Source organism: Amycolatopsis sp. NPDC051045, from assembly GCF_040682955.1.
In the GTDB taxonomy this organism is placed as follows: Bacteria; Actinomycetota; Actinomycetes; order Mycobacteriales; family Pseudonocardiaceae; genus Amycolatopsis.
This window is the reverse complement of sequence record NZ_JBFBCC010000005.1, coordinates 230,687-342,543: the sequence shown is the minus strand read 5'-3', so window position 1 is coordinate 342,543 and position 111,857 is coordinate 230,687. Positions and strand designations below refer to the sequence as shown.

Below are 111,857 nucleotides of genomic sequence, written 5' to 3'. Positions count from 1 at the left end.
CGCGTGCCGCAGTTGGGGCAGGGCACGTCGGACAGGTCGTCCTCGGTCGTCGGCTTGCCGCTGCGCGCCTCGTACTCCTCGGCGAGCTGGTCGGCGCGGAACCGCTTGTGGCACGACAGGCACTCGATCAACGGGTCGGTGAACACGTTGACGTGGCCCGAGGCCACCCACACCTGGCGCGGCAGGATCACCGACGAGTCGAGGCCGACGACGTCGTCACGGCCCTGCACGACGGTCTTCCACCACTGGCGCTTGATGTTGTCCTTGAGCTCGACCCCGAGCGGTCCGTAGTCCCACGCCGAGCGGGTACCGCCATAGATCTCGCCGCTGGCGAAGACGAAGCCCCGGCGTTTGCACAGGCTGACTACGGTTTCAATGGTGTTCGTGGGCACTCCACGCTCCGGAAAGCTTGCGGGGACGGTCATCGGACTGGAAGGTCCAGGGTATCCGCCGGGGCTCACCGCTTTTCGCCCAGGTGAGCCTACGGCCGCGTCACCAGCGACGCGGTCACGACGCGGTTGTCCTCGTACCCCTCGCTGCCGCCGACGTACTCGCCGCCGCAGGTGACCAGCAGCAGCTTGTGCGGCCCGTCCGGATCGAACAGCTGCTCGGACCGGCCGGCGAGTTCCGACTTGTGCACGGTCTCCGCGGCATCGATCCGGTAGACCCAGTGGCCGCCCGCGGCGTCGGTCAGCTTGACCTCCTGCCCCGGCTTGACCTGCCAGAGTTCGTTGAACGGGCCCTTCTTGCCCTTCCAGTTCACGTGCCCGGACAGCAGCGCGACGCCGTGGTCGGCGCCCAGCCTGGACCCCCACCAGGCGGCCTCGTCGAGTCCCTCCGGGATCTTCAGCGCGCCCGCGGCGTCCAGGTCCTCCTGGATCAGCTTCGCGGTGCCGCCCCCGGGCAGGGACAGCTGCGCGGGGTCGCTGCCGGTGTCCTGCCGGGTGCTCTGCGGCGCCGGCTGGTTCGCGGCCGCTACGGGCGCACCCGTGCCGTTCGCGACGGCGGGTTCATCCTTTCCGGTGAACACCAGCAGGGTCGCGACCAGCGCCGCGACCACGAACGCCCCGGCGACGCCGACGATCCACCAGCGGCCGGAGCCCTTCTTCGGCTCCGCCGGGTTCCGCTCCTGCATGTGCTTGTGCTCCTTCGCTGTCGTGGCCAGTGCACAGACAGGCATGCCGCGAGCGGCGGCGGAGGTTGCACCGAAAGTGGATCAGCCGGTGGGGCGCGTCACCAGGGTGGCCGTGACCAGGCGGTTCTCGTCGTAGCCTTCGGTGCCGCCGACGTAGTCGCCCCCGCAGGTCACCAGCACCAGCCGGTGCGGGCCGTCCTGCCCGAACCACCGGGCGGCCTGGGACGGCAGCGTCTCCTTCGGCAGCGTGACGACGTCGTCGACGCGGTAGACCCACCGGCCGCCACGCGCGTCGACGACGCTGACCTCGTCGCCGTCGCGCATCCGCCACAGCTCGTCGAACGGCCCACGCCGCCCCTCCCAGTTCACGTGCCCGGACAGCAGCGCCGCGCCGCGGGCCGCGCCCAGCTTGGCGCCCCACCAGGCGGCGTCGCCGAGGCCGCGCGGGATCGGCAGCACGCCGGTGCCGGTGAGTTCGGTGCGGACCAGGCGGGCGGTGGCGCCGCCGGGCAGCCGGACCGTGCCCGGCCGCTGCTGCGCGGCGGACTGGCTGTCCGCGGGGAGCACGGCGGGGGCCGCGTTCTCCCCCGGCAGCGCGCCGGGCGGGGGTGCCGCCGCCATCGGCGTGGTGGACGGCGGCAGCCAGGTCAGCACGACGATCCCGGCCGCGAAGGCGGCCACGGCCAGCGCCGCCGAGACGGCGGCCAGCGCGGTGCGCAGCACCTAGCCCGTCCCGGTCCTGCGCCGCCTGCCCAGCAGCAGGGCGACCGCCGCGAAGAACACCCCGCCGAAGAGCAGGCCGAGGCCGAGCGGAACGCGGGAGCCGTCACCGTCGGTGGTGGGCGCGGCCGCGCCCAGGTAGCCGGCCGGGACCTGCGTCGGCACCGCGGCCTGCGTGGCCGTCGGGCCGCCCGCGGGGGCGGCGGCCTTCGCGACGAACCCCTTCGGCACCGAGCAGCTGACCCCGCCGAGGACGATGCCGGTCCGCACGTCCTGCAGCGCGACACCCTGGGCGTCCTTGACGTGGGTGGTGATCTCGACCCGCCAGCCGGCGACGGCGGTGAAGTCGCCCCCGCGCCAGCCGTCCTGGCGGATCAGCTGGTCGAACGCGGCGACGCGGGTCAGTTTGAGGTCGGAGACCGTGGTCGCCCGGTCGGCGTTGGTGATGTCACCGGGCGGGCCGAGCCGCAGGTTCTTCAGCTGGAGACCGGCGTTGCCGCCGGGCACCGGGACGATGCCGAGCGCGCCGCCGGCCTGGCGCACCCACAGCCGGGCCACCGACGAGGTGCCGGAGAGCTTGGCCGGGCCGGTGCAGTCCACCGTGGTCTTGGCGCCTTCCAGCACGAGCACGGTGTTGTCGGCCGGCTTGGTGCCGCCCTGCCAGTTGTCCCGCAGCGCGTAGTTGGTCTCCGCGGTGGCGGTGGGCACGGTGGTGGCCTGCAACGCGGCGAAGACGTTGTGGTCCCGGCTCGCGATGCCCGGCGGGTACGGGTTCTGTGACGCGCTGTAGCGGCCGAGGTCGATCTGGTAGTGCCCGCCGAAGGTGGCGCGTTCGCCGTCGTCCTTGGGGACCGAGACGCGTTCCGGGCCGAGCTTCGACTGGCCGGGCAGCAGCGGCGAACGCTGCGTTTCGGTGATCAGGGCGCCCCCGCGCTGGCCCTCGTCCCCGATCCGCACCGAAGCGATGTTCGCGAACGAGACCGGGCCCGCCTTCTCGTCGACCGCCTGCGTCTGCGCCCCGGCGACACCGGCTCCGACCAGCGGGAACACCACGGCCGTCAGCGCGGCCGCCTTCGTCACGAAACGCCTCATGTCTCCCCACTGCTCTGCTCGGGCGGGTCGCCGACGTAGGAAAAGGCGACGAAACGCTCCGCAATCACCTTGCACCGTCGGCCACCCCATGCGAAGCCGCAGAGCCAATATCCCACGAACTCACCCGAACGGGGTAACACGACCGGCCGTACTTCGCAGCTCGGCGCCGAGGCGGGGCTCCCGGACGAGGGAACACTAGGATGGGCGGGACCGTTATCGGCAATGACTACGGAATTCATGGTCGCGGGCGGTGCGACGAGCAGCGTGGAGGCGGTAATGGCGACGGTGACCGGGAGTGGCGCCCAGCCGGGGCTCGCGGAGTGTCCCCCGGCGTCCCCGGCGGCGCCGGCCCACCCCTCGCCGTCGGTGCTGACCGACGCGGGCGACCTGCTGCGCGCGCTGGCGGCGCCGGTCCGGATCGCGATCGTGCTGCAGCTGCGGGCGGCCGACCGGTGCGTGCACGAGCTGGTCGACGCCCTCGACGTCGCACAGCCGCTGATCAGCCAGCACCTGCGGGTGCTGAAGACGGCCGGGGTGGTCCAGGGCGAGCGGCGCGGCCGCGAGGTCGTCTACCGGCTCGCCGACGACCACCTGGCGCACATCGTCGTCGACGCCGTCGCCCACGTGCAGGAAGGAAAGCCATGAACCCCGCCGCGTCGCGTAGCCAGGCCCCGGTGCCCGGGCGCCGATCGACCCGGCAGCGGGCCGCGGTCGTCGAGCTGCTGAGCACGGTCGACGACTTCCGCTCCGCCCAGGAACTGCACGACGAGCTGCGCAAACGCGGCGACGGCATCGGCCTGACGACGGTGTACCGCACCCTGCAGTCCCTGTCGGAGGCCGGCGAGATCGACGTGCTGCGCACGGACTCCGGCGAGGCGATCTACCGCCGCTGTTCGGCGCACCACCACCATCACCTGGTGTGCCGCCTGTGCGGCCGCACGGTCGAGGTCGAGGGCCCGGCGGTCGAGCGCTGGGCGGAGAAGATCGCGGCCGAGCACGGCTTTTCGGAGATCTCCCACACGGTGGAGATCACCGGCACCTGCGCCGAGCACTGACCCGGCGGGCGTACCCCGACGGCCGGCTCGCGTACCTGAACGGCCGGCTCGCGTACTTGAACGGACGACACGGCTGCGCTCAGGTTCGCGGTGCCGCGGGCCAGGCGATTTCGTCGATGGCCAGCCACGGGGCCGTGGCCAGTGCGGCCGGGGTCAGGCCCGCGATCGCCTTCGACTCCCGGTGGAGGTGGGACTGGTCCGCGTAGCCGCTTCGGGCGGCGACCGTCGCTGCCGGGTGGCCCGCCGCCAGGAGGTGAGCCGCGTGGTCGAACCGGACCAGCTGGGCCGCACGTTTGGGTGTGAGACCGAGCTGCGCGCGGAAGCGGGACCACAGGCGTTTGCGGCTCCAGCCGACCTCCTCGGCCAGGCCGTCGATCCGCACCCGGCCGCGGGCGGCCAGCGTCCGGCGCCACGCGTGGGCGACCTCCGGCTCCACCCGCGGCGCCGCCGCCATGCGGCGGGCGAGGACGTCCGCCGTGATGGCGAAGCGTTCGTCCCAGGTCGGGGCCGCGCGCAACCGCTCTTCGGTTCGCCCGGCGTCGCGTCCCCAGACCTCCTCCAGGGTGGCCACCGTGCCGGTGAGCTCGGCCGAAGCACCGAGCACTGCGGTCGCGACCGCCGGGGACAACCGGATCTGGAGGCACTCGCCCTCGCGCCCGCCGGTCCGGAGGCCGCCCGGGAGGAGCCCGGCGACGAAGCTGCCGTGCCGGGACGTCCCGGCGGCCTCGCGGAGGAGGCCGCCGGTCTCGCTCAAGTCGAGGAACAGCGCCACGGACGGGTGCGCGACCATCGCGATGGCCGCGCTCCCGCGGACCCGCTGGCGGAACCCGGCCATCGCGACCCCCGGCAGCCGGCTCTCCGGGCGCGGCACGGCGACGTCCACGTCCGCCCACGTCCAACCGGTCACGTACGCAGCTTAGGCGGGCGCGGTGTCTTCGGCGGCCGCCAAGAAACGCAGCATGAGGTCGCTGGTCGGCTCGGGAGCTTCGAAGAGGGGGATGTGCCCGACGCCGGGGAGCAGTTCGACGCGGGCGCCCGGCACCGCGTCGTACTCGTGGGCCGACCGCGGATCCCAGCGGGGGTCCGCGGCGCCGAAGACCACCAGCACGGGCCGGCCGAGACCGGCGAGACGAGCGGGGACGCTCCGCTCGGCGACGTACGCGGTGTGGTCGCGCAGGATCTTCCGGAACGTGCGGTAGGCGATGTTCTTCAGATCGGCGACCGCGTCGTCCGGGACGGTTACCGGGCGCGCGGTCGTCGCCTGGATTCCCTTGCGGATCACCGCATCCGAGCGCAGCGACCAGAGGAGCGGACCGAGCGGCGGGGCCAGCAGGGCCCGGACGAGCCCCGGCTGCGGCAGGAGCGCGCCGAGGCTCGGGCCGGTGCTGACCAGCGTCAGCGACCGCACCAGGTCGGGGCGTTGTTCCGCGAGCGACGTCGCGACGAAGCCGCCGCTGGAGTGCCCGGCCACCGCGACCTGCCGCAGCCCGAGGTCGTCGAGCAGCGCGGCGACGCGGGCGGCTTGCCCGGGCACCGCGTACGACGGCGCGGGCGGGGATTGGCCGCACCCCGGGAGGTCGACCCGGATGACGTGGTGGCGGCCGGCGAGGACGCCGGCCACCGGACCCCAGAAAGCGCTCGAAGCACCCGACCCGTGGAGGAGCACCAGGGGCGGCGCCTGCCGCGGACCGTCGTGGACCACGTGCATCCCCTGCGCGTACGTACTGTCGTGAACACCCATACGCCGGACGGTAGGGCTCGGCCGGCCGGCCGTCTTGGACGAATGTCAGTACTCGTACGGGTCCTTCGGGGCGGGGACCGTGGTCACCGAAGCCGGGGTGAAGTCCGGTGTGTAGCTGTTGGTCTTCGTCGCCGTGCCCGGGACCACCTGGCCCGTCACCCGGATCCAGGCGTCGCTCGCGAGGTGGTCGGCTTCGCCGCCGCGGAGGCGGACCGTCACCGGGAACGCGTCCGCCGCGCAGCAGCTGATCACCAGGCGGGCCAGCAGCGTGCTGCCCTCGGTGTGCACGACGAAGCCGGTCAGCGAAACCGTGCGGCCGTCGAGCGTGCCCCCTTTGTCCCAGCCCGCGCGGCTGACGAACTCGTTCACCGTCAACGGCACCACGTTCCCCGCCGGCAGCGGAGGGAACGCCACTGCGTTGGCCGCCGCCGCGCTCGCCGGGACCCGGGCTTCGGTGCGGATCACCGAGTCGGCGCCCAGCGCCGGTGGAGCGACCAGGAACACCGCCAGCACCGGCACCAGCAGCAACCAGGCCGGTCGGGCCGAGTGCGAGTGGCCGTCGTGGCCGGACGGCACGGCCGTCCGCGCCGCCACGAGGTCGCGCACGATCGCGACCGCGCCCAGCAGCACCATCACCGCGCCGCCCGCGATGATCCACGGCTGCTGCGCCGGTTTGACGTACCGCAGGTAGTCGCCGTTGACCGCGATCTTGACCAGCGCCCCGCCGAGCAGGATGAGCAGGATGTTCTGGGTTTCCCGTTTCACACGACCCCCACCAGGAATCCGGCCCCGATCGCGCAGGCCACCGCCACCACGAACGTCACGGGGGCGAACCGCACCGCGAACGACCGGCCGAACGTGCCCGCCTGCAGGGCGAACAGCTTGACGTCCACCGCCGGGCCGACGACCAGGAACACCAGCTTCGGCAGCAGCGGCAACGCCGTCAGCGACGCCGCGACGAACGCGTCCGCCTCGCTGCACAGCGCCAGCACCACCGCGAGCACCGCCATCACCACCACACCCAGCACGAGCTGGTCGCCCAGCACCCCGAACCACTTCGCCGGCACCAGCACGTTCAGCGCCGACGAAATCAGCGCACCCAGCACCAGGAAGCCGCCCGCCTCGACCAGGTCGGTCCGCGCGGTCTCGGCGAACACGCGCCACCGCTGCCCGCCGGCCACGTCCGGAAGACGGCGGAGCGCACGCGAAGTGATCCACTCGAGCTTGCCCCAGCGGGCCCACAGCCAGCCCATCACCATCGCGGTGGCCAGCGAACCGGCGAACCGCGCCAGCACCATCTCCGGCCGGCCGGGGAACGCGACCGCGGTGGCCACCAGCACCACCGGGTTCACCGCCGGCGCCGCGAGCAGGAACGTCAGCGCCGCGGCCGGGGCCACGCCCTGCCCCATCAGCCGCCGCGCCACCGGCACCGAAGCACACTCACAGCCCGGCAGCGCGACTCCGGCCAGCCCGGCGACGCCGACGGCCGCACCGGCTCGGCGGGGCAGCACCTTCTCCAGCACGCGGGCGGGCACGAACGCGGCGATGGCCCCGCTGATCAGCACCCCCAGCACGAGGAACGGCAGGGCCTGCACGCAGACGGCGACGAACACGGTGGAGCCGGTGCGCAGCGCGGGCACGTCGAACAGCTGCTGCAGCCAGCCCTGACCGAGGATCGCGATCAGCAGGATCGCGCACAGCACTTCGACCGAGCTGATCCGGAACCGGCGCGTACGCCGGCCGGGCTCGGCCTCGGTGTCGGAAACGATGTTCACGACGGCGATGATGCCAGGCCGGTCCGGCACGACGAGACCCGCACGGTCCGCGAACGGAGGATCACGGTCCGTTTCGGCCACCGATCTTCCGTTCGCGACCGGATGTCCACCCCGGACGGGTCAGTCGCCGGGGACGATTCCGGGCAGATCGGTCCGCAGCTGCGAGGCCGTCGACACCACGAGCATCAGCAACGTGCCGAGCGCCGCCGCGTCCAGCCCGGCCGCCGGGAACGCGTACCGCAGCGTCACGTCCACGCCGTTGTCCGAGTGCCCGATGCCGAGCGTCCCGAACAGACCCTGCCCCGCCCGCTCGGCGACGGCGATCGACAGTTCGGGCGCGTCCGCCAGGTCCCAGCCGACCACGCACGTCAGGGTGAGCACCGTGAGGCCCTCGCCGAGCCGGGTCGCCTGGATCACGCACGGGACGCCGCCGTGGGAGAAGGTCAGCGCGCCGTCGTCGTCGACGTGGACCTCGAGGAAGCGCTCGAGAGCGCTCTTCGCCTGCGTCAGCAGCTCCGCGGTTTCGGCCGCTTCGGTCGCGCTCATGACGACGCCTGGTCGACGGCGCCGCCGAAGCGGCGATCCCGCTTCGCGAATTCCAGGCAGGCCCGCCACAGGTGGGTCCGGTCGAAGTCCGGGAACAGCGTGTCCTGGTAGACCATCTCGGCGTAGGCCGACTGCCACAGCAGGAAGTTCGACGTCCGCTGCTCGCCCGAGGGCCGCAGGAACAGGTCCACGTCCGGCATGTCCGGCTGGTAGAGGTACTTGCCGATCGTCTTCTCGTTCACCTTGTCCGGGTTCAGCTTCCCGTCGGCGACGTCGCGCGCGATCCGCTGCATCGCGTCACCCAGCTCCGCGCGGCCGCCGTAGTTGACGCACATGGTCATGTTCAGCGCCGTGTTGTGCTTGGTCTTCTCCTCGGCCGCCTGCAGCTCCTTGATCACCGACGCCCACAGCTTCGGCCGCCGCCCCGCCCAGCGGATGCGCACGCCGATCGAGCCGAGGTAGTCGACCTGGCGGCGGATGGTGTCGCGGTTGAAGCCCATCAGGAACCGCACCTCTTCGGGGCTGCGCTTCCAGTTCTCGGTCGAGAACGCGTACACCGAGAGCCACTTGACGCCGAGCTCGACCGCTCCGCTGGCGACGTCGATCATCACCGCTTCGCCGCGCTTGTGGCCCTCGATCCGCGGCAGGCCGCGCTGGTTGGCCCAGCGGCCGTTGCCGTCCATGACCAGCGCGACGTGCTTGGGCACCAGCTCGCGCGGGATCTCCGGCGGCTTGGCGCCGGACGGGTGCGGATCCGGGGCCCGCAGCTCGGATCGCGACGCCCTGTTCTCGCGTCCCCTGCGCAGCACTGCGAGCCTCCCTGGATGGGTGAAACCGATCAGGCCCGACCCTACTGCCCGGACACCACCTATCTTTCGGGGGTTCGGGTGGCGGAGCCCCCGGCCCGGGGCGGAGCCCCGGATGTCACCTATCTTTCGGGGGTCCGGGTGGCGGAGCCCCCGGCCCGGGGCGGAGCCCCGGATGTCACCGTCGCCTCGCGGGCGCGTCGCTCGACCAGGGGCAGCGACCTCAGCTGTCGCTCCAGGTGCCACTGCAGGTGCGCCGCGACCAGGCCGCTCGCGTCGCGGCGGGTGCCGGGCAGGGTCGACTCGGCCAGCGGCCATTCGCCGTGCAGGAGGGCGATGAGCAGGTCCAGGACCTCGGGTGCGGGGTGCACGCAGCCGGGGATCCGGCACTCCTGGCACATCGAGCCGCCCGCGGCGATGCTGAACGCCTTGTGCGGGCCCGGCAGGCCACAGCGGGCGCATTCGGTGAGCGCGGGCGCCCAGCCGGCGTAGGACATCGCGCGGAGGAAGAAGGCGTCGAGCACGAGGGAGGCGTCCCGCTCCCCCGCAGCGAGCGACCGCAGCGCGCCGACGACGAGGAGGTACAGCTTGAGCACCGGCTCGCCCTCTTCGGCCGAAAGCCGGTCCGCGGTTTCGGCGATCGCACTGGCCGCGGTGTAGCGCGGGTAGTCGGCGACCAGCGGCAGCGCGAACGCGTCGACGGTCTCGACCTGGGTGATGACGTCGAGGGTCCGTCCGGTGTAGAACTGCACGTCGACGTGGCCGAACGGCTCCAACCGGGCCCCGAAGCGCGACGAGGTGCGTCGCACGCCCTTCGCGACGGCGCGGACCTTGCCGTGCCGCCGGGTCAGCAGGGTGACGATCCGGTCGGCCTCACCCAGCTTGTGCGTGCGCAACACCACCCCGGTGTCGCGGTAGAGGTTCACCACCCCGACATCGTCCCACTTCGGGGCGACGCCGGGGTGGACCGGCCCGGGTTCGGCGACCGCGGCCTCAGGAGACGCCGTACACGATCAGCGGGACCAGGAACGCGAACAGGAACAAGACGCAGCCGAAACCGCCCAGGATCGAGGACACCAGGCAGAGCGTCTTGGTCGTCCGCGACGCCTGCTCCGCCATCATGTAGTTGCCCTGCATCTTGTACGTGCCGACCTCGTTGGACTTCATGATGGCGAAGATGCCCAGGATGAGGCCCCCGAGGAAGAGCGAGGCGATCGCCCAGCCCTTGTAGTCCTTGATCTGGTTGATGTCGCCACCACCGGGCATGCCGTACCCGGGGGCGCCGTAGCCGCCGGTGGGCGGCTGCCCGTACGGCGCAGGCTGGCCGTACGGCGCCTGCCCGTACGGCGCGGGCTGGCCGTAGGGCGCGGGCACACCGCCGGACGGCGGGCCGTAGCCGGGCTGCTGCGGCTGCTGGCCGTAGGGCTGCTGCTGCCCGTAGGGATTGGTCATGAACTTCTACCCCAACTACTCGTGAACTTCCGCCGGGCGACCCCGGCGGTGGTGCGGAAACCGGATCAGCGCTGCGGCGGCTGGTCGTGCGGCGGCTGCCCGAACTGGCCGGGCTGGATCTTCTGGGTCGCCTCGGGCTCGCCATGGGCGTCCGGACGCAGCATCTGGGTGCGCTCGGCCTGCTCGTCGAAAGCGCTTCCACCCTCGGAACCCGGGCGGAGCATCTGGGTGCGCTCCGCCTGCTCGTCGAAGGCGGCGCCACCCGGCGGCGGGGTCGGCGGCTGCTGCCCGAAGCCACCCGGCTGCGGGGGCTGCGCGAAGCCGCCGGAGGACGGCGGCTGGCCGAATCCGCCCGGCTGAGGCTGACCGAAGCCACCCGGCGCGGGCTGCTGCTCGAAACCACCGGACTGCGGCTGCTGGGGGAAACCACCGGAAGCGGGCTGCTGCGGGAAGCCACCGGACGGCGGCTGGCCGAACTGGCCCGGCTGCTGCCCCGCCGGCGGGTAGCCGCCGGCGAACGGCTGCGCGCCCGGCTGACCCACGCCGGGCTGGCCGAACGGCGCGGCCGCCGCGTCGTCGGCGTTGACCACGACCGTGCCGATGATCTTGTCGGCGAGGGTCTGGCTCTTGTCGTCCCACAGCGGCCAGAGCCAGCCGACGTAGCAGATGATGTTGTCGACGAAGTGGGCGAGATCGCGCACGAACGCCATGCCGGGGCCGACCGGCTGCCCGGTGTCCTCGCGGACGAGCTTGATCTTCGCGACCCGCTTGCCGAGCGACTGCCCGGTGTTGCCCTGCTGGATCCACCGGTTGTAGACGCACCAGCCGATCCACGCGAGCCCGCCGATCACGGCGAGCATCGAGAAGGCGTCGCCCCCGGCGAAGGCGAGGGGGGTCAGGATCAGGTACAGCAGGACGATGGGGCCGAAGTCGATGAGCCAGCCGAGGGCGCGCTGTCCCCAGCTCGCGTAGTTCCGCGGCGGGCCGAAGGGGTTGCCCTGCTGGCCGAACGGAGCCTGCTGCCCGAACGGAGCCTGCTGGCCGTAGGGCGCGGGCTGCCCGAACGGCGCCTGCCCCGGCTGCGGCTGCCCGAACGGCTGCTGGCCACCGGGCTGCTGCCCGAAGGACTGCTGACCGTAGGGATCGGTCATTGGGTCTCCCCCTCGATGGTCACTTCGCCGCACGCCCCGTGCGGAACCGTCCCGATGTACGGCGCGGTCCGCGGGAGCGTACTCGGTTCACCTTCGGCCGTGCCGCCCAGGCTTCAGCTGTCCGGGTGAACCGCACGCCGGTCCGACGCGGTGCGTGACGCACCGGTTCCCGACGGCCGGAGATCAGACGCGCAGGCCCGTGAACGGGGCGAACGGGAGGTTGCGGATGACGAACCAGACGACGAACACGATCGAAAACGCCAGCGGTGTCCAGCGCCAGTGCAGCCAGCTGTTCATCGCGCGGCCGCGCAGGCGCCCGACGGTCCACGCGGCCATGCTCCACGCGAACAGCAGCATGAAGCCGAACGACACGGCGTTGTAGTGCAGGGCCGCGGGAATGTTGCCGTGCATCAGGCTGTAGGCCATCCGCATGCCGCCGCAGCCCGGGCAGTCGATGCCGAGCAGCGCCTTGGTCGGGCAGACGGGCAGGAACCCGCCGGGGGTGGTCGGATCGCCGACCCAGACGGCCACGCAGCACACGCCGAGCCCGGCCACGACCGCGAGCGGCGGGGCGAGCGCCCGCAGCTTCTCCTTGGCGCCACGGGCCGGGACTCCCGTGTAGACAGTCGTCGCGGTCACGGCCGCCAGCCCACCGAGGAGATGCCGATCACCGTCAGCAGGACGAAGAAGATCACGTAGAGCAGCAGGAGGATCCCGAGCGAAATGGCCGACCACATCGCCCACTTGCGGGCGTCGTCCGCGGCCTTCTGCGCCTCGGCGTGGAAACCCTGGAACCACAGCGACTGCACCTGGCTGGACTTCACGATCGCGACCACGCCCAGGGGCAGGCAGCAGAGCACCGTGCTCAGGATCGCCCACACCATGTTGTTGTCCGGCGGTGGCCCGTAGTTCGGCGGCGGGTAGCCGTAGCCGTAACCCGGCCCGCCCGGGGGCGGGTAGGGCGGCGGGTACTGGTCGGTCACCGGGATCCTCCTACTGCTCGGCTACGTCAGTACGGCGACGTGGTCGTCTGCATGCTGAAGACACCCGCGGTGAAGAGGATGATCGCCAGCACGTTGAGCGCGACACCGACGATCGCGGCGATGATCGCCCACTTCTTGGCGGCGTTGGCCGCCTCCTGGGCGGCGGCGGTCTGGCCCTGCGCCCACAGGCTGTTGACCTGGGTGGACTTCACGATCGACACGATGCCGAACGGGAGGCAGCAGAGGATCGTGGTGAGGATCGCCCACACGAGGTAGTTGCTCGGGGGCGGGCCCGGCTGGTAGCCACCCGGCTGCCCGCCGGGGTAGTTCGGCTGCCCGCCGGGCTGGTTCGGCTGGTCGCCGGGGTAGTTGGGCATGCCCTGGCTGTCGGTCATGATCGGTTGTTCCCCTTCGTCGTACTCCAGAGACGACCACCGGATCCGCTGCCGCCCCGACCGGCCGCGGTGTGGTCGAAGCCGCGACTGTAGGGGGCGGGGCAGCCGCTCGTCCGGGGATTGCTCCCGCCGCGACCGAATCGAGACCAGGAATTCGGCTGTTTCTCCCCCGTCCGGCGAAGATCCCGGTCAGAAGCCGAGCCGGCGCAGCTGACGGGGGTCGCGCTGCCACTCCTTGGCCACCTTGATGTGCAGGTCCAGGTAGACCTTCGAGCCGAGCAGCGCCTCGATGTTCTTGCGGGCGGCGGCGCCGACCTCGCGCAGCCGTTCGCCCTTGTGCCCCAGGATGATGCCCTTCTGGCTGGGCCGTTCCACGTACAGGAACGCGTGCACGTCGATGAGGTCGTCGCGGCCTTCGCGGGGCAGCATTTCCTCGACGGTGACGGCGATCGAGTGCGGCAGCTCGTCACGGACGCCTTCCAGCGCCGCCTCGCGGATCAGTTCGGCGACCAGGGTCTGCTCGGGTTCGTCGGTGAGCTCGCCGCCGGGGTAGAGCTGCGGTCCCTCGGGCAGCTTCCCGACGAGCAGGTTCGCGAGCGCGTCCACTTGGAACCCGTCCACTGCGGACACCGGGATCAGCTCGGCGAAGTCCATCACCTTCTGCAGGGCGAGCAGCTGCTCGGCGACCTGCTGGGGCTGGACGAGGTCGGTCTTGGTGACGATGCCGAGGACAGGAGTGCGCTTGGCGATCTTCTGGAGCTCGGCGGCGATGAACTTGTCGCCGGGCCCGATCTTCTCGTTCGCCGGCACGCAGAGGCCCACGACGTCCACTTCGGACCAGGTGGTGTGCACGATGTCGTTGAGCCGCTCGCCGAGCAGCGTCCGCGGGCGGTGCAGGCCGGGGGTGTCGATGAGGATGAGCTGGGCGTCCTCGCGGTGGACGATGCCGCGGATCGCGTGCCGGGTGGTCTGCGGCTTGCTGGAGGTGATCGCGACCTTGGTGCCGACGAGGGCGTTGGTCAGCGTCGACTTGCCGGCGTTGGGCCGGCCGACGAAGCAGGCGAAGCCGGAACGGTGCTCGGTCATCGGGTGCGCACCTCGAGGACTTCGCCGTCCGGGTCGGCGAGGATGATCGGCGCGTACTTCGCGATGTCGCGGACGGCGTGCACGGACGCGCCCTTGAGCAGCCCTTCGCCGGTGACGACGGCGGCGGCCTCGATGCCCTCCGCACCGCTGGAGAGCGCGGCGGCGACCGCGGCCTGGAGCGCGGTGAGCTGGAAGGACGGCTGGTCGACCGTGCCGGCGGCGTACGTGCGGCCGTCGGTGTCGCGGACCGCGGCCCCCTCGGGAGCCTGGATGCGGGCGCGCGAGGACCGGGCCAGCGTGACCAGCTTCCGGTCCTCGGCCTCGAGGTCAGGCATGTTCGACGCTCCTGTCGCGTTCATCGGGGTGGGGCAGGCGCGTGCGGCGGCGCGTCCGGTCGACGGGGTCCGTCATCGCTTCGGCGTTGGCCGGGTGCACGACCACGGAGGTGATCCGCATGCGGCCGCGCCGGTCCTTGCCCCCTTCGGCGAACAGCCGAAGGCCGGCGACCTCGGCTTCGGCCCCCGGCAGCGGGACCCTACCCAGTCGTTCCGCGAGCAGCCCGCCCACGGTCTCCACGTCGTGGTCTTCGAGGTCGATGCCGAACAGTCCGCCCAGGTCGTCGACGCTCATCCGGGACGACACGCGGACGGCGCCGTCGTCGAGCTCCTCGACCTCGGGGCGTTCGTCGGCGTCGGACTCGTCGGTGATCTCGCCGACGATCTCCTCGAGGACGTCTTCGATGGTGAGCAGGCCCGCCGTGCCGCCGTACTCGTCGACGGCGATCGCCATGTGGTTGTGCGAACGCTGCATCTCCTTGAGCAGCTCGTCGAGCCGCTTGGAGTCGGGGACGAAGGAGGCCGAGTTCATCACGGAGCCGACCACCGTGCTCGGCCCGTCGGGGTCGAGGTAGCCGATCATGAGGTCCTTGATGTTGGCGACGCCGACGATGTCGTCGACGGACTCGTCGATCACCGGCAGCCGGGTGAACCCGGTGCGCAGCGCGAGCGCCAGTGCTTGCCGGACGGTCTTGGTGCGCTCGATCCAGACGATCTCGGTGCGCGGCACCATGACCTCGCGGGCGACGGTGTCACCGAGCTCGAACACCGAGTGGATCATCTCGCGTTCGGAGTCCTCGACGACGCCGCGTTCCTGGGCGAGGTCGACGAGCTCGCGCAGCTCGACCTCGGAGGTGAACGGGCCTTCCCGGAAGCCCTGGCCGGGGGTGATGGCGTTACCGATGAGGATGAGCAGCCGGGACAGCGGGCCGAGGACGGACCCCAGGACGCGGACGGGCCCGGCGACGTAGCGGCCGATGCGGTAGGGGTGCTGGCGGCCGAGGGTGCGCGGGCCGACCCCGATGAGGACGTAGCTGACGATGACCATCACGACCGCGGCGACCAGCACGGCGAGGCCGAGCGGCTCGAGGCGGGTGCCGACGAACACGGTGACCAGCACGGTGGCGGTGAGTTCGCAGCCGAGCCGGAGCAGGAGCAGCAGGTTGATGTGACGACGGCGCTCGGCGACGACGGCGGCCAGGTGGCGGGCGCCGGGCAGCCCGAGCCGCTCGAGGCCTTCGGCCCGGGCTTGCGACACGGTGCTGATCGCGGCGTCGGCCGCCGCGAACACGCCCGCCAGGAGAACGAGCGCGATCGCGAAGAGGAGCTGTTCCATGGCTGGCGCCTAGGGCGTTTCCCCGGCAGGTGGTTCGGCGGCGGCGTCGAGCCCGGCGATGCCGAGGACGCGGTCGTCGGTGTTGCGCTGGGCGTCCCGCTTCTCCAGTGCGGCGACGGCGTCCTGGTACTCGCCGAGGATGCGCTTCTGGAGGGCGAACATCTCGCGTTCCTCGGCGGGTTCGGCGTGGTCGTAGCCGAGGAGGTGGAGCACGCCGTGCACGGTGAGCAGGTGCAGCTCGTCGATCAGGGCGTGGCCCGCGGTCTTGGCCTGGTCCTTGGCGAACGCCGGGCAGAGCACGATGTCCCCGAGCAGCGCCGGTGACGCGTCGGGCGCGTCGGGGCGGCGGGAGGAATCGAGCTCGTCCATCGGGAAGGCCATGACGTCGGTGGGGCCGGGGAGGTCCATCCAGCGTTCGTGCAGGTCTTCCATGACGTCGAGGGTGACGAGGAGGATGGACAGCTCGGCGAGCGGGCTGACCTCCATCTTGTCGAGGGCGTAGCGGGCGGCCGAGACGATGGACGTCTCGTCGACGTCGACGCCGGACTCGTTGGCGATTTCGATGCTCAACGCCGGTTGCCTTTCCAGCCGTCGTTCTGCTGGGCGTCCTGCACGGCCTGCCACTTCTCGTAGGCGTCGACGATGTTCGCGACGAGCCGGTGCCGGACGACGTCCTGGCTGGTGAGCTCGGCGAAGTGGAGGTCCTCGACGCCGGTCAGGATGTCGCGGACGACGCGGAGCCCGCTGCGCTGCCCGCTGGGCAGGTCGACCTGGGTGATGTCGCCGGTGACGACGATCTTGGAGCCGAAGCCGAGGCGGGTGAGGAACATCTTCATCTGCTCGGGCGTGGTGTTCTGGGCCTCGTCGAGGATGATGAAGGCGTCATTCAGGGTGTTGTGCGTCAGCAGGTGATCCTCGGTGACGTACAGCGAGTCGGCGGCCGCGACCTGGATGCACACCGCCTCGGCGCGTCCGGCCGGTTCGATGCTCTCGACGAACCGCATCGGACGTCCGCCGCCACCGGCTTCGCGGTACTTCAGCCGCTTGCGGGTCAGGCGGAACGGCTCGATCTCCGCGGGCAGCCGGATCTCGAGGACGTGGGCGTCGTGCCGGTAGCCGACGTCGCGTCCCTTGGCCCGGCCGGGCTTGCGGCCCAGCGCGACGCGGCGGCGGGTGTAGGCGACCCCACCGAGCGACTGCACCAAGCGGATGACGTCGTCCTTGAGCCGCGACGACGTCGTCGTGTACTGGATGCGGCAGGTGCGGGCGAGCTGCGTGACCGGCCCGCCGTCCGAGTCCAGGAGCCCCTGCAGGACAGCGAGCCGGACGTCGGCGGAGTTCCGGAGGTAGACCTCCGGCACGAACTTGGTGTGGGAGCGGGTTCCGATCAGGTCCAGCGCGCGCAGAGCGCCGGTGACCGGGTTCTCCAGGGTGATGACGTCACCCGGTTGCCGGACGCGGTTCAGGATGTAGTCGACCCCGCCCTTGTGCCGTACGGACACGCCGGGCAACGCCAGCTCGAGGGCGAGCGCCAGCTCCGGGTCTTCGGTGGCGAAGCTCGGGGTCGTGGCGCCGGTCAGGCAGCCGTCGCCGAGCAGAAGCCCCAGCGCGTAGGGGTCCATCGGGACTTCGCGCTCGGGGTGGCACACCGGCGCTGTCAGCATCGGCAGTTCGTAGCGGCGGGCGTGAGCGGCCCGGAGCTTGCCGATCATTTCCTTGGTCTCGAGGACGCGCCACGGCTTGTTGCGACGTTTGTCGGACGCGGTCCTGACCGTCCAAAGGTGCTCACCGCAGCAGAGCGTCGAGGAGCCGTCGCTCGCCGTGACACGGTAGATGTCCTTCTCGCCCTGCGGGTACACGCCCAGGACGGGGGTGGGCTCGCCGCTCGACCCGATGACCAGGTCGCCGACCTGCAGCTCGCCGATGGGACGCCAGCCGTCCGGCGTGAGCACCGGCGTGGACGTCGGTTGCGCCCGGCCCCGCATGTAGGCGAGCGGCGCGATCTCGATGGTGCCGGCCTGCATGAGCCGCGGGATGGACTCGGGTTCGACCATGTCGTGCAGCGCGTCGTAGAGCGGCCGCAGGTAGGGGTCGATCTTCTCGTTGAGCGTGCCGGGCAGGTAGCCGAGGCGCTCGCCGGCTTCGACGGCCGGGCGGGTCAGCACGATGCGGGTGACCTGCTTGGCCTGCAGCGCCTGGACGGCCTTGGCCATGGCGAGGTAGGTCTTGCCGGTGCCGGCGGGGCCGATGCCGAAGACGACGGTGTGCTTGTCGATGGCGTCGACGTAGCGCTTCTGGTTGAGCGTCTTGGGCCGGATGGTCTTGCCGCGGCGCGAGACGATGTTGAGGCTCAGCACCTCGGCCGGGGAGGCGTCTCCGGTGGAGAGCATGCCGACGGTGCGGCGGACGGTGTCGGGTCCGACCTGCTGGCCGCCGGTGGCGAGCTGCACGAGCTCGGCGAAGACGCGTTCGGCGAACGCGACGTCGGCGGGGGTGCCGGTCAGGGTGACCTCGTTGCCGCGCACGTGCACGTCGGCGGCGAGGAGTTCCTCGGCGACGCGCAGGTTCTCGTCGCGGGAGCCGAGCAGGCTGAGGGCGGCGGCGTCGGGGATGGGGAACCGGGACTGGGCCGCCTGGGCGGCGGCATCCTCGGTCTTGGGGACGTCCCCGGGGACGTCGGGTCGGGCGGCTCCACCCGGTGCGGTTCCGGCCACGTGGCCTCGGCCCTGCTTTCTCGGTGAGGGACTACGGACCCCACCGATGCTACTGGCACACCCCGACAAGACGCAGGCAGGTTTCCCTAGTCCTGCTCCGGAGCCCCGAACAACCCCAGCGGCTCCCCGCCCAGAACATGGGCGTGAACGTGGAAGACGGTCTGCCCGGCGTCCTCATCGGTGTTGAAGACGACCCGATACCCGCTCTCGAGGATCCCCTCGAGCTCAGCCACCTTCCGAGCGGCGGCGACAACGTCGGCCAGCAGCTGCGGATCACCGGCGGCGAGCTCCGCAAGGTTCCGGTACCGCTTCCGCGGCACAACGAGCACGTGCACCCGCGCCTGAGGCCGAATATCCCGGAAGGCAAAGGTGGTCTCATCCTGATGGACGACATCGGCGGGAATCTCCCCCCCAATGATCCGTTCGAAGAGGGCATCGCCACCAGTCTCGCTCATAGAAGCACCCTATCGACCCGCAACCCGCACCCCGCAACACGTCACCCCGCAACACGTCACCCCGCAACACGCCAACCGCAACACGTGAACCCTCACACGCTGTCGAGAACGAGGAAGACGCCCAAACGGCGGGGGTCCGGGGCGAGCCCCGGCGGGGGTCCGGGGCGAGCCCCGGCGGGGGTCCGGGGCGAGCCCCGGCGGGGTTCTGGGGGTTCGACCCCCAGAAAGACACAACGAAACCAAACCCGGCACGACAGCGAGCGAAGCGAGCGGGAGATGCCGCGGTGGCGGTGAAGCCTGGGGGTCGCCTCACCGCGACCGCGGCGGCCGCCGGACCGAGGGGGGAGGTGCCCGGCGGAGTCTGTCTTCCCAGTGGCGCACTGAAACGAAGAGTGGTGCGTTAGTAAACGAGAGTAACCGGTCGGAGCGTGATCGCGCCATAACTGGGCGCAAAATTCGCCCGGTTTTTTGGGTGATCTCACTGCCAGCGAGGGGTGAGGGCTCCAAGCGCACCCAGGGCGACCACCGCGGCGGTGGACGTCCGCAGGACGGTCGTCCCGAGGCGGACGGCTCGTGCACCCGCATCTCGAAGCGTGCGGAGTTCCTCGTCCGTGACACCGCCCTCGGGCCCCACGACCAGGAGGATGTCGCCGGTGTCGGGCAGCGGAAGGTCGGTGAGCCGGTCGGGGACGTCGGACTCCAGCACGATGGCCAGCGACATCGTGGCCACCAGCCCGGCCAGCTCGCCCGTGGTGACCGGCTCGGTGACGTCCGGGACGTGCGCGCGGCGGGCCTGCTTGGCGGCCGCGCGGGCGGTGGCCCGCCAGCGGGCGAGGGCCTTCTCGCCGCGGCTGCCGTCCTCCCACTTGGCCACGCTGCGGGCTGCCCGCCAGGGCACGATCGCGTCGACGCCGGCCTCGGTGGCGAGTTCGACGGCGAGTTCGCCGCGGTCGCCCTTGGCCAGCGCCTGCGCCACCAGGACCCGCAGGGCGGGCGGTTCTTCGGTCCAGCGCTCCTCGACCGACAACGTCAGCAGCGGGTCCCGGCCGGCCTGGACGGCGTCGACGACGCAGCGGGCCATCGCGCCGGCGCCGTCGGACAGGACGAGCCGCTCGCCGGCGCGGAGGCGGCGGACGGTGGCCGCGTGCCGGGCTTCCTCGCCGTCGAGGACCGCGCGCCCCGACGCCGGGACCGACGGGGCGAGGAAGACCGGCAGCGTGGTGTCGGGCACGGGTCAGCGGTGGTTCTTGGCGCGGAGCTTGGCGAACAGCCCGCCGTGCTTGGTGCCGTTGGACGCCAGCGTGGGGACCTCTTCGCCGCGCTGCTGGGCGAGCTCGACGAGGAGTTCGCGCTGGGCGTCGTCGAGCTTGGTCGGGACGACGACGTCGATGTGGACGTGCAGGTCGCCGCGGCCGTCGACGCGGCCGGAGGACCGCAGCCGCGGCATGCCCTTGCCGGTGAGGACGAGCTCGGCGTTGGGCTGGGTGCCCGGTTCGACGTCGAGTTCGTAGTCGCCGTCGACGAGGGTCGAGATCGGCACCGTGGCGCCGAGGGCGGCCGTGGTCATCGGGATGCGGAAGTTGCAGTGCAGGTCGTGGCCCTGGCGGACGAAGACCTCGTGCGGGGTCTCGTCGATCTCGACGTACAGGTCGCCCGCCGGGCCGCCGCCGGGGCCGACCTCGCCCTGGCCGGACAGGCGGATGCGCATGCCGTCGCCGACGCCCGGCGGGATCTTGGCGGTGACGTTGCGGCGGGCGCGGATGCGGCCGTCGCCGCCGCACTGGCGGCAGGGGTCGGGGATGACCTCGCCGAAGCCGCGGCAGACCGGGCAGGGGCGGGCGGTGACGACCTGGCCGAGGAAGGACCGCTGGACCGATTGGACTTCGCCGGCGCCGCCGCAGGTGTCGCAGGTCTTGACCGAGGTGCCCTCGCTGGTGCCCGCGCCGCGGCAGAGGTCGCAGACGATGGCGGTGTCGACGACGATTTCCTTGTCGACCCCGGTGGCGCACTCCTCGAGGGTGAGGCCGAGGCGGATGAGGGCGTCGGAGCCGGGCTGGACACGGCTGCGGGGTCCGCGGCCGCGGCCGCCACCCCCACCGGCCGCGCCGAAGAAGGCGTCCATGATGTCGCCGAGGCCGCCGAAGCCGCCGAACGGGTCGCCGCCGCCCCCGCCGCGCGCGCCGCCGTCCATCGGGTCGCCGCCGAGGTCGACGATCTTGCGCTTCTGCGGGTCGGACAGCACCTCGTAGGCCGTCGTGACCTCGGCGAACTTGTGCTGGGCGTCGTCCGACGGGTTGACGTCGGGGTGCAGCTCCCGGGCCAGCTTCCGGTACGCGCGCTTGATCTCCTGATCGCTCGCGTTCTTGGCCACCCCGAGGATGCCGTAGTAGTCCCTCGCCACCGTCTCTGCTTCTCCTTCTGCTCTGCCCGGCTCAGCGGCCGGCCAGGATCTGCCCCACGTAGTTGGCGACCGCGCGCACCGCGGCGATCGTGCCGGGGTAGTCCATCCGGGTCGGGCCGACCACCCCCATGCCGCCGAGCACCACGTCGTCGCGGCCGTAGCCGATCGAGACGACCGAGGTGCTGCGCATCTGCTCGTCCTCATTTTCCTCACCGATGCGAACCGTGATCGCACCGGGGTTGCGTGCGGCGGCCAGCAGCTTGAGCACGACGACCTGTTCCTCGAGCGCCTCGAGGACCTGGCGCAGCGAGCCGGGGAAGTCGGCGACGTTGCGCGTGAGGTTGGCGGTGCCGCCGAGCACCAGGCGTTCTTCGGGGTGTTCGGCCAGCGACTCGACCAGCACCGTGGTGATCCGGATGAGCGCGTCCCGCAGCTCACCCGGCGACTTGTCGGGCAGCTCGGCGACGCGCGCCGCGGCGTCGTTGAGCCGCCGGCCGGACATGGCCGCGTTGAGCACGGTGCGGAGCCGGGCCACGTCCTCCTCGGTGACGACGTCGCCGATGTCGACGGTGCGCTGGTCGACGCGCCCGTTGTCGGTGATCAGCACCAGCATCAGCCGCGCCGGGGTGAGCGGCACCACTTCGAGGTGGCGCACCTTGGCGTTGGTCAGCATCGGGTACTGGACGACGGCGACCTGGCGGGTCAGCTGCGCGAGCAGCCGGACCGAGCGGCGGAGGACGTCGTCGAGGTCGGTGCCGCTGTCGAGGAACGTGGTGATGGCGCGGCGCTCGGCGGCCGAGAGCGGCTTGATCTCCGACAGCCGGTCGACGAAGAGGCGGTAGCCCTTGTCGGTCGGGACGCGGCCGGCGCTGGTGTGCGGCTGGGTGATGTAGCCCTCTTCTTCGAGCGTCGCCATGTCGTTGCGCACCGTGGCGCTCGACACACCCAGGTTGTGCCGCTCGACGATCGCCTTGGACCCGACAGGTTCCTGGTTGGACACGTAGTCGGCCACGATCGCGCGCAGCACGTCGAAGCGGCGTTCCTCCGCGTTGGCCACCGGTTCCTCACCTACCTCGCTCGCTGCTCGCACCGAGTTTACGTAAGCCTGAGCCGGTCGCGCTCAACGCGGGCCGAAGCAGTGGGTGCGGGTCGGCTCGGCGAGCGCCGGACCCGGGTCCGTGAAGGCCACCTCGAGGGACTCCAGGTCCCTCGAGGTGGCCTTCACGGCTTTGGTCAGGAGCTGCGGGGGAAGCCCAGGTTGACCCCGGCGTGCGAGCGGTCCGGCCACCGCGACGTGACCACCTTCGTCCGGGTGAAGAAGTGGAACCCTTCCGGCCCGTACGCGTGGCTGTCGCCGAACAGCGAGTCCTTCCAGCCGCCGAAGGAGTAGTAGCCGACCGGGACCGGGATCGGCACGTTGATCCCGACCATGCCCACCTCGACGTCGCTGGAGAACTGCCGGGCGGCCGCGCCGTCGCCGGTGAAGATCGCCGTGCCGTTGCCGTACGGGTTCGCGTTGATCAGCGCCAGCGCGTCGTCGTAGGAGCTCGCGCGCGCCACCGACAGCACCGGGCCGAAGATCTCGTCGGTGTAGATCGACATGTCCGGGCGGACGTGGTCGAACAGCGTCGGGCCGAGCCAGAAGCCGCCGCCGTCGACCTCGATCCCGCGGCCGTCCACCACCAACGACGCGCCGGACGCCACTCCGGCGTCCACATAGGACTGGACCCGGGCGTGGTGGGCCGCGGTGACCAGCGGCCCCATCTCCGACTCGGGGTCGCGGCCGTCGCCGACCCGCAGCCGGGCCATCCGCTCGGCGATCCTGGCGACCAGCTCGTCGCCGACCGGGTCGACGGCGACGACCACCGACACCGCCATGCACCGCTCCCCCGCCGAGCCGAACCCGGCCGACACCGCGGCGTCGGCGGCCAGATCGAGGTCGGCGTCCGGCAGCACCACCATGTGGTTCTTCGCCCCGCCGAGGGCCTGGACGCGCTTGCCGTGCCGGGTGCCGGTCTCGTAGACGTAGCGCGCGATCGGCGTCGACCCGACGAACGAGATCGCCTTGACGTCGGCGTGCGTCAGCAGCCCGTCGACCGCCACCTTGTCGCCGTGCAGGACGTTGAGCGCGCCCGCGGGCAGCCCGGCCTCGGCGAAGAGCTCCGCGATGAACACCGCGGCCGAGGGATCCTTCTCGCTCGGCTTGAGCACCACGGTGTTGCCGCAGGCCAGCGCGTTGGGGACGAACCACAGCGGCACCATGGCCGGGAAGTTGAACGGCGAGATCACGCCGACCACACCGAGCGGCTGGGCGATCGAATGGACGTCGACGCCGGTGGACGCGTTCTCGCTGAACCCGCCCTTGAGCAGCTGGGCGGCCCCGCAGGCGAACTCGACGTTCTCGATCGCGCGGGCGATCTCCCCGGCCGCGTCGGACTCGACCTTGCCGTGCTCGCCGGTGATGATCTTCGCCAGCTCGTGCTTGCGGGCCGACAGCAGCTCACGGAAGGCGAACAGCACCCGCGTCCGCCCGGCCAGTGACGTCCCGCGCCAGCCCGGCAGCGCCGCCCCGGCCGCGGCGACGGCGGCTTCGACCTCGGCCTCGCCGGCGAAGTCGACCTGCGCCCGGACCTCGCCGGTGGCGGGGTCGAAGACCTCACCGGAGCGCGCGGTGGTGCCGGTGAACGGCTTGCCGTCGATCCAGTGGCTGATGCGGTCGGTCACGGCGGGCACTCCTTCACTCCGGCAATGTCCCCCCAGAGTGTCCGGGCGGGCGCCACGCCAGGCCATCGGCAACGTGTACGTCAGTTGGCTCCCGGCCGTACAGTCTGTCCCTGCCGATCACACGCCGAGGAGCCATGTACCCGACCGTCGCCGAGGTCCTCGCGTTGCCGGTGCTGCGCCAGGGCCGTCCGCACGTCGTCGCCGGCGCCGCCGGGCTGGACGCGCCGGTGCGCTGGGCGCACGTCGCCGAGGTCGCCGACATCGCGCACCTGCTGCGCGGCGGCGAGCTGGTGCTGACGACCGGCGTCGCGCTGCCCGACGACGGCCCGTCGCTGGCCCGGTACGTCGCCGACCTGGCCGGGGTCGGCGCCGCCGGCGTCGTGGTCGAGCTGGTCCGGCACTGGAGCGACAAGCTGCCCGCCGCGTTGGTCGAAGCGGCCGAGGAACACGGCCTGCCGCTGGTCACGCTCTCACGGGAGACGCGGTTCGTGAGCGTCACCGAAGCGGTGAACGGCCAGATCGTCGACGCCCAGGTCGCCGAACTGCGCGCCGCCGAGCGCGTGCACGAGACGTTCACCGCCCTGACGGTCGCGGGCGCGGAACCCGGCGTCGTCCTGGGCGAGGTCGCCCGGCTCACCGAGCAGCCCGTGGTGCTGGAGACGCTGTCGCACGAGGTGCTCGCCTACGACGCGGCCGGCACCGACCCGGCCGAGCTGCTCACCGGCTGGCCGGCCCGGTCTCGGGTGGTCCAGGTCGGCGAGCGGACCGGCTACCACCCCGGTTCCGGCTGGCTGGTGACGGTGGTCGGCGCGCGCGGGCACGACTGGGGCCGGCTGATCGTCGTCTGCGCCGACCAGCCGCCGCACCGCCACCGCGTGGTCGCCGAGCGAGCCGCGTCCGCGCTGGCCGTGCACCGGCTGGTCGCCAAGGACTCCGACAGTCTCGAACGCCAAGCCCACCGCGTGGTGCTCGCCGAGCTGCTCGCGTCACCGGCGCCGACGGCCGAGCTGCTCGCGCGGGCCTCGGCGCTGGCTGTGCCGCTGCCCGGGCGGCAGCTGGTCGGGCTGGCGGTCCGGCCGCGGCTGACCGGCACCGCGCGGCCCGCGCTGTCCACCCCGCCGGTGCTGCGCGAGCTGGCCGAAGCGACGGTGCTGGCGGCGCGCCGCGCGAAGGTGTCGGCCCTGGTGGCGACGGACGACCTCGGCGTGCGGGCGCTGATCGCGCTGTCGCCGGAGGCGAACGCCGACGCCGTGCTGCACCGGCTCGCCACCGACGTCCACGAGGCCCGCGGCAGCGCGCCGGGGGTGCTCGCGGTCGGCACCACGGTGTCGTCCCCGGCCGAAGCGCGCCGGACGCTGCTGGAGGCCGGGCAGGTCGCGGCGGCCGCGCTCGGCACGGGTGCGGAACGGGTGGTGCACCGGCTGTCCGACGTCCGCCTGCGCGGCCTGCTGCACCTGCTTTCCGGCGACGAGCGCGTCGCGGCGTTCGCGACCCGTGAGCTCGGGCCGCTGCTGCAGCGCGACGCCGCTTCGGGCAGCCGGCTCGTCCAGGCCCTGCGGCACTACTGCGAGCAGGGCGGCAACAAGTCGGCGGCGGCCGCGGCGGCGCACACCTCCCGGACCGCCTACTACCAGCAGCTCGCCCGGATCGAGCAGGTCCTCGGTGTCCGGCTGGAGGAGCCGGAGTCGATGCTTTCGCTGTACGTCGCCCTGCTCGCGGGGGACCTCACCCGGCCGAGTGAAGACGAGTCACCCGGACGTGCAGCACAGTGATCGGCTCCGGGCTGCCGATGACACCGATATGGCCCTCCTCCCCTTCGCAGCCTGCTTGATGAGCCTCGGCTGTCTGGCGCCGGCGCAACCCCCGGCGTCGACGCTGCAGCTGACCACCCACGACACCGCCAACCGGATCGGTTCGGTGGTCCTGACGTGCGAGCCCGCCGGTGGCACGCACCCGAAGCGTGACAAGGCGTGCGCGGTGCTGTCCGGCGCCGACGGCGACTTCTCCCGGATCACCGCGCGCCACCAGGCGTGCACGTTGATCTACGCTCCGGTGGACGTCACGGCGACCGGCACCTGGCGCGGCGAGCCGGTGTCGTTCCGCACGACGTACGCGAACCGCTGCGAGGCCGTCCGCGACTCGGACGAGGTCTTCGCTTTCTGACGCAGTTCCGCGACACCGGACACCCATCGCCCGATCGGAGCGCGCGCGGAAGCCGCCAGGCCGCCCCCACGACGGTCCGGTGGCTTCCGCGCAACTCTTGACCACGCGCCGACCAGCGGTTCGGTTCAGCCGCAGCCGGCTACTGGGCCGAGCGTCACGTCGCGGGCCGCCGAACGGCTGAGGTTCCACGCCGGCCAGCCGTCCGGGGTGTCGTTGCGCAGCACCTGCCGCAGCACGCACGTGCGCAGCGGTTCCGGCAGCCGGGCCGAGACCACCGGGACCACGTCGGCCGAGAAGCCCGCCAGGTAGTGGTCGTCCAGGGTCTTGCCGGCGGCCGCGCGGTCGAGGTTGGCGTCGGCGATGAGGCGTTCCGGGTCGAGAACGGCCAGCACGAACAGCGCCGCCGCGGCCGTGCCGATCGCCGCGCGGGGCAGCCACGCCGAGCGCAGCTTGACCAGCGACGCCAGCACGCAGACGAACACCGCGCCGAACCACAGTTCGCAGACCTCGACCAGCAGCCGGAGCACGGTGAAGCCGTACGCCTGCTGGTACGTCCCCATGCGGCTCAACGCCGAACCGACGAGCACCAGGGTCAGCGCGCTCAACGTCCCGAGCAGGACGCGCTGGCGCAGCCGGTCGGCGCGGGTGGCGTCCGGCGCCCAGCGCAGGGCGGCCGCGACGATGGCGAGCGTCAGCACGGTGACCGCGCACAGCTGCCAGAAGCCGCCGCGGGCGTACTGCGCCGCCGTCAACCCGCTGGTGCGCAGGACGTATTCGGTGCCGCCGAACAGCACCACCAGCCGCACCCCGACGAAGACGCTGAACACCAGGACGAGCACGGTGAGCGGGACCGTCCACTCCAGACCGTACCGGCTCCGGTGTGGACGGTCGGCCGACGCCCGTTGCGGTGGGGCGGCGAGGAAGTAGCACGCCCCGGCCACGACCAAGGTGACGGCGGCGAACACCGTGCACCACCGCACGAGCGTCGCGACCCCGAGCTCGGGGATCAGGGCGTCGACGACCGCGGCGAAGGCGGCATCGGCACTGGCGAGCAGCGGCACGAACACCCCGACGATGGCGGCGGCGGCCAGCACGGCGAGCGCGATCCGGCGGGCGACACCGTCACGGCGGGCGGTGAAGCGCCCGGCGCCGCGCCCGACCCACGGGATCGCGCGGAAGGCCTCGACGGGCAGGGCGAGCATGTCGTAGAGCACGGAATTGACGGTCCGTTCCCCGACGACGGCCAGCGACCCGGTGACGACGGCGGCGAGCACGCACAACACGAACAGCCACCCCGACGCCCGCACGGCCCCCACGGCGAGCAGCGCGAGGGCGAGGACCGCCCACCCGGCGCTGCGCCAGGTGAAGGGCCCCGGCTCGCCGGCCGCCCGAGACCGCCGATCCGCCAGGAAGACGGCGGCGGCGACGGCCAGCCCGGAGAGCAGCCAGCCCACCCCCGGCCGGTCGACGGGCAGCACGAGCGCACCGGCCACCCCGGCCAGCCCGGCGGCAGGCAACACCGCGGGCGGCATCGGAACGACAGCGGACTTCGGCGGCGGCAACGGCCGCAGGAGAACGGGCGGAGCAGCGACAGCCACCCCACCGCCAGCCGCCGGAGCACCGGCTCCCGGATGGTCGACCGCAGGACCCCCACCTGCAGCCGAGCCACCGGGAACGCCACCGGGAACGCCACCGGCCACCGCCGAAGCACCCCAAGCCGTCTCGCCCCCCGGCCCACCCCGGGCCGCCTCACCCTCCGGCCCACCCCAGGCTGCCTTGACCCCCGGCCCACCTCCGGCCATGCCCGCCCCGCCCGAAACCCCACCGCCTTCCGGCCGCTTCCCCCGCGGCACCTTCTTCCCCGCCCCCGGATCGCCGGGCTCACCCATCCTGTTCTTCGGCATCTCGCCTGCTTTCGTGTTCGCTTTTGCGAATCTCTCCGCCCGTCACCGAGCCGCCGGCCGTGCCGGTACCGCAACTAAGCCGGGAGGGTCACCCGGATCCGGCTGCCCGGCCCCGGCGAGGGGTCCACCACGCCGATCGTCCCCCCGTGCAGGTCCACCGCCCACCGGGCGATCGCCAGCCCCAGCCCCGTGCCACCGCCGGTCGGACGGTCACCGCGGGTGAACCGCTCGAACACCCGCTCCCGGTCCGCCGGCGAGATGCCCGGTCCCTCATCACAGACGTCGATGCGCACCTCGCCCTGGCGCACCTGGGCGATCACCCGGACCTCGCCGCCCGCCGGACCGTGGCGGGCCGCGTTCTCCAGGAGGTTGGCCACCACCTGGAACAGCCGCCCGCGGTCCGCCGTCACCACCGCACCCTCCGGGGACACCGACACGGCGAACGTCACCCCGCGGCCCGCGAACGCCGCCTCACCGACCACCTCGGACAGCAGCGACCAGAGCGAAAACTTCGTCTTGTGCAGCGGGATCGCCCCCGCGTCGAGCCGCGACAGGTCCAGGAGCTCGTCCACCAGGATCGCCAGGCGCTCGGTCTGCTGCCACGCCGTCTTCAGCGTCGCCGGATCCGGGTCCTCGACGCCGTCGACGAGGTTCTCCAGCACGCCGCTCAGTGCCGTGATCGGCGTCCGCAGCTCGTGGGACACGTTCGCGATCAGCTCCCGGCGCTGCCGGTCGGCGTCGCCGAGGTCCCCCGCCATCTGGTTGAACGCCTGCGCCAGCTCGCCGACCTCGTCTCGCGTCGTCGCGCGGATGCGGCGGGTGTAGTCACCCTTCGCCATCGCCCGCGCCGCGGCCGTCATCTCGCGCAGCGGGCGGGTCATCCCGTGCGCCAGTAGCTGCGACAGCACCAGGGCGAGCACCATCGCGGTGATCGTCGTCTTCGGCGGCAGCCAGCCGATCTGCCAGTTGAAGAACGCGAACGCCACCCCGCCGGAGGCGACCATCAGGATCGCCAGCTTCAGCTTGATCGACCGGATCCGGTCCAGCGGCCGCGGAACGAGGTTCACGAGCCTGCCTCCAACGCGTAGCCGACGCCGTGCACCGTGCGGATCAGGTCCGCGCCGAGCTTCCGCCGCAGCGCCTTGATGTGGCTGTCCACCGCCCGGGTGCCCGCGGACGTGCCGTGGACGTCCCAGTCCCACACCTCCGACAGCAGCCGTTCCCGGGGCTGCACCACCCGCGGCCGCCGCGCGAAGTGCACCAGCAAGTCGAACTCGATCGGCGTCAGCTGCGCCGCGACCCCGGCCCGGGCGACGCGCCGCTGGTCGAGGTCGATCTCGAGGTCGCCCAGCACGATCCGGGTCGAATCGGCCCGGGAAGAACGGTCCACCCGCCGCAGCAGCGCGTGCACCCGGGCCGTCAGCACCCGCATCGAGAACGGCTTCGTGAGGTAGTCGTCGGCGCCGACCCCGAGGCCGACCAGCATGTCCGTCTCGTCGGCCCGGGCGGTCAGCATCAGCACCGGCACCGGACGGCGGCCCTGGATCCGGCGGCAGACCTCGAGGCCGTCGAACCCCGGCAGCATCACGTCGAGCACCACCAGCTCCGGCTCGCCCGCCGAGTCGGCTTCCACCGCGGCCGGTCCGTCGTGGGCGACGTCCACGGTGAACCCCTCGGCCCGCAGCCGGGCCGCGATCGACGCGGCGATCGTGACGTCGTCCTCGACGACGAGCACCCGCCGTCCACCCAGTTCCATGGTCACGACCTTAAGCACCCCCGGTGGAGACGGTTCGCGTGAAGTGTGGAGATCCTGTGGAGACGTTTCACCCGCATTGCCGGTTCGTGACGACCAGGCGTGTGACGCAGGTCATGCACTCAGGAGCCCCTTCGCGCAATCGACAGACTGCACTCCTGATCGGGGAAGAGTGAACAGTCTGCCGTTGCCCCGGCGATGACCAGGCGCGCAGGATTCCGCAATGGCGCCGACACCCGCAGACCAGCGCGTGCACGACGACGGCCGGGTCGAGCTCGACCCCGCCGACGTCCGGTCTCTCGAAGGCAGCCGGTTCTTCAACGAAGAGCTGGCCCCCGTCGCGATCGAAAAACGAACCTGGACCACCTACAACTACTTCGCGCTCTGGATGGGGATGGCGCACAACATCCCCAGTTACGCACTGGCCGCGTCGCTCATCGCGCTCGGCATGAACTGGGTGCAGGCGCTGATCACGATCACGATCGGCAACCTGGTCGTGCTCGTGCCGATGCTGCTCAACAGCCACGCCGGCACCAAGTACGGCATCCCGTTCCCGGTGTTCGCCCGCGCGTTCTACGGCCTGCGCGGCGCCAACCTGGCCGCGTTGCTGCGCGCGTTCATCGCGTGCGGCTGGTTCGGTATCCAGACCTGGGTCGGCGGCGAGGCCATCTACGTCATCCTCGGGCGCCTGCTCGGCTCGTGGTGGCGGGACGCGCCGGTGATCGCCGGGCAGCACTGGACGCTGTGGCTGTCGTTCGTCGTGTTCTGGATCGGCCAGATGCTCATCATCTGGCGCGGCATGGACGCGGTCCGCCGGTTCGAGAACTGGACGGCGCCGCTGGTGTCGGTCGGCTTCCTGATCATGCTCGGGTACGTGCTGGTGAAGGCGGGCGGGCTCGGCCCGATCCTGTCCGACGGCGGCAAGCTGGGCTGGGGCCCGGACTTCTGGAAGGTGTTCGCGCCGTCGCTGATGGCGATGATCGCGTTCTGGTCGACGCTGTCGCTGAACATGCCGGACTTCACCCGCTTCGGCGGCAGCCAGCGCAAGCAGGTCCGCGGCCAGCTCCTCGGCCTGCCGACGACGATGACGTTCATCGCGATCGTGGCCATCCTGACGACCTCGGGCGGGCACGTGCTCTACGGCGAGGACATCTGGGACCCGGCGCAGCTGGCCGACAAGTTCACCAGCCCGGTCGTGGTCGTCGTCGCCCTGGTCGCGCTGGTGCTGGCGACGATCTCGGCGAACCTGGCGGCCAACGTCGTCAGCCCGTCCTACGACTTCTCCAACGCGTTCCCGAAGAAGATCACGTTCGCGGTCGGCGGCGGGATCACCGGCGTCATCGGCATCCTGATCCAGCCGTGGCGGCTCTACTCCGACCCGAACATCTACATCTTCGCCTGGCTCGGGTTCTACGGCGGCCTGCTCGGCGCGGTCGCCGGGGTGCTCGTCGCCGGCTACTGGCTGGTCAACCGCACGAAGCTCCGCTTGAGGGACCTGTACACACCCGATGGGGTGTATTGGTTCACCGGCGGCTGGAACTGGCGCGCGCTGGTCGCGACGCTGGTGGGCGCCGTACTAGCAGTAGGAGGCGCCTACAGTGCCGCCAATACTGGCCCGTTCCCCGCCGACGGCATCCTCCCGTTCCTCAAGCCGCTCTACGACTACAACTGGGTGGTCGGCCTGGTCGGCGCGTTCGTCGTCTTCGCCGCCCTGTCCATGTCCGCTACGAACAAGGAGGAAATCAGTGAGCGTGGTTCGAGCCGGCCTGATCCAGCAGCGGTGGACGGGTGACAAGGAGTCCATGATCAAGGCGGCGGTCGACCACATCGGCACCGCCGCTTCGCAGGGCGCCCAGGTCGTCTGCCTCCAAGAACTGTTCTACGGGCCGTACTTCTGCCAGGTGCAGGACGCCGACTACTACTCCTACACCGAGGCCATCCCCGACGGTCCGACCACGAAGCTCATGCAGGAGGTGGCCGAGCGCCACGGCGTCGTGCTGATCGTGCCGATGTACGAGGCCGAGCAGCCCGGCGTCTACTACAACACCGCCGCGGTGATCGATGCCGACGGCACCTACCTCGGCAAGTACCGCAAGAACCACATCCCGCAGGTCAAGGGCTTCTGGGAGAAGTTCTACTTCCGGCCCGGCAACCTCGGCTACCCGGTGTTCGACACCGCCGTGGGCCGCATCGGCGTCTACATCTGCTACGAACGGCACTTCCCCGAGGGCTGGCGCGCCCTCGGGCTGGCCGGGGCGAAGATCGTGTTCAACCCGTCGGCGACCAGCCGCAGCCTGTCGCAGTACCTGTGGCGGCTGGAGCAGCCGGCGGCCGCGGTGGCGAACGAGTACTTCGTCGGCGCGATCAACCGGGTCGGCGTGGAACCGCTGGGCGACAACGACTTCTACGGCCAGACGTACTTCGTCGACCCGCGCGGGCAGCTCGTCGGCGACGCCGCGTCCGACACCGACGACGAGGTCGTCGTGCGCGACCTCGACCTGGGGCTGCTCGACGACGTCCGCAACCAGTGGGCGTTCTACCGCGACCGGCGTCCGGACACCTACGGCCCCCTCGCGGAGGCCTGATGACCACGCTCATCAAGGGCGGCCAGGTCGTCTCGCCGTCGGGCGCTCTCTTGGCGGACGTCCTCGTCGACGGCGAGACCATCGCCGCCGTCGGGGCGCCCGGGGCGCTGACCGGCGACGAGACGATCGACGCCACCGGGAAGTACGTGCTGCCCGGCGGCATCGACGCCCACACCCACATGGAGATGCCGTTCGGCGGCACGCAGTCGGCCGACACGTTCTCGACCGGCACGACGGCGGCCGCGTGGGGTGGCACGACCACGATCATCGACTTCGCCGTGCAGGCCAAGGGCACGTCGCTGCTGTCCACGTTGGACAAGTGGCACGCCAAAGCCGACGGCAACTGCGCGATCGACTACGGCTTCCACATGATCGTCTCCGACGTCAACGACCAGTCGTTGAAGGAGATGGAAGCCTGCGTCGACGGCGGTGTCGGCAGCTTCAAGATGTTCATGGCGTACCCGGGGGTGTTCTACTCCACGGACGGGGAAATCCTGCTGGCGATGCAGAAAGCGCGCGAAATCGGCGCTACGATCATGATGCACGCCGAGAACGGCATCGCGATCGACCAGCTGGCGGCGCAGGCGTTCGCCGCCGGGAACATCGATCCCGTGCAGCACGGCCTCACGCGGCCGCCGGAGCTGGAAGGAGAGGCAACGTCGCGGGCGATCCAGCTCGCGAAGGTCACCGGTTCGCCGCTGTACATCGTGCACCTGTCGGCGTCGCAAGCGCTGGCGGCGGTGGCGGAAGCGCGCAACGAAGGGCAGAACGTCTTCGCCGAGACGTGCCCGCAGTACCTGTACCTGTCCATCGAGGACCTGGCGAAGCCGGACTTCGAGGGCGCCAAGTACGTCGCTTCGCCACCGCTGCGGGAGAAGTCGCACCAAGCCGACCTGTGGCGCGGACTGCGGACGAACGACCTGTCCGTGGTGTCCACCGACCACTGCCCGTTCTGCTTCAAGGACCAGAAGGAACTGGGCCGCGGCGACTTCCGGGCCATCCCGAACGGGATGCCGGGCGTCGAGCACCGGATGGACCTGCTGCACCAGGGCGTCGTCGCCGGCGAGCTGACCCTCGGCCGGTGGGTCGAGACGTGCTCGGCGACGCCGGCGCGGATGTTCGGGCTGTACCCGCGCAAGGGCGTCATCGCGGCGGGTTCGGACGCGGACATCGTGATCTACGACCCTTCGGCAACGCAGACGCTGTCGGCTTCGACGCACCACATGAACGTGGACTACTCGGCGTATGAGGGGCTCGAAATCACCGGTCGCGTGCACACGGTGCTGTCCCGCGGGCGCGTTGTCGTGTCGCCCTCCGGGTTCTCCGGGTCGACGTCACACGGGAAGTTCCTGTCCCGCTCGCTGAACCAGTACCTGAACTAGGAGGCGGGCCGTGGATTTCGGGATCGTGCTGCAGACGGATCCGCCCGCCCGGGACGTCGTGCGGCTGATGAAGGACGCCGAGGACGCCGGGTTCCGCTACGGCTGGACGTTCGACTCCTGCGTGCTGTGGCAGGAGCCGTTCGTCATCTACTCGGCGATCCTGGCGGCGACGTCGTCCCTCGTGGTGGGACCGATGGTGACCAGTCCCGGAACGCGGGACTGGTCGGTGATGGCGTCGACCTTCGCCACGCTCAACGACATGTACGGCAACCGCACGGTCTGCGGCATCGGCCGCGGCGACTCGGCGCACCGGGTGGTCGGCAAGCCACCGTCCACTTTGGCCACGGTGCGCGACTGCATGCGCGTGGTCAAGGACCTCGCCGAAGGCCGCGCGGTGACGATGAACGACACGACCGTGCGGATCCCGTGGATCACGAACGGCCGGCTCGAAATGTGGATGGCCGGCTACGGACCGAAGGCGCTGAAGACGGTCGGCGAGCACGCCGACGGCTTCATCCTGCAGTGCGCCGACCCGGCGATCGCCCGCTGGACGATCGGCGCGGTCCGCGACGCGGCCCGCGCGGCCGGCCGCGACCCGGCCGGCATCACGATCTGCGTCGCGGCGCCGGCCTACGTCGGCGACGACCTGCCCCACCAGCGCGAACAGCTGCGCTGGTTCGGCGGGATGGTCGGCAACCACGTCGCGGACCTGGTGACCCGCTACGGCGCCTCCGGCGCGGTGCCCCGGGAGTTGACCGACTACATCCGGGAACGCGAGGGCTACGACTACAGCCACCACGGCAAGGCGGGCAACCCGTCGACGGAATTCGTCCCGGACGAGATCGTCGACCGGTTCTGCCTGCTGGGGCCGCCGTCGGCGCACGTGGAGAAGTTGCAGGAACTGGCGGAGCTCGGTGTGGACCAGTTCTCGCTGTACCTGATGCACGACGACCGGGAAGCGACCCTCGCCTCCTACGGAACGCAGATCATCCCGAAGCTCACCACCTGATCGGGGCTGCGGTTTACCCCACCCCGGATTCGGTGGTTCGCCCCAGTGCGCACACCGGGTCCGGGGCGGGACGATCAAGGGATGACTCCTCGGAAACTCCGCGCTGCGACAGCACTGGGGGCCGCCGCGCTCGCGGTGTGCGCCCTCGCGCCCGCGGCCGCGGCGAGCCCAGCCGGGATCGCCTGGGAAACCTCGTGCCAGGCCGGCTACGAATGCGGCCACCTCGACGTCCCACTGTCCTATCAGGACCCATCTGCCGGGACCGTGTCCGTCGCCCTCGCCCGCCTGCCCGCCACCGACCAAGCCCGCAAGCTGGGCACGATCTTCTCCAACCCGGGCGGCCCCGGCTCGTCCGGGCGGTTCGCACCCGCGTTGACGCCGGAGCTGCACCGGCGCTTCGACATCGTCGGGTTCGACCCGCGCGGCGTCGGCGCGAGTTCGAAGATCCACTGCTTCACCGACCCTGCGCAGCTGGAGGTGCTCCAGCGGGCACTGGGCACGTTCCCGCTGACGCGCGCGGCCGAGCAGCAGCAGATCGCGGACACGCGCACGGTCACCGACCTCTGCGAACAGAACGCGGGTCCGTTGGCGAACCACCTGTCGACCGGCACGATCGCTCGTGACCTCGACCGGCTGCGGGCCGCCTTCGGCGAGCCGACACTGCGGTACTACGGGAAGTCGTACGGCACGTACCTCGGCGAGACCTACGCGAACCTGTTCCCGAGCCGGGTGGGTTCGCTCGCACTCGACGCCGTAGACGACCCGGTGCGCTGGTCGACCGGGCCGGCACCGATGAGCTACCGGCTGCGCGGCTTCGAAGACGGTCCACGGGCTCTTGAGTCCTTTATGGACGCGTGCGGGGCACGCTGTGCGTTCCGTTACGACGAGATCCTGGATCGGCTCGAAGCCGGACCGATCACCGTCACGGACACGACCGGACGCCAGGTCGTCGTCACCTACCAGAACGCGATCGCCCGGATCCACGGCTACCTGACCGACGCTCGCTCGGCGCCGCAGCTGGCGGCGTTCCTGCAGGCACTGGCGGACCCGGCTGCTCTTGCTCCGGCTTCGGCGGGCGGCCCTCCGGACGTCGATTCCCTGCTGGGCGGCGGCGCAACGCTCTGTTCGGACGCGGCGAACCCGCGCGATCCGGCCGTCTGGTGGGACTACGCCCGGCGCGCCGACCGGGTCGGACGCGGCTTCGGGCCGTTCGACGTCTACAAGACGCTGCCGTGCGCCACGTGGGACGTCTCGGACACCGGACGCTACGCGGGCCCGTGGAACCACCCGACGGCGCCGATCCTGCTGTTGGCCAACCGCCAGGGCGACCTCGAGACGCCGTACGCCGGGGCGCAGCGAACCGAGCGGCTGCTGGGCAACGCGCGCCTGCTGAGCCTGGACACGTACGGCCACGGTTCTCGCGGCAAGAGCGCGTGCGTAGACGCGTGGCTGGACCGCTATTTCGCGACCGGTGCCGTTCCGGCCCCCGGCACTCTTTGTGCTCCGGACCGGGATCCGTTCGAACCAGGGCGTCAGCGGTAGGCGTCGCCGACGACCTCGTCCCGGACTGCCTCCAGCCCGGCGCGCAGCTCGGTGAGGCCCACCGACCCGAGCGCCAGCCGGAGCGCCTGGGGCACGGCGGGCGTTGTCGCGAAGGGTTCGGCGGTGGAGACCGCGACCCGCCGGCCCGCCAGGGCCGCCGCGATCCGGTCCGGGCGCGAGTCCGGCGCCAGTGGCAGCCACAGGAAGTACGACGACGGATGCGCAACGCGGGGCAGCCCGGCGAGCACCTCCGCGGCGAGGGACTGCCGACGGCGGGCGTCTTCGCGTTTGCGCGTCTCGAGGTCGTCGACGGTGCCGTCGTCGAGCCACCGGCGGGCGATCGCCGCGATCAGGGCGGGGGTGTTCCAGGTCGTGGCGCGGATGACGCGCTCGAGTGACGGCACCAGCCCGGCGGGTGCGGCGACGAACCCGAACCGCAGCCCGGTCGCGACGCTCTTCGACAGCCCGGAGACGTAGACGGTGGTGTCCGGCGCGAGCATCGCCAGCGGCGGCGGCGCGTCCCCGGCGAGGTAGGCGTAGGAAGCGTCCTCGACGATCGTCAGCCCGTACCGGCCGGCGATCGCGACGAGCTGCGCGCGCCGGGCGTCGTCGAGCACCCAGCCCAGCGGGTTGTGCAAGGTGGGCATCGCGTACACCGCGCGGACCCGGCGCCGGCGGCACAGCCGGTCGAGGGCGTCGAGGTCCGGCCCGGCCGGGGTGACCGGCAGCGGCGCGAGCTCCAGCCCGAGCGTGCGGGCGAGCAGGCGAAACCCGGGATAGGTGACGGCGTCCACCGCGACGACGTCGCCGGGCCGGAACAGGGCCATCGCCGTCACCGCGAGGCCGTGCTGGGCGCCGTCGACGATCAGCACCCGGTCGCGGCCGACGTCGAGCCCGCGCCGGCGCAGGTGCCGGGCGACGGCGGCGCGGCCGCGGTGCGGCTGGTAGCGCAGGAGCGCGTCGAGGTCGCCGGCCGTGGCGAGGTCCCGCAGCGCCTGGCGGAGCAGGTCGGTCTGGCCGGGCAGCGCGGGGCGGTTGAAGCTCAGGTCCAGGGCGTCGGCGGCCACCATCCGTTCGTCGGCCGCCTCGCCGGGCGTGGTGGCGAGGTCGCGGACGAACGTGCCCCGGCCCTGCTCGCCGCTGACCAGCCCCATCGCTTCGAGCTCGGCGTACACGCGGGAGGCGGTGACGACGGCGATGCCCTCATCGGCGGCCAGGCGGCGGTGGGTGGGCAGCCGCGTACCGGCCGGCCACCGCCCGCCGCGGATCTGCGCGGCCAGTATGCACACCGCGATCCTCACCTTCGACGGCTACAACGAACTCGACTCCCTGATCGCCCTCGGCATCCTCAACCGCGTCGACATGCGAGTGTCGATCGCCAGTCCGACATCCCGGGTCCGCTCGATGAACGGCGTCACCCTCGACGCGATGATCGACCTGGAGGAGGCCTGCGAAGCCGACGCGGTGATCATCGGCAGCGGCGCACGGACCCGCGAGGTGGTCGAAAACCCGGCGATCATGAAGGTCCTTCGTCGACTCGACCCGACCCGGCAGCTGCTGGCCGCCCAGTGCTCGGGCACGTTGGTGCTGGCGAAGCTGGGCCTGCTGACGGACGTACCGGCGTGCACGGACCTGGCGAGCAAGCCCTGGGTCATCGCGGCGGGCGTGGAGGTGCTGAACCAGCCGTTCTTCGCCCGCACCAACCTCGCCACCGCGGGCGGCTGCCTCGCATCGACGTACCTGGCCACGTGGATCATCGCCCGCCTCCACGGCATGGAGGCGACCAAGGACGCGATGCACTACGTCGCGCCGGTCGGGGAGAAGGAGGAGTACATCGCACGGGCGCTGCGCAACGTGACCCCGTACCTGGAGCCTGTCCTTTCCTGAAGACCCGGCAGCGACGGCGCTCAGAATTTGCCGTCTCGTCGCGGCGATGGCTGACTGATCGCTGATTTTCTTTTCCCCAGCCGGTAACAGACGGAACTGAGCAAACGATCTAGAGAGGGTATCCTCGCGACCGGGCGATCTTCACTTCGACATCCGGTCGGATTCCCGCACAGAACGGCACCGGCATGGACATCGCGGAGCGCGCGCAGGCACTCGCATTGAAGATCCGCAAGCACAAGGAAGGCATCGAGACCGAAGAGGCGACCAAGAACGCCTTCGTGATGCCGTTCATCAGCACCGTCCTCGGTTACGACGTGTTCAACCCGGCCGAAGTCATCCCCGAATTCACCGCCGACGTCGGCACGAAGCGGGGCGAGAAGATCGACTACGCGATCGTGCACAACGGTCAGGTGCAGGTCCTCGTCGAGGCCAAGAAGATCAATGATCCGCTCCGGATCGAACATGCTTCCCAGCTCTTTCGCTACTTCGCCGTGACGAACGCCAGGATCGCCGTCCTGACGAACGGGCAGGTGTACGAGTTCTACACCGACCTCGACGCCCCGAACCGGATGGATGCCAAGCCGTTTCTCGTGCTGGATTTCGCCGACATCGACGACACCCTGCTGCCTGAATTGGCCAAGCTCACGAAGGAGTCCTTCGACCTCGAATCGGTCATCAACGCCGCGGGCGAGCTGAAGTACATCGGGCAGCTGAAGCGCATTCTCGCAGCGCAGTTCAAGGAGCCCGAGGACGACTGGGTGAAGTTCCTGACGACGCGGGTGTACGAAGGATCGTTCACCCAGCGAATCCGTGACCAGTTCGGCCCGCTGGTGAGCAAGGCGACCCACCAGTTCCTGAACGAGCAGGTCAACGATCGGCTGAAGAACGCGCTCGGTGGGCCCGACTCCTACGTGAGCGTGTCGAGCAGCAGTGCTTCACAACCCGAGCAGCCGCAGCCGGCCGGCGAGGGCAAGCTGATCGACGACAGCGAACGAGTGATCACGACCGAGGAAGAGCTCGAGGGCTACCGGATCGTCCGCGCCATCGTCTGTGCCGAGGTGCCCGCCACCCGGGTCGCCGCGCGCGACACCAAGACCTACTTCGGCGTCCTTCTGGATGACAACAACCGCAAGCCGATCGCTCGCCTTTGGTTCAACCGGTCGACGAAGTACCTCGGCGTGTTCGACGAGAACAAGGTCGAGACCCGCTTGCCGATCACCACGGTCGAGGACATCTACCAGCACGCCGAACACCTGCGAAGCACGGTGGCGAGATACCTCACCACCGGGCGCCCGCAGGTGCCCGAACCCGCCGCACCCGCTCAGTCCACCAGCGCCTGGTAGACCAGCTGCCGCAGCTGGGACCTCAGCCGGTGGGTGCTCGATGGCAGCAGCTGTGTGTAGAAGCCCACCGTCAGGTCCTCGTCCGGATCCACCCAAAACGCGGTCGAAGCCGCTCCGCCCCAGGCGAATTCTCCCGCCGACGACAGCGTCCGGGCTTTCACCGGGTCCTGCAGCACCGAGAACCCCAGCCCGAAACCGTGGCCGTCGAACGGCATTTCCGCGAACAACGGGCGGCCGAACTCCTCCAGGTCCACGTGCCCCGGCAGGTGGTTGCTCGCCATCAGGGACACCGTCCGCGGGGACAGCAACCGCACGCCGTCCAGGGAACCGCCGCGTACCAACATCTCCGTGAAACGCCAGTAATCGCGGGCCGACGACACCAGGCCGCCGCCGCCCGACAAGCAGTCCGGGCGGGTGGTGCCCAGGCGGCCGAACGCATCGTTGCGCACCGCCCGGCCCGAAGCCGGGTCGGGCACGTACAGCGCCGCCAGCCGGGCCGGGGAAGCCGCCACGAAACCCGTGTCCGTCATGCCCAACGGCGAGAAGATCCGCGAAGAAAAGAACTCGTCCAGCGGCCGCCCGGACACCACCTCGACGACCCGGCCCAGCACGTCGGTCGCCACCGAGTAGTTCCACTCCGAGCCGGGCTGGAACAGCAGCGGCAGCGACGCCCACTGCGCACAACAGGCAGCCAGGTCCGCACCCCGCGGCGTACCCCACTCGAACCCGGCCGCGCGGTAGATCGCGTCCACCGGGTGGCCGTGGTGGAAGCCGTAGGTCAAGCCCGCCGTGTGCGTCAGCAGGTGCCAGACGCGGATCGGCTCCCGCGCCGGCTCGGTGAGCGGCTTCAACGCCGACCCCTTGACGTACACCTGCGGGGACGCGAACTCCGGCAGCCACCGCGAGATCGGGTCGTCGAGCTCCAGCAGGCCCTCTTCGGCGAGCATCATCGCCGCGACCGAGGTGATCGGCTTGGTCATCGAGAAGATGCGCCACAGCGTGTCGGTCTCGACGGGCAGCTCCGCCTCGACGTCCCGGTACCCACCGCGGCCCAGGTGGACGATCCGGCCGTGCCTGCTCACCACTGCGAGCCAGCCCGGCAACCGTCCATCCCCGACATATCGATCGAAATGCGCGTCGATCCGGGAAAGCCGCGCCGCATCGAAGCCGGCCTCGGCCGGGTCGACGTCCACCTCGAAATCCGCCATGCGGCGAGGTTACTTCTCCCGCGCCCGCTCGGCCGCCTTCTCCTCGCGCCAGGCTTCGTCGTTCTTGCCGTAGCGCCAGTACCCGGAAATCGACAGCAGCTCGCGCCGCACTCCACGCTCGTCGAGCAGGTACCGCCGCAGGTCGCGGACGAAGCCCGCCTCGCCGTGCACGAACGCCTGGACGACACCCTCGCGCCACGGCAACGCCCGCACCGCCTCGGCGACGTCACCGCCGGAAGCCCGGTGCAGCCAGGTGATCTGCGCGTCCGCCTTGGTGACCAGCGGCTGCTCCTCGTCCGCGTTCTCGACGAGGATCACCGCGTGCGCCGGGACGCCCGCCGGGAGCGCTTCGAGCGACGACGCGATGGCCGGCAACGCGCTTTCGTCCCCCACCAGCAGGTGCCAGTCCGCCTCGGTGCCCGGCGCGTACGCACCGCCCGGCCCCAGCACCAGCAGCTCGTCACCGGGCCGGGCCGAGGCCGCCCACGGTCCGGCGATGCCCTCGTCGCCGTGGTGGACGAAGTCGAGGACGAGCTCGCCGGCGTCGGTGTCGAACGCGCGGACGGTGTAGGAGCGCTGCCGCGGCCAGTGCTCCCGCGGCATCGTCGCCCGGCACTCCTGGACGTCGAACGGCTCCGGGTACTCGACGCCGGGCACCTTGAACAACACCTTCACGTAGGCGTCGGTGAACGCGTTGGGTGTGAACCCGGCGATGCCCTCGCCGCCCGCGACGATCCGGATCATGTGCGGGGTCAGCCGTTCGGTGCGCAGCACCCGCAGCCGCGCCGCGGGACGCCCGGACCGCCGGGGTGCTTCAGCCATCGACCACTCCAACCATCGCTAAGGCTTACCTAAGTCACCCTACGCGCCGAAAAGGACGCGCGGCTACTCAGGTGTGCCCAGTTCCTCGAGCAATGCCGCGAAACCCGCCGCCACCCCCTTCCGGAACCCGACGAAGAACCGGTTCGCCAGCGGCACGCCCCACCGCCCGCGGGAAGCCGCGTTGACCACCCGGTGCTCGACGCGCGCCCCCGCCGGATCGGCCGTGACGCGGTACTCCCCGCGGTACCACCAGCCGCCCTGCACCGCGACGAACCCCCGTTCGCGATCGACGTCCATCCGCATCGGATGGCCCCCTCCCGCAAGCCTGCGCCGCAGCCTCTCGAACACCTCCCCGGGCGGCCGCGCGACGACGCCGGAGGCCTCCGCAAGCGTTTTCACGAGCGCGGATCCGACACGCGGGTGTTCTGGAACGCCGTGATCAGCCATTCGCCGCCCTCGCGGACGAGCACGAAGCTGACGGTGGACTCGCGGCCCTCGTCCGTGGTGTCGGCGCCGGTCAGCGATGAACCGCCGCCCACGACGACCACGGCGACGTCCGGACGGACGAACCGCACCTTCGCCGACGCGCCGAGCTGGCCGGTCAGCTTCGAGCCCTTGAGCGGTCCCTCGAACAGGGCCCGGTGCGCACTCTCGATCGCGTCCCGGCCCGGGAAGTTCAGGCCGAAGTAGGTCACGTAGTCCGCGTCTTCGGTGAAGAGCCGCGCATAGGCGGCGGCATCGCCGGAGTTCCACGCGTCGGCGAGCCGGCCGAGCACGCCACGCACGTCGGCTTCGACAGTGGTCATCGGATCCCCCTCTTTCGAACAGCGTTCGTCTTACGAACACCGTTCTACCCAACGAACGGCGTTCGTGTCAAGTACAGTGTTCGGGTGACCGTTCCCCCGCCGCCCTGGCGCAGCGCCCCCCGCCGCCGCGCCGCGAAACCCGCCCTCTCCCAGGACTCGATCGTGAAGGCGGCATTGGTGATCCTGGCCGACGAGGGCCTGGACGCGGTCACCATGCGCCGGCTCGCGCAAGCGCTGGAAACCGGGCCCGCGTCGCTCTACGCGCACGTCTCCAACAAGGACGAACTGGCGGAGCTGATGCTCGACGCCGTGCTCGCCGAGGCGCCGATCCCGGAGCCGGATCCGGCGCTTTGGGACGAGCAGGTCAGGGAACTCGTCCGCGGCCAGATCCGGGTGATGGTCGCGCACCCCGGCATCGCGCGCATCGCGTGGGACATCGCCGTGCCGGTCACGCCCAGTTCCCTGCGGCAGGGCGAAGCGATGCTCGCCCTGCTGCGCGCGGGCGGGCTGACCCTCAAGCAGGCCACCTACGCGGGCGACGCCCTGTCGCTCTACGCCAAGGCGTACGCCTACGAAGCGAGCAGCTGGACGTGGGGCGACATCGACGCGGCCGAGACCGCCCGGCGCGGCGAGCAGATGGTGGCGTACATGCGCTCGCTCCCCGCCGAGGCGTTCCCGAACCTGCTGCAGATCGGCGAGTTCTTCTCCGCCGAGACGGCGGCCGAACGCCTCGAGTTCGCCCTCGACACCTACCTCGCCGGACTGAAGGTCCTGGCGGCGGGAAACTAGCGGAAGGAGTCCTCGCCGTGGCCGTTTTCGCGCCGGGCGGCTCCGGGCCGATCCGGGTGCCGACGGGACTCGTCGTCCTCGTCGGCCCGCCGGCATCGCACAAGACCAGCTTCGTCCGGGCCCTGATCGCGCGCCGGCAGATCGCGGAAGAAGCCGTGGTGTCCAGCGACGAGATCCGCGCGGAGTTCGCGCCCACCTCGCCCGGCGCCCCGGACTCCGACGCCGCGGACGCCCGGATCTTCGAGGAGCGGGATCGGCGGATCGTCGCCCGGCTCGCCGCCGGGCAGACCGCGGTCGCCGAGTCGACGAACGTCACCCCACCGGCGCGCGCCCGGCTCATCGCCATCGCCAGGCGCTTCGACGCTCCGGTGACCATGCTGCGATTCACCCCGGACGTCGGCGATCTCCTCCGGCAGCACGCGGAGCGGGGCCGTCCCGACGTCACCGCCGCGCAGGTCCATACCTCTGCCGCGGTCATGGCCCGGCACGCCACCGCGCACCAGCTGCGTTCCGAGGGCGCGACCGCCGTCCACGACGTCCCCGGACGCGGCCGAGCGACCACACCCGCCGAGGCCGCCGCGCGGTTCTGGTTCTCCTGACGCCGTCAGGGCCGCAGGACGATCTTGCCGCGCGTGTGCCGCTTCTCCAGCTCGCGGTAGGCGTCCCGCACCTCGTCGAGCGGGTAGACCCGCTGGACCGGCACTTCGAGCAGGCCCTTGCCCACCAGCAGGCTCAGCTCGCGCAGCACCTCGGCCGACGCCGCGGCGGTGTTGCCCTCGGTCTTGACGTTGTACTTCTCAGCCGCGGCGAAGTCGATGATCGTGTTGATCCGCCCGGGGTGGATCCCCAGGTGCAGCGCCAGTTCCACGTAGCCGGAGCCGAAGGTGTCGACGAACGCGTGGACGCCGTCCGGTGCGGCTTCCCGGATCCGCTCGAGCACCCCGTCGCCGTAGGCCACCGGGATGACGTCGAGCTCACGCAGCCAGGCGTGGTTCGCTGCCCCGGCCAGGCCGATCACCGTCGCGCCGGCCAGCTTCGCGAGCTGGACGGCCAGCGATCCGACCCCGCCGGCCGCGCCCGAGACGACGACCGTGTCGCCCTCGCGCGGGCACACCGCGGCCACCGCGGCGTAGGCGGTGGTGCCGGCGACGAACAGCGAGCCCGCGGCCTCCCACGACACCCCGTCGGGCCGCGGCGTGAGGTCCTCCGCCTCCGCGACGACGTATTCCGCGTGGCTCGACCGCGTGTTCACGAAGCCGATCACCTCGTCGCCGACCGCGATCTCCTCGACGCCGTCGCCGAGTTCCGCGACGACCCCGGCGAAGTCACTGCCCTGGCCGGACGGGAACGTCGCCGGCCGGCGTTCGTGGAAAAGTCCCCGCCGGATGGACTCCTCGCCCGGGTTGATCCCGGCGGCGCGGACCTCGACGAGCACCTGCCCCCGGCCCGGAGCCGGCCGCGGCACGTCCTCGACCCGGAGGACCTCCACGTCGCCGTACTCGTCGAACCTGATCGCGCGCGCCATGGGGCCTCCTCGAAAGTCGTTGCTGAATACAAGCAACCACCGGGCCCCGCCGTTTAATCCCGGACGGGCTCAGCCGGCAAGCCGGCGGACCACCCCGTCGGCCAGGAGCCGCCCGCGGTCGGTGAGCACCGCGCGGCCCCGCGAGTCCAAAGCGGACGGATCGAGCAGCCCCTCGGCCGCGGCCGCGCGCGCCTCGGCGAGCCCGGGCTCGTCGAGCACGTCGAGCGGCAGCCCTTCGGCGACGCGGAGTTCGAGCATGATCCGCTCGAGGTGCTGGTCGTCGTCGGTGAGCACCTCGCGCCCGGCCGCGGGCGAGGCACCCTCGGCCAGCAGCGCGGCGTACCGCGCCGGGTGCTTGACGTTCCACCAGCGCACCCCGCCGACGTGGCTGTGCGCGCCCGGCCCGGCGCCCCACCAGTCGTCACCCCGCCAGTAGCCGAGGTTGTGGCGGCAGCGGGCCGCGTCGGAAGCCGCCCAGTTCGACACCTCGTACCAGCGCAGGCCGGCCGCGGACAGCGTGGCGTCGATCATCTCGTAGTCCGCCGCCAGCACGTCGTCGTCCGGCGCGGGCAGCTCGCCCCGGCGCACGCGGCGGGCCAGCGCGGTGCCCTCCTCGACGATCAGCGCGTAGGCCGAGACGTGGTCGACGCCGGCGGCAAGCACGGCGTCGAGCGTCGCGCGGAGGTCGTCGGAGCGCTCGCCCGGCGTGCCGTAGATCACGTCGAGGTTGACGTGCTCGAACCCGGCCGCGCGCGCTTCGGCGGCCGCCGTCCCCGGGCGGCCCGGGGTGTGCACGCGGTCGAGGATCTTCAGCACGTGCGGCGCGGCCGACTGCATGCCCAGCGAAACCCGGGTGTAGCCGGCTTCGCGGATCCCGGCGAAGAACTCCGGTGACGTGGACTCCGGGTTCGACTCCGTCGTCACCTCGGCCCCGGGCGCGAGCCCGAAGACGTCGCGGACGGCGTCGAGCACCGAGCGCAGCCCGTCCGCGCCGAGCAGCGACGGCGTGCCACCACCGACGAACACGGTGTCGGCGGCGGGCGGCACGACGAGCACGCGCGCGGCGAGCTCCAGCTCGCGGCGCAGCCCTTCCAGCCAGGACTGCGGCGACGAACCGGTTTCGAGCTCGCCCGCGGTGTAGGTGTTGAAGTCGCAGTACCCGCAGCGCGTGGCGCAGAACGGGACGTGCACGTACACGCCGAACGTTCTGCTGCCGAGCCCCTTCAGCGCGCTTTCCGGCAACGCCGGATCGATCGGGGTGGCGGGGTCGGGACGCAGCTCGGGCACCCCCGGATTGTCCACCCCGCCACGCTCGGTCGCGCCGGGAGGCCGATCGGGTTACTGCGCCGATCGTGGCCAATCCGGCCACAGTCACGGCCGAATGGCTTCGTGGCAACCGTTACGTGCCGCGCGAAGGTCGGCCTACCTTTGGCCGTATTGGCCACACCTGTTACGACGACGCCGGGAGGTTGGCCGCCGCCCAGTCCGGGTCGACCGGGATCATCTCGATGACGTCGAGCAGCACGCCGTTCGGATCCGCGACGTAGAAGTGCCGCTGGCCGTAGACCTCGTCGACGACCGGGGTGACCAGCTCGACACCCGCCTCCTCCAGCCGCTTCGCCTCGGCGCGAGCGTCTTCGACGACGAGCCCGAACATCAGCCCGGCCGTCCCCCGCGCGCGGTAGGCCTGCGGCACCGACTCGTGCCCGCGCTGCACGAAGCTGATCTCGTACCCCGGCGCCCCGGCGTTGACGCTGGCGAACCAGTCGAGCTCGACGGTGACCGGCAGGCCGATGACGTCCGCGTAGAAGCGGGTGGTCGCCGCGACGTCGTCGACCAGGTAACCCGCCCCGAAACCCTTGACCTGCATCCCAGTTCCTCTCCGCCAAATCACTGTACTCGTAGTACTATAACCATAGTGGTTTGCTGAGCGCAAGAGAGCGTTGACAACGGCCGGAAGCTGCCGCAGATCACCCGGACACGCAGGTCGCGGCCCTGCCGACCGACCGCGTTCTCCCAGGCGAGTGACCCTCCTCCCACCATTCGGGCAGCCCTGGACCACATTGTGGACGCGTGGCACGCTGACGCCGTGACTCATGCCGGTGTTCTCCTCGTGGCCCGCCGCCACGTCGACCTTCTGCGGGTCGCCAGCGCCCTCTGCGTACCCGTTCGCTGACTGCCGTCGCCACCACCTGCCACGAATTCTGGACAGCCGGCGCCGGAGAAACCCGCGAGCCGGCGGGCCTCCGCCGCCACGAAGAGCCTCTCGGAGGACGCCGCCATGGCCACGCCCCAAACCCCAGCCCGCCCCGCGCGCGCCAAGCAGAAGCGCGGTGAAGGGCAGTGGGCGCTCGGTTACCGGGAGCCGCTGAACCCGAACGAGCGGTCCAAGAAGGACGACCACCCGCTCAACGTGCGGGCGCGCATCGAGAACATCTACGCCCACCGCGGGTTCGACGCGATCGACCCGGGCGACCTGCGCGGCCGGTTCCGCTGGTTCGGCCTCTACACCCAGCGCAAGCCGGGGATCGACGGCGGCCGCACGGCGGCGCTGGAGCCCGAAGAGCTCGACGACCGCTACTTCATGCTGCGGGTCCGGATCGACGGCGGCGCGCTGACCACCGATCAGCTCACCGTGCTCGGCGAAATCTCGCAGGCGTACGCGCGGGACACCGCCGACATCACCGACCGGCAGAACATCCAGTACCACTGGATCCGGATCGAGGACGTCCCGGCCATCTGGGCCAAGCTCGAAGAAGCCGGCATGACCACGATGGAAGCCTGCGGCGACAGCCCGCGCGTCATGCTCGGCTCGCCGGTCGCCGGCATCTCGGCGGACGAGGTGCTCGACGGCACGCCGGCGCTGGACGAGATCAAGCGCCGCTACATCGGCAAGCCGGAGTTCGCCAACCTGCCGCGCAAGTTCAAGACCGCGATCTCCGGCCAGCCCGACGTCGCGCACGAGATCCACGACGTCGCCTTCGTCGGCGTGCACCACCCGGAGCACGGACCCGGCTTCGACGTCTGGGTCGGGGGCGGCCTGTCGACCAACCCGATGCTCGGGCAGCGCCTCGGCGCCTGGGTGCCGCTCGAGGAGGTCCCGGACGTCTGGGAAGGCGTCATCTCGATCTTCCGCGACTACGGCTACCGGCGGCTGCGCTCGCGCGCCCGGCTCAAGTTCCTGGTCAAGGACTGGGGCGCGGAGAAGTTCCGGCAGGTGCTGCAGGACGAGTACCTCAAGCGGGAGCTGATCGACGGCCCGGCGCCGATCGACCCGGCCGTCCCGATCGACCACGTCGGCGTGCACCCGCAGGTCGACGGCAAGTTCTACGTCGGCGCGGCGCCGATCGCCGGCCGGTCCAGCGGCGGCACGCTCGTCGCCGTCGCCAAGGCCGCCGAGCGGGCCGGGTCGGGCCGGGTGCGGCTCACCCCGCAGCAGAAGGTCGTCGTGCTCGACGTCCCCGAGGCCCAGGTCGCCACGTTGTCGGCCGAACTGGCCGAGCTGGGGCTGGAGACGAAGCCGTCGCCGTGGCGGCGCGGCGTGATGGCGTGCACCGGGCTGGAGTTCTGCAAGCTCGCCATCGTCGAGACGAAGGCACGCGCCCACCAGCTCGTCGCGGACCTGGAGAAGTCGCTCGCCGACATCCAGAAGGACCTCGAGACGCCGGTGAGCGTGCACCTCAACGGCTGCCCCAACTCCTGCGCGCGGATCCAGACCGCGGACATCGGCCTCAAGGGCCAGATCGTCACCGACGCCGACGGCAACCAGGTCGAAGGCTTCCAGGTGCACCTCGGCGGCGGGCTCGGCCTCGACGCCGGGTTCGGCCGGAAGCTGCGCGGGCACAAGGTCACCGCGGCCGAGCTGACCGGCTACGTCGAGCGGGTCGTGCGCGCCTACGTCACCGGACGCGAACCCGGCGAACGGTTCCCGCAGTGGGCCGCGCGGGCCGAGGAAAGCGTCCTGCAGTGACCTCCACCGAGCGTGCGGCTCCGTTCTACTGCCCGTATTGCGGCGACGAGGACCTGCGGCCGGAAGAGAACGGCGGCTGGCTGTGTTCCGCTTGTCGCCGGGTTTTCTCGGTCAAGTTCCTCGGCCTGTCCCTTCCGGAGGTTTCCCGATGACCGCCACTGCCGACTACAAGACCCTCGCCGAGCGCGCGGCGAAGGAGCTCGCCGACGCCACCGCGGAAGAAGCGCTGCGCTGGACCGCCGACACGTTCGGCGACGACTTCATCGTCGCGTCCAACATGCAGGACGCCGTCCTCATCGACCTCGCCACGAAGGTCAAGTCCGATGTGGACGTCCTGTTCCTGGAAACCGGTTACCACTTCCCGGAAACGATCGGCACCCGCGACGCGGTGGAGGCGGTCTACCCGGGCGTGAAGATCGTCAACGCCCAGGCCGAGCAGAGCGTCGCCGAGCAGGACGCCGAGTACGGCGCGAAGCTGCACGATCGCGATCCGACGCTGTGCTGCAACCTGCGCAAGGTCGTGCCGCTGCGCAAGACCCTGGCGAACTACTCGGCGTGGGTCACCGGCGTCCGCCGCGTGGACGCGCCGACCCGCGCGAACACCCCGATCGTCACCTGGGACGACCGCAACGGCCTGGTGAAGGTCAACCCGATCGCGCCGTGGACCGACGACGAGTTCAAGGCCTACATCGCCGAGCACGGGATCCTGGAGAACCCGCTGGTCTCGATCGGCTACCTCTCGATCGGCTGCGCGCCGTGCACCGCTCGTGTGGAGCCGGGCCAGGACCCGCGCAGCGGCCGGTGGGCGGGGCAGAGCAAGACCGAGTGCGGACTGCACGGCTGATGTCAGACACCGAGGGACGCATGACAACTTTGGAACCCGCCACCGACGCGGCACAGGACAACTTGGCGGCCTTGGAATCCGAGGCCATCCACATCTTCCGGGAGGTGGCAGGCGAGTTCGACCGCCCGGTGATCCTCTTCTCCGGCGGCAAGGACTCGACGCTGCTGCTGCACCTGGCGATCAAGGCGTTCTGGCCGGCGCCGGTGCCGTTCCCGCTGCTGCACGTGGACACCGGGCACAACTTCGACGAGGTGATCGAGTTCCGCGACCGCATCGTCGAACGGCACGGGCTGCGCCTGGTCGTCGCGAAGGTCCAGGACTGGATCGACGACGGGCGCCTCGAAGAGCGTGCCGACGGCATGCGCAACCCGCTGCAGACCACGCCGTTGCTGGACACCATCTCGGAGAACAAGTTCGACGCCGTCTTCGGCGGCGGCCGCCGGGACGAGGAACGCGCCCGGGCGAAGGAGCGGATCTTCAGCCTGCGCAACTCCTTCGGCCAGTGGGAGCCGCGGCGCCAGCGGCCCGAGCTGTGGAACCTCTACAACGGCCGGCACCGCCCGGGTGAACAGGTCCGCGTCTTCCCGCTGTCCAACTGGACCGAGGCCGACGTCTGGAACTACATCGCCCGCGAGAAGGTCGAACTGCCGTCGATCTACTACGCGCACCGGCGCGAGGTGTACCTGCGCGACGGGATGCTGCTGGCCGAGGGGCCGTGGGGCGGCCCGCGGCCGGGCGAAGAGGTCCGCGAGCTGACCGTCCGGTACCGGACCGTCGGCGACGGCTCGTGCACCGGCGCGATCGAATCCACCGCGGTCACCGTCGACGAGGTCATCGCCGAGGTGTCGGCCTCGCGGCTCACCGAGCGCGGCGCGACCCGGGCCGACGACCGGATGTCCGAGGCGGCCATGGAAGACCGCAAGCGTGAGGGGTACTTCTGATGAGTTCGCTGCTTCGCCTGGCCACCGCCGGGAGCGTCGACGACGGCAAGTCGACGCTCGTCGGCCGGCTGCTGTACGACACGAAGTCGGTGCTCGCCGACCAGCTGGACGCCGTCACCCGTGCGTCCGTCGACAAGGGACTGTCCACACCAGACCTCTCGCTGCTGGTGGACGGCCTGCGCTCGGAGCGCGAGCAGGGCATCACCATCGACGTCGCCTACCGCTACTTCGCCACGCCGAAGCGGTCGTTCGTGCTCGCCGACACGCCGGGGCACGTGCAGTACACGCGCAACACGGTGACCGGCGCGTCCACCGCGCAGCTGGCCGTGCTGCTCGTCGACGCGCGCAAGGGCGTGCTCGAGCAGACCCGGCGGCACGCGGCCGTGCTGGCCCTGCTCGGCGTACCGCAGCTGGTGCTCGCGGTGAACAAGATCGACCTGGTCGCCTACGACGAAGCGACGTTCACGGTGATCGCGAAGGAGTTCGCTTCGCACGCCGAGACACTCGGGTACCCGCGGGGTTCGGTGCTCGCGATCCCGGTTTCGGCGCTGGAGGGCGACAACGTCGCGACGCGCTCGGAGCGGACGCCGTGGTACTCCGGGCCCAGCCTGCTGGAACACCTGGAAGACGTGCCGGTCGCGCCGGACCCGCACGACTCGGCGCTGCGGTTCCCGGTGCAGTACGTGATCCGCCCGCGCACGCCCGAATACCCGGACTACCGCGGCTACGCGGGGCAGATCGCGGCGGGCACGGTACGCCCCGGCGACGAGATCGTCGTGCTGCCGCAGGGCATCCGCAGCCGCATCGAACGGATCGACACCGCGGACGGCCCGCTCGAGGAAGCCGGCGCGGGGACGTCGGTGACGCTGCTGCTCGCCGACGACATCGACATCTCCCGCGGCGACCTGATCGCGGCCGCGGACGCGCCGCCGCGGGTCACCGACGAGATCACCGGCACGCTGTGCTGGCTGTCGTCCAAGCCGCTCAAGCCGGGCGCGCGCGTGCTGGTCAAGCACGGGACCCGCACGGTGCAGGCACTGGTGGACGAGCTGCACGCCCGCTTCGACGAGCAGGCCCTGTCCAGTGTGGACGACCCAGGGATCCTGGAGCTCAACGACATCGGCCGCGTCACCCTGCGGCTGGCCGAGGAGCTGGGCGTCGACGACTACGGCGTCAGCCCGCGCACCGGCGCGTTCCTGGTGATCGATCCGAAGGACGGCGACACCCTCGCCGCGGGGATGGTGGGTGAGCGCTTCTCGTGACGCCTCCCCTGGTCGCCGTCGCGCACGGCAGCCGCGATCCCCGCTCGGCGGCGACCGTGCGCGCGCTCGTCGACGTCGTGCGCGCCCAGGCGCCGGGCGCCCCGGTCCACGAGTCCTTTCTGGACCTGTCGGAGCCCCGGGTCACCGACGTGCTGAAGGAGCTGTACGCAGCCGGGCACCGGACGGCGGTCGTGGTGCCGCTGCTGCTGGGCAGCGCGTTCCACGCCCGGGTCGACCTGCCGGCCCTGATCGACGAGGTCGTCACGGCGTGCCCGGGATTCCGCGTCCAGGTGTCGGACGTGCTCGGCGCCGACCCGGCGCTGGAGGCGGTGGCCCTGGACCGGCTGGCCGGGGCCACGCACCGCCGGGGCACCGGCGTGCTCGTCAGCGCGGTCGGCTCGTCGAACGCGGCCGCGAACGCGGTCGTCGCTTCGCTGGCCGCGCGGTGGGAGGAGCGGCTCGGGTTCCCGGTGTGCGAGGCGTTCGCCAGTGCCACCCAGCCGGACATCCCGGCCGCCGCCGCCCGGTTGCGGTCCCGCGGGGTGCGGCACCTCGTGGTGGCCTCGTGGTTCCTGGCGCCGGGCCTGCTTCCCGACCGGATCGCTCGCCTGGCCCGCGAAGCCGACCCGGGCGCGTTCATCGCCGCTCCGCTGGCGGACGACCCGCGTGTCGCGGACGTCGTCGTCGCGCGGTACGCCACTGCGGTCACCGGGCTGCTGCGGGCCGGGCAGTACGCGTAGTGGCGTAAGGCGCCCCTTGGAGCCACCGCCACCGCTAAAAGGTGATTTTCATTCACATTTCCGGTCACCCTGCGCGCATGGGAACAGTGACTTCTTGACGCGCTAGTTAACTTGCCGGTAACTCTCTAAGCGCTGCGCGGCTTTCTTTCCTCCCCTCCAAACCGCAGGTAGGTGGATACAAATGAAAGCACTTCGCCTTTGCCGGCTCGCCGCTCTCACCGCGGCCGCGGCTCTCCCGATCGCCCTCGCCGCCCCGGCCTCGGCCGCCACCGCCGTCACCTTCGACTGCCAGGCCGACGCCCCCATCGTCGGACCGCAGAAGGTCGCCCTGAACCAGGACGCGGACGTGACCGCGCCGCCGACGGTGGCGCCCGGCGCCGCGTTCGACGTCGTCATCGACCCGGCCCCGAACACCGTGCCGGGCGAAGTGAGCGGGAACAAGGTCAAGAACATCAACACCTTCGCGCTGAAGATCCCGATCCCCGCCAACTCGTCCTACGTGGGGGCGGACCTCACCGGCGGCTCCGGCCTCGGCTCGACCCCGCCGACCCTCTCCGTCGCGAACGGCGTCGCCACCCTGAGCTTCCCCGGCCCGATCGCCGGGGGCGCCACGTTCGAACTGCCCACCGTCACCGCGCACCTGACCGCGGGCCAGTCGGGCACCATCGAGACGAAGCTGGGCGGCACCAGCTACAGCGACCCCGGGCTGACCTTCAAGGCGGTGGCGAGCACGATCATCGGTGACCTCACCGCGCCGACGGCCTGCTTCCCCAACCCGAGCCCCGTCTTCACCACGACGACCATCGGCTGAGCACCGGGCCACCCCACGGGTGCCCATCCGTGGGGTGGCCTGCGTAACACCGGCCGCGCGGGCCGGATGTGCGAAGGTGTCGGACATGGCTGACGAACTGGTGCACTACGACGTGGTGGGCGGCACCGCCACGATCACCCTGGACTCCCCGCACAACCGCAACGCGCTGTCGGCGCAGCTGCGCCGCGAGCTGTCGTCCGCGCTGGCGGCCGCAGCCGCCGACGATGCCGTGCGGGTGATCGTGCTGACCCACACCGGGCCGGTGTTCTGCGCGGGGATGGACCTGAAGGAAGCCCGCGGCGCCGGCGCGGGCGACCAGGGCGTGAACGAGTTCCCGAAGATCCTGGACCAGCTGTGGACCAGCCCGAAGCCGGTGGTCGCCCGCCTGGCCGGCCCCGCCCGCGCGGGCGGCATCGGCATGGTGGCGGCGTGCGACATCGCCGTGGCGGTGCCCGAAGCGACGTTCGCCTTCTCCGAAGTCCGCATCGGCGTGGTCCCGGCGATCATCTCGCTGACGGTCCTGCCCCGCCTGAACCCGCGCGCGGCGCACGAACTCTTCCTGACCGGCGACACGTTCGACGCCCACCGCGCGGTCGAAATCGGCCTGCTGAACTCGGCGGTCCCGGCGGCGGAACTGGACGGCGAGATCGCGCGGTACGTCAAGGCGCTGGCGGCGGGCGGCCCGAAGGCACTGGCCGAGACGAAGGCGCTGCTGAGCCGCCCCCGCCCGGCAACGCCTTCGGAGGGTTTCGAGGAGATGCTCGGCCTGTCGGCGAAGTTCTTCGCCAGTGAGGAAGGCCAGGAGGGCATCCTGGCCTTCGCCCAGAAGCGCAAGCCGTCTTGGGTCCCGCAGGACTGAAGCGCCTCAGACCGGCTCGGCGGCCGGTACTCGCTTGCGCGGCACCAGCGCGAGCAGGCCCGTCACCCCGCCGCGACCGCGTACACCGGTGCCAAACCCCCGGCTTGGTAAGCGATCCCGAGCACCGCGACCCCGAGCGTCTGCCCGAACTGCCGGGTCGTCGTCAGGATCCCCGCGGCCATCCCGGCGCGCCCCGGCGGAGCCGCCGTCGCGATCGCCGACCCCATGGCCGGGCCCGAGATCCCGACGCCGATCCCGGTCACCGCCACCGCCAACGGCGCCAGCGCGAGCCCGGCCGCGACCGGACCCAGCGCCGGCCCCGTCTGCAGCCACAGGGAGACGTAGACCAGCGCGGCGAAAGTCAGCGTCGAAGCCGCCGCGCACGCGATCAGCGTCGTGAACCCGCCGTCGCGGAACAGCCCCAGCTCGAGCAGCGGCTGGGCACGACGTCGTTCGACCACGCCGAACGCGATCACCGAAACGACCAGTGCCCTGACCGTGACCGGCGACGTCCAGCGGCCTTCGCCGCCCAGCGTCAGGCCGTGCACCAGGCTCGCCGCGCCGAGCGCGAACCACGCCGTCCCCGCGAAGTCGAAGCGGCCGCTGCGGGCCGGGGTGTCGGGCCGGACCGCCCGCCGGGTGAACAGCGCGGCCAGCAGGGCCAGCGGGACGTCGACGAAGAACACCGCCTCCCAGCCGAAGTACTCGGTCAGCACGCCACCCACCAGTGGCCCCGCCGCCGCATCGAGCCCGTTCACCGCGACGTCGATCGCGGCCTGATCCACGCCCTGCAGCTCGACGGCCGCGCGCCGATGCGCACCCTCGGCGAGGTGCTCGGCGTCTCGGAGAACACCGTGGCCCGGCGCTACCGGCGACTGCGCGAGGCCGGCGTCCTCCGCATCACGGGCGCGGTCAGTGGCGGCGAGGCCGGCTACCCGACTTGGACGCTGCGCCTGCGCACGACCCCGGGCGCCGGGGCCGCCGTCGCGGACGCGCTCGCCGACCGGGCCGACGTCTCCTGGGTGCACCTGCTCTCCGGTGGGACGGAAATCTCCTGCACCGTCCACGCGCCCGACACCGCGGGCCGCGACGACCTGCTGCTGCACAAGCTGCCCCGCGCCAACCGGGTCACGGCCGTCTCCGCGCACGAACTGCTGCACACGTTCGCGCTCCCGGACGGCTGGAGCGGGCTGCACTGCCTGTCCGCGGAGCAGATCGAACAGGTGCACGGTCAAACGCGCGGGGACACCGCTCAGGCGTCCGGCAGCACGACCGTGAGCCGCCACGAACCGGCGCTGCGGCCGTTCGGGCCGAGCGCGCGTTGCGCGTCGGACAGCACGCTGCGGATCGCCAGGTACGTCTTGGGCTCGGCCTTGCGCAGCGCGTCCGAGCCCGGCCAGATGAGCACGTGCTCCCCCGGCGGCAGCCACGACAAGTCGGTCAGGCAGTCGTAGAGCGCGTCGAGGTTGTGCCCGAAGTAGTCCGGAAAGGACAGTGCTTCGGCGAACGCGCTCAGCGTGCCGGCCTTGTCCACGGTCGGCCGGGAGTTCACCAGGTGCGGGTACGCGCCCCGGGCGAAAGCCTGTTCCGCGGCGGCCTTCGCCTGCTCGTCGGCGCTCATCGGGCCGCGTCCACGACGACGAACGACGCGTAGTGGTCGCCGGTGTAGTACAGCTCGTGCGCCTGCCCGGTGATCAGCCGCCGCGCGCCGCGGTCGGCGCTGCCGGGGGTCTTCACCGTGTACTCGTGGTAGTAGCCGGACTTCTTGCCGGGCAATCTCTTCTCGCGGTTCTCGAAGACGACGTCGTCGTTGCGCGGGTAGGGGTACGGCCCGCCCGCCTCGATCAGCTTCCACGTGTCCGAGGCCTGCGGCGGCAGCGCGGAAAGCGCCTTCACCGGCAACCCGGAGTCCGCGCCCGGCACGGCGGCACTGCCCTTCGCGGGCGCACTGCTCTTGGCGGGCGCGCTCGCCGAGGTGCTCGGTGCGGGCGACGAGGAGCCGTCGCTGAGGACGTCCTTGACCAGCCAGCCCCCCAGCACCAGCACGAGGAGCCCGATCAGCGCGGCGGTGATCCGCCTTCGGTTGAACATGGTGTGCGAGCCTATGCCGACCCGTCGGAGGAGTCGTCGTCACGCCCCGGAGACAGCCGGCGGGCAAACAGCTCGACGAGCTTGTCGAGCACCCACGCGGCGGCCAGGCACAGCGGCACGACGACCACCATGACCAGCACGAACTGGACCGGGAACCACGCCTGGGCGAGCCACAGCTCGACCCCGTCCCACCAGTCGGCAAGCCCGTTGAACACGGTGTGAGCCTACGCGCGCTCTGCTGCCCCCGCGCCGTAGGGGCGGTACGTTGCAGGGCATGTTCGCCGTGTACGCGCAGGAACCCAACGCCGACAGCCCGCTGGACTCGCTCGTCGTCGGCGAGCGACCCGAACCCGAAGTGCCCGACGGCTGGGTCCGCGTGCACGTCAAGGCGGCCAGCCTGAACATGCACGACCTCTGGACGCTGCGCGGGGTCGGGATCAAGCCGGACCAGTTCCCGATGATCCTCGGCTGCGACGGTGCCGGCACCCTCGACGACGGTTCCGAGGTCGTCATCCACTCGGTGATCAACGCGCCGGGCTGGCAGGGCGACGACACCCTCGACCCGAAGCGCACGCTGCTCACCGAGAAGTTCCAGGGCACCTTCGCCGACCAGGTCGTCGTGCCGGCCCGCAACGTCGTCCCGAAGCCCGCGGCGCTCAGCTTCGCCGAAGCCGCCACCATGGGGACGGCGTGGCTGACCGCCTACCGGATGCTCTTCGTGAAGTCCGGGCTGCGGCCGGGGCAGACGATGCTCGTGCAGGGCGCCTCCGGCGGCGTCTCGACGGCGCTGGTCCAGCTCGGCCGCGCGGCCGGGTTCCGGGTCTGGGTCACCGGCCGCACCGAGGAGAAGCGCGCCCTCGCCACGAGCCTCGGCGCGCACCAGACGTTCGAGTCCGGTGCGCGGCTGCCCGAGCGCGTCGACGCCGTGTTCGAGACCGTCGGCAAGGCGACCTGGTCGCATTCGGTCAAATCGCTCAAGCCGGGCGGGATCATCGTCGTCTCGGGCTCGACCAGCGGCCCGGACGCGCACGCGGAGCTGCAGCGCGTCTTCTTCCTCCAGCTGCGCATCGCCGGGTCGACCATGGGCACCCGCGACGAGCTCGCGGACCTGCTCGCCTACCTCGACCTGACCGGTGTCCGGCCGCAGATCGGCGCGGAATTGCCGTTTTCCGAGGCCCCCAAGGGCTTCCGGGCGATGCTCGACGGGGACACCGCCGGCAAGATCGTCTTCACCCGCTAGACCGTCGTGAGCTGGGCGGATCACCGGATCCCGCCCAGCCCCGGCATCTCGTGAATCTTTGACGTCTTCAGTTCGAGACCTGGTCGTTAGCACCGAAATTCGACCAAAACCCCAGTCCGGCCAGCTAATCTGTAGTCATGACCGCAACGAAGCGGCCCGCTCCGGCTGTACCGAGCGGCCGGCCCAGTGACGAGGACCCGGTCCGGGTCTCCTTCCGGCGCTACGCCGGCGTCCGCACCCGAGTGCTCGAGGTCGGCGACCCCGAACCGGAGCAACCCACCACGCGCCGTTCGTTGCGGCGCCGGGCCGCCGCGCCGCACGGCCGGCCCACCGCGCCACGCCTGGTGCTGCTGCACGGTTATTGCGACAGCGCCGACACCTGGCGCCCCGCCCTCGAACAGCTCGCGGCCGCCGGGATCCCGGCGGCCGCGGTCGATCTGCCCGGTTTCGGCGACGCCCAGCCGCTGCGGCCGGGCCCGATGCTGCCGCAGCTCGACGCGTTCACCACCGCCGTCGTCCGCGAGCAGGCGGTGCTCGGCTCGGTCGTGCTGGCCGGGAACTCTCTCGGCGGCACCATGAGCCTGCGCGCGGCGCAGAACAGCCGCCTGCCGATTTCGGGGGTCGTGTCCATCGCCGCGCCGGGCTTCGTCGACTCGTGGCTGATCCGTGCCGTGGCGCGCTACCCGCTGCCGCTGCGGCTGTACTCGTCCCTGCCCGTCCCGGTGCCGGGGTTCCTGGTGCGCAAGGTCGCCGAGCAGCTCGTCCCGCGGCTGCTGTACGCCGACTCCGGCGCGGCCGACGCGACGCAGGTGCAGCGCTTCACCGCGCTCTTCCCGGACTACCGCGCGACCAAGAGCCGCCTGGAGCAGGCCCGGCAGCTCGTCGCGGAGCTGACCGACGCCTACCGCCTCGACTCCGTCGAGGTCCCGCTGCTGGTCGTCGCGTGCGGCAAGGACAAGCTGGTCACCGCCGCGTCCGGGCGGCAGCTGCACACGCTGGTGCCGCACAGCAGGCTGCTGGTCCGCGAGGACTGGGGGCACTGCCCGCAGCTGGACGACCCGGTGGAGATCGCGGAGCTGCTCACCTACTTCGCGGCGAGCGCGGTCCGGACCACCCAGGCCAAGCGAGCCGCCGCGACCGCGTCGAAGGCCGTGAGCGAGGACACCGCGACGGGCTGAGCGGCTCACGCTGACTTCACGCGCGGTTGGCGGTAGGTTGCCCCGTTGGGTCCGTGATCCGGGCTCTCCACCGACCGTTCGGGAGACGATGATGTCCGCTCCAGGAGGCCTGGGCTCGAGCTCCGGCATCTTCCGGCGCAAGCCGATCGAACAGATCCAGGACAAGGCCGAAGGCGGCCTGAACCGCACACTGGGGCCGTGGCAGCTGACCGCCATCGGCGTCGGCGGCATCATCGGCGCCGGGATCTTCGCCCTCGCCGGCAGCGTCGCGCACGGCGACGACGCGGCGGGCATCCCCGGCGTCGGCCCGGCCGTGCTGATCTCGTTCCTCATCGCCGGCGTCGCCAGCGCCGCGGCGGCGTTCTCCTACGCCGAGTTCGCCGGCCTGATCCCGAAGGCCGGCTCGGCCTACACCTACGGCTACGCGGTGCTCGGCGAGGTCGTCGGCTGGTTCATCGGCTGGGACCTGCTGCTGGAGTACACCGCGATCGTGTCGGTGGTGGCGATCGGCATCTCGGGCTACTTCAGCTTCCTGCTCGGCCAGCTCGGCCTCGACCTGCCCGCCTGGATGCTCGGCGCGCCCGGCACCGGGCCGGGCCACAAGGTCGACCTGTTCGCCGCGCTGCTGTGCCTGCTGATCGCGTTCCTGCTCAACCGCGGCATCCGCAGCGCCGCCCGGTTCGAGACGGCGATGGTCGGGATCAAGGTCCTGATCGTGCTGGTGGTCATCCTGGTCGGCTTCTTCTACGTCAAGACCGGCAACTACACGCCGTTCGCGCCCGCGGGCTTCGGCGGCGCGGTGACCGGCGCCGCCACGGTGTTCTTCGCCGTTTTCGGCTACGACGCGATGTCGACGGCGGCCGAGGAGTCGAAGGACGCGCAGCGGCACATGCCGAAGGCGATCCTCTACTCGCTGGCCATCTCGATGGTGCTGTACGTGCTGGCCTGCCTGGTGCTGACCGGCATGCAGAAGTACACCGAGATCGACCCGAAGAGCGGGTTCTCGACGGCGTTCAAGTCGGTCGGGCTCGACGGGCTGGCCACGGTGATCGCGATCGGCGCGATCGTCGGCATCCTCACCGTGCTGTTCACGTTCCTGATGGGCGCCACCCGCATCGGCTACTCGATGAGCCGCGACGGGCTGCTGCCGCCGTGGCTGGGCAAGACCCACCCGACGCGGCAGGTGCCGAGCCGGATGACGTGGATCCTCGGGGCCGCGTCCGCGATCATCGCCGGGGTGCTGCCGATCGGGGAGGCCGCCGAGCTGACGAACATCGGCATCCTGCTCGCGTTCGTCGTCGTCTGCATCGCGGTGATCGTGCTGCGGTACAAGCAGCCGGACCTGCCGCGGACGTTCAAGACGCCGGGCATGCCGGTGGTGCCCGCGATCGGCGTGGTGTTCTCGATCTGGCTGATCACGTTCCTGCAGCCGGCGACCTGGCTGCGGTTCGCCGTCTGGTTCGTCCTCGGCCTGATCGTCTACTTCCTCTACAGCCGGCGGCACTCGGTGCTGAACCGCGGCGGCTCGGACGCCTAGCGGATCCGGTCGAGGCGCGCGGCGGCTTCGCGCGCCTCGACCTTCAGCCGCTCGATGATCACGGCGGCCGAAGCGTCATACGCGAGCGGGTAGGTCTGGCCCGCCCACAGCGAGATCCCCTCCGGGTCCCCGGCCTTCGCTGACGCCTTGCGCACCGGCCCGGCCAGGTGGTTGAGCTGCGGATAGGCGGCCGGCGCTTCCTCGGACAGCGCGTCCATGAACTTGTTGACCAGACCCCGCGCCGGGCGGCCGCTGAAGGCGCGGGTGAACGCCGTCTCGCGCTCGGCGAGCGCGAGGGCCTTGCGGTGCGCCTCGGACGTCCCGGCTTCGTCCGCGCGCAGGAACACGGTGCCCAGCTGGGCGGCCGCGGCGCCGGCGGCGAGCACGGCCGCGACGTCGGCGCCGTGCACCAGCCCGCCGGCGGCGATCAGCGGCAGGTCGACGCGGGCGGCGACGAGCCGCAGCAGCGCGAGCACACCGTATTCCGCACCGCCGCCGGGCAGGCGCGGGTCGTCGGTGAACAGGCTCCGGTGCCCGCCCGCCTCGAAACCTTGCAGGACGAGCGCGTCGGCGCCGAGGTCGGCGGCCCGGTGCGCGGCCTCCGGGGTGGTCACGGTGATGATGACCTTGCTGCCGGCGTCGTGGAGCCTGAGGACGTCCGACGGCGAGGGCGGACCGAAGGTGAACGACACCACGGGGACGCGCTTCTCGACCACGACGTCCAGCTTCGCGGGGTACGCGTCGTCGTCCCATTTGGGCTCGCCGAGCTCGACGTCGTACTCGCGGGCGAACGCCTCGAGCCGCTCGCGGTGCGCGGAGATGTCGGCGCCGGTGTCCGGCTGCGGGACGAAGAGGTTGACGCCGAACGGCCGCCCGGTGAGCTCGGCGGTGCGGTCGATCTGCGCCGTCAGGGCCGCGGGCGTGAGCATGCCCGCGGACAGGAACCCGAAGCCGCCGGCCTCGGTCACCGCGGCGACCAGCTCCGGGGTGGTGGGACCGCCGGCCATCGGCGCGGCGACGACCGGGAACGTCAGCTCGTCGAACATGCCACCGAGCGTAGTCCCGGCTCCCGGGTGAGGACTACCCAAGCTGGTCTAGACCAAAGCGGGGGAAAGTGCGACGATCCGGGCAGGTGCGACGGCGATGTCGCGCCCTTCCCGCCAGGAGGTCCCCCGGTGAAGACTCCCTTCGCGCGGCGGCTCGGCCGCGCACTCGCCGTGCTGGCCCTGATCGGCGCCGGCATTCAGCTCACGCCGGCCACGGCGGCCACGCCGGCGTTGCAGTCGATCGTGCCGGTGCCGGTCTCGGTGACCCCGGCGGCCGGGGTCGCGTTCCCGCTGGTCTCGACGACGAAGATCGTCACCGAGGCCGGTTCCGCACCGGCCAAGCAGGTCGGCGACTACCTCGCCGGCGTCCTGCGGCCGTCGACCGGCTTCGCGCTGCCGGTGTCCGACGCGTCGGCGTCCGTGCCGCCGGACAGCATCGCGTTGCTGCTCGGCGGTGCGCCCGCTTCGGTCGGCGCGCAGGGTTACCAGCTCGTGTCGACGGCGTCTTCGGTCACCGTGCGGGCGTCCACCGCGGACGGGCTCTTCGCGGGCGTTCAGACGCTGCGGCAGCTACTGCCGGGCCGGGTGGAAAGCCCCGCCGCCCAGCCGGGCCCGTGGAGCGTCCCGGGGGCGACGATCGTGGACTACCCGCGGTTCGCCTACCGCGGCGCGATGCTCGACGTCGCGCGGCACTTCCACCCGGTGTCGACGGTCAAGCGGTACCTCGATCAGCTGGCCCAGTACAAGATCAACCATCTGCACCTGCACTTGGCGGACGACCAGGGCTGGCGCATCCAGATCGACAGCTGGCCCCGCCTGACGACGTACGGCGGCAGCACCCAGGTCGGCGGCGGCGCGGGCGGCTACTACACGAAGGCGCAGTACACGGACATCGTGAACTACGCGGCTTCGCGCCACATCACGGTCATCCCGGAGATCGACATGCCGGGTCACGTGAACGCGGCGCTGGCGTCGTACGCGGAGCTGAACTGCACCGGAGTGGCCCCGGCGCTGCGCACGGACACGGCGGTCGGCTACAGCTCGCTGTGCATTTCGAAGGACATCACGTACACGTTCGTCGCGGACGTCCTCCGCGAACTGGCGGCCCTGACCCCGGGCCCGTACCTGCACATCGGCGGCGACGAGGCTTCGGCGACTTCGCAGGCGGACTACGTGACGTTCATGAACAAGGTCCTCCCCCTGGTGGCGGCGACGGGCAAATCCGTGGTGGGCTGGCACGACATCGCGAAGGCGGCGTTGCCGGCTTCGGCGACTCCGCAGTTCTGGGGCACTTCCACGTCGGACGCGGGAGTGTCGGCGGCGGTTTCGCGGGGCAGCAAGGTGATCCTGTCGCCGGCGAACAAGGCGTACCTGGACATGAAGTACAACAGCTCGACCCCGATCGGCCTGTCGTGGGCGGGGTACATCGAGGTCCAGGACGCGTACAACTGGAACCCGGGCTCGTACCTGTCGGGCGTGGGCGAATCGGCGGTCCGCGGGGTGGAATCGCCACTGTGGACGGAAACGGTGGTCACGCCGGCCGACATCGAGTACCTGGCGTTCCCCCGGTTGGCGGCGCACGCGGAACTGGGCTGGTCCCCGTGGTCGACCCACGACTGGACGGCCTTCCGGGCCCGCTTGGGAGCGCAGGCCCCGCGCTGGGTCGCCCAGTCCCTCAATTTCTACCGGTCGTCACAGATCGCGTGGGACACCGGCGGGACGACGAACCCGGGCACGTGCACGGATCCGGCGTGGAGCGCTTCGCAGGTGTACACGGGCGGGAACGTGGTGTCCCACAACGGCCACAAGTGGACGGCACAGTGGTGGACGCAGGGAGAAGAACCGGGAACCACGGGCCAATGGGGTGTGTGGAAGGACAACGGCGCTTGTTGAGGTGACGGGCCGGGCCCGCTGTTGCGGGCCCGGCCGCCACCCGAACCGGAAATCCTCCGGTAATGGGCTAGCGCCATTCGCGAATGAGCCCGGAAAACGGGCCGGTCCTGCTACGCTGAACCGCTGTCGACCCGGCTCAGGGAGGATCTGCGCGTGCTGTTCCAGGCCCTCTCGAGCACGTCGGCGCTCGACGCGGGAAGCTGGACCGACCTCCTCGGCGCCGCGATCACCGCCCTTGTGGGCATCAGCGGTCTCGTCTTCTGGATCTTTTCGAAGCGGGCCCGAGCCCGCTCCGGGCTGCGCCGGCTCGGGGTCGAGGTGTCCGACGCGTCGCTGGCCCGGTGCATCGCCGACGACGACCACAAAGCGGTCCGGCTGCTCCTTCGAGCGGGCGTTCGCCCCGACGCCCGGGTGAACGGCCGCACTCCGCTGCAGGCCGCGGTCGAGGCCGGTAACACGCCATTGGTCGGCCTGATCGTCGGGCACGCCTCCGCAAAGGCGGTGGTCGACGAACTGGTGCGCGGCCGCTCCGGACCCACTTCGGACCCGAGGCTGGGCTTCACCGTCCTCGCGGGCGTGCAGGACGTCCTCGACCACATCCAACGGCTGATCGCGGCGGACGTCGCGCCCGCGGAGCGGACGGAAGTGCTGAACCTCGGCCTGGACCTCGAAGTGGTGCAGGCCTTTTTGCTCTACCGGCTGATCTTCCAGAGGAATCTGCAGAATCTCCAGTACCACGGAATGCTGATCAACGGGCAGTCCGAGCTGATCCAGCCGATCGTCGACGGCGGCAGTTCGATCCACACCGGCACCGCGGCCGCGGTCGTGGAGAAGATCGGCAACCAGATCGCGGAGAATGCCGCGTTCCTGCAACGCAGCAACATCGCCATCGAAATCCGGTCCTACGACCTGCCTCCGGTGCTCCACGGCTTCCTGGTCGACGACCGGCACCTGTACCTCGGGTTCACCGAGTTCGCCCAGGGCAAGCTCCACGGCGGCGAGTTCGGCTACCTGTACCTCGACCGGAAGCACGCCGACCCCATGACCGCCCACCTCTTCCGGGTGTACCGCTCGTGGTTCGAACACCACTGGAAGCACGGCACGAAGCTGTGCGCCTCCTGAAAGGACGGGAATGCTGGTCATCGGGCATCGCGGAGCCGCCGGGCACGCGCCGGAAAACACTCTGGTGTCAGTGGAAAAGGCCATCGAGCTCGGCGTGGACCTGGTGGAAATCGACGTCCAGCCCACGCACGACGGCCACCTCGTCGTGTTCCACGACAAGCTCCTCGACCGCGTCACGGACGGCACGGGTTATCTCTGGGACTTCGACCACGACGAGCTCCGCGCGCGGGTCCGGGTCGGCGGCGAACCGATCCCGCTACTGGCCGAGGTGTGCGAACTCCTGCGCGGGACCGAAGTCCGGCTGATGACCGAGATCCTGGTACCCGGGACCGTCGAAGCAGTGCTCAAGACCGTCGCGGAAAGCCTCCCGGACGACCAGTGCGCCATCGCGTCGTTCCACCACGACGTGGTCCGCGACGCCGCCGCCGAGCACCCGGGCGTGGAAACGATCGCCCTGGTCGAAGGCGCACCGATCGACGCAGTCCGGATGGCGCGGGAAGCCGGCGCCCGCAGCGTGGGACTCGGGTTCGAATCCATCCGTCAGGACCAGGTCACCGCGCTCCGGGAAGCAGCGATCCCGGTCTACGCCTGGACGGTGAACGACCCGCGCGAAATCGCCCGCGCCATCAGGCTCGGCGTCGACGGCATCATCACCGACCACCCGGAACGGGTTCCGCGCTCAGCCCACCCCCAGCACCGGGACCCTCGGCGGTAGCCTCGAGCCGTGCCGGAGCCGTGTCCCGTCTGTGCCAAGCACCGCGGCACCGGGCCGCTGGTGGGGCCGATCGTCTGGTCCGATGAGCTCGTCGTCGTCAGCCATCGGCCCGGGCGCTTTCCCGGGTACCTCTTCGTCGAGACACGCCGGCATGTCGCGAGCCTCGACGAACTCACCGAAGCCGAAGCGCTGGGCGTCGCCCGAGCGGCCTGGTCGGGGGCCCGCGCGTTGCGGGCCGAACTCGATCCGGAGTCCGTGCATTCGGCCATCGCCGGGCGGTCGGTCGCGCACTTCCACCAGCACGTCTTCGTGCGGCATCGGGACACTCCCGCCGGACTCGGATGGATGGACGTCGACTGGCCCGGCGCGCCGCGCGAGGATGTGGCCGGTCTGTGCGGACGGTTATCGGTGCACTTCGCGCGGTGAATTCCGGACGCCCCACCGGTCCGGCAGGTTAAGTTGAGGCATGAGCGCTGATCTGGAGCAGGTTCGGACGCTGTCGCTGCAGGAGCACGGCCTCGCCACCGTGGCCACCACGCGCGCGGACGGCACCGTGCACGCCTCCGTCGTCAACGCCGGCGTCATCGACGACCCGGTCACCGGGGCCCCGGGCGTGGCGTACGTCGCCGTCGGCAAGGCGCACAAGCTCGCCCTGCTGCGGCGGGCCGGACACGCCACCGTGACCTTCCGGCGCGGCTGGAACTGGCTCTCCGTCACCGGGGCCACCCACCTCGTCGGCCCTGACGACCCCGACCCCGCCTTCGACCCCGCCGGCCTACCGCAACTGCTGCGTGACGTCTTCATCGCCGCCACCGGCACCCACGACGACTGGGCCGAGTACGACCGCGTCATGGCCGAAGAGCGGCGGGTCGCGGTGTTCGTCCGGGCGGACCGGATAATCGGCAATCCCTGACCCCGCCGGCCCCAGGAGTCGTCCCGTTGTCCGAGTCCTCGTTCCGCGTCACCACGCCGGTCAAGGTCCTGCTCGGCGTGCTCGTCGTCGCCGACGCCGGGTTCGGTGCGGCGCTCGCCGCCGGGCTGGTGCGCAGCCTTTCGCCGTGGCTGATCGGCGGCGCCTACGCGACGACTGTGCTCGCCGCCGTCGTGGCCTTCCGCGTGTCCCGCGCCCGCGAGCTCAAACGCGGGTTCGAGGGCCTGCGCGACCTCACCGTCGGCGACGAAGGCATCCGCCTGCCCGCGGGCACCCTCAGCACGCGCCTGGTCCCCTGGCCGGAGATCGCGGAGGTCACCGTCCGCCGTTCGGCCCGCTTCGGCGACGGCTACCTGCGCGACGCTCTCTGGGTCGACCTGGTCACCGGCGGAGGTGTCGAGAGCTCGGTGCAGCGCTACGCGCCGCGAAGCAAGCTCGAACCGGCACCGCCCCAGCGGAGGCAGTTCGAGCAGACGGCGATCCTCACCCCGGCCCTGTTCGACGCGGTGCTCGACCGGCTTCGCAAGGAACTGCGCCACCGGCAACTGCACGCCCAGCTGCGCGGCACACCCCGCCTCCGGCACCGCTGACGAGCGCCCGGGCTCAGCCGAGCCGCCCCAGCAGCTCCCGTGGCACGACCCGCACCGGGAACGGCCGCTCGACCTCGAGGACTTCGTCGCCCGCCGCCTTGGCCACCTGCTGGTAGTGGCCGTCTTCATCCAGCTCGAACAGCGTCAGTGCGGGCCCCTCCGGGTCGATCACCCAGTAGCTGCCGGTTCCGAGCCGTTCGTAGACCGCCTTCTTGGTGTTGAGGTCGTGGATCGCCGTGCTGGGCGACAGCACTTCGACGGCCAGCACCGGAGGCGCCGGAAGATCCTTGTCCGTGAAATCCTCGTCCCGGCCGACCAGGACGTCCGGCTGAAGCTCGATCTTGTCACCGTGGTGCACCGCGAACGGCGCGACGAGTACGTCGTACTCCGCCGGACACACGTCCTCGAGGACTCTCGCGAGCCTTATCACGATCTTCTGATGCCTTCTTCCCGGCGCGGGGCTCACGATGAGCACCCCGTCGATGAGTTCGTGACGTCGGCCATCAAACGGGATCCCCTCGAGGTCGTGCACCGTCAGGGGGCCCGAATCGGGGGGGTGCTCGATGTCAGCCATGACCGCCATGGTGCTCTCCTTTCGCTCTTCGCACCAGAGGAAACCAGAGAGCACCGACAAAAACCACATCGAACACGGGTTCGGCGCCCATATTCACGCGCAGGCGTGAATATGGGCGCCGCTGTCACATCAATGGAACAGTTACTTCTTGTTCTTTCCGGAGTCCTCAGTGGACAGGGCGGCGACGAAAGCCTCCTGCGGGACCTCGACCCGGCCGACGGTCTTCATCCGCTTCTTGCCTTCCTTCTGCTTCTCCAGCAGCTTCCGCTTTCGCGAGATGTCACCGCCGTAACACTTGGCCAGAACGTCCTTGCGGATCGCGCGAATCGTTTCGCGGGCGATGATCCGGGCGCCGATGGCCGCCTGGATGGGCACCTCGAAGTTCTGCCGCGGGATCAGCTCGCGAAGCCGGTTCACCATGCGGTTGCCGTAGTTGTAGGCGTCTTCCTTGTGCACGATCGCGGAGAACGCGTCGACGCCCTCGCCCTGCAGCAGGATGTCCACCTTGACGAGGTCCGCCGCCTGGGTACCGGCCTCTTCGTAGTCCAGGGACGCATACCCGCGCGTACGCGACTTCAGCGTGTCGAAGAAGTCGAAGATGATCTCGCCCAGCGGCAGGTTGTACCGGAGCTCGACCCGGTCCTCGGACAGGTAGTCCATGCCGAGCAGCTGGCCGCGCTTGTTCTGGCACAGCTCCATGATCGTGCCGATGAACTCCGACGGCGCCAGGATGCTGACCTTGCTCACCGGCTCCAGCACCTTGTCGATCTTGTTCCCGGTCGGCCAGTCCGACGGGTTGGTGACGTGGATCTCCTTGCCGTCGTCCAGCACCACGTCGTAGACGACGTTCGGCGCGGTGGAGATCAGGTCGAGGCCGAACTCACGCTCGAGCCGGTCGCGCGTGATCTCCAGGTGCAGCAGGCCGAGGAAGCCGCAGCGGAAGCCGAAGCCCAGCGCCACGGACGTCTCCGGCTCGTAGTCCAGTGCCGCGTCGTTCAGCTGGAGCTTGTCCAGCGCCTCCCGCAGCTCGGGGTAGTCGGAACCGTCCACCGGGTACAGCCCGGAGTAGACCATCGGCTTCGGCTCGCGGTAGCCGGCCAGCGCCTCCTTGGCGCCGTTGCGCTCCGACGTCACGGTGTCGCCCACCTTCGACTGCCGGACGTCCTTCACGCCGGTGATCAGGTAGCCGACCTCGCCGACGCCGAGGCCCTTGCTGGCCTTGGGCTCCGGCGAGATGATCCCGACCTCGAGGAGCTCGTGCGTGGCGCCGGTCGACATCATCTTGATCTTTTCGCGCGGCGTGATCTTGCCGTCGACGACGCGGATGTAGGTGACGACGCCGCGGTAGGTGTCGTAGACCGAGTCGAAGATCATCGCGCGGGCGGGCGCGTCGGCGTCGCCCTGCGGCGCCGGGACCATCTTCACGACCTCGTCGAGCAGCGCGCCGACGCCCACGCCGGTCTTGGCCGAGACCCGCAGCACGTCGTCCGGCTCGCAGCCGATGATGTGGGCCAGCTCACCCGCGTACTTGTCGGGGTCGGCCGAGGGCAGGTCGATCTTGTTGAGCACCGGGATGATCTGGAGGTTGTTCTCCAGGGCGAGGTAGAGGTTGGCCAGCGTCTGGGCCTCGATCCCCTGCGCCGCGTCGACCAGCAGGATCGCGCCTTCGCACGCCTCCAGGGCCCGCGAGACCTCGTAGGTGAAGTCGACGTGGCCGGGCGTGTCGATCATGTGCAGGACGTGGTCCTGCCCGTCGACCTGCCAGGGCAGGCGCACGTTCTGGGCCTTGATGGTGATCCCGCGCTCGCGCTCGATGTCCATCCGGTCGAGGTACTGAGCGCGCATGGCCCGCCCTTCCACGACGCCGGTGAGCTGCAACATGCGATCGGCCAGGGTCGACTTGCCGTGGTCGATGTGCGCGATGATGCAGAAGTTCCGGATGAGCTCCGGAGGCGTGAAGGTGGTGTCGGCGAACTTGTTGAGCGCTGTCACTCGAATGAGTCCTCGGAAAGTCGGGGATGGCCACCTCTATGGTCCCATGGCCCTCCGGGTGCGGGTGGGGGTCATCCCCGATGCGGGGTTTCGCGATCCGTGGTGCCCTCGAAGTATGAGCACACCGCACCAGCCGGCACCCCCTCCCCCGCCGGAGACCAGCGGGTTCGCCCGCGTCCTCGACCGGACGTTCGGTCACCCGTCCGGCGCGCTCGGCCGCCTCGGCGGCTGGGTCATGGCCCGGGGCAACGCCGCCACCGAACACCGCGTCGTCGACCTGGCGAAGATCGAGCCGGACGAGACCGTCCTGGTCGTCGGGCCCGGCCCCGGCGTCGGCCTGGAGGCCGCCGCCCGCCTGGCCGGGCGCGCCATCGGCGTCGACCCCTCCCCCGAGATGCTCGCGTTCTGCCACGAGCGCTGCGGCGACCGGGCCGAACTGCGCGAGGGCTCGGCGGCGCACACCGGCGAGCCCGGCGAGTCCGTCGACGTCGTCCTGACCGTGAACAACGTCATGCTGTGGGAAGACCGCGCGGCCGGGTTCGCCGAGCTGTTCCGGGTGCTGCGCCCCGGCGGCCGGTTACTGCTGTCCGCGCACGAGAAGTGGCTGCCCGTGAGCAGGCACGTCCTGGCCGACGAAGCCGCCGCCGCGGGCTTCGCCGATCTGCAGACCTGGACCTGGGAGCCCCCCGGCTTCGCCGCGCTCGCCGCGCAGCTGCGTGCCGTCAAGCCCGCCTAGCGGGTGTCCGTGCGGATCGGGTGACCCTCGGGCACCTCGACCAGCACGATGCGCGTGCCGTCCGGATCGGCGATCCAGGCCTCGTCGAGGCCCCACGGCTCACGCCGGGCGTCGCGCACCGGCTCCAGGCCCTTGCCCTTCAGGTCGGTCAGGGCGCCGGCGAGGTCCCGCACCTGCAGCCAGAGCACCAGATCGGGCGACGAGCCCGCCTCACCCCGGCCGGAGACCTCCAGGGAGCCGTGGCCGAGGAAGAACACGGTGCCGCCGGGGAACTCCCGCTCCACGGCCAGGCCGAGGGTGTCGCGGTAGAACGCCGTGGACGCGGCGACGTCCCGCGGGTGGATCAGCAACCGGCTCTTCAGGATCTCCATCCGACCATCCCTACCCGACGGGCTCAGGCGGCCGCAATCGCGGCGATGCCGGACAGCACGATCACCGACCCGGCGAGCCGCCGCGCGGCGTCGCCCTCGCCCAGCACCAGCCACGCGGCGAGGCCGCCGAGCACGATGCTCAGCTCCCGGGCCGGCGCGACCAGGCTGACCGGCGCCATGGTGAGGGCGAAGAGCACGAGGATGTAGGCGATCGGCGACAGCACCGCGACGAGGAGGACCTCGCGACGCTGCTCGCGCCAGATCCGCGCCACCTCGGCGCGATCGGCCAGTGCGCCGGGCACGAGCAGCACGCTCTGCAGGACCGAGCCGAGCCCGAAGTAGACGACCGGCGGCACACCGAGACCGGTCACCGCATGCGCGTCCCAGAGCGTGTAGCCGGCGATGACGGCCCCGGTCAGGAGGCCGTAGCGGATACCGGCTTCGACGGCGTGCGTGCCTTCGCCTCCCCGCCGGCCGGTGCTGATCACCAGCACCCCGGCGATGACCAGGAACGCGCCGAGCAGGCCCAGCGGGCCGGGCCGCTCCCCGAGGACCAGGACAGCGGCCAGCACCGACAGCAGCGGGCCGGTGCCGCGCGCCACCGGGTAGACGACGGAGAGGTCGCCGACGCGGTAGCCGCGCTGCAGCACGACGCCGTAGGCGATGTGCAGGACCGCGGTCACCCCGGCGGCGAGCAGCCAGCTCCACTGTGGACGATCGTCTTCGACGACGAGCAGCACGATCGTGACCGGCAGCAGCACGACGGCGGCAGCGGTGTAGTAGAGCCAGACGAACTGGGTGCCGCCGGAGGAGACCCGTTTGGCCGCCAGGTTCCACGCGGCGTGCACGACGGCGGCGACGAGGACCAGGGACAGTGCGGTGGCGTTCATGGCACCCCTTACGGGTTTCCACGGGCGCGGGAACCCTGGGCCCTATCGCCGTCCACGGTACTCCTGGTGATCGGATCCCGGCTCCGGACGCCGACGGCCCGGCTGTTAGAGTGGGCGCTCGTTGCCGTGCGGCATTCCGCTATGGAGGAAGCCCGTTCTCACGAACGGGGCCGGTTCGAGCGCGGCGGCGAATCTCACCGAGTGAACACAGGAGTTGCCTCATGGCCAACATCAAGTCGCAGATCAAGCGCATCACGACGAACGAGAAGGCGCGTCAGCGCAACCAGGCGATCCGGTCCTCGGTGAAGACCGCGATCCGCAAGGTTCGCGAAGCCGCCGAGTCCGGCGACAAGGCCAAGGCCGTCGAGCTGCAGCGCGACGCCGCCCAGAAGCTGGACAAGGCCGTCTCGAAGGGCGTCATCCACGCCAACCAGGCCGCCAACAAGAAGTCGGCGCTGGCGAAGCGCGTCAACGCGCTCTGAGCTGGTTGATTTCTGGGAAAGCCCCGGCTTCGGCCGGGGCTTTCTTCATGCGCGGATGCGGCTGAAGAGGTGCGGCTGAGAGCTGCGGCCACACCAGGCGCACGCTGCGGCTGAGGCGACGGCGGCCGGCGCGGCGTGCGCGCTGTGCGGGGCCTCTCCGGAGCTCAGCTGCCGGGGTTCACGGTGCGTCGACCCAGCACAGGTCAGTGGTCGCCTTGCCAGTGGCGCCCCGTTGACAGTGGCGCCCCGGCCGTCAGCGGTCGCCCTTGGCGGCGGCCACCTGCAGGACCGCTCGCTCCAGCGCGTAGCCCGGGTCCGCCGCCACGCCCTTGACCTCGGCGTTCAGCCGCGCGACCACGCGCATGGCCGTGGCCAGGCCGTCGGGGTTCCAGCCGCGGGACTGCCCCTGCGCCTTGCGGATCTTCCACGGCGGCATGCCGAGCTCGCCGGCCATCTGGTTCGGGTTGCCCCGGCCGGCGCCGGAGACCCGGGCGATCGTGCGGACCGCGTCGGCCAGCGCGTCGGCGACCAGGACGTGCGGAACACCGAGCTGCATCGCCCACCGCAGCGACTCCAGCGCCGCCGCGCGGTCGCCGCTGACCGCCTTTTCCGCGACCGCGAACCCGGTCACGTCGGCGCGCCCGCGGTGGTAGCGGCGGACCGCCTCCGCGTCGACGGACCCGCCGGTGTCCGCCACCAGCTGCGTCGCCGCCGAAGACAGTTCCCGCAGGTCGGAGCCCACGGCGTCGAGGAGCGCGGCCACCCCGGCCGGGTCGATCTTGCCGCCCACCCGGCGCACCTCGTGGCGCACGAACTGCTCCCGCTCGGCCGGCTTCGTCAGCTTCGGGCACTCGGTGACCTCGGCGCCGGCCTTCTTCAGCGCCGCCGGGAGCGATTTGCCCGCCTTGCTGCGCCCGCCGCCGGTGTGCACGACGACGAGCACGACCCCGTCCGCCGGGTCCTTCAGGTAGGCCGCCACGGCGTCGGCCAGCTCCTGCGAGATGTCCTGCGCCGACTCCAGGACGATCACCCGGCCTTCGCTGAACAGCGAGGGGCTGACCAGTTCGGCCAGCTCGGGAGCTGTGAGATCGGACACCCGCACCCGGGAAAGCTCCGCGGTCGAGTCCATCGCGCGGGCGGCGGCGAGCGTCTCGCGGACGGCCCGCTCGATCAGCAGTTCTTCCTCCCCCAGCACCAGCTGCAGCGGGGCCGGGGCGGTGGCTTGCGCGGTCACCCGGGAATCTTCTCACTTGCGCTTCCGTGCGCCCGCTCCGGTGATGTCGAGCGGCCACCGTGGCACGGCGCGAGCGGGATGTCGTACGGTGTAGCCGAGGCAGCACGCCCCGGGGCGATCCGATGGGCGCGCACCGACAACTGAATACCGCTCATCCAGAGGGGCAGAGGGAACGGCCCGACGAAGCCCCGGCAACCGGCGTACAGCCCGTCATTCCGCGATCGCGGGATAGCTGACGACCACGGTGCCAATTCCGGCCCGCTTCGGCGGGGCAGATGAGGAAAGGAACCTCGCGATGACCGCAACCCTCGGCACGACCTCCACCACGAAGACCCCGGATCTCGGTCCCGCCGTCGAACTGGTGTCGAAGGAAGAGGGCCACCGGCAGCCGCTCGCCCCGGAATTCGTCTCCGCCGAAGACTTCTCGCCGCTCGAGGTCGCCTACGACTTCGGCCGCGTCCGCCGTGAGGACATCGAGGCCGGCCCCAAGAACATCTGGCGCTACAAGAAGCTCCTTCCGGTTCCGTCCAACGTCGAAGAGATCCCGAACACCGAGCCGGGCGCGACCCGGCTGGTCCGCGCCGACCGCCTCGCCAAGGAACTCGGCCTCAAGCGCGTGTGGGTCAAGGACGACACCGGCAACCCGACGCACTCCTTCAAGGACCGCGTCGTCGCCGTCGCGCTGGCCGCGGCCCGCGAGTTCGGGTTCGAGGTGCTCGCGTGTCCGTCGACCGGCAACCTGGCCAACGCGACGGCCGCCGCCGCGGCCCGCGCCGGCTGGCGGTCGGTCGTGCTGATCCCGAAGACCCTCGAGCGCGCCAAGATCCTCACCACCGCGGTGTACGACGGCGACCTCATCGCCATCGACGGCAACTACGACGACGTCAACCGCCTGGCCACCGAGCTCGCCGGCGAGCACCCGAAGTGGGCGTTCGTCAACGTGAACGTCCGGCCGTACTACTCGGAGGGCTCGAAGACGCTGGCCTTCGAGGTCGCCGAGCAGCTCGGCTGGCGCATCCCGCCGCAGATCGTCGTGCCGATCGCCTCCGGTTCGCAGCTGACCAAGGTGGACAAGGGTTTCCGCGAGCTGGGTCAGCTCGGTCTCGTGGACGCCAGCCCGTACAAGGTGTTCGGCGCGCAGGCCACCGGCTGCTCCCCGGTGTCGGCCGCGTTCCGCGCCGGCCTGGACGTGGTCCAGCCGGTGAAGCCGGACACCATTGCCCGCTCGCTGGCGATCGGCAACCCGGCCGACGGCCCGTACGTGCTCGACATCGTCAACCGCACCGGCGGCGCGATCGAGGACGTGTCCGACGAAGAGGTCGTCGAGGGCATCCGCCTGCTCGCCCGCACCGAAGGCATCTTCACCGAGACGGCGGGCGGGGTCACCGTCGCCACGGCGAAGAAGCTCGTCGAGACGGGCAAGCTGGACCCGGACGCCGAGACGGTCCTGCTGATCACCGGTGACGGCCTCAAGACCCTCGACGCGATCGAGAACCACGTGGGCCCCAAGGCGACCCTGCCGCCGTCGGCCGCGGCCGTGAACGAGGCACTCGGCTACTGAGCTCCCGCGGGGGCGGGCGCTCCGCCCGCCCCCGTTGCTCAGCGGCGTGGCGGCCCACGTGGCTCGCCGCGGCGGGCGATCGCCGTTCCGGTGACCACCGCCGTGTCGCCGTCCAGGTCGGTACGGGTGACGAGCGCACCGAGCGCAGCCAGGGTGTCCATTGTGGACTTGTTCGGGTGCCCGTACGTGTTGCCCGCGCCCACGCTGACCAACGCCACCCGTGGGGCCACCGCCGCGAGGAACGACGGCAGCGAGTACCGCGAGCCGTGGTGCGGCACCTTCAACACCTCCGCTTTCAGATCTCCGACCTCGGCCAGCAGGTCCGCCTGCGCGGCCAGTTCGACGTCACCAGTCAGCAGGACCCGGCCCACCGGGGTTTCCGCGCGCAGCACCACCGAGCTGTTGTTGATCGTGGTGCCGTCCTGCTGCCCGGCCGACCGGGCCGGTACGTACCGCGGACCCAGCACGTCGAGCGCCAGGCCGGGCCAGTCCAGCCGTTCGCCCGGGTTCAGCTCCACCAGCGGCACCGCCTGCCGGGCGGCCTCCGCGGCGACCTGGCGCCAGGCCCACTCCGGTGACCGCCCCGGGCCGACCGCGATCGCGCCGACCGCACGGCCGTCGAAGACCGATGCGAGGCCGCCGATGTGGTCGGCGTGCAGGTGGCTCAGCACCAGCAGCGGGATCCGGTCGACGGCCAGCCGGTGCAGGCACTCGTCGACCGGCCCCGGCTCGGGTCCGGCGTCCACCACGACCGCCCGCCCCGGCTCGGCGGTCGCCAACACGACCGCGTCACCCTGACCGACGTCGCACTCGACCATCGCCCAGTTCCGCGGCGGCCACGCCGGCGCCAGCACCCGGACCGGCACGAACACCAGCAGCGCTCCGACGACGAGTACCGCCATCAGCACCCGCACGCGCCGGTGCCGGGCCGCCGGCACCAGCACACCCAGGACCGCGGCGGCGAGGAGCCCGCCGGCCCACCCACCGGGCCAGGCGACGACCGCGCCCGGGGCCCGCGCGCCGTGCCGGGCCACCGTGATCAGCCACCGGGCCTCCGGGTCGGCCAGGTGCACCAGAACTTTCCCGGCGCCCGGCCACCACGGGCCGGTGACCGTCGCCAGCACGCCGAGCACCGTCGCCGGGGCCACCACGGGCGCGGCGAGGACGTTGGTCAGCACCGAGACCAGGCTCACCGAGCCCGCCATGCCCGCGAGCACCGGCGCCGTCACCAGGAAGGCCGCCAACGGGATCGCCAGCCCTTCCGCGAAGCCCAGTGGGATCCCCCGGCGGACCAGCGCCCCGGCCCAGCGGGGCGCGAGCAGGACCAGCCCGGCGGTGGCGCACACCGACAGCACGAACCCGAAGTCCGTGGCCATCGCCGGATCCGCCACTACCAGCACGCACACCGCGAAGGCCAGCGCCGGCAGCGCTGAACCCCGCCGTCCCAGCGCCAGGGCCAGCAACGCCACGGCCGCCATCACCCCCGCGCGCAGCACGCTCGGCTCCGGGCCGACCAGGACGAGGAACCCGGCCAGGCACGTCCCGGCCGCCGCGGCCGACAGCCGGGGCCCGAGCCGGAGCAGGCGCAGCAGGAGCAGCACCGCCCCGCAGACCACCGCGAGGTTTCCGCCGCTGACCGCGGTGAGGTGCGCAAGGCCCGCGGTGACGAACTCCTGCTCGACGCGCGGGGACAACGCACTTGTGTCGCCCAGCACCAGCCCCGGGAGCAGGCCCGCCGGTTCGTCCGGCAAGGCCTGACACAGGTCGTGCAGGCCCGCGCGCAGTTCGGCCGCCGTCCGCTGCCACCACGGCGCCGGGCCGGGCTCCCCCGGCGGGCCGCGCACCGAAAGCACCGCCACGGTCAGGTCCGACCCACGCGGCGGCATCAGCAGGCCCGTCGCGGTCACCTCCTGGCCCGGCAGCAGCGAGGCCCACGGCGCCACCGGCGCCAGAAGTAGGACGCGGCCGGCCGACGGGACCGGCCGCCCGTCGACCGCCGCCGTGCGCACATCGGCCACCAGCACCACCGAGCGTGCACCGGCCTGCCGGTCGGCGTACCCCGCGCTGCGCACGGGCTTCGGGCGTTCGGCGATGACGACCCGCAACGCCGCCGGCAGCCCTTCGGCTGCGAAGGTGCGAAGCTCGTCACGCTGCGCGTCGCGGATGCGCCAGGCGACCGGACCGGCGGCGAGCAGACCCAGCACCAGCAGCGCCGCCGCCGCGCCGCGGACCCGGGGACGGCCGCGGGCCCGCCAGAGCACCAGCCCGGCGAGCACCGCCGAGGCAAGACCGGCGGCGACCGCCGTCCACCAGCCGAGCAGCAGGCCGGCCAACGCCGCCAGCCAGCACGCCGATGCCGCCGGGACCAGCCGCATGTCCTGCCGGGTATCGGTGATGGGGAAGGTACTCATCCGGCCGTCACCTGCTCCCGCAACCGGGCGAACCCGCTCCCGCCGACAACACCCAGCCGGACACCGGCCACGAAAAAGGCGCTCACCCGGCCGTCACCTGCTCCCGCAACCGGGCGAACTTGCTCTCGCCGATGCCATCGACGTCCCGCAGCTGCTCGACCTTCGAGAAACCGCCGTGGTCGGTGCGCCACTGGACGATCCGCTTGGCCATCACCTCGCCGACGCCGGGCAGCGTGTCCAGCTGGTCCACGGTCGCCGTGTTGAGATCGACCTTCCCACCGCCCGCCGGGGCGCCGGGATCCGTGGCGGGCGCCGGGATGCCGACCGCGAGCTGCTCTCCGTCGGCCACCTTGCGGGCGAGGTTCAGCGCACCGAGATCCGCGCCCGGCTCGGCGCCGCCGGCCGCTCGCAGCACGTCCGCTACCCGGGCGCCCTGGGGCACGGTGACCAGGCCCGGCGACCGGACACGACCGATCACACTGACGACGAGACCGGCCTGTGGCGCGGCACGTGCCTCCGCCGCCCGTTTTTCGCCGGGCTGCGCGCTGGGCAGCGCGGGCGGTGGCTCGGGCGCCGGACGGCCACCGACGAGCGCGACCGAGCCGAGGACGATCACCACGACCGCCGCGAGGACGCCGGCCAGTGCCCACCGGCGGCGGCCGGCACCGGCCGGTCCGCCCGGCAACCAGCGCCGGATCAGCCGGCCGCCGGGCCCGACCGTGCTCGCATCGGGCGAGAGCTGGTCGGCCAGCCAGGCGAGCCGGTCGTTGACGGGAGGGCCCGGATCCCGGGCGGACTGCTCGAACACACGATCGACGTTAGGGCCCGCGGGGAGGGTCCGACAGGGGTGCCGCCGCGTCCTGTGGACAACCGGGGTGTTGTGGACGGATCACCGGGGCCGGGCCCGGGAACCGCCGTTTCCGTCGTACCCGGGTGGCATGCTGGAAGGTTCGGCGCGCTAGCTCCGGGACGGGACCGTGCGCTGGACGACCACGCCCAGCACCCCGGGGCCGGTGTGCGCCCCGATCACCGCGCCCAGCTCGGAAACCACGCAGCCCGCCGAGCGCGGCACGGCCTCTTCGAGCCGGTTCGCCAGCTCGACCGCCCGTTCCGGCGAGGCGAGGTGGTGGACGGCCAGTTCGACGTCGTCCTCGGCCGCCGCCTGGGCGGCCAGCTCGACCAGCCGCGCGATCGCCCGGTTCATGGTGCGGACCTTCTCCAGCGGCAGGATCCGGCCGTCGAACATGTGCAGCACCGGCTTCACCGCCAGCGCGGTCCCGAGCAGCGCCGCCGCCGGGCCGATCCGGCCACCGCGGCGCAGGTGCTCCAGGGTTTCCACGACGAACAACGTCGACGAGCAGCCGGCCGCCGTCACCGCGGCGGCTTCGACCTCGGCCGCCCCAGCCCCGGCGGAGGCAGCGGAAGCGGCGTGCAGCGCGGCGAACCCGAGTCCCATCGCCGTGGTCCGCGAGTCGACGACGCGGACCCGGTCCGGCCCCACTTCCTGCGCCGCGAGCACCGCCGCTTCCCAGGTACCCGACAGCTCGCGCGAGAGGTGCACCGACACGATCGCGTCCGCGCCGTCGGCGAACGCCGCCCGGTACTCCTTCACGAACTCGGTCGGGGTCGGCCGCGACGTCGTGACGATCTTGCGCTGCTTCATCGCTTCGGCGACCGCCGCCGGTCCGGTCTCGACGCCGTCGAGGGAAACCACGCCGTCGACCAGCACGTGCAGCGGCACCACCCGGACCGCGTGCCGTTCGGCGAAGCCCTCCGGCAGGTGGGCGGTGGAATCCGTGACTACGGCGACCGACACGCCGTCAGCCTACGTGGCCGGGGGTCAGCTCCGGCGCCATCAACACGGACATCGCCTCGCCCACCGCGGCGTGCCCCTGCCAGCCCCAATGCATGCCGTCCGGGTTGCCTTCACCGTTCAGGACGTGCTCGCCGACCACGGCTTCGAGGTCCAGCAACGGAACCCCCACCCGCGTACTCCACGCCGCCATCGCGGCCGCCGCGGCGGGACGCGCGGTGTGCACGTTCCCGTAGGCCGCGGCCCGGTGCACCGACGGCAGCATGCCGAAGATCGGCAGCTCGGGCCGCAGGACGCGCAGCGCACCCACGGCGGTGTCGAGGTACTGCACGGTGAGCTTGGCCGGCAGCACCGCGGGACGGCCGCGCAACGCCACCGCCAGCCGCGGCTGCGCGGCGAGGTACGCCTTGCGCACCACGCGCCGCACCGGGTCGGGCCGCAGGTACCGCAGCCCGGTGCGCAAGTAGGTCGGCAACGGCGAGGGCAGCGTGTCCATGCTGCCGATCGCGAACACGACCGCGTCGACGTGGTGCAGATCGGCCCAGACGCGCGGGTCGCCGGTCAGCGACCACCAGGCGTCCCGGGCGTTCCAGCCGATCCCGGCGACCAGGTCGGCGGTGCCGCCCAACGCGGCAGCGGCCACATTGGGCCACAGCCGCGGCTCGTCCGCGGCGCAGGGTCCCTCCGGACCGTGAAAGCTCAGCGAATCGCCGAACACCAGCAGGCGCGGGCCCATCGGCTAGCCGTGCATCCCCGCGTTGTAGGCGTGCAGCCGCCACTTCCCGTCGCGGCGGCCCAGCTCGACCCAGTGGCAGTTCGAGATCCCGCCGAGCGACGGCCAGTCCTCGACCGGCAGGTTCAGCAGCCGCGCGGTGAGCGCGATGATCAGCCCGCCGTGCGCGGCCAGCAGCACGGTCTCGCCCGCAGCGGAGTTGGCCTGCTGCAGGTCGGTGACCACTTCGCTCGCGCGGTCGGCGACGTCGACGCGGCTCTCGCCGCCCGGCGGCGCCCAGGTCGCGTCGGTGCGCCAGCGGTCGCGCTCACCGGGGTAGGCCTGGTCGACCTGCTCACCGGTGAGTCCCTGCCACTCGCCCAGGTGCGTCTCGCGCAGCCGCTTGTCGATGCGCAGCGGGACGCCGATGGCGTCGGTGAGCACGGTGGCGGTGTCGGTGGCCCGGCGCAGGTCGGAGGCGATGACGAGGTCCGGGGAGAAGCGGGCCAGCGCGGGCACCGCGAACCGGGCCTGGTTCCAGCCGCGCGGGGTCAGCGCCGAGTCGAGGTGACCCTGCATCCGTCCGGCGGCGTTGTAGTCCGTCTCGCCGTGACGCCAGAGCACCAGCCGCCGCGGGCTCACGGGACGTCCGGGTCCTCGTCGGCGGGTGGCTCCTCGAGTCCGGCCACCTCGATGCGAGGGCAGTCCTTCCACAGCCGCTCGAGGCCGTAGAACGTGCGCTCTTCGACGTGCTGGACGTGCACGACGACGTCGACGTAGTCGAGCAGTACCCAGCGCCCTTCGCGGGCGCCTTCGCGGCGGACCGGCTTGTGGCCGTTCTCCCGCAGTTTTTCCTCGACGTTGTCGACGATCGCGCCGACCAGGCGCTCGTTGGACGCGGAGGCGATGACGAAGGCGTCGGTGATGACGAGCTGTTCGGACACGTCCAGCACGACGACGTCGCTGGCCTTCTTGTCCGCCGCCGCGTGGGCGGCCGCTACGGCCAGCTCTCGAGCCTCGGACGTGGCTGCCACGGTGCTCCTTTTTCAGATCGGGTTTGCCCGAGAAGGGTACCCGCAGGGACCGGCGGCGGTTCAGTCGCTCTTCCGGTACAGGTCTTTCTTGGCGATGTAGCGGACGACGCCGTCGGGGACGAGGTACCAAACCGGCTCCCCGCGCTCGACCCGATCGCGGCAGCCGGTGGACGAAATGGCCATCGCGGTGACCTCGACGAGGCTCACCTTGCCGCTGGGCAGGTGGTGCGAGTTGAGCCGGTAGCCGGGCCGCGTGACGCCGATGAAGTGCGCGAAGTCGAACAGCTCGTCGGCCTTGTGCCAGGTCAGGATCTGCTCGAGCGCGTCGGCGCCGGTGATGAAGAACAGCTCGTCTTCGGGGTGCTCGGCGTGCAGATCGCGCAGGGTGTCGACGGTGTAGGTCTGGCCGGCGCGGTCGATGTCCACGCGGCTGACGGAGAAGACCGGGTTGGACGCGGTCGCGATCACCGTCATGAGGTAGCGGTCCTCGGCCCTGGTCACCTCGCGGTCGGTCTTCTGCCACGGCTGCCCGGTGGGGACGAAGATCACTTCGTCGAGCCCGAACCGGGACTGGACCTCGCTGGCCGCGACGAGGTGGCCGTGGTGCACGGGGTCGAAGGTGCCGCCCATGACCCCGATCCGCCGTGGTGACATGACCGGAGAGCCTATACAGCCGCGCACCGCGAAGCCGGGTGCTGTGCGCCACCTCGCCCGACCGGGCAGAAGTGTGATTCGGATCACATTACGGGCCGTATTCGTCGCGAACGGTCCGTTCGCGACGCCGCCGATTCCCGGTCTGTCGGTGCCATGGGGTAGACGTGGGGACGTGGACACGACCAGCACCACCTCAGCACTCCGCGACCGCGCCGAGACTCTCCTCCGGGCTCTGGCCGGCGACTCGGCGAAGCTGCGCGAAGACCAGTGGACGGCCATCGAAGCCCTGGTCGCGCAGCGACGCCGGGCGCTGGTGGTGCAGCGCACGGGGTGGGGCAAGTCGGCGGTGTACTTCCTGGCCACGGCGTTGCTGCGGGAACAGGGCAGCGGTCCGACGGTCATCGTCTCGCCGCTGCTGGCGCTGATGCGCAACCAGATCTCGGCGGCGGCGCGGGCCGGGATCCAGGCGGCGACCATGAACTCCGCGAACCCGCAGGAGTGGGACCAGGTCCAGGCCTCGGTCGCGGCCGGCGAGGTGGACGTCCTGCTGGTCAGCCCCGAACGGCTGAACAACCCGGACTTCCGCGACAACGTACTGCCGAAGCTGACCGCGAGCACCGGGTTGCTGGTGGTGGACGAGGCGCACTGCATCTCGGACTGGGGGCACGACTTCCGGCCGGACTACCGGCGGCTGCGCACCCTGCTGGGCGACCTGCCCGAAGGGGTGCCGGTGCTGGCGACCACCGCGACCGCGAACGACCGTGTGGTCACCGACGTCGCCGAGCAGCTGGGCCTCGGCAGCGGCGCGGGCACGCTGGTGCTGCGCGGCAGCCTCGACCGGGAAAGCCTGCGGCTGTCGGTGTGCCGGCTGCCGACGTCGCAGGCGCGGCTGGCCTGGCTCGCGGAGCACCTGGCCGAGCTGCCCGGGTCCGGGATCATCTACACGCTGACCGTCGCGGCGGCGCACGACGTCGCATCGCTGCTGAAGGACCGCGGATATCCGGTGGCGGCCTACACTGGCAAGACCGACCCGGCCGACCGGCAGGCGGCCGAAGACGACCTGCTCGGCAACCGGGTCAAGGCGCTGGTCGCGACGTCCGCGCTGGGCATGGGGTTCGACAAGCCGGACCTCGGGTTCGTCGTGCACCTCGGCGCGCCGTCGTCGCCGATCGCCTACTACCAGCAGGTCGGCCGCGCCGGGCGTGGCGTGGAGCGCGCCGAGGTCGTGCTGCTGCCCGGCGAAGAGGACAAGGCGATCTGGGCGTACTTCGGTTCGCTGGCCTTCCCTGACGAACTGCGGGTGACGCAGGTGCTGAACACGCTCGCGTACGCCAACCGTCCACTGTCGACGGCCGCGCTCGAGCCGTCGGTGGAGCTTTCCCGGTCACGGCTGGAGATGGTGCTCAAGGTGCTGGACGTCGACGGCGCGGTCCGGCGCGTCAAGGGCGGCTGGGAGAGCACGGGCGAAGACTGGCAATACGACCGCGGGCGTTACCAGCGGGTCGCACAGGCACGCGACCGCGAGCAACAGGCGATGATCGGCTACCTCGCGACCGGGGACTGCCGGATGGAGTACCTGCGGCGCCAGCTCGACGATCCGGAGGCGGTGCCCTGCGGGCGGTGCGACAACTGCACCGGGAAGTACTGGGACACGACGGTGGCCGACGAGGTCGTCGACGCGACCCGGGAACGCCTGCAGCGGCCCGGCGTCGAGGTCACGCCGCGGAAGCAGTGGCCCACCGGGATGTCCTCTTTGGACGTTCCGGTCTCCGGCCGGATCTCGGCCGACGACCAGGCCGAGCCGGGCCAGGTACTCGGGCGGCTCACCGACGTCGGCTGGGGCAACCGGCTGCGGGAGCTCGTCGGTCCGGGCGCCCAGGACGCCGACGTGCCGGACTCGGTGTTCAAGGCCTGCGTCCAGGTGCTCGCCGGGTGGCAGTGGGCGGAGCGGCCGGTGGCGGTGGTCGCGGTGCCGTCGTCCACGCGGCCGCGGCTCGTCTACAGCTTGGCGACCCGGCTGGCCGACATCGGCAAGCTGGAATTCCTCGGGGCGCTCGACGCGGACGGCCCGCCACCACGCCAGGCGAACAGCGCGCAGCGGCTGGCGGACCTGTGGCGGCGGCTGACCATGCCGGCCGACCTCGCGGCGGCGTTGCCGTCCGGGCCGGTCCTGCTGGTGGACGACGTCATCGACACCGGCTGGACGATGACGCTCGCCGCCCGGCTGCTGCGGCGGGCCGGGGCGCCGGCGGTGCTGCCCTTCGCTCTGGCCAGCACGGCCTGAGGGGAAGGAGCGGAAGGGAGGGCACGTACTCGGACGGACGACACGCGTACCCAGGCGGACGACGCGCGTACCGGGAGGGTCGGCTCGCTGGTGAACGACCTGAGCGGACGGTGGGGATCTTTCGCACTGCGAAGGAATGTGGCAAAGTCCCGTTCCACCTTCGGGTGACGTGGAGGCTGCCATGACCGAGTCCGCCGTCCAGGCGTCCCAGCGCCACCGGCTGCCGGTGCGCAAGCTGTTCGCCGCGAGCGCCGGCAATGCGCTGGAGTGGTTCGACTGGACGATCTACGCGACGTTCAGCATCTACTTCGCCAGCGCGTTCTTCCCCGCCGGGAACGACACGCTCGCGCTGATCAACACCTTCGCCACCTACGCGCTGGCGTTCTTCTTCCGGCCGCTCGGCGGTGTCCTGCTCGGGCGCTTCGCCGACACCCGGGGCCGGAAGCCCGCCATGATCCTCACCATCCTGCTCATGGCCGGCGGCTCGGTGGCGATCGGCCTGCTGCCGACGTTCACGCAGGTCGGCTGGCTCGCGCCGATCCTGCTGCTGCTCGCGCGCATCGCCCAGGGCCTGTCGCTCGGCGGCGAGGTGTCGAACGCGTCGGCCTACCTCGGCGAGATCGCGCCACCGGAGCGTCGCGGCCGGTACTCGGCGTTCTTCTACATCTCGACCGGTTCAGCGGTGCTCGTCGCGACCGTGCTCGGCTTCGTCCTCGCCCGTGCGTTGGACAAGGCCCAGCTCGCGTCGTGGGGCTGGCGGCTGCCGTTCCTGCTGGGCGGCGTCTTCGGCCTGGTCGGGCTGTGGCTGCGCCGCAGCCTCGCCGAAACCGAACTGTTCGAGCAGACGAAGGCCAAGGCGCGGAAACTCGAGCGGCCGCTGCTGACCACGTTGACCCACCACCCGAAGGCTGTCGGCAGGCTCGTCGGCTTCACGATGCTGTCGACCCTTTGCTACTACACGTTCTTCAGCGCGCTTACGTCCTTCGCGGTGAAGAACCGGCACGCCGACGCCGACGCCGTCTTCCTCGCCCTTTCGGTCGGCACGGCGTTGTTCATCGCGCTGCAGTACCCGCTCGGGGCATTGTCGGACCGGTTCGGGCGGAAGCCGCAGCTGCTCGTCTGGTCCGGGGCGACCGCGGTCGCCGTCGTGCCGCTGTCCACTTTGATCGGTCCGGGGGTCGGCGGGCTGCTCGTGGTGTTCTGCGTCGGGCTCGGGCTGTACACGGCGATGACGTCGATCGCGCCGGCCATCATGAGCGAGCTGTTCCCCACCGAACTGCGCGGGCTGGGCATCGGGGCCTGGTACAACCTGACCGTCGCGATCTTCGGCGGCACCGCTCCCCTGCTCATCACCCTGTTCGGTGCCGTGTCGCCGACGCTCTACTTCTGGTACGTCGCCGTGGGCGCCGCGATCGCGTTCGCGGTGATCCTGACGCTGCCGGAGACCAAGGGCAGCGAGCTGCGGTAAACCCTTCGTCATCGGCCGGTCACGCTCGTTACGCTGCGGGCTCCGTGACCGGGCCGAAGGAGGGACACCGTGCAGACCGCCGACGTTACCGAAGAGCTGGCGCGCCGCGTGGTGACCGCCGCCGGCCGGGCTTTGCAGGTCGAGCTGACGCCGGAGCAGGCGCTGATCCAGGCGTCGCCGCGCGAAGGTGTCGACTACCAGGCCAACCTCGCGATGAGTCTGGGCAAGCGGCTCGGCCGCCCGCCGCGCGAGGTCGCCGGGCTGATCGCCGGAGCGCTGGACCTCGACGGGATCGCCGATCCGCCCGAGGTCGCCGGGCCGGGATTCCTGAACTTCGTCCTGCGCGGGGAATGGCTCGAGGCGCGCGCCGGCGCGCTGCTCGGCGATCCGCGTCTCGGCGTGCCGGAAAACACGGCGCCCCGGCGGATCGCACTCGACTACAGCAGCCCGAACGTGGCCAAGGAAATGCACGTCGGGCACCTGCGCTCGTCGGTGATCGGCGACGCGCTCGCCCGCCTGCTGCGGTTCGCCGGGCACGAAGTGTTGCCGCACAACCACCTCGGTGACTGGGGCACGCCGTTCGGCATGCTCATCGAGCACCTCCTCGACGTCTCCGCCGGGCAACGCGCGATCGCCGACCTCGACGCCTTCTACCGCGAAGCGCGCCAGAAGTTCGATAGCGACGAAGCGTTTGCGACGCGGGCACGCAACCGCGTCGTCAAGTTGCAGAGCGGCGACGAAGACACCCTCGCCGTCTGGCAGGAGCTCGTCGACGAGTCGACCCGGCATTTCAACGAGGTCTACGCGCTGCTCGGGATTTCCTTGACGGACCGGGACATCTACGGCGAGAGCTTCTACAACCCGTACCTCGCCACGGTCGTCGACGACCTCGAAGAGGCCGGCCTGACCGAAGTCAGCGACGGCGCGATCTGCGTGTTCCCCGAAGGGTTCCGCAACCGCGAGGGCGACCGGCTGCCGCTGATCGTCCGCAAGCGCGACGGCGGCTACGGGTACGCCGCCACGGACCTGGCGACCGTCCGGTACTGGACGGCCGAGCGTGGTGCCACCGATCTGCTCTACGTCGTCGGGACGCCGCAGGCGCAGCACTTCGCGATGCTGTTCGCCACCTGCCGCGCCGCGGGCTGGCTGACCGGGCACGCCGAGCACGTCGGCTTCGGCACGGTGCTGGGCGCGGACGGCAAGGCCATGCGGACCCGGGCCGGCGAGACCGTCAAGCTGGCCGACCTGCTCACCGAAGCCGTGGCGCAAGCCGCCGCGGTCGTCGCCGAGCGCAGTGAGCTCGATGCGGCGGGACAGGCGGAAGTCGCCCGGGCGGTGGGCATCGGGGCGGTCAAGTACGCGGACCTGTCCGGCGACCGGGAACGCGACTACGTCTTCGCCTGGGACCGGATGCTGGCCAAGGAGGGCAACACCTCGGTGTACCTCCAGTACGCGCACGCGCGGACGCAGTCGATCCTCAGGAAGGCGGGCGGCTTGCCCGACGGCACGCAGGTGCGGCTCGAAGCATCGGCGGAACGCGCGCTGGCGCTGAAGCTGCTCAGGTTCGGCGAAGCACTGAAGGCGGCGACGGGCGGCTACACGCCACACAAGCTCTGCACGTACCTGTACGAGACTGCGGTCGCTTTCTCGCGGTTCTTCGAGGAATGCCCGGTCCTGAAGGCGTCTTCGCCGGAGTTGCGCGCGTCCCGGCTGCGGTTGACTGCGTTGACGTCCCGGACACTTGCGCTCGGGCTCTCGCTGCTCGGCATCGAAGCGCCCGAACGGCTCTAGCGGGCCGCCAGCAGCGTCACCAGTTCGTCCGCCAGACCGCGGTCGATCGGTTCGCGCGTCGCGAGGAGCCGGTACCAGAGCGTGCCGAACACGACGTCGATTACCGTGCCGGACTGCACGCCGGCCGGGAGTTCGCCGCGCTCGCGGGCGCGGTCGACGACCGTGCCGAGGGCTTCACGGCGGCGGTGGAGGAAGTCTTCGCGGAAACGGCTGCCGAAGTCCGGGTCGATCTGCGCCTGGGCCATCAGCGCCCGGAGCGTGTCCGCGACCGGGGACTTCCCGCCCAGCTCGAACGTGCTGCCCAGGAAGCGGGCCAGGTCGGCGCGGAACGACCCCGTGTCGGGGACGGGGATCTGCAGGTCCGCCTTCGTCGCGAGCGCGTCGAGCAGGACGTCGGCCTTCGACGGCCACCAGCGGTAGATCGTCTGCTTGCCGACGCCGGAGCGCGCGGCGATGCCTTCGATGGTCAGTGCGCCGTAGCCGGCCTCCGCCACCAGTTCGAGCGTGGCGGCGAGGATCGCCCGCCGGCTCTGCTCACTGCGCTTGCGGCCGGGGCGGGACTGGTCGGTCATGGGATCCGATGGTAGCGTCGGTTTCGAAACGAGACGTACCGGTTCGAAATGGGGAACAAGCATGAGCATCGCTCTCGTGGCCGGCGGCACCTCGGGCATCGGCCTGGCGACCGCGCGACGGCTGCAGCAACGGGGATACGACGTCCACGTCACCGGGCGCGGCAAGGAACGCCTCGACGACGTCGCGGCGACCGACCCGCGGCTGACCGGACACCAGGCCGACGGCGGCGACGCCGCGGCGATGGCCGCGCTGGCCGAGTCGCTCGGAACGGTCGACGTGCTGGTCGTGAGCCTGTCCGGCACCGAAGGCATGGGGCCGATCGCCGAGCTGGACCTGGCGATGCTGCGGCGGGCCTTCGACGCGAAGTTCTGGGCGCACCTGACCACGGTCCAGGCGGTGCTGCCGCACCTGGCCGCGGACGGATCGATCACGCTGCTCAGCGCGATCACGGCCCGGGCGGCCATGGCCGGCACCGCCGGGATCGGCGCGCTGAACGCGGCGATCGAAGCGCTGGTCAAACCGCTGGCGGTCGAGCTGGCGCCGCGGCGGGTGAACGCCGTGTCGCCGGGAGTGGTCGACACGGCGTGGTGGAACGGCTTCCCGGAGGAGATGCGGGCGGGATTCTTCGCCCAGACGGCAGCTTCGATCCCGGCCCGCCGCGTGGCGACGGCGGACGACGTGGCCGAGGTCGTGACGCTGGCGGCGACGAACCCCAACCTGACCGGCACGGTCCTGGAGGCCGACGGCGGAGCCCGGTTGGTCTCCCTGGGCTGAGGAGCGCCGGCACTTTCACGTGAAAGTGCCGGGCCCGGCGGGGGCCCGGCCAAGCACGCGTGATGTCCGGCCGAACACCGGTGATGCCCGGGGGAACACGGGTGATGCCTTGGGGTGGTGCGGAGCTAGTGGCGGAGGGGGACGAGGTCGTCGGCGTGGACTACCTCGCGGCGGTGCTCGGCCGGGAGTTCGTGCGTTGAACGACCGATCAGCTCCGGGAGCTCCGTCGCGTCGAACGCCACCACTCCGCGGGCCACCGCCCGGTCCTTCGCATCCACCAGGTCCACCACGTCGCCGGCCTGGAAGTCGCCGTCAACGCCCGTTATGCCCGCCGCCAGCAAGGACCTGCGGCGGCGGACCACCGCCGTCACCGCGCCGTCGTCCAGGCGGAGCTTGCCCGTCGTGTCCGCCGCGTAGCCCAGCCAGAAGCGGCGGGCCGACAGGCGGGTGTCCGCCGGGGCGAACGCCGTGCCCGGCGACGCCGTCGTCAGGGCCGCCGAGGCCTCCGAGGCCGCCGCGAGCAGCACCGGGATGCCCGCACCCGCCGCCGTGCGGGCCGCCGCGAGCTTGGACACCATGCCGCCCGTGCCCAGGCCCGAGCTGGACATGCCGACCGAGATTCCGTCCACATCGGACTCCGACAGGACCTCCGTCAGCTTGCGGGTCGCGCCCTCGCGGGGGTCGCCGTCGTACAGTCCGTCCACATCGGACAGCAGGAGCAGGGCGTCGGCGCCGATCAGGTGGGCCACCAGCGCCGCCAGGCGGTCGTTGTCGCCGAAGCGGATTTCTTCGGTCGCCACCGTGTCGTTCTCGTTGACGACCGGGACCGCGCCGAGCGCCAGCAGCCGCGAAAACGTCCGCTGCGCGTTGCGGTAGTGCGAGCGGCGGACGACGTCGTCGGACGTGAGCAGCACCTGCCCGACCGTCAGCGAGTAGCGCCCGAACGACTCGGCGTACGCATGCGCCAGCGCCAGCTGGCCCACGCTCGCCGCCGCCTGCTGCGTCGCGAGATCGTGAGGGCGCTTACCCAGCGAAAGGGGGGCCAGGCCGGCCCCGATCGCGCCGGAGGACACCAGCACGATCTGGGTCTCCCGGGCGACCCGTTCGGCGATCGCGTCGACCAGCGCGTCCAGCCGGGCCACGTCGAGCCCGCTGCCCGCGGTGGTCAGCGCCGACGACCCGACCTTGACGACCAGCCGCCGCGCGGCGGCAATGGCTTCGCGCGTGCCGCTCACTCGTCGACGTCCAGGTCGTCCTCCAGCTCGTCCGAGCCCGCCCGCCGGACCCGGCGGGCTTCCTTGCGCTCGGCCGCGCCGAGCCGGTCGACGCGCTCCAGCCGGACGTCGGTGCCGCGCCCGGACAGGTGCATCGCGACGCTCGGCGTCGACGGCTCCCACTCGAACTGGACGTCGCCGACCGTGACCGGGGTCCCGGGCCGCGCGCCGAGCTTCGCCAGCGTGTCCTCCACGCCGAGGCGGTTGAGCCGGTCGGCGAGGTAGCCGACGGCCTCGTCGTTGCTGAAGTCGGTCTGGCGGATCCACCGCTCCGGCCGCGCGCCGCGGACGATGAACGCGCCCTCTTCCTCCGGATCGGGCTCGACGGTGAAGCCGGAGTCGTCGACGGCGAGGGGCCGCAGCACGATCTTCTCCGGCTCCAGCACCGGCTGCGCCTCGCGGTACTGGTCGACGATCGCGCCGAGCGCGAAAGTCAGCTCCCGCAAGCCCTTGCGGGACGCCGTCGAAACCGCGAACACCCGGAGACCGCGGGCCTCCAGGTCCGGGCGGACGAACTCGGCGAGCTCGGCGGCCTCCGGAACGTCGATCTTGTTGAGGACGACCACTCGCGGCCGCTCTTCGAGCTTCCCGCCGAGACTCGGCGTGTACTTCGCGAGTTCCGCTTCCAGAGCGTCCACATCGGACAGCGGGTCGCGGCCGGGCTCCAGCGTCGCGCAGTCGACGACGTGCACCAGCACCGCGCAGCGCTCGATGTGGCGGAGGAAGTCCAGGCCCAGGCCCTTGCCCTCGGAGGCGCCGGGGATGAGGCCGGGCACGTCGGCCATCGTGAACACCGTGTCGCCGCCGGTGATGACGCCGAGGTTCGGCACCAGCGTGGTGAACGGGTAGTCGGCGATCTTCGGCTTGGCCGCGGACAGCACCGAGATCAGCGACGACTTGCCGGCGGACGGGAAACCCACGAGGCCGACGTCGGCGACCGACCGCAGCTCCAGCACGAGGTTGCGGCTCTCACCCGGCTCGCCCAGCAGCGCGAACCCGGGTGCCCTGCGGGCCTTCGACGACAGCGCGGCGTTGCCGAGCCCGCCGCGGCCGCCTTGGGCGGCGACGAACGTGGTGCCGGGGCCGATCAGGTCGGCCACCATTTCGCCGTCTTCGGTGAACACGACGGTGCCGGACGGCACCTTCATCACCAGCGTCTCCCCCGCCGCGCCCGCGCGGTTGCCGCCCTGGCCCATTTTGCCGTTGCCGGCCTTGGCGTGCGGGCGGAAGTGGAAGTCGAGCAGGGTGTGCACGTTGGGGTCGACGACCAGCAGGACGTCGCCGCCGTTGCCGCCGTTGCCGCCGTCCGGACCGCCGAGGGGCTTGAACTTCTCGCGGTGCACCGAGGCGCAGCCGTTGCCCCCGTCACCGGCGGTCAGGTGGATGACCGCGCGGTCCACGAACCGGGACGCCATGACTTTGCCTCTTCCTCTAAAACAAAAATGGCGCGGCCCACGCTGGGTCTGCCAGCGGCCGCACCGTGGGGGTCCGGGGGCTCGGCCCCCGGGTCAGCACATGGAACGGGCGACGTGGTCCGCGTATTCCGCGGACACACGTCGCCCCAAAGATCGACCGTTACGCTTCGACCGGCACGACGATGTTGACCGTCTTGCGGCCGCGCTTCTCACCGAACTGGACCGCACCGGCGGCCAGGGCGAACAGCGTGTCGTCGCCGCCACGGCCGACGTTGACGCCGGGGTGGAACTTGGTGCCGCGCTGGCGGATCAGGATCTCGCCCGCGTTGACTTCCTGGCCGCCGTAGCGCTTGACGCCGAGGCGCTGCGCGTTCGAGTCACGACCGTTGCGGGAGCTGGACGCACCCTTCTTGTGAGCCATAGCTCAATCCTCTTTCTGAATGAAGATCCGGAGAAGCCCTTAGAGGGAGATGGCGGTGACCTCGACGCGGGTCAGCTTCTGCCGGTGACCCTGGCGCTTGTGGTAGCCCGTCTTGTTCTTGAACTTGTGGATCCGGATCTTCGGACCCTTGGTCTGCTCGACGACCTTGCCGGTGACCGAGACCTTCGCCAACGCGTCGGCGTCCGTGGTGACCTCGCCACCGTCCACGAACAGCACGGCGGGGAGGATGTGCTCGGTGCCCGGCTCGCCCTCGAGCTTCTCGACCTCGACGACGTCGCCGACGGCCACCTTGTACTGCTTGCCGCCGGTCTTGACGATCGCGTACGCCGACACGGAAGTCTCCTGCATTACTCGACAATGGGTGGGGGCTCCGCACGATCGGCCCACCTGAGGAAAAGGCGGTCCTGGACTCGCGCAGACAACCTGCTCTGGTGGCAGGCCGTACTACAGGTTACGTGGGGTGCCCCGGTGCGTTACCACCGGGGTCCCCCTAGTTGTTCACTTGCTCTGGTCGGAGGCGTGCACCGGCGGGCCCGCCGGCCGCGACGCCGCCCGGCGCGGACGGCGCCGGGTGGAGCGCACGGCCGGTTCGGGCACGCTGACCTCGGCCTCCGCGGCCTCCGCGGACCCGGTGACCGGCTCTTCCGCCGGTTCCGGAGCCGAGGACTGCTCGACCTCGGGCTCGTCGTCCTGCGGCACCGGTACTTCGTCCGCCTCGGTGGTCACCGGGGTGCCGGCGACCTCCTGAGCGGGCTCCACGGGCGGCTCGGCCGCCACCGGCAACTCGTCCGCTTCCGTGGTCGCCGGGACGCCCGCGACCTCCCTGGCCGGCTCCGGGACGGGCCCGTTGCCGTTCAAGGCGCCGTGGTCGTGTTCCTTGGCGGCCTTGGCGGCGTTCGCCACCGCCGCCACCGCCGACGCGATCGACTCGCGCTGCTCCGGCGTCGGGACGGCGTGCACCTCCGCCTTGGCGGCGGCCTCCGCCTCGGCCTTGGCGGCCTCTTCGCCCTTGCCGCGGCCCCGCGACCGGCGGGAGCTCTTCTCCTGGCCACCGGTGCCACTGTTGCCACCGGTGCCACTGTTGCCGCTGTTGCCGCTGGTGCCACTGTTGCCGTTGCCGCCGCCGTGGGACGACGAGCCGCCGCCGGTGCGCTGCAGCTCGGTCGAGACGACCACGCCCCGGCCCTTGCAGTGCTCGCACGGCGTCGAGAACGCCTCCAGCAGGCCCGTGCCGATCTTCTTGCGGGTCATCTGCACCAGGCCGAGCGAGGTGACCTCGGCGACCTGGTGGCGCGTGCGGTCGCGGCCGAGGCATTCGGTGAGGCGGCGCAGCACCAGCTCGCGGTTGGACTCGAGCACCATGTCGATGAAGTCGATCACGATGATGCCGCCGATGTCCCGCAGCCGGAGCTGGCGGACGATCTCCTCCGCCGACTCCAGGTTGTTGCGGGTCACCGTCTCCTCGAGGTTGCCACCCGAACCGGTGAACTTGCCGGTGTTGACGTCGATCACCGTCATCGCCTCGGTGCGGTCGATGACCAGGTAACCGCCCGACGGCAGCCAGACCTTCCGGTCGAGGGCCTTGGTGATCTGCTCGTCGATCCGGTGGTCGGCGAACACGTCACCGGTGCCGGTGTAGCGCTTGACCCGCTCGGTCAGCTCCGGCGCGACGTGCCGGACGTAGTCGTTGATGGTCTCCCACGACCGGTTGCCCTGGATCTCCAGCTTGGTGAAGTCCTCGGTGAACAGGTCACGCACGACCTTGACCAGCAGGTCCGGCTCTTCGTAGAGCATGGTCGGCGCGCCGCCCTTCTTGCCGGAACCGGCGGCGACCTTCTCCTTGATGACGTCCCACTGGGCCTTCAGCCGGTCGACGTCGCGGCCCAGCTCCTCCTCGCCGATGCCCTCGGAGGCGGTGCGGATGATGACGCCCGCGTCCTCCGGGACGATCCGCTTGAGGATGTCCTTGAGCCGGCGGCGCTCGTTCTCCGGCAGCTTGCGGGAGATGCCGGTGGCACCGCCCGCGGGCACGTAGACGAGGAAGCGGCCGGGCAGCGAGATCTGCGTGGTCAGCCGGGCGCCCTTGTGCCCGATCGGGTCCTTGGTCACCTGGACCAGCACCGAGTCGCCGGTCGAGAGCGCCTGCTCGATCTTGCGGGCCTTGCCCTCCAGGCCGGCGGCGTCCCAGTCGACCTCGCCGGCGTAGAGCACGGCGTTGCGGCCGCGGCCGATGTCGATGAACGCGGCCTCCATGCTCGGCAGCACGTTCTGGACGCGGCCGAGGTAGACGTTGCCGACGATGGAGCCGGACCCCGACTGGGTCACGAAGTGCTCGACGAGGACGCCGTCCTCGAGCACCGCGATCTGGGTGGAGTCGCCGTGCTCCGCGACGACCATCGTGCGCGCGACCGACTCGCGCCGGGCCAGGAACTCGGCCTCGGACAGGATCGGGGCGCGGCGGCGGCCCGCTTCGCGGCCGTCACGGCGGCGCTGGCGCTTGGCCTCGAGCCGGGTCGAACCGCGGACGCTGCGCACCTCGTCGCGCGCCGGACGCTCGGCCCGCTCGGCCGGCTCGGCCCGCTCGGCCTTGGCCTGGCGGACGTGCGTGACCGTGTTCGGCGGGTCGTCGGTGCCGGTGGCCTCGGCGTCTTCGCCGTCCGAGCCCTTGCGGCGGCGACGGCGGCGACGGCGCCTGGTGCCGCCCTCGCCGTCGGAGTCGGCATCGGCGTCGGTGTCGCCGTCGGTCTCCGCGACGGCGTCCTCGGCCTCTTCGGTCTCCGCTTCCGGCTTTTCGTCCCCGTTGCGGCGCTTGCGGCGCGGCTGCTCCTCGGCCTGGTCGTCCTCGTTCTCGGCGATCTCGTCGCCGCCATCGGCGCCCTTGCCCCGGCCGCGGCCACGACGGCCCCGGCGGCGGCGACGGCGGCTGCCGGCGTCGTCACCGTCGTCATCGGAGTCGATGCCCGGTGTGGTGTCTTCGGTCTCTTCCTCGGCCACCTCGGGCTCGGGCCGCGACGGCGGCTCCGCGAAGGGGTCGGCCGGCTTGCGGGCCGGCTTGGCCGCGCGTTCCGGCGGCTCCGGCGGCAGGAAGACCGGCGACGGCGCGGCGAACACCGGCAGGTGCGCGCGGGTCTTCTGCCGCGGCCGCGGCTTCTCGGCCTCGGCGGCCGGCACCTCGGGCACCTCGGGCACCGGCGGGGGAACGGCCGCACGGGCCTCCTGAGGCGCCGCCGGCTCGGCCTGCTCGGCGGGTGCGTCACCGGCGTCAGCGGCGTCAGCGGTCTCGCCGGGCGCGAAGGCCTCGGCCACCTTGAGCGCCACTTCCCTGGTCACGCTCGACTGCGCGCTGCGCACGGTTTCGCCCAGCTCGGTCAGCTTCGCGAGGACGTCCCGGCTGTGCGACTCGAGCAGCTTGGCCAGCGCGTGCACCCGGATCCGGGCGGGCAGGTCGGCCAGCGGGCCGCCCGTGGGTGTGGCGGGATTCCCGCCGGTCTGCTCGGCGGGTGTTTCCGCGTTCGACATGTGTCTCCTCCGCCCCCGGGCGCGTCTGCCGGTTCGCACCGGCAGGGACGCGGCCGCGCAGGGGCCCCTTTCTGTTCGTTCCGCCGTGGTGGTCACCAGCGGCGGGAATCCTGGCCCGACGACCGGGCGCCGCACCACCGCTTCCGATGGGACGCAACCCGGCCAAAGGTCTGCTCGGCGGCGTGCGTAGAGCTCTCGCGGCCCCCGGACCGCCCGCCACGTCGTCCAGCCGCCCGGTTCACGGGCGGCGACGCGCGTCGGGGGAGTCCCTGCACATCACCGGGCCACAACGCCGCAGGCAGCACCTCTCACGTGCGCCCCGCGGCCCAGCGGCCACCCCGAGTATCCCACACCGGGTGACCGCGCCGGTGTACTCGGTACCTCCCGCAGGCATCCGGGCGCGCCGCGAGGTCCACCGGCCGGGGGAACTTGGCCACAGCGCTTGTCCCCCGGGCAGGGGGTGGCTACGGTGCGGCTCGGGGTGACCGGGATCTCGCGCGCCGGCACCCGCGGTTCCTGCATTCGGTGGGAGGTCCGGTGTCCCTGCTGGCGCGGCCGCTACGGGCGGCCGTGTGCACCGTCCTGCTGCTTTCGGGATGCGTCACCGCCGGTCCCGCGGTGGCAGGCGAGTCCGGTTGCGCCCACGGCCGGGCCCTGCGCTACGTCGTCACCTTCGACCGCGGCACCACCGAGGCCGCGGCCCGCTCGGAGATCGGCGGCGCCTGCGGTACGACCACCGTCTACTACCCCCAGATCGCCGTCGCGGTCGCCACCTCCGGCGACCCGGGCTTCGGCGGGCGGATCGGGCTCGACCGGACCTTCAGCGCCCAGGCCGAGCGGCTGGCCGCGCAGCGCGCCACCGAGGTCAAGCCGCAGCCCGCGCGGGCGACGCTGCCCGTGACCGATCCCACGAAAGTGCCCACCGCGGACCTGAGCGGGCGGCAGTGGGACATGCGGATGATCGACACGGGCCGGGCGCGCGGCCGTCCGAGCCGCTCGGATAGCTCGGACAGGCGCCGCGACGTCGTCGTCGGCGTGCTCGACTCCGGGATCGACCCGGACCACCCGGACCTGAGCGACGCCCTCGACCGCACCGACTCCGCCGGCTGCCTGACCGGCGCCCCCGACCGGTCGCCGTCGGCCTGGGCGCCGACGACGTCGGTGCACGGCACGCACGTGGCGGGGATCATCGCGGCGGCCGATGACGGGCGCGGCGTGACGGGAGTGGCCCCCGGGGTGCGCGTGGCGTCGGTGAAGGTGATCGACGACCGCGGCTACGCCGACCCCGAAGCCGCGGTGTGCGGCCTGATGTGGGCTGCCTCACGGCACATGCGGCTGACGAACAGCAGCTTCTTCGTCAACCCGTGGACGCTGTCGTGCATCCGCGGCAACGACCGCGGGGTGGTGCACGAGGTGCTGGCCCGCGCGGTCGAGTACAGCACGTCGGCGGGCACGCTGAACGTCGCGGCGGCGACCAACGAGGCCGTCGACCTGACGCCGTCGGCGCGCTCCGGCTCCCCCGGGGCGGGCACCGGCTGCGAGGCGCTGCCGGCCGGGCTGCGGGACGTCGTCGCCGTGTCCGCCGTCGGCGCCGACCGGGTGAAGGCGGGCTACAGCTCGTACGGGCTGGGCGTGATCGACATCACGGCGCCCGGCGGGGAGACCGGCGAGTGCGTGCTGTCGACGGTGCCGGGCGGATACGCGCCGCTGTGCGGGACGTCGATGGCCGCACCGCACGTCACCGGCGTGCTGGCGCTGCTGGCGTCCGCCGCCGACGAGGCCAAGCCGCGGCAGCTGCGCCGCACACTCGAGGCGCAGGCGATGCCGATGCCGTGCCCGGCCGACTACGACCTCACCGGAGACGGGCTCCAGGACGCCTACTGCGCGGGCTACGAGGGCTACAACGGGTTCTACGGGCACGGCATGGTGGCCGCGCCGGCGGCCGGCCCGGCCCAGCGCGGCCGGCCCGATCCGGCCCGGTGACGCCCGGCGTCACGTCAGGAGCAGTTTCGCGATCCGGCGCGTCGAGGCCCACAAGCCCACCGCGCCCAGGACCAGCAGGTACGCCAGGTTGATCAGCATGCCGCCGGACAGCAGGCCCGTGGCCAGGCCGCGCATCAGCTCGATCGCGTGGTACAGCGGGAGGCAGCGGACCACCCACTGCAGCGGCTCCGGGTACACCGACAGCGGGTAGAACGTCGTCGCGAAGAGGAGCATCGGCGTCAGGCCCAGCTGGATGTAGTCGAACTGGGAAGTCGAGCGCAGGAACGTCACCAGCGCCATGCCGATCGCCGAGAACGCCAGGCCGACCAGCAGCGCCGCCGGGAGCATCAGCAACGCCCACCACGACGCCAGCAGCCCCATCGCCGTCGCGATCGCGAGGAACGCCACCGCGTAGATGCCGCCGCGCGTGATCGCCCAGCCGATCTCGCCCAAGGCCACGTCCAGCGGGCCGATCGGGGTGGCCAGCATCGCGTCGTACAGCTTCGCGTAGCGCAGCTTGAAGAACAGGTTGTACGTCGATTCGAACACGGCGCCGTTCATCGCCGACGTCGCCAGCAGCGCCGGCGCCACGAACGCGACGTAGCTCATCGGGTGCCCGCCGGGGCCGGTCACCTCGGTGACCAGCTTGCCGAACCCCAGCTGGAACGCCAGCAGGTAGAGGAACGGCTCGACCGCGCCGGACAGGAAGATCAGCCAGCTGCCGCGGTACACCATGACCGAGCGCTCGACGAGCATGCGGGCGCGGCCCGCGTACAGCCCGGGCGGGAGGATGCGCAGCAACAGCCCGGTACGGGCTTCGACGGTCGTCATTCAGACCACCAGCCTTCGGTGGAAGGCCCGGTGCGCGAGCACCCACCCGGCCGCGAACAACGCCGCCAGCACGGCGAAGTGACCGAGCATCGCCCAGCCGCCGACCCCGCCGATGCTCACGCCGCGGGCCAGCTGCGTGCCGTGCCACAGCGGCGAGAGCCACGCCAGCCAGCGGATCGCGCCCGGCAGCTGGGCGATCGGGAAGAACGTGCCGGAGAACAACGTCATCGGCATCACGACGAAGCGGAAGATCAGCCCGAAGCGCTGGCCCTCGTCGAAGGTCCGGGCCGCCAGCGCGGCCATCGGCGTGGTGCAGGCGAGCCCGGTGACGGTGCCGGCCAGGACCACCAGCAGCACGCCCGGCCCGGTCCAGGCACCGAAGAACAGCGCGACGAACGCGTAGATCGCGCCCGCCAGCGTCAGCCGCATGGCCGACCAGATCAGGTGGCCGCCGAACACCTGGCCCGGCGACACGGGGGTGGCCGTGACCGCCAGGTAGTCCTTCTGCCACTTGAACCCGGACAGCACCGGGTAGCTCGACTCGCCGACCGCCTGCTGCGCGGCACCCGCGGCGAGCAGCGCGGGCGCGATGTACTGCAGGTACGACAGTCCGCCGGTGACCGTGCCCGGCCGCACCTGCGAGCCGAAGCCGAGGCCCATCGCGGCGAGGAAGAGCACCGGCTGGAGCCCGGTGGAGTACAAAGTGGACAGCCAGTGGCGGCGGTACCAGGTCCAGTGGCCCTCGACGCGCAGCCAGGCGCCGTGCCACTTGCCGACCACGCGGCCGGTCGAGATCGTCGCCATCAGTCCACCAACGTCCGGCCGGTGAGGCGGAGGAACACGTCCTCCAGGGAACTGCGGCGCACCAGGCTCGACAACGGCCGCACCCCGCGGGAATGCGCGTGCTCCAGCGCGTCTTCGCCGTCGTCGCTGTAGAGCAGGACCCGGTCCGGCAGGATCTCCACCCGCTCCGCCAGCCCTTCGACCTGCTGGGCCGCCGCGACCTGCCCACCCGGCGCGAACCGGAGCTCGACCACCTCGCGCGTCGAATACCGCCGGATCAGCTCGGCCGGCGAACCCTCCGCCGCGATGCGGCCGTGGTCCATCACCACCAGCCTGTCGCACAGCTGCTCGGCTTCGTCCATGTAGTGCGTCGTGACGATCAGCGTCGTGCCCTGGGCCTTGAGCCGGAACAGACGGTCCCACAGCAGGTGGCGGGCCTGCGGGTCGAGCCCGGTCGTCGGCTCGTCGAGCAGCAGCAGCTCCGGGTCGTTGACCAGCGAGCGGGCGATCGTCAGCCGCCGCTTCATGCCGCCCGACAGCGGATCGACCTTGTCGTCGGCCCGATCACCCAGCTGGGCGAACTCCAGCAACTCCGCAGCCTTGCGCCGCGCCGCCGCCCGGGACAGCCCGAAGTAGCGGCCGTAGATCAGCAGGTTCTCCCGGACCGTCAGCTCGACGTCCAGGTTGTCCTGCTGCGGCACCACGCCGAGGCGCGCGCGGATCCGCGGCCCGGCGGCCTCCGGGTCGAGACCCAGCACGCGGAGGTCGCCGTCGGTGCGGGGCGACACGCACGCGATCATCCGCATGGTCGACGACTTGCCGGCGCCGTTCGGGCCGAGGAAGCCGAACGCCTCCCCACGCCGCACCTCGACGTCGATCCCGCGCACGGCCTCGAACTCGCCGAAACGCTTCACCAGGGCCTTGGCCTGCACCAGTACCGGTTCCCGGTCCTCCGATTCGTCCACGCTTCGCACCATAGGACCCGCCACCGACAAAAACCGAACGGTTTAGCCGTGCACCGGCACGACCAGCGTCCGGATCACCCCGTTGACCGTCACCGAGAGCCGCGCGACACCCGGCCGCAACGCCGTCAGCACCCCCGAAGCCGGGTCGAACGACGCCACGTCCCACGGCGCCGGCGGCCACGCACCGGCGATGTGCGTTCCCCACGCACCCGTCCAGTCCGCGCTCACCGGGTACGACACCGGCACGTCGCGAGTCCCCTGCCGCAGCATCGCCCGCACGTCCGCGCGAGCGCCCGGCGCGAGCGACGAAGGTCCGGTGAGTGAGAGCGAATCGACGTTCGGCCGCGTTTCGAACCGCACCGGCTCGGCGCGGTCGGCCGGATCCACGCGCAGCAGCGTCCAGCCGACGAACCCGCCGTCGCCGGGCGCGGCCGCGGGTGCCTTGCCCGAGTTGCCGTTGACCAGGTACGGCACCCCGTCGACGCGGGACAGCGAGAACACGCCGGCGTGCGAGGCCACGGCGGCGGCCGGTTTGCCGGAAGCCCGCTCGAACCCGGTGAGCCACTGCGTCAGCAGGGTTGCCTCCTTCCGGTCGCCGAGCTGGGAGTTCCCGGTCGGGCTCGGGTCCCGCACCGGGTGGTGCATGGCGACGACGACCCCGCGCACGGACCGGTCGGCCGCCGCGGAGTCGAGGGCCGACCGGAGCATCCGGACCTGGTCGAACCCACCGGCCCGCAGCGAGCCGCGGGAGGAGTCCAGGAGCACCAGCCGGATGCCGTGGACGTCGACGATCCGGTGGGTCACCCCGAAGGCGGCCTGGAAGTTCGCGAGGCCGTTGCCGCCTTCCGCCTCGTGGTTGCCCGGCACGTAGTACCAGGGCACCCGGCCGTCGAGCTCGTCGGTGATCACCTGGCGCGCCAGCACGAAGTCGGGCGCCGTGCCGCGGTCGACGAAGTCGCCGTTGATCAGCACCAAGTCCGGTTTCGCCGCGACGGCTTCGCGCAGCGCCCGCCGGGCCTGGGCGACCAGGGGCCCCGCCGGGTCGTCCGCGGTGAACTGGGCGTCGCTGACCACCGCGACCCGCAGGCCACCGGCCAAGGAGCCGTCCGTGACCAGAGCCGGGTCGCGCGGGGCGGGGTCGGCGGGCACGGCCGTCGTCGGCGCCACCTCGAAGGTCAGGTCGTCGAACACCAGCCGGCCCTCGTACTGCTGGTCCGGCACGTTCTCCACGGCGTAGAAGCGCGCCAGGCGCTGTCCGGACGGCAGCCCGGCCGGGACCGCGGCCGTGACGTACCGCCAGCCGGTCCAGCCGACGTTCAGCGAAAGGTCCACAATGGACGCCACGTTCGCGGCGTCACGCAGTTCGGCCCGCAGCCACGCGCCCTGGCCGTCGCCGTTCACCCACAGCCCGATCTTCTGCGTACCCGGCGGAACCGGAAGCGGCGAAGAAGGCGTCACGTACGCGGCGCGCGTCGCGGTCGTACCGGTCAGCCGGTAGTCCAGCGCGAGGCCCTGACCACCCTCCCGGCCCGGTGCCGCCGAAAGCGCGGCGCCGACGACCGCCGGGAACACCGTGGCCGCCCAGCCCACCGGACCGTCCAACGGAGACGCCACCCTCGCCACGGTGCCGACCGATGCGGCCAGGTGCGTCGTCAGGCCCGCCGCGGTCGCGGTGATCGTGGTCGCGCCGGAGGAGGTCAGCGCGGTCACCGCGTACCCGTCGCCCGACGGCTCGACCCGCACGACCGAGTGGTCGTAGTCGAGCTTGACGTCGTCGGGTTCGAGCCAGGTGCCGTAGCCGTCGCCGTCGTAACCGTAGACCTTGAACGTGCTCTCGGCCCCCGCGGCCGACAGCGCGACCTGCTCGGTGCTGGTGCCCAGCCGGACCGGCTTGCCCAGCACCGAAAGCGCCGTCTTCCCGGACACCCGGCCGGAGCGCGCGACGACGTCGACGCCGCCCGCGCCGTGGCCGGTGACGACTCCGCGCGTGACGGTCGCCCGCCGCGGGTCGGAGGTGCTCCAGCGCGGGTCGGCGGCCACCGCGGCGCCCGTCTCGTCGTGGCCGTCGGCGACCAGGTGCCGGGTCAGGCCGGACAGCACGCGGCTGGCGCCGTCTGCCGCCACCGCGGGGACCGGCGCGAACCCGGTGAGCCGGCCGCTGCCCGGAACGGTCGTGAAGCCGATCCCGTTGGGCACCAGGCGTTCCCCGCCGTCGGACGGCGAGTTCCGGATGCTCGGCGCCGGTTCGCCTTCGTTGCGCGCCAGGAGCGTCGACGACCCACCGCCGTCGAGGTTGACGGCGTCGTCGGCACCGAGGCTCTTCAGGTGGCGCGCCAGCTCGAGCTCGGTCATCCCGCGGCTGTCGGCCTGCCGTCCGTCCACGGTGACCAGCCACATCTTCCGGCCGTCGGCGGAGAAGCCGGCCGCGGTGCGCGGGTGCATGGCCACGGTGTCGACGGGCTGCACGACGCCGTCGCGGAGCAGGACTTCGTTGCCGCCCACCGCGACCGCGATCTTCCCGGCGTCGGTGCGCGGCGCGTAGGTGACACCGGCCGCGTCGCCCGGCTTCAGGACGGCGAGCGCGTCCGCCCCGGCTTCGCGGGCCAGCAGCAGCGTCGTTCCCGCCGCGATCGGGCCGTCCGCGGGCGCGGTGCGGACCTGCGTGACGACGCCGTCGCGCAGTTCGACTTCGCGCACCCGGGAAGCACCCGCCACCGACGTCCCACGACCGGAAGCGCCCCATAGCGGGGTGTAGACACCGATCGCGTCCGTGCCCAGGACGGGACTGTTGAAGTTCGTCGCCTTCACCGTGCCGCCGGGCAGCGTCACACTGGCCTCGAGGAAGACCGAAGCCAGCCGTGCCTTGCCCTCTTCCGTGATCGACACGGTGAGATTGTGCCCGGCGGTGGGTGCGGTCTGCAGCTGCCCGCGGTCGATGCCGACGCCGATCGGCGCGCCGGTGGCGTTGATGTCGAAGAAGTCGCCGTTGACGCCGGCCACCGCGCCCGCCCGCGCGACCTGCTGCGACAGCGGCGTGCGCGCGGATACCGTCCCGGGGCTCAGGTACGTCGGCTCGAGCACCTTGCTGTCCAGGTCGACGGCGAGGGTGTCGCCGCGGATCCAGCCGGCGGGGTCGAACCGGTCGAACTGGGTGAGGTTCAGCCCGGGCGCGACCTCGGTGGTCGCACTGCCGGTGACCAGCCCGTCGTCGGGGTCCGCGGCGGCGAAGGCGGCCGGGCCCTCGTGGGCCGACGACGCGGCGGGCGCGGCCTCGACCGGCGGGGTGCCGAGCGGCGCGGCCAGCGGATCGGCGTGGGCGGGAACGACGAGGGCCGACGCGAACAACGCGGCGAGCGGCAGCACGATGCGTGACTTTTTCACCGGGTACCCCAGTATCGAGTGAGAGTGAGCCGCACCAGCACAGCGCAGCAGCACGGCCGGGGGAAGGCTTCCCGGTGAACGCCGCCTGAATGGTCTAGAACACCATCAGGGGGTCAGCGGTGCGGCGAGGAGCGCCTCCGCGGCGCCGCCGGTGGTCCGCGGAGCGGGTCCGGTGCGCTTCCACAGGCGCAGCAGAAGATCGCGCGCGGGAGCTTCGACGCTCGCGGCGTCGTCGGCGGCCGGCCCCAGCGCGGGCGGCTCGCCGGGGTGGACGGTCCAGACGTCGCCGGTGTCGGTGGCGCGCACGGTGACGGGACCCGGCAGCCGCGGCACCGGGTGCCACCGCGTCACGCGCGGCAGCATCGAACCGAGGACCTCGTCGACGCCGTCCGCGGCCACGGCCGGGTCGAGCACGTGGTCGCTCCCCGCGTCGGCGAGGTGGATGGCGGTCTCGTGCACCTGGCGGCGGTACCAGAACGCCTTCGTCTTCTCGGTGCCGCCGAAGTGCCAGCAGGGGTCTTCGGGATCGGCGTCGCCGAGCGCGTCGAGCAGCAGCCGTGCGCCCTCGGAGTACCACGACGCCAGGTCGCCGCCGGCCTCCGTGGCGAAGTTCTGCGGCTGCACTTCACCGGTCCGGACGACCGTGGCGGCCCAGCGGTGCACGTTGCCGAGGTGCGTCGCGAGGTCGGTGACGGTCCAGCCCGCGCAGTCCGGCACCGGCGCGGCCGGGTCGGCCGTGCGCAGCACCCCGGCGAACTCGCCGGTCAGCTTCCCCAGCACGGGAAGGTAATCGCGGGCCGCGAACGGCATCGTCGTCATGGGGCCTCCGGAAGCGGAACCGGGGCCACGCGGACGTGGCCCCGGTGGTGGATCACAGGTCGGGGAACCACAGCTTCAGCTCGCGCTCGGCCGACTCCGGCGAGTCCGAACCGTGCACCAGGTTGAACTGGGTCTCCAGCGCGAAGTCGCCCCGCAGGGTGCCCGGGGTGGCCTTCTCGACCGGGTCGGTGCCGCCGGCGAGCTGGCGGAACGCCGCGATGGCACGCGGGCCCTCGACGGCGAGCGCGACCAGCGGGCCCGACGTGATGAACTCCAGCAGCTCGCCGAAGAACGAACGCTCCTTGTGCTCGGCGTAGTGCTCCTCGGCCAGGGCGCGCGGGACGGTCCGCAGTTCGAGGGCGGCGAGCTTGAGGCCCTTGCGCTCGATCCGCGAGATGACCTCGCCGACGAGGCCGCGCGCGACGCCATCGGGCTTGACCAGGACCAGCGTGCGTTCAGTCACGACGGTGTTTCTCCTCAATACTGTTTTCGGGGATCCGGGTGGCGGAGCCCCCGGCTCGGGGCGAAGCCCCGGATGTCCTTGTTGCGGTGGGTTTCGGTGCGCGCGAGCCTAGCCGACCCTGCTCAGCGCCCCGCCGGGTGCAGCTTCTTCGACCACAGCGACGCGCCCGTGGCGTCGCGCAGGTCCACCGTGAGGTCGCCGCTCGCGCCGTCGACGTTCAGCTCGCCGAAGTGCTGGAAGCCGTCGATCGGGGCCGTGTTCGCCGACGGCGGGGCGTGCACGAACACCGCCTCGGGGCCGAACGTCGGGTCCAGCGTGTTCGGCCCGAACGCGCCCGCGTTCAGCGGCCCCGACACGAACTCCCAGAAGGGGTCGAAGTCCTGGAAGGCCGCCCGGTCGGGTGAATAGTGGTGCGCTGCCGTGTAGTGGACGTCGGCCGTCAGCCAGATGACGTTGCGGACGCGGCGGCGCTGGATTTCCCGCAGCACCCACGCCAGCTCCGTCTCCCGCCCGCCGGGCGCGCCCGGCAGGTTGTTCGCCACCGCTTCGATCGCGGTGCCGTCCGGGACGACCAGGCCCAGCGGCATGTCGGCCTGGACGATCTTCCACGTCGCCGTGCTGCGGCCGAGCGCGTCGGCCAGCCAGCGGGCCTGGGCGGCACCGAGGATGTAGCCCGGCTTCGTCTGATCCGCGGTGTTGGCGTTGCGGTGGGTCCGCATGTCCAGGACGAAGATTTCGACGCGCGAGCCGTAGGTGAAGCTGCGGTAGACCCGGCCGTCGACGGCTTGGCGCGAGTCGATCGGGTGCCACTCGTGGAACGCCTGGTACGCCCGCGGCGCGAGGACGTCGACGCGCTTCTCGGTGTAGGCCGGGTTGTCGAGGATCTTGCCCGGGTACCAGTTGTTCAGGACCTCGTGGTCGTCCCACTGGACGTAGGCGGGCACCTGCGCGGCGAAGCGCTTGAAGTTCTCGTCGAGCCGGTTGTAGGCGTGCTGGCCGCGGAACTCGGCCAGGGTCTCGGCGACCTTCGCCTTCTCCGGCGTGACGACGTTGCGCCAGGTGCGGCCGCCGGGCAGGGTCACCGTCTCGGTCAGCGGGCCGTCGGAGTACACCGTGTCGCCGCTGTGCAGGAACAGGTCCGGGCGGCGGGCGGCCATCGCGGAGAAGATCGTCATCCCGCCCAGCTCGGGGTTGATGCCCCAGTTCTGGCCGACGACGTCGCCCGACCACACGATCCGGGTGTCGCGGCGGCCCACCGGCGCGGTGGCGAACCGGCCGGTCAGCGGCTCGCTCGTGGCGCGCCCGTCGAGCGCCTCGGCGGTGACGCGGTAGTGGTACTCGGTGCCGGGCCGCAGTGCCGCGACGCGCACGCGGCCGGTGCCGCCGCTGTCCGGGCCCACCAGCGGGCCGGGCACCCGGCGGACGTGCCGGAACGACGGGTCCCGCGCGATCTCGACGACCAGGCGCGACGGCCGGTCCGCGCGCGACCAGACGATCGCCGAGCCCGGCGTGACGTCGCCGGACTGGACGCCGTGGGTGAGCACCGGGCGGTCGCGGCGGACGAGCGGGACCGCGGCGAAGGCCGTGGACGGCACGACGAGGCCGGCGGCGACCGCGGAAGCGCCGGTGAGGCCGGCCTTGAGCAGCGTGCGGCGGGAGTGGTGGGTCGGTTCGGTCATGCGCGGTTTCTATCCCGCCGCGGCCAACGCCGGTTTGCGCGCGGATGAACGAACATTGGGGTTTTCCCCCATACCCGGGAGTGATCGCCGTCGGTAGCGTGGCGATCACGACAAGGGGGTAAGAATGACGCACATCCGGAAGGCGCTGGCCGTTCTCGCGGTCGCGCTCTCTGTCACCGCACTGTGTACCGGTGTCGCGACGGCCGGGGAGGCCGGCGCGAAAGCCGTCCTGCGCTACACCGAACACGGCATCCCGCACATCGTCGCCAAGGACTTCGCGGGCCTCGGCTACGGGTATGGCTACGCGGCGGCGACCGACAACGTCTGCGAGCTCGCGAAGATCTACGTCACGGTGAGCGCGCAGCGGTCGCGGTACTTCGGCCCGGACGGCGAAGGCTACCCGTCATTGTCCGAGGCGAAGGACAACCTGCACAGCGACCTGTTCTTCCAGCAGGTCAACGACTCCGGCGTGGTCGACCGGCTGGTCGCGCAACCGGCGCCGCTCGGGCCGCGGCCCGAGGTCCGGCAGCTCGTTTCGGGCTACGTCAAGGGGTTCAACGCTTTCCTGGCCCGCACCGGCCGGTCCGGGATCACCGACCCGGCCTGCCGCAACGCCGGCTGGGTCCGGCCGATCTCCGAGCAGGACTTCTACCGGCACTTCTACGCCATCACGGTCACCGGCGGCCTGGGCTTCGTCACCGAAGGCCTGTTCGCGACGCCACCGTCCGGCACGACGGCCGCGAGCCCGGGCACGGCCGCGCAGCTGTCCGCGAGCCTGCGGGACGGGCTCGGCCAGGGCGGCCTCGGCAGCAACGGCATCGCCGTCGGCGCCGACGGGACCGCGGCGGGCCGCGGCAGCGTGCTGCTCGGCAACCCGCACTACCCGTGGCACGACGGACGGCGGTTCTGGCAGAGCCAGCTGACCATCCCGGGCCGGTTCGACGTGGCCGGCGCGAGCCTGCTCGGCATGCCGTTCGTCATGATCGGGCACACCGCGGACGCGGCCTGGACGCACACGGTGTCCACGCCGGTCACCTTCGGCCTGTTCGAGGTGCCGCTGACGCCCGGCGACCCGACGACGTACCTGGTCGACGGCAAGGCCGAGAAGATGACCTCCCGCGACGTCACGGTCCAGGTGCGCCAAGCCGACGGCTCGCTGAAGCCGGTTCGACAGACCTTCTGGTCGACGCGGTACGGGCCGGTGCTGAACGACGTCGGCGGGTTCCCGGTGCCGTGGACGGCGAAATCGGCGTACGCACTGCGCGACGCCAACGCCACGAACCTGCGCGGCCTCAACACGTGGTTCGAACTCGACCAGGCGCGCAGCACGGCCGACATCGTCAGCACGCTCAGCCGCACGCAGGGTGTGCCGTGGGTCAACACCATCGCCACCGACCGGGCCGGCAACGCGCTCTACGCCGACATCCAGGTCGTCCCGCACGTCACCGACGAACTGGCGAAGAGGTGCAGCACCCCGGTGGGACGGGAGACGTTCGCCGCCGACGGACTGCCCATTTTGGACGGTTCCCGGTCGTCGTGCCGGTGGGGTTCGGACCCGGGCGCGCTGGAGCCGGGGATCTTCGCGCCGTCGCGGCTGCCACAGCAGCAACGCCGGGACTACGAGCTGAACGCGAACGACAGCGCCTGGCTCGCGAACGCCCGCGCGCCGATCACCGGCTACCCGCGGATCGTCGGCGACCAGGGCACCGAGCGCAGCCCGCGCACCCGGGAGGCACTGCTCACCGCCGAGGCGGGCGGGTTCACCACGGACTCGATGAAGAAGATGCTCTTCGCCGACCACAGCCTGTTCGCCGATCTGGCGGCGCCGGACCTGGCGAAGCTGTGCGCGTCGTTCCCGGGCGGGCAGGCACCGTCGTCGTCCGGCCCGGTGCCGGTCGGCCCGGCGTGCACCGCACTGGCGAACTGGGACCACACGTACACCCTCGACACCCGTGGTTCGCTGTTGTTCCAACGGTTCGCCGTGCGGCTCGGCGGGCTTCCCCGGTTCACCGTGCCGTTCGACCCGAAGGCGCCGCTGACCACGCCCCACACGCTCAACGTCGGGGACCCGGGCATCCGGCAGGCGTTCGGCGACGCGATCGCCGAGCTGCGCACGGCCGGACTCCCGCCGGACGCGCGGCTGCGTGACGGCCAAGCCGTCACGCGGGGCGGCGAACGCCTCCCCATCCACGGCGCGCAGAACTTCCTCGGCGTGCTCAACGTGATGACGCCTCAGTGGGACCCGGCGCGCGGGAACATCGAGGTCGCGCACGGCTCCAGCTACCTCCAGGTGGTCGGCTTCGGCGGGCGCGCGTGCCCGGACTCCTCGACGTTGCTGACGTATTCGCAGTCGGCCAACCCACGGTCGCCGTACTTCAGCGACCAGACGAAGCTCTACAGCCGCGGTGAGTGGGTGAAGGGACGCTTCTGCGAAGCCGACATCCTGCGTTCCCCCGCGCTGCGGGTCGTCGTGCTGCACTGAAGGGAGGTAGCACTATATCCGGATATGCGGATATAGTGCGGGCATGCGTGTTCTCGTGGTGGGGCAGGGGCCGGTGGCCCGGGTACTGGCGACGTCGGCGGCCGAGAGTCACCGGGTCGGGTTCGCGGTGCGCGAGCGGACCGCGGCGTCCCTGATCGTCGGGACCAGCCGGCTGCGCACCGCCGGACCGGCCCGGCGTGCCGAGCGGCGGAGCGTCGACCTGACGACGGCCGGGGAGGGGATCTCGGGCTGGGACGTCGTGCTCAGCACGGCCTCCCCCGCCTCGCCGGGGGTGGCCGAGCTGCTCCGGCAGCCGTCGGCGGGGATCGTCGCCGCGGTCACGCAAGTGCCGTCGGAGGTGGAGCTGCTTCGCGAGCTGGCGGGTGACCGGCCGTGGGGCCTGGTGGTTCCCGAGTTCTTCGCCGCCGACGCCGATCCGACGTGGTGGTGGACGCCCGCGCGGGTCCGGTTCACGATCGCCGGTCCCGCGGCCGCTCCACTGCGGTCGTTGTTCGGCCGCCCGCAGTGGTCGCGAACCGCACCGCTCGCGGCTCCGCTGATGTCCGCGGCCGCGATGATGCCCGCCATCGCCGGGCTGCACGCCGCGAGCTTCGACGTCGCGGCCGCTCGCCGGCGCTCGCCGAGCCTCGCGATCGCCGCGACCCAGGCGCGGAACGCGGTGGCGGCCGGGTTCGGCGGTCCGAGCCTGCGTCCGATCCGTCCGCACGCCGTGCGCGCGGCGCTGACGGTGCTCCCCCGGCTGGCGCCCTTCGACGTCCAGCGCTACCTCCGCGGTCACTTCGGCGGACACGGCGCGCAGACTGTGCGCATGCTGCGTGACTGGGTGGACCTGGGCCGGCGCCACGGACTTCCGACCGGCGAGCTCGAAGAACTGCTGGAGCGGGTGCGCCCGGCCACGGAGGTGACCGGATGATCCAGGAGGCGCTCACCACGGCACTGCCCGTGCTGCGGGCGCTCGGCGAAGCGACCCGGGTGCAGATCATCGGGGTGTTCCTCGACCGTGACGGGTCGGCCACGGTCGGCGAAGTGCAATCGGCGCTCGGGCTGCCGCAGTCCACGGTGTCGCGTCACCTGCGGGTGCTGCTCGACGCCCGCCTGCTGGCGGTGGCCCGGTCGGGCCCGCACCGGATCTACCGCCTCGACGTGCCGGCCGACGCCCTCGACGCCCTCGACGCGCTCACCGCGCAGGTGCGGGCGTGCCAAGCGGAGCCGCACTCGTGAGGGTCACGGCTGGGGTTGCTGGCTCGCCAACGTCCCGGCCGCCATCCGGCGGGCGACGTCCCGGCGCAGCCACAGCAGCCACAGCCAGACCGCCAGGAAGAGCACGCCCAGCACCGCGATCGCGGGCAGCCAGAACACCAGCGCGATCAGCACCACCTGCAGTGCGAGGATCAGCGGCACCGCCCACGGGCGCTTGACGAACCCGCAGGTCGCGATCAACAGCACCGCCACCGCGATGACCGTCCAACCCGTTCCGGTGCTGATGCCGCCGCCGAGCTTGTTCACCACCGGCAGGGCCAGGGCGACTGTGATCGCTTCCATGATCAGCGTCCCGGACATCACGCCGCGGAAGCCCTTCATCGGGTCCTTCGGCTTGGGCGCCTCCTGCGAGGGCGACGTCACGCCGGCTCCTTCCCGAACAGCGTGCGCGCCTCGCCGGCGGTGACCACCGAGCCGGTGACCAGCACGCCGCCGCCTGCCAAGGGCTCCTCGGGGTCGTCGCTGGTCTCCACCAGCGCGATCGCCGTTTCGATCGCCGTCTCCAGGTCCGTCTCGGCGACGACGCGGTCCTCGCCGAACACCGAGATCGCCAGCTCGTTGAGCTCTTCCAGCGGCATCGAGCGGGGCGAGGAGTTGCGCGTCACGACGATGTCCGAAACCACCGGCTCCAGCGCGTCGAGGATGCCGTGGGCGTCCTTCTCGGCCATCACGCCGACCACCGCGACCAGGCGGCGGAAGGCGAACTCCTCGGACACGCTCGTGGCGAGCGCGCGGGCGCCGTGCGGGTTGTGCGCCGCGTCGAGCAGCACCGTGGGGGCCGAGCGGACGCGCTCGAGCCGTCCCGGCGTCTCGACCTCGGCGAACGCCTCGCGCACGGCCTCGACGACCAGCTGCTTGTCCTTGCCCGCGCCGAAGAACGCCTCGACCGCGGCCAGCGCGAGCGCGGCGTTCGCGGCCTGGTGGGCGCCGTGCAGCGGCAGGAAGATCTCGTCGTACACCCCGCCGAGGCCCTGCAGCTTCAGCAGCTGGCCGCCGACGGCGATTTCGCGCTCCAGCACGCCGAACTCGCTGCCCGCGCGGGCGACCGCGGCGTCGACCTCCACGGCGCGTTCCAGCAGCACCTTCGACACCTCGGGGTCCTGCTCGCCGATGACCGCGACCGAGCCCGGCTTGATGATCCCGGCCTTCTCCTTGGCCGCGCTCAGGACGTCCGGGCCGAGGTACTCGACGTGGTCGAGGCCGATCGGGGTGATGACGGCCACTTCGGCGTCGGCGACGTTCGTCGCGTCCCAGGCGCCGCCCAGGCCCGCTTCGAGCACCGCGGCCTCCACCGGGGCGTCGGCGAACGCGGCGAAGGCCATCCCGGTGAGGATCTCGAACTTGCTCATCGCGACGCCGTCCGCGGCCGCCCCGTCCACCATGGACACGTACGGCGCGATGTCGTGCCACAGCTCGGCGTAGCGCGCGGCGGAGATCGGCCGGCCGTCGAGCGCGATCCGCTCGGTGACCAGCTGCAGGTGCGGGCTAGTGTAGCGGCCGACGCGCAGGCCCATGCGGGTCAGCAGCGCGTCGATCATCCGGGCTGTCGAGCCCTTGCCGTTCGTGCCGGCGACGTGCAGCACCGGGTAGCCGCGGTTCGGCTCCCCCAGCAGCTGCGTCAGCGCGGAAATCCGGGTCAGCGACGGCTCGATCTTGGTCTCCGGCCAGCGCTGGTTCAGCTCGGCCTCGACGGCCATCAGCTCGCGCCGCGCCTCGGGGCCGTCCGGGCTGCCGTACACCTCAGGTTGGCCCTGGTCGTCGAGTTCGTGCAGCTCGGCGTCCTCGGGCACGGACAGGTCGGGCACCGGGCCGGTGGCGAGGTTGTCCCCGAGCTGGCCGACCCCGCCGATACCGCCACGGGACCCGCCGCCCGCATCGAACGCGGCGTCGTGAGCGTCCAGTTCCGGGTCGTGGTCGTCGGACTCCTCGTACCCCGACGTCCCCAGTTCGTCGACGCCCGCGAAGCTGTCCAGATCCGACAGGTCCGGCCTGCGACCTGTCTCATCCTGCGGCACTGAATCTCCTCCGGCCTGGGGTTTTCGGCTTGCGTTGTGAGTCTACGTGCGTGCTTGGTGGCACTCTCGACGCATGCCGTTCAACCACAACGACCACTACCACCCGCTCTTGCTGGACCTGCTGCCGCCCGGGCCGGGGATCGCGCTGGACGTCGGGTGCGGCACCGGCCGGTTCGCCCGGCGGCTGGCCTCGACCGGCATGGCGGTGGAGGCGGTCGACGTCTCGGCGGCGATGGTCGAGGCGGCGGCGGGGCTGGGGTCGCCGGGGCCCGGCGAGATCGTCTACCGGCAGGCCGACGTCACCACCGACGCCCTGCCCGAAGCGCACTACGACTACATCTCGTGCCTGGCGTCGCTGCACCACATGCCGTTCGAGACGGTCACCAAGCTGCGCCGCGCGCTGGTGCCGGGCGGCGTGCTCGTGGTGCTGGGCCTGGCGAAACCGAGCACGCCCGCGGACTGGGCGCTGACCCTCGCGGCGGTCCCGGTCAACGCGCTCGCGCGGCTGGTCGTCTACGCCGGCGAACGGCTGAACGGCGGCCCCGAAGACGGCCCGAAGGCCCCGGTCGCCGACGACTACCCGACGCTGGCCGAGCTGCGCCGTGACGCGAGCCGGCTGCTGCCCGGGAGCACGGTCCGGCCGTTGCTGTTCTGGCGCACGTTGATCACTTACCGTGAGCAGGGCGACGGCGGGTGATTCCGGCCCCGGGCCGTCGGGCGCGGCTCAAGGCGCTGCGCTGACGAACTCCAGCACCAGCCGGGCGAACTCGTCCGGCAGCTC

At 71.7% G+C, this 111,857-nt stretch carries 112 protein-coding genes, 3 pseudogenes and 1 riboswitch (2 of these 116 running past the window's edge); of the genes and pseudogenes, 43 read left to right on the top strand and 72 right to left on the bottom strand.

From position 1 onward, the window contains the following. From AB0M80_RS15400 to AB0M80_RS15385, 4 genes are all read right to left on the bottom strand, one after another. A protein-coding gene (locus AB0M80_RS15400; protein WP_364564307.1) for a glycine--tRNA ligase crosses the window boundary here: on the bottom strand, positions 1–392 show its 5' portion. The gene continues 997 nt to the left of window position 1, outside the view; 392 of the gene's 1,389 nt are visible here — the first part of the coding sequence; its start codon is at positions 390–392; its stop codon lies off the left edge, out of view. Positions 393–481: 89 nt separating this feature from the next. Beyond that, positions 482–1,135, bottom strand: coding sequence for a class F sortase (locus AB0M80_RS15395; RefSeq protein ID WP_364564305.1), 654 nt, complete (start codon positions 1,133–1,135; stop codon positions 482–484). A gap of 81 nt (positions 1,136–1,216) precedes the next feature. Then, positions 1,217–1,858, bottom strand: a complete 642-nt coding sequence (locus tag AB0M80_RS15390) for a class F sortase (protein WP_364564302.1) — start codon at positions 1,856–1,858, stop codon at positions 1,217–1,219. Further along, positions 1,859–2,947: a hypothetical protein gene (locus tag AB0M80_RS15385; RefSeq protein WP_364564300.1), complete on the bottom strand. Its 1,089-nt coding sequence runs from the start codon at positions 2,945–2,947 to the stop codon at positions 1,859–1,861. It lies immediately after the preceding gene. Positions 2,948–3,223: 276 nt separating this feature from the next. Here AB0M80_RS15385 and AB0M80_RS15380 point away from each other — a divergent pair, with 276 nt between their 5' ends. Both AB0M80_RS15380 and AB0M80_RS15375 read left to right on the top strand, forming a co-directional pair. After that, positions 3,224–3,592 carry a metalloregulator ArsR/SmtB family transcription factor gene (locus AB0M80_RS15380; RefSeq protein ID WP_364564779.1) on the top strand — a complete coding sequence of 123 codons (369 nt, stop codon included), beginning with the start codon at positions 3,224–3,226 and terminating at the stop codon, positions 3,590–3,592. Next, positions 3,589–4,002, top strand: a complete 414-nt coding sequence (locus AB0M80_RS15375; RefSeq protein ID WP_160703288.1) for a transcriptional repressor — start codon at positions 3,589–3,591, stop codon at positions 4,000–4,002. Before AB0M80_RS15380 ends, AB0M80_RS15375 begins: the two co-directional genes overlap by 4 nt. Before the next feature lie 79 nt (positions 4,003–4,081). Here AB0M80_RS15375 and AB0M80_RS15370 read toward each other — a convergent pair whose 3' ends face one another. From AB0M80_RS15370 to AB0M80_RS15255, 24 genes and pseudogenes are all read right to left on the bottom strand, one after another. Continuing rightward, the gene (locus AB0M80_RS15370) at positions 4,082–4,909 is read right to left on the bottom strand and encodes a helix-turn-helix domain-containing protein (RefSeq protein ID WP_364564298.1); all 828 of its coding nucleotides are present in this window, start codon (positions 4,907–4,909) and stop codon (positions 4,082–4,084) included. A gap of 9 nt (positions 4,910–4,918) precedes the next feature. Next, positions 4,919–5,743, bottom strand: coding sequence for an alpha/beta hydrolase (locus AB0M80_RS15365; protein ID WP_364564295.1), 825 nt, complete (start codon positions 5,741–5,743; stop codon positions 4,919–4,921). Between the two features lie 45 nt (positions 5,744–5,788). After that, entirely contained in the window at positions 5,789–6,508 is a 720-nt protein-coding gene (locus tag AB0M80_RS15360; RefSeq protein WP_364564293.1) for a TIGR03943 family protein, read from the bottom strand. Further along, complete coding sequence (locus tag AB0M80_RS15355) at positions 6,505–7,518, bottom strand: permease (protein WP_364564290.1); 1,014 nt, start codon at positions 7,516–7,518, stop codon at positions 6,505–6,507. Before AB0M80_RS15355 ends, AB0M80_RS15360 begins: the two co-directional genes overlap by 4 nt. A gap of 120 nt (positions 7,519–7,638) precedes the next feature. Next, entirely contained in the window at positions 7,639–8,064 is a 426-nt protein-coding gene (locus tag AB0M80_RS15350) for a YbjN domain-containing protein (protein ID WP_364564287.1), read from the bottom strand. Then, entirely contained in the window at positions 8,061–8,873 is an 813-nt protein-coding gene (locus AB0M80_RS15345; protein ID WP_364564284.1) for an isoprenyl transferase, read from the bottom strand. Before AB0M80_RS15345 ends, AB0M80_RS15350 begins: the two co-directional genes overlap by 4 nt. 119 nt (positions 8,874–8,992) lie before the next feature. Beyond that, the gene (gene recO, locus AB0M80_RS15340; protein WP_364564282.1) at positions 8,993–9,799 is read right to left on the bottom strand and encodes a DNA repair protein RecO; all 807 of its coding nucleotides are present in this window, start codon (positions 9,797–9,799) and stop codon (positions 8,993–8,995) included. Between the two features lie 64 nt (positions 9,800–9,863). After that, positions 9,864–10,322, bottom strand: a complete 459-nt coding sequence (locus AB0M80_RS15335; protein ID WP_364564279.1) for a CD225/dispanin family protein — start codon at positions 10,320–10,322, stop codon at positions 9,864–9,866. 65 nt (positions 10,323–10,387) lie between these two features. Beyond that, positions 10,388–11,473 carry an RDD family protein gene (locus tag AB0M80_RS15330; RefSeq protein ID WP_364564277.1) on the bottom strand — a complete coding sequence of 362 codons (1,086 nt, stop codon included), beginning with the start codon at positions 11,471–11,473 and terminating at the stop codon, positions 10,388–10,390. Positions 11,474–11,656: 183 nt separating this feature from the next. Then, a complete protein-coding gene (locus AB0M80_RS15325; RefSeq protein ID WP_364564274.1) occupies positions 11,657–12,112 on the bottom strand; it encodes a DUF2752 domain-containing protein in 456 nt (151 codons plus the stop codon). Beyond that, a complete protein-coding gene (locus AB0M80_RS15320) occupies positions 12,109–12,456 on the bottom strand; it encodes a CD225/dispanin family protein (RefSeq protein ID WP_364564271.1) in 348 nt (115 codons plus the stop codon). Before AB0M80_RS15320 ends, AB0M80_RS15325 begins: the two co-directional genes overlap by 4 nt. A 26-nt stretch (positions 12,457–12,482) precedes the next feature. Next, entirely contained in the window at positions 12,483–12,851 is a 369-nt protein-coding gene (locus AB0M80_RS15315; RefSeq protein ID WP_364564269.1) for a CD225/dispanin family protein, read from the bottom strand. Positions 12,852–13,040: 189 nt separating this feature from the next. Then, entirely contained in the window at positions 13,041–13,937 is an 897-nt protein-coding gene (gene era / locus AB0M80_RS15310) for a GTPase Era (protein WP_364564266.1), read from the bottom strand. Then, the gene (locus AB0M80_RS15305) at positions 13,934–14,272 is read right to left on the bottom strand and encodes a cytidine deaminase (protein WP_364564263.1); all 339 of its coding nucleotides are present in this window, start codon (positions 14,270–14,272) and stop codon (positions 13,934–13,936) included. The genes era and AB0M80_RS15305 overlap by 4 nt, the downstream gene beginning before the upstream one ends. Continuing rightward, positions 14,265–15,608, bottom strand: a complete 1,344-nt coding sequence (locus AB0M80_RS15300) for a hemolysin family protein (RefSeq protein ID WP_364564261.1) — start codon at positions 15,606–15,608, stop codon at positions 14,265–14,267. Before AB0M80_RS15300 ends, AB0M80_RS15305 begins: the two co-directional genes overlap by 8 nt. A gap of 9 nt (positions 15,609–15,617) precedes the next feature. Further along, complete coding sequence (gene ybeY / locus AB0M80_RS15295; protein WP_364564258.1) at positions 15,618–16,178, bottom strand: rRNA maturation RNase YbeY; 561 nt, start codon at positions 16,176–16,178, stop codon at positions 15,618–15,620. Then, positions 16,175–16,501: pseudogene (locus AB0M80_RS15290) on the bottom strand (PhoH family protein); the annotation flags it as partial. The pseudogene AB0M80_RS15290 and the gene ybeY, both read right to left, overlap by 4 nt. Positions 16,502–16,768: 267 nt before the next feature. After that, a pseudogene (locus AB0M80_RS15285) lies at positions 16,769–17,230 on the bottom strand (LAGLIDADG family homing endonuclease); the annotation flags it as partial. Positions 17,231–17,581: 351 nt separating this feature from the next. Then, positions 17,582–18,322 (bottom strand): annotated as a pseudogene (locus tag AB0M80_RS15280) (PhoH family protein); the annotation flags it as partial. Positions 18,323–18,408: 86 nt separating this feature from the next. Beyond that, positions 18,409–18,777 carry a histidine triad nucleotide-binding protein gene (locus AB0M80_RS15275; RefSeq protein WP_364564255.1) on the bottom strand — a complete coding sequence of 123 codons (369 nt, stop codon included), beginning with the start codon at positions 18,775–18,777 and terminating at the stop codon, positions 18,409–18,411. 478 nt (positions 18,778–19,255) lie between these two features. Next, positions 19,256–20,008: a 16S rRNA (uracil(1498)-N(3))-methyltransferase gene (locus AB0M80_RS15270; RefSeq protein WP_364564252.1), complete on the bottom strand. Its 753-nt coding sequence runs from the start codon at positions 20,006–20,008 to the stop codon at positions 19,256–19,258. Between the two features lie 3 nt (positions 20,009–20,011). Beyond that, positions 20,012–21,178 (bottom strand): molecular chaperone DnaJ, encoded by a 1,167-nt coding sequence (dnaJ, locus tag AB0M80_RS15265; RefSeq protein ID WP_364564250.1) that lies wholly within the window; start codon positions 21,176–21,178, stop codon positions 20,012–20,014. A 31-nt stretch (positions 21,179–21,209) separates the two neighbouring features. Continuing rightward, positions 21,210–22,235, bottom strand: a complete 1,026-nt coding sequence (hrcA, locus tag AB0M80_RS15260; protein ID WP_364564247.1) for a heat-inducible transcriptional repressor HrcA — start codon at positions 22,233–22,235, stop codon at positions 21,210–21,212. Positions 22,236–22,411: 176 nt separating this feature from the next. Beyond that, complete coding sequence (locus AB0M80_RS15255) at positions 22,412–23,902, bottom strand: CoA-acylating methylmalonate-semialdehyde dehydrogenase (protein WP_364564246.1); 1,491 nt, start codon at positions 23,900–23,902, stop codon at positions 22,412–22,414. A 134-nt stretch (positions 23,903–24,036) separates the two neighbouring features. On the opposite strand from AB0M80_RS15255, the gene AB0M80_RS15250 reads away from it, so the two are divergent. Both AB0M80_RS15250 and AB0M80_RS15245 read left to right on the top strand, forming a co-directional pair. After that, a complete protein-coding gene (locus AB0M80_RS15250) occupies positions 24,037–25,674 on the top strand; it encodes a PucR family transcriptional regulator ligand-binding domain-containing protein (RefSeq protein ID WP_364564243.1) in 1,638 nt (545 codons plus the stop codon). A 58-nt stretch (positions 25,675–25,732) separates the two neighbouring features. Continuing rightward, positions 25,733–26,065: an SSI family serine proteinase inhibitor gene (locus AB0M80_RS15245; RefSeq protein WP_364564240.1), complete on the top strand. Its 333-nt coding sequence runs from the start codon at positions 25,733–25,735 to the stop codon at positions 26,063–26,065. 125 nt (positions 26,066–26,190) lie between these two features. Here the strand turns inward: AB0M80_RS15245 and AB0M80_RS15240 are convergent, their stop codons facing one another. The 3 genes from AB0M80_RS15240 to AB0M80_RS15230 all read right to left on the bottom strand — a co-directional run bounded on the left by AB0M80_RS15240 (position 26,191) and on the right by AB0M80_RS15230 (position 29,725). Beyond that, positions 26,191–27,663, bottom strand: coding sequence for a DUF4173 domain-containing protein (locus tag AB0M80_RS15240; protein WP_364564237.1), 1,473 nt, complete (start codon positions 27,661–27,663; stop codon positions 26,191–26,193). A gap of 380 nt (positions 27,664–28,043) precedes the next feature. After that, a complete protein-coding gene (locus AB0M80_RS15235; RefSeq protein ID WP_364564234.1) occupies positions 28,044–29,036 on the bottom strand; it encodes an ATP-binding protein in 993 nt (330 codons plus the stop codon). Next, positions 29,033–29,725 carry a response regulator transcription factor gene (locus tag AB0M80_RS15230; RefSeq protein WP_364564231.1) on the bottom strand — a complete coding sequence of 231 codons (693 nt, stop codon included), beginning with the start codon at positions 29,723–29,725 and terminating at the stop codon, positions 29,033–29,035. The genes AB0M80_RS15235 and AB0M80_RS15230 overlap by 4 nt, the downstream gene beginning before the upstream one ends. A 220-nt stretch (positions 29,726–29,945) precedes the next feature. On the opposite strand from AB0M80_RS15230, the gene AB0M80_RS15225 reads away from it, so the two are divergent. From AB0M80_RS15225 to AB0M80_RS15205, 5 genes are all read left to right on the top strand, one after another. Beyond that, complete coding sequence (locus tag AB0M80_RS15225) at positions 29,946–31,514, top strand: NCS1 family nucleobase:cation symporter-1 (protein ID WP_364564229.1); 1,569 nt, start codon at positions 29,946–29,948, stop codon at positions 31,512–31,514. A 10-nt stretch (positions 31,515–31,524) separates the two neighbouring features. Beyond that, positions 31,525–32,307: a nitrilase-related carbon-nitrogen hydrolase gene (locus AB0M80_RS15220; RefSeq protein WP_364564777.1), complete on the top strand. Its 783-nt coding sequence runs from the start codon at positions 31,525–31,527 to the stop codon at positions 32,305–32,307. Then, positions 32,307–33,689 (top strand): dihydropyrimidinase, encoded by a 1,383-nt coding sequence (gene hydA / locus AB0M80_RS15215; RefSeq protein ID WP_364564226.1) that lies wholly within the window; start codon positions 32,307–32,309, stop codon positions 33,687–33,689. The genes AB0M80_RS15220 and hydA overlap by 1 nt, the downstream gene beginning before the upstream one ends. A 10-nt stretch (positions 33,690–33,699) precedes the next feature. Further along, positions 33,700–34,698, top strand: coding sequence for a TIGR03842 family LLM class F420-dependent oxidoreductase (locus AB0M80_RS15210; RefSeq protein ID WP_364564224.1), 999 nt, complete (start codon positions 33,700–33,702; stop codon positions 34,696–34,698). 81 nt (positions 34,699–34,779) lie between these two features. After that, complete coding sequence (locus AB0M80_RS15205) at positions 34,780–36,240, top strand: alpha/beta hydrolase (RefSeq protein WP_364564222.1); 1,461 nt, start codon at positions 34,780–34,782, stop codon at positions 36,238–36,240. Here the strand turns inward: AB0M80_RS15205 and AB0M80_RS15200 are convergent. Then, positions 36,231–37,541, bottom strand: a complete 1,311-nt coding sequence (locus tag AB0M80_RS15200; protein WP_364564220.1) for a PLP-dependent aminotransferase family protein — start codon at positions 37,539–37,541, stop codon at positions 36,231–36,233. The genes AB0M80_RS15205 and AB0M80_RS15200 overlap by 10 nt on opposite strands. Here AB0M80_RS15200 and AB0M80_RS15195 point away from each other — a divergent pair. Together AB0M80_RS15195 and AB0M80_RS15190 are read left to right on the top strand one after the other, a co-directional pair. Continuing rightward, on the top strand, positions 37,522–38,127 hold the full coding sequence (locus AB0M80_RS15195) for a DJ-1/PfpI family protein (RefSeq protein ID WP_364564218.1): 606 nt from the start codon (positions 37,522–37,524) through the stop codon (positions 38,125–38,127). The two genes, AB0M80_RS15200 and AB0M80_RS15195, sit on opposite strands and share 20 nt — an antisense overlap. A 185-nt stretch (positions 38,128–38,312) precedes the next feature. Next, positions 38,313–39,470: a type I restriction endonuclease gene (locus tag AB0M80_RS15190; protein WP_364564215.1), complete on the top strand. Its 1,158-nt coding sequence runs from the start codon at positions 38,313–38,315 to the stop codon at positions 39,468–39,470. Here AB0M80_RS15190 and AB0M80_RS15185 read toward each other — a convergent pair. The 4 genes from AB0M80_RS15185 to AB0M80_RS15170 form a co-directional block, all read right to left on the bottom strand. After that, a complete protein-coding gene (locus AB0M80_RS15185) occupies positions 39,449–40,678 on the bottom strand; it encodes a serine hydrolase domain-containing protein (protein ID WP_364564212.1) in 1,230 nt (409 codons plus the stop codon). The genes AB0M80_RS15190 and AB0M80_RS15185 overlap by 22 nt on opposite strands. Before the next feature lie 9 nt (positions 40,679–40,687). Next, positions 40,688–41,500, bottom strand: a complete 813-nt coding sequence (locus tag AB0M80_RS15180; RefSeq protein ID WP_364564209.1) for a siderophore-interacting protein — start codon at positions 41,498–41,500, stop codon at positions 40,688–40,690. A gap of 63 nt (positions 41,501–41,563) precedes the next feature. Continuing rightward, the gene (locus AB0M80_RS15175; RefSeq protein ID WP_364564208.1) at positions 41,564–41,803 is read right to left on the bottom strand and encodes a hypothetical protein; all 240 of its coding nucleotides are present in this window, start codon (positions 41,801–41,803) and stop codon (positions 41,564–41,566) included. A gap of 92 nt (positions 41,804–41,895) precedes the next feature. After that, a complete protein-coding gene (locus AB0M80_RS15170; protein WP_364564205.1) occupies positions 41,896–42,306 on the bottom strand; it encodes an SgcJ/EcaC family oxidoreductase in 411 nt (136 codons plus the stop codon). 84 nt (positions 42,307–42,390) lie between these two features. On the opposite strand from AB0M80_RS15170, the gene AB0M80_RS15165 reads away from it, so the two are divergent. Continuing rightward, positions 42,391–43,095, top strand: coding sequence for a TetR/AcrR family transcriptional regulator (locus AB0M80_RS15165; RefSeq protein WP_364564202.1), 705 nt, complete (start codon positions 42,391–42,393; stop codon positions 43,093–43,095). A gap of 17 nt (positions 43,096–43,112) precedes the next feature. Continuing rightward, positions 43,113–43,694: an ATP-binding protein gene (locus tag AB0M80_RS15160; protein ID WP_364564199.1), complete on the top strand. Its 582-nt coding sequence runs from the start codon at positions 43,113–43,115 to the stop codon at positions 43,692–43,694. 5 nt (positions 43,695–43,699) lie between these two features. On the opposite strand, the gene AB0M80_RS15155 is transcribed toward AB0M80_RS15160, so the two are convergent. From AB0M80_RS15155 to AB0M80_RS15145, 3 genes are all read right to left on the bottom strand, one after another. Continuing rightward, the gene (locus AB0M80_RS15155; protein ID WP_364564196.1) at positions 43,700–44,620 is read right to left on the bottom strand and encodes an NADP-dependent oxidoreductase; all 921 of its coding nucleotides are present in this window, start codon (positions 44,618–44,620) and stop codon (positions 43,700–43,702) included. 69 nt (positions 44,621–44,689) lie between these two features. Beyond that, positions 44,690–45,907, bottom strand: coding sequence for a radical SAM family heme chaperone HemW (hemW, locus tag AB0M80_RS15150; RefSeq protein ID WP_364564193.1), 1,218 nt, complete (start codon positions 45,905–45,907; stop codon positions 44,690–44,692). 163 nt (positions 45,908–46,070) lie between these two features. Continuing rightward, positions 46,071–46,490 (bottom strand): VOC family protein, encoded by a 420-nt coding sequence (locus AB0M80_RS15145; RefSeq protein WP_364564190.1) that lies wholly within the window; start codon positions 46,488–46,490, stop codon positions 46,071–46,073. A 195-nt stretch (positions 46,491–46,685) separates the two neighbouring features. On the opposite strand from AB0M80_RS15145, the gene AB0M80_RS15140 reads away from it, so the two are divergent. From AB0M80_RS15140 to AB0M80_RS15100, 9 genes are all read left to right on the top strand, one after another. Beyond that, positions 46,686–46,796, top strand: a complete 111-nt coding sequence (locus AB0M80_RS15140) for a putative leader peptide (protein ID WP_352252756.1) — start codon at positions 46,686–46,688, stop codon at positions 46,794–46,796. A 105-nt stretch (positions 46,797–46,901) separates the two neighbouring features. Beyond that, on the top strand, positions 46,902–48,590 hold the full coding sequence (locus tag AB0M80_RS15135) for a nitrite/sulfite reductase (RefSeq protein WP_364564187.1): 1,689 nt from the start codon (positions 46,902–46,904) through the stop codon (positions 48,588–48,590). Further along, on the top strand, positions 48,587–48,742 hold the full coding sequence (locus tag AB0M80_RS15130; RefSeq protein WP_285985111.1) for an Insertion element protein: 156 nt from the start codon (positions 48,587–48,589) through the stop codon (positions 48,740–48,742). Before AB0M80_RS15135 ends, AB0M80_RS15130 begins: the two co-directional genes overlap by 4 nt. Further along, positions 48,739–49,434 (top strand): phosphoadenylyl-sulfate reductase, encoded by a 696-nt coding sequence (locus tag AB0M80_RS15125; RefSeq protein WP_364564184.1) that lies wholly within the window; start codon positions 48,739–48,741, stop codon positions 49,432–49,434. The genes AB0M80_RS15130 and AB0M80_RS15125 overlap by 4 nt, the downstream gene beginning before the upstream one ends. Before the next feature lie 20 nt (positions 49,435–49,454). Beyond that, on the top strand, positions 49,455–50,375 hold the full coding sequence (cysD, locus tag AB0M80_RS15120; protein WP_364564181.1) for a sulfate adenylyltransferase subunit CysD: 921 nt from the start codon (positions 49,455–49,457) through the stop codon (positions 50,373–50,375). Next, positions 50,375–51,637: a GTP-binding protein gene (locus tag AB0M80_RS15115; protein ID WP_364564178.1), complete on the top strand. Its 1,263-nt coding sequence runs from the start codon at positions 50,375–50,377 to the stop codon at positions 51,635–51,637. Before cysD ends, AB0M80_RS15115 begins: the two co-directional genes overlap by 1 nt. Further along, the gene (locus AB0M80_RS15110; protein ID WP_364564175.1) at positions 51,634–52,377 is read left to right on the top strand and encodes a CbiX/SirB N-terminal domain-containing protein; all 744 of its coding nucleotides are present in this window, start codon (positions 51,634–51,636) and stop codon (positions 52,375–52,377) included. The genes AB0M80_RS15115 and AB0M80_RS15110 overlap by 4 nt, the downstream gene beginning before the upstream one ends. Positions 52,378–52,558: 181 nt before the next feature. Further along, positions 52,559–53,188, top strand: coding sequence for a cyclase (locus AB0M80_RS15105; RefSeq protein WP_364564172.1), 630 nt, complete (start codon positions 52,559–52,561; stop codon positions 53,186–53,188). 85 nt (positions 53,189–53,273) lie between these two features. Continuing rightward, positions 53,274–54,047 (top strand): enoyl-CoA hydratase family protein, encoded by a 774-nt coding sequence (locus AB0M80_RS15100; protein ID WP_364564170.1) that lies wholly within the window; start codon positions 53,274–53,276, stop codon positions 54,045–54,047. A gap of 62 nt (positions 54,048–54,109) precedes the next feature. Here the strand turns inward: AB0M80_RS15100 and AB0M80_RS15095 are convergent, their stop codons facing one another. The 4 genes from AB0M80_RS15095 to AB0M80_RS15080 all read right to left on the bottom strand — a co-directional run bounded on the left by AB0M80_RS15095 (position 54,110) and on the right by AB0M80_RS15080 (position 56,353). Continuing rightward, a complete protein-coding gene (locus AB0M80_RS15095) occupies positions 54,110–54,805 on the bottom strand; it encodes an MFS transporter (protein WP_364564775.1) in 696 nt (231 codons plus the stop codon). A gap of 494 nt (positions 54,806–55,299) precedes the next feature. Then, a complete protein-coding gene (locus AB0M80_RS15090; protein WP_364564168.1) occupies positions 55,300–55,668 on the bottom strand; it encodes a barstar family protein in 369 nt (122 codons plus the stop codon). After that, positions 55,665–56,138, bottom strand: coding sequence for a ribonuclease domain-containing protein (locus AB0M80_RS15085; protein WP_364564165.1), 474 nt, complete (start codon positions 56,136–56,138; stop codon positions 55,665–55,667). Before AB0M80_RS15085 ends, AB0M80_RS15090 begins: the two co-directional genes overlap by 4 nt. An 11-nt stretch (positions 56,139–56,149) precedes the next feature. After that, a complete protein-coding gene (locus tag AB0M80_RS15080; RefSeq protein WP_364564163.1) occupies positions 56,150–56,353 on the bottom strand; it encodes a hypothetical protein in 204 nt (67 codons plus the stop codon). Positions 56,354–56,412: 59 nt separating this feature from the next. Between AB0M80_RS15080 and AB0M80_RS15075 the strand changes: the two genes are divergently transcribed. The 3 genes from AB0M80_RS15075 (at position 56,413) to AB0M80_RS15065 (ending at position 60,093) form a co-directional block, all read left to right on the top strand. Continuing rightward, positions 56,413–57,378 (top strand): zinc-binding dehydrogenase, encoded by a 966-nt coding sequence (locus tag AB0M80_RS15075; RefSeq protein WP_364564161.1) that lies wholly within the window; start codon positions 56,413–56,415, stop codon positions 57,376–57,378. A gap of 137 nt (positions 57,379–57,515) precedes the next feature. Next, positions 57,516–58,556 carry an alpha/beta hydrolase gene (locus AB0M80_RS15070; RefSeq protein WP_364564158.1) on the top strand — a complete coding sequence of 347 codons (1,041 nt, stop codon included), beginning with the start codon at positions 57,516–57,518 and terminating at the stop codon, positions 58,554–58,556. A 91-nt stretch (positions 58,557–58,647) separates the two neighbouring features. After that, complete coding sequence (locus tag AB0M80_RS15065) at positions 58,648–60,093, top strand: amino acid permease (RefSeq protein WP_364564155.1); 1,446 nt, start codon at positions 58,648–58,650, stop codon at positions 60,091–60,093. Here the strand turns inward: AB0M80_RS15065 and AB0M80_RS15060 are convergent. After that, complete coding sequence (locus AB0M80_RS15060) at positions 60,090–61,139, bottom strand: nitronate monooxygenase (protein WP_364564152.1); 1,050 nt, start codon at positions 61,137–61,139, stop codon at positions 60,090–60,092. The two genes, AB0M80_RS15065 and AB0M80_RS15060, sit on opposite strands and share 4 nt — an antisense overlap. Before the next feature lie 129 nt (positions 61,140–61,268). Between AB0M80_RS15060 and AB0M80_RS15055 the strand changes: the two genes are divergently transcribed. From AB0M80_RS15055 to AB0M80_RS15030, 6 genes are all read left to right on the top strand, one after another. After that, positions 61,269–63,032 carry a family 20 glycosylhydrolase gene (locus tag AB0M80_RS15055; RefSeq protein ID WP_364564149.1) on the top strand — a complete coding sequence of 588 codons (1,764 nt, stop codon included), beginning with the start codon at positions 61,269–61,271 and terminating at the stop codon, positions 63,030–63,032. A gap of 153 nt (positions 63,033–63,185) precedes the next feature. Next, complete coding sequence (locus tag AB0M80_RS15050) at positions 63,186–64,154, top strand: hypothetical protein (protein WP_364564146.1); 969 nt, start codon at positions 63,186–63,188, stop codon at positions 64,152–64,154. Between the two features lie 10 nt (positions 64,155–64,164). Continuing rightward, positions 64,165–64,869, top strand: a complete 705-nt coding sequence (locus AB0M80_RS15045; protein WP_364564143.1) for a glycerophosphodiester phosphodiesterase family protein — start codon at positions 64,165–64,167, stop codon at positions 64,867–64,869. Between the two features lie 60 nt (positions 64,870–64,929). Then, entirely contained in the window at positions 64,930–65,295 is a 366-nt protein-coding gene (locus AB0M80_RS15040; protein ID WP_364564141.1) for an HIT domain-containing protein, read from the top strand. Between the two features lie 40 nt (positions 65,296–65,335). Further along, positions 65,336–65,782, top strand: coding sequence for a pyridoxamine 5'-phosphate oxidase family protein (locus tag AB0M80_RS15035; RefSeq protein WP_364564138.1), 447 nt, complete (start codon positions 65,336–65,338; stop codon positions 65,780–65,782). Positions 65,783–65,808: 26 nt separating this feature from the next. Beyond that, on the top strand, positions 65,809–66,390 hold the full coding sequence (locus AB0M80_RS15030; RefSeq protein WP_364564135.1) for a hypothetical protein: 582 nt from the start codon (positions 65,809–65,811) through the stop codon (positions 66,388–66,390). 13 nt (positions 66,391–66,403) lie between these two features. Here the strand turns inward: AB0M80_RS15030 and AB0M80_RS15025 are convergent, their stop codons facing one another. Both AB0M80_RS15025 and lepA read right to left on the bottom strand, forming a co-directional pair. Next, a complete protein-coding gene (locus AB0M80_RS15025) occupies positions 66,404–66,973 on the bottom strand; it encodes a Uma2 family endonuclease (RefSeq protein WP_364564133.1) in 570 nt (189 codons plus the stop codon). A gap of 132 nt (positions 66,974–67,105) precedes the next feature. After that, a complete protein-coding gene (gene lepA / locus AB0M80_RS15020) occupies positions 67,106–68,956 on the bottom strand; it encodes a translation elongation factor 4 (RefSeq protein ID WP_364564130.1) in 1,851 nt (616 codons plus the stop codon). A gap of 115 nt (positions 68,957–69,071) precedes the next feature. On the opposite strand from lepA, the gene AB0M80_RS15015 reads away from it, so the two are divergent. Then, positions 69,072–69,692, top strand: coding sequence for a class I SAM-dependent methyltransferase (locus AB0M80_RS15015; protein ID WP_364564127.1), 621 nt, complete (start codon positions 69,072–69,074; stop codon positions 69,690–69,692). Here AB0M80_RS15015 and AB0M80_RS15010 read toward each other — a convergent pair. Both AB0M80_RS15010 and AB0M80_RS15005 read right to left on the bottom strand, forming a co-directional pair. Further along, a complete protein-coding gene (locus AB0M80_RS15010) occupies positions 69,689–70,063 on the bottom strand; it encodes a VOC family protein (protein ID WP_364564124.1) in 375 nt (124 codons plus the stop codon). The genes AB0M80_RS15015 and AB0M80_RS15010 overlap by 4 nt on opposite strands. Positions 70,064–70,086: 23 nt before the next feature. Next, complete coding sequence (locus AB0M80_RS15005; RefSeq protein ID WP_364564121.1) at positions 70,087–70,953, bottom strand: DMT family transporter; 867 nt, start codon at positions 70,951–70,953, stop codon at positions 70,087–70,089. Positions 70,954–71,174: 221 nt separating this feature from the next. On the opposite strand from AB0M80_RS15005, the gene rpsT reads away from it, so the two are divergent. After that, on the top strand, positions 71,175–71,435 hold the full coding sequence (rpsT, locus tag AB0M80_RS15000; protein ID WP_155545692.1) for a 30S ribosomal protein S20: 261 nt from the start codon (positions 71,175–71,177) through the stop codon (positions 71,433–71,435). A 253-nt stretch (positions 71,436–71,688) separates the two neighbouring features. Here the strand turns inward: rpsT and holA are convergent, their stop codons facing one another. Further along, complete coding sequence (holA, locus tag AB0M80_RS14995) at positions 71,689–72,669, bottom strand: DNA polymerase III subunit delta (RefSeq protein ID WP_364564117.1); 981 nt, start codon at positions 72,667–72,669, stop codon at positions 71,689–71,691. A 148-nt stretch (positions 72,670–72,817) separates the two neighbouring features. Next, positions 72,818–72,951: riboswitch (SAM riboswitch) on the top strand. Between the two features lie 13 nt (positions 72,952–72,964). Here holA and thrC point away from each other — a divergent pair. Continuing rightward, on the top strand, positions 72,965–74,230 hold the full coding sequence (thrC, locus tag AB0M80_RS14990) for a threonine synthase (RefSeq protein WP_364564115.1): 1,266 nt from the start codon (positions 72,965–72,967) through the stop codon (positions 74,228–74,230). 38 nt (positions 74,231–74,268) lie between these two features. Here thrC and AB0M80_RS14985 read toward each other — a convergent pair whose 3' ends face one another. The 7 genes from AB0M80_RS14985 to nadD form a co-directional block, all read right to left on the bottom strand. Beyond that, positions 74,269–76,641, bottom strand: a complete 2,373-nt coding sequence (locus AB0M80_RS14985; RefSeq protein ID WP_364564112.1) for a ComEC/Rec2 family competence protein — start codon at positions 76,639–76,641, stop codon at positions 74,269–74,271. 82 nt (positions 76,642–76,723) lie between these two features. Next, the gene (locus tag AB0M80_RS14980) at positions 76,724–77,449 is read right to left on the bottom strand and encodes a ComEA family DNA-binding protein (protein ID WP_364564109.1); all 726 of its coding nucleotides are present in this window, start codon (positions 77,447–77,449) and stop codon (positions 76,724–76,726) included. A 150-nt stretch (positions 77,450–77,599) separates the two neighbouring features. Next, entirely contained in the window at positions 77,600–78,457 is an 858-nt protein-coding gene (locus AB0M80_RS14975; protein ID WP_364564106.1) for a DegV family protein, read from the bottom strand. A 4-nt stretch (positions 78,458–78,461) separates the two neighbouring features. Next, positions 78,462–79,190, bottom strand: coding sequence for a diglucosylglycerate octanoyltransferase (gene octT / locus AB0M80_RS14970; protein WP_364564103.1), 729 nt, complete (start codon positions 79,188–79,190; stop codon positions 78,462–78,464). A gap of 3 nt (positions 79,191–79,193) precedes the next feature. Continuing rightward, complete coding sequence (locus AB0M80_RS14965; RefSeq protein WP_364564101.1) at positions 79,194–79,808, bottom strand: histidine phosphatase family protein; 615 nt, start codon at positions 79,806–79,808, stop codon at positions 79,194–79,196. Beyond that, the gene (gene rsfS, locus AB0M80_RS14960; RefSeq protein ID WP_086848852.1) at positions 79,805–80,200 is read right to left on the bottom strand and encodes a ribosome silencing factor; all 396 of its coding nucleotides are present in this window, start codon (positions 80,198–80,200) and stop codon (positions 79,805–79,807) included. The genes AB0M80_RS14965 and rsfS overlap by 4 nt, the downstream gene beginning before the upstream one ends. Before the next feature lie 60 nt (positions 80,201–80,260). Next, the gene (gene nadD, locus AB0M80_RS14955) at positions 80,261–80,854 is read right to left on the bottom strand and encodes a nicotinate-nucleotide adenylyltransferase (protein ID WP_364564098.1); all 594 of its coding nucleotides are present in this window, start codon (positions 80,852–80,854) and stop codon (positions 80,261–80,263) included. Between the two features lie 172 nt (positions 80,855–81,026). On the opposite strand from nadD, the gene AB0M80_RS14950 reads away from it, so the two are divergent. The 3 genes from AB0M80_RS14950 to argS all read left to right on the top strand — a co-directional run bounded on the left by AB0M80_RS14950 (position 81,027) and on the right by argS (position 86,397). Continuing rightward, positions 81,027–83,138 carry a RecQ family ATP-dependent DNA helicase gene (locus AB0M80_RS14950; protein WP_364564095.1) on the top strand — a complete coding sequence of 704 codons (2,112 nt, stop codon included), beginning with the start codon at positions 81,027–81,029 and terminating at the stop codon, positions 83,136–83,138. A gap of 181 nt (positions 83,139–83,319) precedes the next feature. Beyond that, positions 83,320–84,606, top strand: coding sequence for an MFS transporter (locus tag AB0M80_RS14945; protein ID WP_364564092.1), 1,287 nt, complete (start codon positions 83,320–83,322; stop codon positions 84,604–84,606). 69 nt (positions 84,607–84,675) lie between these two features. Beyond that, the gene (argS, locus tag AB0M80_RS14940; protein ID WP_364564090.1) at positions 84,676–86,397 is read left to right on the top strand and encodes an arginine--tRNA ligase; all 1,722 of its coding nucleotides are present in this window, start codon (positions 84,676–84,678) and stop codon (positions 86,395–86,397) included. On the opposite strand, the gene AB0M80_RS14935 is transcribed toward argS, so the two are convergent. Further along, the gene (locus AB0M80_RS14935) at positions 86,394–86,969 is read right to left on the bottom strand and encodes a TetR/AcrR family transcriptional regulator (RefSeq protein ID WP_364564087.1); all 576 of its coding nucleotides are present in this window, start codon (positions 86,967–86,969) and stop codon (positions 86,394–86,396) included. The two genes, argS and AB0M80_RS14935, sit on opposite strands and share 4 nt — an antisense overlap. A gap of 61 nt (positions 86,970–87,030) precedes the next feature. Between AB0M80_RS14935 and AB0M80_RS14930 the strand changes: the two genes are divergently transcribed. Beyond that, positions 87,031–87,744, top strand: a complete 714-nt coding sequence (locus tag AB0M80_RS14930; protein WP_364564085.1) for an SDR family oxidoreductase — start codon at positions 87,031–87,033, stop codon at positions 87,742–87,744. A gap of 125 nt (positions 87,745–87,869) precedes the next feature. Here the strand turns inward: AB0M80_RS14930 and proB are convergent, their stop codons facing one another. The 5 genes from proB to AB0M80_RS14905 all read right to left on the bottom strand — a co-directional run bounded on the left by proB (position 87,870) and on the right by AB0M80_RS14905 (position 94,394). Then, complete coding sequence (gene proB, locus AB0M80_RS14925) at positions 87,870–88,979, bottom strand: glutamate 5-kinase (RefSeq protein ID WP_364564083.1); 1,110 nt, start codon at positions 88,977–88,979, stop codon at positions 87,870–87,872. Next, a complete protein-coding gene (gene obgE, locus AB0M80_RS14920; protein WP_364564081.1) occupies positions 88,976–90,433 on the bottom strand; it encodes a GTPase ObgE in 1,458 nt (485 codons plus the stop codon). The genes proB and obgE overlap by 4 nt, the downstream gene beginning before the upstream one ends. A 160-nt stretch (positions 90,434–90,593) precedes the next feature. Next, positions 90,594–90,854, bottom strand: a complete 261-nt coding sequence (gene rpmA, locus AB0M80_RS14915) for a 50S ribosomal protein L27 (RefSeq protein ID WP_103343431.1) — start codon at positions 90,852–90,854, stop codon at positions 90,594–90,596. 39 nt (positions 90,855–90,893) lie between these two features. After that, the gene (rplU, locus tag AB0M80_RS14910; protein ID WP_364564772.1) at positions 90,894–91,208 is read right to left on the bottom strand and encodes a 50S ribosomal protein L21; all 315 of its coding nucleotides are present in this window, start codon (positions 91,206–91,208) and stop codon (positions 90,894–90,896) included. 165 nt (positions 91,209–91,373) lie between these two features. After that, the gene (locus AB0M80_RS14905) at positions 91,374–94,394 is read right to left on the bottom strand and encodes a translation initiation factor IF-2 N-terminal domain-containing protein (protein WP_364564077.1); all 3,021 of its coding nucleotides are present in this window, start codon (positions 94,392–94,394) and stop codon (positions 91,374–91,376) included. A gap of 537 nt (positions 94,395–94,931) precedes the next feature. Between AB0M80_RS14905 and AB0M80_RS14900 the strand changes: the two genes are divergently transcribed. Next, positions 94,932–96,377, top strand: a complete 1,446-nt coding sequence (locus AB0M80_RS14900; protein ID WP_364564075.1) for a S8 family serine peptidase — start codon at positions 94,932–94,934, stop codon at positions 96,375–96,377. 9 nt (positions 96,378–96,386) lie between these two features. Here the strand turns inward: AB0M80_RS14900 and AB0M80_RS14895 are convergent, their stop codons facing one another. The 7 genes from AB0M80_RS14895 to AB0M80_RS14865 all read right to left on the bottom strand — a co-directional run bounded on the left by AB0M80_RS14895 (position 96,387) and on the right by AB0M80_RS14865 (position 105,298). Then, the gene (locus AB0M80_RS14895) at positions 96,387–97,208 is read right to left on the bottom strand and encodes an ABC transporter permease (protein ID WP_364564073.1); all 822 of its coding nucleotides are present in this window, start codon (positions 97,206–97,208) and stop codon (positions 96,387–96,389) included. Then, entirely contained in the window at positions 97,209–98,012 is an 804-nt protein-coding gene (locus AB0M80_RS14890; RefSeq protein ID WP_364564070.1) for an ABC transporter permease, read from the bottom strand. It abuts the gene before it with no gap. Then, the gene (locus AB0M80_RS14885; RefSeq protein WP_364564068.1) at positions 98,012–98,968 is read right to left on the bottom strand and encodes an ABC transporter ATP-binding protein; all 957 of its coding nucleotides are present in this window, start codon (positions 98,966–98,968) and stop codon (positions 98,012–98,014) included. The genes AB0M80_RS14890 and AB0M80_RS14885 overlap by 1 nt, the downstream gene beginning before the upstream one ends. A gap of 30 nt (positions 98,969–98,998) precedes the next feature. Beyond that, positions 98,999–102,337, bottom strand: a complete 3,339-nt coding sequence (locus tag AB0M80_RS14880) for a phosphodiester glycosidase family protein (protein WP_364564065.1) — start codon at positions 102,335–102,337, stop codon at positions 98,999–99,001. Positions 102,338–102,442: 105 nt separating this feature from the next. Next, positions 102,443–103,156, bottom strand: coding sequence for a maleylpyruvate isomerase family mycothiol-dependent enzyme (locus tag AB0M80_RS14875; RefSeq protein WP_364564062.1), 714 nt, complete (start codon positions 103,154–103,156; stop codon positions 102,443–102,445). A 52-nt stretch (positions 103,157–103,208) separates the two neighbouring features. Beyond that, positions 103,209–103,619: a nucleoside-diphosphate kinase gene (ndk, locus tag AB0M80_RS14870; RefSeq protein WP_364564059.1), complete on the bottom strand. Its 411-nt coding sequence runs from the start codon at positions 103,617–103,619 to the stop codon at positions 103,209–103,211. Positions 103,620–103,741: 122 nt separating this feature from the next. Further along, positions 103,742–105,298, bottom strand: coding sequence for an alkaline phosphatase D family protein (locus AB0M80_RS14865; protein ID WP_364564057.1), 1,557 nt, complete (start codon positions 105,296–105,298; stop codon positions 103,742–103,744). A gap of 124 nt (positions 105,299–105,422) precedes the next feature. Here AB0M80_RS14865 and AB0M80_RS14860 point away from each other — a divergent pair, with 124 nt between their 5' ends. The 3 genes from AB0M80_RS14860 to AB0M80_RS14850 are packed head-to-tail and all read left to right on the top strand — an operon-like array spanning position 105,423 to position 109,022. After that, entirely contained in the window at positions 105,423–107,780 is a 2,358-nt protein-coding gene (locus AB0M80_RS14860; protein ID WP_364564054.1) for a penicillin acylase family protein, read from the top strand. 43 nt (positions 107,781–107,823) lie between these two features. After that, positions 107,824–108,714 carry a hypothetical protein gene (locus AB0M80_RS14855; RefSeq protein WP_364564051.1) on the top strand — a complete coding sequence of 297 codons (891 nt, stop codon included), beginning with the start codon at positions 107,824–107,826 and terminating at the stop codon, positions 108,712–108,714. Further along, positions 108,711–109,022 carry a metalloregulator ArsR/SmtB family transcription factor gene (locus AB0M80_RS14850; protein ID WP_364564048.1) on the top strand — a complete coding sequence of 104 codons (312 nt, stop codon included), beginning with the start codon at positions 108,711–108,713 and terminating at the stop codon, positions 109,020–109,022. The genes AB0M80_RS14855 and AB0M80_RS14850 overlap by 4 nt, the downstream gene beginning before the upstream one ends. Positions 109,023–109,025: 3 nt before the next feature. Here the strand turns inward: AB0M80_RS14850 and AB0M80_RS14845 are convergent, their stop codons facing one another. Continuing rightward, a complete protein-coding gene (locus AB0M80_RS14845; protein WP_364564045.1) occupies positions 109,026–109,424 on the bottom strand; it encodes a DUF4233 domain-containing protein in 399 nt (132 codons plus the stop codon). Beyond that, positions 109,421–111,076, bottom strand: coding sequence for a folylpolyglutamate synthase/dihydrofolate synthase family protein (locus AB0M80_RS14840; protein WP_364564043.1), 1,656 nt, complete (start codon positions 111,074–111,076; stop codon positions 109,421–109,423). Before AB0M80_RS14840 ends, AB0M80_RS14845 begins: the two co-directional genes overlap by 4 nt. A gap of 73 nt (positions 111,077–111,149) precedes the next feature. Here AB0M80_RS14840 and AB0M80_RS14835 point away from each other — a divergent pair, with 73 nt between their 5' ends. Next, positions 111,150–111,773 carry a class I SAM-dependent methyltransferase gene (locus AB0M80_RS14835; RefSeq protein WP_364564041.1) on the top strand — a complete coding sequence of 208 codons (624 nt, stop codon included), beginning with the start codon at positions 111,150–111,152 and terminating at the stop codon, positions 111,771–111,773. Between the two features lie 27 nt (positions 111,774–111,800). Here AB0M80_RS14835 and AB0M80_RS14830 read toward each other — a convergent pair whose 3' ends face one another. Next, positions 111,801–111,857, bottom strand: partial view of an alpha/beta hydrolase gene (locus AB0M80_RS14830; protein ID WP_364564038.1) — the final stretch only. 723 nt of this gene lie beyond the right edge of the window; only the last 57 of its 780 coding nucleotides appear in the window; its start codon lies off the right edge, out of view — the gene reads right to left on this strand; the stop codon is at positions 111,801–111,803.

Coding starts and splice junctions, on each gene's coding strand:
- AB0M80_RS15275 (WP_364564255.1), bottom strand. CDS start 18,777: ATGAGCGAGACTGGTGGCGATGCCCTCTTCGAACGGATCATTGGGGGG.
- AB0M80_RS14895 (WP_364564073.1), bottom strand. CDS start 97,208: ATGACGACCGTCGAAGCCCGTACCGGGCTGTTGCTGCGCATCCTCCCG.
- AB0M80_RS15045 (WP_364564143.1), top strand. CDS start 64,165: ATGCTGGTCATCGGGCATCGCGGAGCCGCCGGGCACGCGCCGGAAAAC.
- AB0M80_RS15145 (WP_364564190.1), bottom strand. CDS start 46,490: ATGCAGGTCAAGGGTTTCGGGGCGGGTTACCTGGTCGACGACGTCGCG.
- AB0M80_RS14860 (WP_364564054.1), top strand. CDS start 105,423: ATGACGCACATCCGGAAGGCGCTGGCCGTTCTCGCGGTCGCGCTCTCT.
- AB0M80_RS14855 (WP_364564051.1), top strand. CDS start 107,824: ATGCGTGTTCTCGTGGTGGGGCAGGGGCCGGTGGCCCGGGTACTGGCG.
- AB0M80_RS15170 (WP_364564205.1), bottom strand. CDS start 42,306: ATGACCACTGTCGAAGCCGACGTGCGTGGCGTGCTCGGCCGGCTCGCC.
- AB0M80_RS15155 (WP_364564196.1), bottom strand. CDS start 44,620: ATGGCGCGCGCGATCAGGTTCGACGAGTACGGCGACGTGGAGGTCCTC.
- AB0M80_RS15225 (WP_364564229.1), top strand. CDS start 29,946: ATGGCGCCGACACCCGCAGACCAGCGCGTGCACGACGACGGCCGGGTC.
- era (WP_364564266.1), bottom strand. CDS start 13,937: ATGACCGAGCACCGTTCCGGCTTCGCCTGCTTCGTCGGCCGGCCCAAC.
- AB0M80_RS15205 (WP_364564222.1), top strand. CDS start 34,780: ATGACTCCTCGGAAACTCCGCGCTGCGACAGCACTGGGGGCCGCCGCG.
- AB0M80_RS14935 (WP_364564087.1), bottom strand. CDS start 86,969: ATGACCGACCAGTCCCGCCCCGGCCGCAAGCGCAGTGAGCAGAGCCGG.
- AB0M80_RS15175 (WP_364564208.1), bottom strand. CDS start 41,803: ATGCGGATGGACGTCGATCGCGAACGGGGGTTCGTCGCGGTGCAGGGC.
- AB0M80_RS15190 (WP_364564215.1), top strand. CDS start 38,313: ATGGACATCGCGGAGCGCGCGCAGGCACTCGCATTGAAGATCCGCAAG.
- AB0M80_RS15100 (WP_364564170.1), top strand. CDS start 53,274: ATGGCTGACGAACTGGTGCACTACGACGTGGTGGGCGGCACCGCCACG.
- AB0M80_RS15335 (WP_364564279.1), bottom strand. CDS start 10,322: ATGACCAATCCCTACGGGCAGCAGCAGCCCTACGGCCAGCAGCCGCAG.
- octT (WP_364564103.1), bottom strand. CDS start 79,190: ATGGGCCCGCGCCTGCTGGTGTTCGGCGATTCGCTGAGCTTTCACGGT.
- AB0M80_RS15025 (WP_364564133.1), bottom strand. CDS start 66,973: ATGGCGGTCATGGCTGACATCGAGCACCCCCCCGATTCGGGCCCCCTG.
- AB0M80_RS14945 (WP_364564092.1), top strand. CDS start 83,320: ATGACCGAGTCCGCCGTCCAGGCGTCCCAGCGCCACCGGCTGCCGGTG.
- AB0M80_RS15070 (WP_364564158.1), top strand. CDS start 57,516: ATGACCGCAACGAAGCGGCCCGCTCCGGCTGTACCGAGCGGCCGGCCC.
- AB0M80_RS14875 (WP_364564062.1), bottom strand. CDS start 103,156: ATGACGACGATGCCGTTCGCGGCCCGCGATTACCTTCCCGTGCTGGGG.
- AB0M80_RS15300 (WP_364564261.1), bottom strand. CDS start 15,608: ATGGAACAGCTCCTCTTCGCGATCGCGCTCGTTCTCCTGGCGGGCGTG.
- AB0M80_RS15060 (WP_364564152.1), bottom strand. CDS start 61,139: ATGTTCGACGAGCTGACGTTCCCGGTCGTCGCCGCGCCGATGGCCGGC.
- AB0M80_RS15125 (WP_364564184.1), top strand. CDS start 48,739: ATGACCGCCACTGCCGACTACAAGACCCTCGCCGAGCGCGCGGCGAAG.
- AB0M80_RS15035 (WP_364564138.1), top strand. CDS start 65,336: ATGAGCGCTGATCTGGAGCAGGTTCGGACGCTGTCGCTGCAGGAGCAC.
- AB0M80_RS15250 (WP_364564243.1), top strand. CDS start 24,037: ATGTACCCGACCGTCGCCGAGGTCCTCGCGTTGCCGGTGCTGCGCCAG.
- rpmA (WP_103343431.1), bottom strand. CDS start 90,854: ATGGCTCACAAGAAGGGTGCGTCCAGCTCCCGCAACGGTCGTGACTCG.
- AB0M80_RS14890 (WP_364564070.1), bottom strand. CDS start 98,012: ATGGCGACGATCTCGACCGGCCGCGTGGTCGGCAAGTGGCACGGCGCC.
- AB0M80_RS15010 (WP_364564124.1), bottom strand. CDS start 70,063: ATGGAGATCCTGAAGAGCCGGTTGCTGATCCACCCGCGGGACGTCGCC.
- AB0M80_RS15105 (WP_364564172.1), top strand. CDS start 52,559: ATGAAAGCACTTCGCCTTTGCCGGCTCGCCGCTCTCACCGCGGCCGCG.
- AB0M80_RS15350 (WP_364564287.1), bottom strand. CDS start 8,064: ATGAGCGCGACCGAAGCGGCCGAAACCGCGGAGCTGCTGACGCAGGCG.
- rpsT (WP_155545692.1), top strand. CDS start 71,175: ATGGCCAACATCAAGTCGCAGATCAAGCGCATCACGACGAACGAGAAG.
- AB0M80_RS15230 (WP_364564231.1), bottom strand. CDS start 29,725: ATGGAACTGGGTGGACGGCGGGTGCTCGTCGTCGAGGACGACGTCACG.
- AB0M80_RS15395 (WP_364564305.1), bottom strand. CDS start 1,135: ATGCAGGAGCGGAACCCGGCGGAGCCGAAGAAGGGCTCCGGCCGCTGG.
- AB0M80_RS14985 (WP_364564112.1), bottom strand. CDS start 76,641: ATGAGTACCTTCCCCATCACCGATACCCGGCAGGACATGCGGCTGGTC.
- nadD (WP_364564098.1), bottom strand. CDS start 80,854: ATGTCACCACGGCGGATCGGGGTCATGGGCGGCACCTTCGACCCCGTG.
- AB0M80_RS15065 (WP_364564155.1), top strand. CDS start 58,648: ATGTCCGCTCCAGGAGGCCTGGGCTCGAGCTCCGGCATCTTCCGGCGC.
- AB0M80_RS15220 (WP_364564777.1), top strand. CDS start 31,525: ATGATCAAGGCGGCGGTCGACCACATCGGCACCGCCGCTTCGCAGGGC.
- AB0M80_RS14850 (WP_364564048.1), top strand. CDS start 108,711: ATGATCCAGGAGGCGCTCACCACGGCACTGCCCGTGCTGCGGGCGCTC.
- AB0M80_RS15115 (WP_364564178.1), top strand. CDS start 50,375: ATGAGTTCGCTGCTTCGCCTGGCCACCGCCGGGAGCGTCGACGACGGC.
- hydA (WP_364564226.1), top strand. CDS start 32,307: ATGACCACGCTCATCAAGGGCGGCCAGGTCGTCTCGCCGTCGGGCGCT.
- AB0M80_RS15380 (WP_364564779.1), top strand. CDS start 3,224: ATGGCGACGGTGACCGGGAGTGGCGCCCAGCCGGGGCTCGCGGAGTGT.
- AB0M80_RS15015 (WP_364564127.1), top strand. CDS start 69,072: ATGAGCACACCGCACCAGCCGGCACCCCCTCCCCCGCCGGAGACCAGC.
- obgE (WP_364564081.1), bottom strand. CDS start 90,433: ATGGCGTCCCGGTTCGTGGACCGCGCGGTCATCCACCTGACCGCCGGT.
- AB0M80_RS15305 (WP_364564263.1), bottom strand. CDS start 14,272: ATGCCTGACCTCGAGGCCGAGGACCGGAAGCTGGTCACGCTGGCCCGG.
- AB0M80_RS15185 (WP_364564212.1), bottom strand. CDS start 40,678: ATGGCGGATTTCGAGGTGGACGTCGACCCGGCCGAGGCCGGCTTCGAT.
- AB0M80_RS14905 (WP_364564077.1), bottom strand. CDS start 94,394: ATGTCGAACGCGGAAACACCCGCCGAGCAGACCGGCGGGAATCCCGCC.
- AB0M80_RS15245 (WP_364564240.1), top strand. CDS start 25,733: ATGAGCCTCGGCTGTCTGGCGCCGGCGCAACCCCCGGCGTCGACGCTG.
- AB0M80_RS15315 (WP_364564269.1), bottom strand. CDS start 12,851: ATGACCGACAGCCAGGGCATGCCCAACTACCCCGGCGACCAGCCGAAC.
- AB0M80_RS15135 (WP_364564187.1), top strand. CDS start 46,902: ATGGCCACGCCCCAAACCCCAGCCCGCCCCGCGCGCGCCAAGCAGAAG.
- AB0M80_RS15005 (WP_364564121.1), bottom strand. CDS start 70,953: ATGAACGCCACCGCACTGTCCCTGGTCCTCGTCGCCGCCGTCGTGCAC.
- AB0M80_RS15180 (WP_364564209.1), bottom strand. CDS start 41,500: ATGGCTGAAGCACCCCGGCGGTCCGGGCGTCCCGCGGCGCGGCTGCGG.
- AB0M80_RS15365 (WP_364564295.1), bottom strand. CDS start 5,743: ATGGGTGTTCACGACAGTACGTACGCGCAGGGGATGCACGTGGTCCAC.
- AB0M80_RS14865 (WP_364564057.1), bottom strand. CDS start 105,298: ATGACCGAACCGACCCACCACTCCCGCCGCACGCTGCTCAAGGCCGGC.
- AB0M80_RS15090 (WP_364564168.1), bottom strand. CDS start 55,668: ATGAGCGCCGACGAGCAGGCGAAGGCCGCCGCGGAACAGGCTTTCGCC.
- AB0M80_RS15330 (WP_364564277.1), bottom strand. CDS start 11,473: ATGACCGATCCCTACGGTCAGCAGTCCTTCGGGCAGCAGCCCGGTGGC.
- AB0M80_RS15385 (WP_364564300.1), bottom strand. CDS start 2,947: ATGAGGCGTTTCGTGACGAAGGCGGCCGCGCTGACGGCCGTGGTGTTC.
- AB0M80_RS14885 (WP_364564068.1), bottom strand. CDS start 98,968: ATGGTGCGAAGCGTGGACGAATCGGAGGACCGGGAACCGGTACTGGTG.
- AB0M80_RS14835 (WP_364564041.1), top strand. CDS start 111,150: ATGCCGTTCAACCACAACGACCACTACCACCCGCTCTTGCTGGACCTG.
- AB0M80_RS15075 (WP_364564161.1), top strand. CDS start 56,413: ATGTTCGCCGTGTACGCGCAGGAACCCAACGCCGACAGCCCGCTGGAC.
- AB0M80_RS14930 (WP_364564085.1), top strand. CDS start 87,031: ATGAGCATCGCTCTCGTGGCCGGCGGCACCTCGGGCATCGGCCTGGCG.
- AB0M80_RS15195 (WP_364564218.1), top strand. CDS start 37,522: ATGCACACCGCGATCCTCACCTTCGACGGCTACAACGAACTCGACTCC.
- cysD (WP_364564181.1), top strand. CDS start 49,455: ATGACAACTTTGGAACCCGCCACCGACGCGGCACAGGACAACTTGGCG.
- AB0M80_RS15375 (WP_160703288.1), top strand. CDS start 3,589: ATGAACCCCGCCGCGTCGCGTAGCCAGGCCCCGGTGCCCGGGCGCCGA.
- thrC (WP_364564115.1), top strand. CDS start 72,965: ATGACCGCAACCCTCGGCACGACCTCCACCACGAAGACCCCGGATCTC.
- AB0M80_RS15085 (WP_364564165.1), bottom strand. CDS start 56,138: ATGTTCAACCGAAGGCGGATCACCGCCGCGCTGATCGGGCTCCTCGTG.